Genomic DNA, 107,304 nt, shown 5'->3' on the forward strand with positions numbered 1-107,304 from the left:
CGGCCACGAGATCGCCAGTCACGGGCTGCAATGGAAGTCGTATCAGCTCGTCGATCGCGAGACCGAACGCGCCGACATGGCCGAGGCGGTCCGCATCCTCACCGAGCTCACCGGCGCGCCCCCGCTGGGCTGGTACACCGGCCGCGACTCACCGAACACCCGCGAACTGGTCGTCGAGCACGGCGGTTTCGTCTACGACTCCGATTCCTACGCCGACGACCTGCCCTACTGGACCGAGGTGCACGGTCAGAACCACCTGGTCGTGCCCTACACCCTCGACACCAACGACATGCGCTTCGCCTCGCCCGCCGGCTTCCCCAGCGGCGAACAATTCTTCGCCCACCTCCGCGACGCCTTCGACGTCCTGTATCGCGAAGGCGCCGAAGGCAACCCGAAGATGCTCTCCATCGGCCTGCACTGCCGCCTGGCCGGCCGCCCCGCCCGTACCGCCGCCCTGGAACGCTTCCTCGACCACGTCCAAACCCACGAGGGCGTCTGGATCACCCGCCGCATCGACATCGCCGAACACTGGCGCAAGGTGCACCCACCCCAGGTCTGAACCTTGGACGGCCGCGCATTTCGATGCGCGGCCGTTTCGCAGCTCAGGCCAGCCCGCACCGCTCGATATTGCTGATCGTGATCTGCCGATCCGATTCCTTCGCCTGCGGCACCCGGTTGTAAGCCCCCATCGAATCCATCCGCTCCACGAACACCTCCGCGACCCGCTCCGGCGTCGCCCCCGGCTCACTCGCCCGCACACTGTCCACCAGCGCCCGAGTCGTCTCACACTGCTCTTCCTGACTGAAGATCGGCGGCGGATCAGCATGCGCGAGCGCGGGCACGACCATCAGCACAGCAGCAGCAAGCAACCCTGAACGAATCATATTCACGCCCAAGACCTTACGTACACTCGATCAGGCGCGGGACCGAGGTTGGTTCAGCTGCGGCGTCAATCACCGCTGAACCAGAGGTATCCGTGGCGATCTATCGCATCCCGCGCCGCTTCTCGCAGCACATGCACGACCTCGTCCTCGCGCTCGTTTCGAGTCACTGTTTTCGAGAGCTCATCCAGCAACAACGTCAGCTGGTACGAGTTGAACATTGTGTCCGCGTACGCGTGAATCCCACCGAGCATGGTTCCCGTCGGTGCTTCCAAAGCCATCTCTGCCAGCGTCGTCGCAACCGGCCCGTGAAAGCTCCGCACCAGCTCATGGATCTGGTTCTGCACAGCGATAGATATTCCCACGCCACCTCCTACACTGCCGCCTGATTCTGTCTGAACCCGACGGAGGACACGATGCGCCCCCGCATCGCCTCGTCGGCCACGCTCCGCTCCCAGTCGGCCAGCGGCCTGGCATCGCGATCGAGTGCGCTTCCGTTGCCGGGCGTCAGGTGCGTCCCGTAGCCGACGGCGATGGACACCTGACTGTCGAGGATCAAGTGGACATGCTCTGGGCCCCAGTCGATATCGACAACCGAATCGCCTGCGCAACCGCAGAATCCATCGATCCGCGAGCTCCCGCACGACCACAGTCTCCTCCTTCACTACGAACGGCCTGGGTGGTGATGCCGAGAAGCTCCGTCGTTTGGAAGTCCCACGCCCGGGGAGATAGCTTGTCGCTATGGGGGATTCGGTGCATCATCCGCACGATGGTCTCGTCAAGCACACGCTGAGCAAGCCGGCGAACGCGGCTGCTCTGGCTCGGCCGATCGTCGCGGGCGTCGCGCCGATCCTCGCGAACAGGATCAATTGGGGGGAGCTCGAACGTGAGTCGGTGACGTTCGTGTCGAAGCATCTCTCGCACACCGAGAGTGATGTGCTGTACCGGAGCACTATCGACGATGACCGGCCGGCTTACATCTATGTCCTGCACGAACATCAGTCCAGCGTCGACAAGCTGATGGCGTTCCGACTGCTCGAGTATGTGTTGTCGATCTGGAAGCACCACCGTAAGACCCATCCCGGGGGATCTGATGTGCTCCCGTTCGTGCTGCCGATCGTGACCTACGCGAACCCGAAGGGTGGTTCGTGGACGGCCGGTACTCAGCTCGCCGACCTGATCGACGTCGACGACGAGGTTCGTATCGAACTCGACCCCTACCTGCCTCGGTTGGGCTACTTGCTCAATGACCTCACCGCCACCCCGCTGGCCGAGATCCTCGCCCGCCCCGGCACTCCCGCCACCCGGATCCTTCAGGTCCTGCTCAAGGTAGTTCCGGGCAATACCAGGCTTCACCTGGAGTTGCGGATGTTGGAGCCTGATCTGAGGCGGATCGACGCGGATGAACTCGTGGCCGTTCTGACGTACATTCTCAGTGAAGGCGATACTGCGGATCGCGATCTGCAGACCCTGGTCGACGACATCGGTCCCGAGGCGAAGGAGGCGTTCATGACCACCGCCGGTCGGCTCCGTGCCGAAGGAGAGGTCAAAGTCCTGCTGCGTTTGATGACGCAGAAGTTCGGGCCGATTCCCGCCCGTGTCGTCACTGCGATGCGTGGGGCGAGTGAGGATCAGCTCGATATCTGGACCGGGCGACTGTTGTCGGCGAAATCCCTCGACGATCTCGGTATCGCCTGATCCGCCTCCAACGCTCGCCCCGCATCGAGCGGGGCGAGCGTTCGTGCAGTCAGGCGAACAACCCTCGAACGAACGGGAGGGAGTCGGGGAGAGAAGCGTTGACGGCGCCGTCGTGGTCGGTGGGGTAGGTGTGCAAGGTGACGGGTTCGCCGGTGGCGGTGAGGGTGGCCGCGTAGCGAAGGGTTTCGGGGGTGACCACGTCGGTGTCGTAGAGGCCCTGGCCGAGGAACAGGGGGCGGTCGAAGCCGGATTCGGGTAGGCCCATGTAGCGCGCGAGCAGGCCGTGCAGGTCCGGAATGCTGGACAGCGGGCGGGCGAACATGCTACCGATCGACGGCTTCGCGGCGGCGAGTTCGTCGCCCAGGGGGCCGATGCAGCCGGTGGTCGCGCGGTCGAGCCAGGTGCGGCCCGATTCGGTGAGCAGGCCCTCGATGTCCAGGTCGGGGAACGTGGTGCGCAGGCCGTTGAGGATGTAGAGCACGTAGGCCGACAGATGTGAGCTCAGGGCGATCGGCGGCATGCCGGGGCCGATGAGCTGGACGACGTCCTCGATGTAGGCGGGCACGCCGGTGCCGACCGCGCCCCGGTAGTCGAGGCCGGGGCCACCGAATTCGGTCGCGTAGCGGGCGGTGAACACCGCGGCGCCGCCGCCCTGCGACTGGCCGACCACGGCCCAGCGGTTGGACAGCTCGCCGTACTGCTCGGTGGCGGCACGCACCCCGTCGACCACGTTGTGCGCCTCGACGACTCCGTTCAGATACGGATGCTCACCCGGGCCGCCGAGCCCGGCGTAGTCGGCGGCTACGACCGCGTAGCCCTGACTCAGCCAGGTGCCGAGGTAGGCCCAGTCACGCTCGACGGCCGCCGGACCGGCCACGCTGTAGGCACAGTCGTCGCCGAGGCCGACGGTGCCGTGGGCCCACGCGATCACCGGCCAGCCGCCCTCGGGCGCGGGTCCGGCCGGGAAGTACACGGCCGCGCTGGTGGTGGTCGGCTGGTCACCGACGGTGGTCGAGCGGTAGATCAACCGCTCGGCGCGGGCCGAGCCCGGTGGCGTCGCCGCGGTGGCGAGCGCCTCGACGCCGACCACGCTGCCCGCCCCCGGTTGCGCGCTCGCGGCCGTCGGGACCAGACTCACCGCGGCCGTCGCCGCGACCACCGCCAGCGCGACCTTCGACGTGGCCGCGATCCTCGAAATCCTCATGGGGTCACTTTCGCGCCTTCGCGGACGAGTGTCCAGAACAGGCGGGGCAGTGACGACACGCACACCATTCCCGCCCGGCGTGGTCTGTGAAACAGCTCACAAGGTGGAAGGGTTGGGCGTGTCGGGCGGTACCCGAGCGGTCGGCGCAAACAGTACGGGCGTTATGCTAAAACTCCTGGTCAGCGCTACCGGTCGGTAGGCGCGGTGCTTGCAATCGCAAGGCAAATTTCGCAAAGTTAGCAACAGCGGCGGCAAACCTAGCTGAGATTCACACAAGCAACAGGTAGACGGCTATTTCCAGGTGTGCCATCGTGTGGAAGTACACCCCTCAGGCATTGGCTAGTCCTAGCAAGCCTGCAAATTGCGCCAGCAGTACGAGCCGCGCAACCGAAAGCGTTCAGCCACCGGTTGATTCACGGCCCGCACCGCAGGGCACCGACCACACCGAGGAAGTGGAGTCAGAGATGTCGACTGTCGGCACCCCGAAGACCGCTGCGGAGATCCAGAACGACTGGGACACCAACCCCCGTTGGAAGGGCATCACCCGCAACTACACCGCCGAGCAGGTCGTCGCCCTGCAGGGCAACGTTGTCGAGGAGCACACCCTCGCCCGCCGTGGTGCCGAGATCCTGTGGGACCTCGTCAACAACGAGGACTACATCAACTCCCTCGGTGCCCTCACCGGCAACCAGGCCGTGCAGCAGGTCCGCGCCGGCCTGAAGGCCATCTACCTGTCGGGTTGGCAGGTCGCCGGTGACGCGAACCTGTCCGGCCACACCTACCCCGACCAGTCGCTGTACCCGGCGAACTCGGTCCCGTCGGTGGTCCGTCGCATCAACAACGCGCTGCTGCGCGCCGACGAGATCTCCAAGGTCGAGGGCGACACCTCGGTCAAGAACTGGCTGGCCCCGATCGTGGCCGACGCCGAGGCCGGCTTCGGTGGCGCGCTGAACGCCTACGAGCTGCAGAAGGCGATGATCGCCGCTGGTGCCGCCGGTGTCCACTGGGAGGACCAGCTGGCCTCGGAGAAGAAGTGCGGCCACCTCGGTGGCAAGGTGCTGATCCCGACCCAGCAGCACATCCGCACCCTGACCTCCGCGCGTCTGGCCGCCGACGTCGCCGACGTGCCGTCGGTGATCATCGCCCGCACCGACGCCGAGGCCGCCACCCTGCTCACCACCGACGTGGACGAGCGCGACCGTGAGTTCCTGGACGGCACCCGCACCGCCGAGGGCTTCTTCGGTGTGAAGAACGGCATCGAGCCCTGCATCGCGCGTGCCAAGGCCTACGCCCCCTACGCCGACCTCATCTGGATGGAGACCGGCGTGCCGGACCTCGAGGTCGCGCGCAAGTTCGCCGAGGCCGTCCGCAGCGAGTTCCCGGACCAGCTGCTGGCCTACAACTGCTCGCCTTCGTTCAACTGGAAGGCGCACCTGGACGACGCGACCATCGCGAAGTTCCAGCGTGAGCTCGGCGCGATGGGCTTCAAGTTCCAGTTCATCACCCTGGCCGGCTTCCACTCGCTGAACTACGGCATGTTCGACCTGGCGCACGGCTACGCCCGCGAGGGCATGACCGCGTTCGTCGACCTGCAGGAGCGCGAGTTCAAGGCCGCCGCCGAGCGTGGCTTCACCGCCATCAAGCACCAGCGTGAGGTCGGTGCCGGCTACTTCGACACCATCGCCACCACCGTGGACCCGAACACCTCGACGGCCGCCCTGAAGGGCTCCACCGAAGAGGGTCAGTTCCACTGATCCCCCAGGGGTTGCTTTGAGTAGCAACGTCTTTCCTCTACCTCGGTAGGGGTGTACGCCCTCCCACGCCGAACAGCCCCGGCGTGGGAGGGCATCCCTATACTTTGGTCGTCATGACCTCCCCAGCCACCCCAGAGCCAGACACACAGCAGGAGCGGGACGTGAGCAGCGAGAAGATTCAGCGCGTCGGCATCATCGGCGCCGGACAGATGGGCGCGGGCATCGCGGAAGTGTGCGCACGCGCGCACGTCGACGTCCTCGTCTACGAGACCACCCGTGAACTCGCCGCCGCCGGTCGTGCGCGGATCCTGCGCTCGCTGGATCGTGGCGTGAGCAGCGGCAAGATCACCGAGCGCGAGCGGGAGCAGGCGGCCTGGCGGCTGCGCTTCACCTCCGACCTCAGTGATTTCGCCGATCGCCAGCTGGTCGTGGAGGCCGTTGTCGAGAACGAAGAGGTCAAGACGGCCATCTTCAGCGAGCTGGACAAGGTGGTCACCGACCCCGACGCCGTGCTCGCCTCCAACACCTCCTCCATCCCGATCATGAAGATCGCGGTGGCCACCGCCAACCCCGAGCGCGTGGTCGGCCTGCACTTCTTCAACCCGGTGCCGGTGCTGCCGCTGGTCGAGCTGGTCACCACGCTCAAGACCAGCGAGCCGGTCGCCCGCCGCGCCGAGCTGTTCGCCGCCGACGTGCTGGGCAAGCAGGTCGTGCGTTCGGCCGACCGCTCCGGTTTCGTCGTCAACGCGCTGCTGGTGCCGTACCTGCTCTCGGCCATCCGGATGGTCGAGTCCGGCTTCGCCACCAAGGAAGACGTCGACAAGGCCATGGTGCTCGGCTGTGCCCACCCGATGGGCCCGCTGGCGCTGACCGACCTCGTCGGCCTCGACACGGTGAAGTCCATCGCCGACTCGATGTACGCCGAGTTCAAGGAGCCGCTGTACTCCGCGCCGCCGCTGCTGATGCGCATGGTCGAGGCGGGCCTGCTCGGCAAGAAGACGGGCGCCGGCTTCTACCAGTACGGCAAATAGGTTTGCTCGACCGAGGCCACCGTCATCACCCGAAGCGCGATGACGGTGGCCTTCGGCCTTTTCAGGGGTGTTTGCAGGGGGAACGGCGAAGGGCCGTGCTCGCGGCCTAAGCTGCTGTAGCCGGAGCTGCTCGCGCGGCCCGGCGCTATGTCGAGCGCAGCGATGCGCGGCGACCGGCGGAGTCCGGACGACGCGCAGGTGATCGAAAGGGAGTATCGGCGGTCATGGTCAACGTCACCGATGGATTCGGGTCGAGCGTTCTCGGATACCCGAGGATCGGTCCGCACCGCGAGCTCAAGCGCGCGCTCGAGTCGTACTGGCGCGGGTCGCTCGAACGCGAGGAGCTGCTCGCGGTGGGTCGCGACATCCAGGAGCGTCAGTTCAGCGAGCTGGCCGCGACCGGACTCACCCAGGTTCCCGGCAACACCTTCTCCTTCTACGACCACATCCTCGACAACGCGCTGCTCTTCGGCGCGATCCCGTCGCGGTTCGCCGAGTACCAGGCGGGCATGGACCCGCTGGACTTCTACTTCCTGATGGCCCGCGGCAATCCCGATCTGCCGCCGCTGGAACTGGTCCGCCTGTTCGGCTCCAACTACCACTACCGCCAGCCCGAACTCGACGCCGACACCACGTTCTCGCTGCACCCCGAGGCCCTGCTCGACGAGTGGGACCGCGCGATGGCGCGCGGGATCGAATTGCGTCCGGTCGTGCTCGGGCCGGTGTCGCTGCTGCTGCTGTCCAAGGCCGGGCACGTGCCGGGCGAGGCCGAATTCGACACGCTGAGCCTGCTCGACAAGCTGCTGCCGTTCTACGAGGAGCTCTTCGAGATCCTGGCCAAGCGCGGCTCGACCTGTGTGCAGCTCGACGAGCCCTGCTTCACCGGTGAGCGTTCCGAGTCCGAGTTGGCCGCGTTCGAGAAGGCCTACCAGCGCCTGGCGAAGGCACCGCTGCGCCCGCGCATCCTGGTCACCGGCCAGTACGGCGACTTCGGCGAGGCGCTGCGCATCCTGGCCGCGAGCAATGTCGAGGCCATCGGGCTCGACCTGGCCTCCTACCGGATGACGCCGGAGGAGCTGGCGGCGATCCCCGGGATCAAGCGCAAGCGGATCTACGCCGGCGTCATCAGCGGCACCAATGTGTGGCGCGCGGATCGTTACGTGACGCTGAACTACCTGCACTCGATCGCCGAGGTGTGCCCCGACCTCGTCGTCTCGACCGGCACCACGCTGCTGCACGTGCCCTACGACGTGCTCGCCGAATACGACATCGACGGCAACGTCGCCGACCGGCTCGCCTTCGCCAAGCAGAAGGTGGGCGAGGTGGTCTCGCTGGCCAAGGCGCTCACCGAGGGCCCGTCGGAGAACTGGCGCAAGCGCCCGACCGAGGTGCACTTCAAGCAGAAGCACGCCGTGCGCCAGCGCGTGTACGCGATCACCCCGGACATGCGCGAGCGCGAGCCCTACGTGGAGCGCCGCGCCGCGCAGCAGGCCCGGCTGAACCTGCCGCTGGTGCCCGCCACCACGCTCGGCTCGTTCCCGCAGAGCGGCAAGCTGCGGCAGGCCCGCCACGAGGTGGACCAGGGCAGGCTGTCCGAGCAGGACTACCGCAAGCAGGTCGAGGCCGAGATCGAGGCGACGATCCGCCTGCAGGAGGACATCGGTCTCGATGTGTTCGTGCACGGCGAGCACGAGCGCAACGACATGATCCAGTTCTTCGCCGAGCAGCTCGACGGCTTCGCCACCACCCGCTTCGGCTGGGTGCAGGTCTACGGTTCGCGCTGTGTGCGGCCGCCGATCATCTACGGTGACGTGTCGCGGCCCGCGCCGATGTCGGTCGACTGGACCACCTACGCGCAATCGCTCACCGATCGCCCGGTCAAGGGCATGGTCACCGGGCCGGTCACCATGCTGGCCCGTTCCTTCGTGCGCCAGGACCAGCCGCTCTACGAGACCGCCGACCAGGTGGCGCTGGCCATCCGCGACGAGGTGGTCGACCTGGAGAAGGCCGGGATCGCGATCATCCAGGTCGACGAGCCCGCCATCCGCGAGCTGCTGCCGCCGCGTCCGCAGGGCCGCGAGGAGTACCTGCGCTGGGCGGTCGGCGCGTTCAAGCTGGCCACCTCCGGCGTGCGGCCCGACACCCAGATCCACACGCACATCGGCTATTCCGGCCGCACCGAGGTGGTCGACGCGATCGAGCAGCTAGACGCCGATGTCACCGCGATCGTGGCGACCCGCTCGATCGAATGGGTCATGCAGGCCCTCACCGAGGACGTCGCCACCGGCCACGGCCTCAGCCACGGCGTCGGCCCCGGCGTCTACGAGAGCCGTTCGGCGCGGATCCCCGACATCGACGAACTCGACGAACTCCTCACCCAGGCCGCCAAAGCCGTGACCCCCGAACGCCTCTGGGCCAACCCCGACGGCGGCCTCAAGACCCGCCATTACTGGCAGCTCGACCCGTCCCTGCGCAACATGGTCGCCGCCGCCCGCCGAATCCGCCGCCGAGCCCTGGCCGCCGAAGCAGAATCCGCCACCGCGGAGTAAGACCGCTCGTAGCTGCTCCCCGGAAAGCCGAACTGAGACTTTCAGTTCCGCCCCGGGGAGCAGTTTTTTGCGCATTGATTCGATTCGGTACGTACTGTACTGTTTTGGCATGAACACGATGACCTGGCCGGATTCATTGCGGGTTGCGCAGGTGCGGATTGCGCGGCCCACTGATCGGCTGGAGGAGGTGGTGCGGTTCTACGTCGAGGGGCTCGGGTTGCGGGAGCTGTATCGGTTCGAGAACCATGCCGGGTATGACGGGGTGATGGTCGGGCTGCCGGGGACGGACTATCACCTCGAGTTCACGACGCATGTGGACGGGAGTCCGGGGGCGGCGCCGAGTGCGGAGAATCTGCTCGTCCTCTATTTCGACGGGGAGACCGCGATGTTCGAGGCGGTGCAGCGGCTGGGGGAGTTCGGGGTGGAGCCGGTGGCGGCGGAGAATCCGTATTGGGCGGCCAACGGGGGCATGGCTTTTCCCGATCCGGACGGGTGGATCGTGATGCTCGTGCCGCGGCCGGTGTTCTGATGGCGGGCCGGGTGCGGGAGGAGCGGATCGACGCGGCGGTGTTGGCCGCGACGCGAGAAGTGCTCGACGACAACGGGTACGCGGAGCTGTCGATCGGGGAGGTGGCCACGCGGTCGGGGGTGCACCGGCCTGCCATCTACCGGCGGTGGCAGTCGAAGCGGCATCTGGTGGTGGCCGTGGTCGCCGACATGCTGGGGACGCGGCCCACGCCCGACACCGGCGACCTGCGTGCCGATCTCACCGCTGCCCTGCGCGAGCTGGTGGCGGCACTGCGCGACACCTCGCTCGATCGGGTGCTGCCCGCGCTGGTCGCCGACCTCGCCAACGATCCCGAACTGCGCGAACACTTCCTCGCCACCGTCTTCGAGCCGCGCAGGGAGACCACGGCGGCGGCCTTGCGGGCAGGGATGACGCGCGGCGAGGTCGACCCGGGGATCGACCTCGATTTCGTCCTCGACACGGTCGCGGCGCCGATCTACTTCCGCGCGCTGTTCGGGCATCTGCCGCTGGACGACGCGCTCGTCGACGCGTCGGTCGAGGCGGTGCTGCGGGTCGTCGCGCCCGTCAGTGGCTGAGCGCGGCGACGACGAACATGGCGCCGACGCCGAGCACCGTCAGCAGCAGGGTGAGCCGCGAGGGGTGCTCGGCGTGGGCTTCGGGCAGGATGTCGGCGGTGGCGAGATAGAGCAGGAACCCCGCGAAATAGCCGAGGTACAAACCGATCCACTGCTCCGGGACCTTGATGATGGTGCCGAGGATGGCGCCGACGACCGGGGCGATCGCGTCCAGGCCGAGCAGGGTGAAGGCGCGCTTGCGGGCGCTGCCGTAGAGGGTGGGGATGGTGAAGGTGTTGAAGCCGTCGGCGAAGTCGTGGCAGATCACCGCGATCGCCACCGAGAGACCGACGGTCGCGCCCGCCTGATAGCCGAGGCCGATCCCGAAGCCGTCGAGTGTGCTGTGGAAGATCAGGCCCGCCGCCGCGAGCAGGCCGACGGACTCGAAACCGTGGTGGTGGGCGCCGAATTCCTGCTCGTGGCCGGTGTGGATGGCGACGGCGCGTTCGATGATGTGCAGGCTCAGGAAGCCGACGACCGCCGCGATGAGCACCGCGGGCACCCCGTACACCTCGGCGGTCGTCTGCTCGAGCGCCTCGGGAATCAGGTCGAACGCCACCAGGCCGAGCATCACGCCCGCGGCGAGTCCGAGCACCAGATGTTTGCGGTCGCCGATGCGCATGGCGACGAAGCCGCCGAGCAGTGTCGACAGCATCGAGACCAGCGACAGCACGATCGCCATCGGCCGGGCCTATTCGCTCGGCGATTCGGCGGCGGGCCGCTTGCGGTCCTTGCGCTTCTTCTTCGGCGGCGGCGCCTCGGCCTCCTCGGCGACCTCGTAGCGGCGGACGTACGCGCCGGCGAAGCCCTGGATCGTGGCGGTGACCGGAATCGCCAGCAGCGCGCCCGTCGGCCCGAGCAGCGCCGCGCCCGCGATCACCGCCCCGAAGGCCACCGCCGGATGCATGTCCAGGGTGGTCGCGGTGATGCGCGGCTGCAGCACGTAGTTCTCGAACTGCTGGTAGGCGACGATGAACAGCAGGATCCACAGCGCCGAGATCGGGTCGTGCACCAGCGCGACCAGCACCGGCAGCGCCCCGGCCAGATAGGTGCCGACGGTCGGGATGAACTGGGAGACAACGCCCACCCACAGCGCCAGCGCGAACGCCGACGGCACGTCGAGCACCCGCAGCGCCACGTAGTGCGCGACCGCGGAGCACAGCGCGAGCAGGGCGCGCGAATAGATGTAGCCGCCGGTCTTCTCGACCGCGATGTCCCACGCCCGCAAGACGTGTTTCTGCTGCTTGGGCGGCAGCAACGAGCACACCCAGGTGCGGAAGCGCGGACCGTCGGCGGCGAAATAGAACGTGAACAGCAGCACGCCGAGCATCTGGAAGATGGCGCCGATCGCGACGGTGCCGATGCCCCAGACGTTTCCGGCCAGGCCCACCAGATAGCCCTCGATCGTGGAACTCCACTCGGAGGCGTACTTGGTGAGGTCGTCGCCGGACAGGTCCTGGTGGAAGGTCGAATTGATCCAGTCGACCACGTCCTGGATGTAGTCCGGCGCGTTCTTCACCAGCATGGTCACCTGGCTGACCAGCAGCGCGCCCAGCGTCCACACGAACGCGACCATCACCACCAGCAACACGCCGAACACCGCTCCGGTGCCAGCGCCGCGCCGGACACCGCGCGCCGCAAGCCAATTCACCGCGGGTTCGATCGCGAAGGCCAGAAACAGCGAGACCATCAGGACGGTGAGCAGGCCCTGTACCTTCGCCAGTACCCAGAACGCCGTGATCAGCCCGGCCGCGGCCAGGGCCACATAGAGCAGCGCGCGCGGCAACCACCGCGGTGGCGTGCGCACCGACCAGGTGGGCGGCAGCGTGTGCGCCACCGGTGCCGCGGGGCCAGAAGTCGATTCGTCGTCGGCAGCCACGCGACAACGGTACCGAGATCACCCCGCGAAGGCCTTGCGGCGCGCACGATCATGCCTATCGTTGGCGGCGACGGAAGGACCAGCCATGGACCCGCGCCGCATCGCGCTCAACCGCACGCACAGCATCGAGATGGGCCGCCTCTTCGCGCGGTTCACCGACCTGCATCCCGAAATCGAGTTCGAAGTCGACGACGCGCGGATGACGGCGGAGCAGGACGCGGCCTGGACCGCCTTCAGCGCCGACCTGCTGGCCAGGCACCAGGCGGAACGGGCGGCCCTGGCCGACGTGCTCGAAGCCGAGCGCGGCGCGGGCCGTCCGCCCGCCGAGGGCTAGATCGTGGCGGTGTCGATGACGAAGCGGTATTGGACGTCGCTGGCGACGACCCGGTCGTAGGCGGCATCGATCTCGTCGGCCGAGATGAGCTCGATCTCGGCGCCGATGCCGTTGGCGGCGCAGAAGTTCAGCATCTCCTGGGTCTGCGCGACGCCGCCGATCATCGAACCGGCCAGCGACCGCCGGAACGCGGCCAGGTGGCGGCCGGTGACGCTGAGCGGCTGATCGGGCAGGCCCAGGATCACCAGGGTGCCGTCCAGGGCGAGCAGGCGCAGGTAGTTGTCGATCGGCAGGTTGGCCGAGACGGTGTTGATGATCAGGTCGAACGAGCCGCGCAGCTGCCGGAAGGTCTCCTTGTCGCTGGTGGCGTAGTAGTGGTGCGCGCCCATCCGCAGGCCGTCGTCGCGCTTGCGCAGCGACTGGCTGAGCACGGTGACCTCGGCGCCGAGCGCGGCCGCGATCTTCACCCCCACGTGCCCGAGCCCGCCCATGCCGATGATGGCGACCTTCTTGCCCGGCCCGGCGTTCCAGTGCCGCAGCGGCGAGTACAGGGTGATGCCGGCGCACAGCAGGGGCGCGGCGACATCGAGGCCGATGCCCTCGGGAATGGCGACGACGAAGCTCTCGGTCACCACGATCTGGGTGGAGTAGCCGCCCATCGTGTACCCGCCGGGTTGCACGGATTCGGGGACCGGATTGTTGTAGGTCCAGGTGGCGCCCCTGGTGCAGTACTGCTCCTCACCGGCCAGACAGGGCACGCACTTGCCGCACGAATCGACCAGGCAGCCGACGCCGACCCGGTCGCCGACCTGGTACTTGCGCACGTTCGACCCGACGGCCGCGACGATGCCCGCGATCTCGTGACCGGGCACGCACGGGTACTTCGCGCCGCCCCACTCGTCGCGCGCGGTGTGGATGTCGGAATGACAGATCCCCGCGTACTTGATGTCGATCAGGACATCGTCGGGACCGAGGTCCCTGCGCTCGATGGTGACCTTCTCGAAGGACCCGTCGGCGGCGGGGAGGGCGTAGGCGGCAGCGGTGCTCATGGAGTCATGCCTACCGTCGCATGCGTCGTTTGCCAACCGGCACGCCCGGATCGAGACCGGACCGCCCGGATTCCGGGTCACAATGGAGGAGTCGGCTCGCGAGAGAGGACTGGCGCGTGCACGCTGTGGGTCGGGTGTTCGTGACGCTCGTCGTCGCGCTGATCGGCGTGTGCGCGTTCCTGGGGTACCGCGGCGAGCTGGTGCTGCCGTGGCAGCCGCGGGCCGAGGAGTATCTCGCCGTGGCCGAGCCACCGCCGCCGGTTCCGCTCGATCCGGTGCTGGTCGCGGCACAGGTGGAGCCCGCGCTGGTCAACATCTCCGTCGACGCCACGCTGTTCGGAGCCGACGCCGCGGGCTCGGGGATCGTGCTCACCGCCGACGGGCAGATCCTGACCAGCCATCACGTGATCAAGGGCGCCGACGAGGTCTCGGTGACCGATATCGGCAACGGCGCGGTCTACCCGGCCACCGTGCTCGGCTACGACTCGACCGCGGACATCGCCCTGCTGTCGCTGGCGGGCGCGAGCGGTTTGCCGACGGCCCGGCTCGGCACCTCGTCCGAGCTGCGGATCAGGCAGGACGTGCTGGCCATCGGTGACGCGGGCGGTGACGGCGGCGCGCCGACCGCGGTCGCCGGGCCGATCACCGACCTGGACGCGAGCATCGTCGCCATGAACTCGGCCGACATGTCGCGGAAGTCGCTGCGCGGGATGGTGCAGATCGCCGCGCCGGTGGTGGGTGGGCAGTCCGGTGGCGCGCTGGTCGACGGCGGGGGCGCCGTGGTCGGCGTGATCACCGCGGCCTCGGGGGAGCGGGGCCAGACTCGCCAGCGCGAGACCCCGGCCACCGGCTACGCCGTGCCCATCGACACCGCCATGCGGATCGTCACCCAGATCCGCTCCGGCGTGCCCACCGAGACCGTGCACATCGGCCCGACCGCCACGCTCGGCGTGCAGATCGTGGACGCGCGGCCCGCGGGCGCCGAGGTGAGCTGGGCACTCTACGGTCAGCCCGCCCGCGCGGCGGGGATCACCACCGGCGACGTGATCACCGCCGTCGACGGCGTCGCGATCACCACCGCGAAGGCCCTCAGCGCCGCCATCAACATGCGCCGACCCGCCGACCGGATCCGGCTAGACATCATCGCCCCCGACGGCACCACCCGCGTGGTCGAGGTGGTACTCGCCCGGGGCACGCCCAACTAGACCAGCGAGAGCCAGTAGTCCTGGAACTTCAGGAAGACGAGCAGCAGGACGATCGCGTAGAACACCACGACCAGGGTCCAGCGCCATTCGGCGAGGATGCCCATGATGCCGCGGGAACGGCCCCAGGTCTCCTGGGTGGTGACCGCGAACAGGATCGGGGTCGCCGCCCACACCACCATGCAGTACGGGCAGAGGGCGTTGATCCGGTACAGGCTCTGGAAGATCAGCCAGCAGATCGCGGCGACACCGAGCACGGTCCCGATCCACAACCCGCCCCAGATCCAGCGCGGGAAACCGACGTTGACGACGGCGAGCACGCCGAGCGTCACCACCACGGAGAAACCGACGATGCCGAACAGCGGATTGGGGAAACCGAACACCGCCGCCTGGTCGGTCTTCATGATCGACCCGCACGACAGCACCGAGTTGATACTGCACGAGGTGACGTAATTCGGGTCGACGAACAGCTTGAACCGTTCGACGGTGAGCGTGAACGACGCCAGCCACCCCGCCAACCCGGCGATCAGCAGCAGCCACGCCGAGCGGGCGGGGGCGGTGATCACTTCGCCGCGTCGGCGATCACGGACGCCAGGCCGTCCTTGGTGAAGATCGCGTCGGTCTGGTTGAGCTGGCCGTTGATGAACACCGACGGCGTGGACTCGACACCGCTGCTCAGCGTCTGCTGGGTGACCTGGGTGATGTAGTCGTTGTACGGCTTGTCGTTGATGCAGGTGGCCACGGCCGGATCGGTGTAGCCGACCTCGGTCGCGATCTGCACGAGCTGCTCGTTGGACAGGCCGGCGCCGCCCTCGGCGGGCTGCTTGGCGAACATGGTCTGCAGCCAGGTCTGGTACTTGCTCGGATCCGACTTCGCGACACAGAACGACGCGTTGGCCGCCCGCGAGGAGTACTGGTTCGTCGACGCCTTGTCCAGGAACGAGATGACCTGGTACTCGACGACCGCGGTGCCGTCGGCGGCGGCCTTCGCCAGCGCCTCGCCGTTGGCGGCCTCGAACTGCTTGCAGGCCGGGCACTGCAGGTCGGCGACGACGCGGACCTTCACCTTCGCGTTCGGATCGCCGATGCGGACCGTGCCGGTCTCGGTCACCGAGCCGCCCGTCGCGGGAAGCTGCGCCACCGAACTCGACCCCGACGAATCGTCGTCGGAGCGGTTGACCGCGATCCCGACGCCGATCGCGGCGACCAGCGCGACCAGCACACCGGCCACGCCGATCTGGATCGCGATCTTGCGCCGCTTGTCGGCCGCCTCGGCCGCGGCCAGTGGGTTCTGCTTCCCGGTGCTCACCGTTGTCACACGCCTTTCGCTCGTAGTCTCCCCACCTCGGACATCATGCGGGCCGAACCTGAGAGTTTCTTCAACGATCGAGATCAGGACTCGTCGAGTCGGCGCAGTTGCTCGGCGACATCGAAATCGGCCTTCGGCCAGTCGAGATCGAGCCCGGTCAGCGCGTCGATCAGCAGTTCGGTGACGGCCAGGCGCGCGTACCACTTGCTGTCGGCGGGCAGCACGTACCAGGGCGCGTAGTCGGTGTTCGTGCGGTCGAGCAGCACCTGGTACGCCTTCTGGTATTCGGGCCAGTGGGCGCGCTCGGTGATGTCGGTGGGATTGAACTTCCAGTGCTTGTCGGGGCGTTCCAGTCGCTCGCGCAACCTGCGCTTCTGCTCGTCGAGGGAGACGAACATGGCCACCTTGATGATCGTCGTGCCCGCGTCGGCGACCTCGCGTTCGAACGTGTTGATCAGGCCGTAGCGCTTCTCCCACTCCGACGGCGGTACGAGGTTGTGCACCCGGACCACCAGCACGTCCTCGTAGTGCGAGCGGTCGAAGACGCCGATCTGACCCGGCACCGGCAGCCGCTTGCGGATGCGCCAGAGGAAATCGTGCTGCTTCTCCTCCTCGGTCGGCACGCCGAAGGACGCGTGGTCGACGCCCTGCGGGTCGACCGAGCCGATGACGTGGCGCACGATGCCGCCCTTGCCCGCGGTGTCCATGCCCTGCAGCACCAGCAGCACACTGCGCCGATCGCCGGTGCGGCCGTTCGCGAACAACCGCTCCTGCAGGTCCGAGAGCACCAGGCCGCGCTCGACGAGCAGCTTCTTGCCCAGCTGCTTGTCACCGGTGAAACCGGGGGTGGTCGACGGGTCGAGGTCGACGACGCGCTGACCGTCGGCGCGCAGTACGGAGGTGACCGGTTCGGCCCAGTGTTTCGCCATTTCCCATGCCTACCACTAGCGGGTGCGATCGACCGGCAAGCTCGACGGAATCGTTGCCTGCCAGCACGCCACCCCGGCCGGATCGGCGATCTCGGCCCGGTGCACGTAGACCGGGTCCGCACCGGTGGCCTTCTGCGCGCGGTAGTCGGCGAGCAGCCGGAACGCGACGGCGCCGAGTGGGATGATCGCGGCCAGATTCACCAGCGCCATCACGCCCATGAACACATCGGCCAGGTTCCAGATGAGCGCCACCGACCCGAGCGCGCCGCCGAACACGGCTACCAGCACCAGCACCCGGAACGCGGTGAGCGCCTGCGGTTTGTCGGTGATGAACTCGATGTTGGCGCGGCCGTAGTAGAAATTGCCGATCATCGAGCTGAACGCGAGCATGAACACCACCGCGGTGAGCACGTGGCCCGCCCAGCTGCCGAGTTCGGTGCGCAGCGCGGTCTGGGTGAGGTCGGCGCTGCGCCGTTCGGACAGGTCGGGATCGCTGGTCAGGATGATGAACGCGGTGATCGAGCAGATCAGCAGGGTGTCGAAGTATACGCCGAGCGACTGCACGAGCCCCTGCTTGACCGGGTGCGAGACATCGGCGGAGGCGGCGGCGTTCGGCGAGGAACCGAGCCCCGCCTCGTTGGAGAACATGCCGCGCCGGATGCCCTGCGCGATGGCCGTGCCGATGCCGCCGCCGACCACCTCGCGCAGCCCGAACGCGCCGCCGACGATGTCGGCGACCACGCGCGGGAGATCGCCGATGTTCAGCGCCACCACCGCGATCCCGAGCACCAGGTAGACCCCGGCCATCACCGGGACCAGCACCTCGGTGATGTGGCTGATCCGGCGCACCCCGCCGAAGATCACCAGCCCGAGCAGAACCACGAGCCCGAGCCCGACGAGCGGGGCGAACCAGTCACCGTCCAGCGCGGAGAGCGAGGCGCGCGAGGTGGCGATGATCGTGTTCGACTGCACCGCGTTGAAGACGAAACCGAACGTCACGGTGATGATGACGGCGAAGGTCAGGCCCTGCCAGCGCCGGCGCAGGCCGTGCTCCATGTAGTAGGCGGGTCCGCCGCGGAAGGTGCCCGGTTCGTGCTCGGGGCGCTTGTAGAGCTGGGCCAGGGTGGACTCGACGAACGCCGAGGCCGCGCCGAGGGTCGCCATCGCCCACATCCAGAACACCGCGCCCGGCCCGCCGACGCTGATCGCGGTGGCGACGCCGGCGATGTTGCCGGTGCCGACCCGCGCCGCGGCCGAGATGCTGAACGCGCCGAACGCCGACACCGACTTCTTGCCGTCGGCGGCCGTCTTCCCCTTCTCGGTGACCGTCCGGAACATCTCCGGCAGCATCCGCAGCTGCACGACACCGCTGCGCAGCGTGAAGTAGAACCCGGCGACGATCACCAGCGGGATCAGCAACCAGTTCCAGAACACGTCGTTGATGTCGACGACTACCGAATTCACCGCGTCCATGCCGCGAAGGCTACCGCCGGGCTACCCGGGGATCGCTCAGGCGGGCTTGGTGGCGTCGACGTATTGCATGAAACGGTGTACGCGCTGGTCGATCTCGATCAGCCCGGCCTCGGCGAACAGGCTCGGGAAGGTGTCGCGATCGAACAGGCGCAGCCCGCTCAGCCCGGCGGCGGCGGTGCTCGCCTTGCCGAACAGGTTGTCCTCGCGGTAGCTGGTGGTGATGGCGATGCGCCCGCCCGGCGCGAGCACCCGGATCATCTCGCGGGTGGCCGCGATCGGATCGGGGATCAGGTACAGCGCGCCGAAACAGCAGACCGCGTCGAAGGTTCCGTCGGCGAAGGGCAGCGTGCGCGCGTCACCGCGGACGTAGCCGACGCGCGGGCCCGCGTTGTCGGCCACGGCCTTGGCCAGCATCGGCTCGGAGTAGTCCAGGCCGGTGACGTAACCGTCGCCGGTCAGGAACTCGCTCAGGTACCTGGTGAAATTGCCGGGGCCGCAAGCGAGATCGAGCACCTTCTTGCCGCCGCGCAAGCGCAGTGTGTCGACGGCCTCGCGGCGGTCGCTGCCGGTGGTGCGGCCGCTCGCGAGGTAGAACAGGGTGGGTCGCCAGGCATGCTCGTACACCGCGGCCACCGCGGGCACGTTCATCGCGACACGGGCCAGATTCACCGCCGCGCGACCTCGATGGTCATCCCGGCGGCGCGCAGCCGCTCGGTGAGCGCCTCGCCCATCGCCGAGGCGGGGGTGAGCACGCCTGCGCGCGCGGGGAGTTCGTCGAAGGCAAGGCAGAGCCCGCTCTGGCCGAGCAGCACGGCCGTCGCCTGGTAACCGGGGTCGCCGGTGCCGGAGAACGTGGCCTGGTACTTGGCGCCGGAACTGGTGCGCGCGAAGGTCTTCATGGTGAACCAGCCGCTGCGGCGGGCCTGTTCGCTGGGGCCGGTGCCCGGCTTGGGCAGGATGCGGTCGAGCAGCTTGCGGCCCAGTGGAACTCGCGAGAGCACGGCGCCCGAGGCCATCCCGGCCACGATGCCGCCCGCGATACCCGCCGCGACCAGCGGGGCGGCCACCGAATTGCCCGCGTTCATCACCTCGCGGTAGCGGAACTGCTTGCCGTAGGCCCAGCCGAGCAGGCCGTTGGTGCGGCGCACGACCTTGGTGTTGTGCGAGGCCATGATGAAGGTGGTGACCCAGCCGTCGAGGCTGGGATCGATGCTGTCGGCCCTGGCCAGCGCCTGATCGGACTGGCGGCCCACGTCGGGGTCCATGCTGCGGTCGGGGCTCAGCGAGTACGGATGCGCCAGGATGCGGCCACGGCGCGAGTCGGCGGCGACGTCCTCCATCATGGCCCGGCCGGAATCGATGGTGCCGCCGCTCATTCCGCCCTTGAGGTAGGCCACCAGGGTGGTGTCCTCGAGCTCGCCGGTGTTGTCGGCGACGCTCGCGCGGTAGAGCTCGTAGACGCTCAGGTCCGACGGGATCGAGTCGTAGCCACAGGAGTTCACGATCTTGGCGCCGGAATCGATCGCGGTCTGCTCGTGCTGCTCGATCGCATCGTGGATGAACAGCGGTTCGCCGGTGAGGTCGGCGTAGTGGGTGCCCGCCGCGGCGCACGCCGCGACCAGCGGCATGCCGTAACGCAGGTACGGGCCGACGGTGGTGACGACCACCTTGGTGCGCTCGGCCATCCTCGCCAGCGCGGCCGGATCGGTGGAATCGGCTACCACCAGCTCCCAGTTCGCGGCGGCCGGGCCCAGCTCCGCGCGCACGGCGGCGAGCTTGTCGGCCGAGCGGCCGGCCAGCGCGATCCGCGCGTCGGCGGGTGCGGCGGTGAGCAGGTATTCGGCGGTGAGTTTGCCGACGAACCCGGTCGCGCCGAAGAGGGTCAGGTCGAACTCACGGTCTTGCGGCATCGAGGAGCCTTTCATCGAGTGCTCGTCTTGCGGGCACGCGGTTTCTTCGCCGGTTTCGGCGGGTGGGTGGTGAGCCAATCGCGGTGGGCCAGACCGAGTTCGGTGACGGGCGGCTCGTCGTAGAGCCATTCCCTGGCGATCAGGTGCCAGTTGGCGGTGCATTCGAGCTGGCCGAGCATGCCGAAGGTGAGGAAGTCGGCCCGGCGGGAGAACAGGTGTTCCGGCGGCAGGTTCTGCTGCTTCATCCCGGTGAACTCGCTGGCCCTTGGGTCGACGGCGAGCAGGAACGCGCCGCTGGCCAGTTCCGGGGTGATGGTGAGGACCTCGTCGACCAGGCACCATTCCGAGGCGGAGAGCACGTACTCGAGGCATTCCTCGGCGCCGATCTCCTCCGGGGAGTCGATCACGCCGCGTTCGATCATCAACTGGCGCAGATCTTCCGCGCGGTCCTCCGCGGCGGCCCGCAGGCAGAGGATCTCGAAGTGCACCAGTTTCGGGTCCATGCGGTTGAACAGGCCGAAGTCGAGGAAAGCGACCCGGCCGTCGCGGGCGAGCAGCACATTGCCCGGATGCGGGTCACCGCAGAACTCGTTGAAGGTGAACAGCGAGCCGACGTAGAACCGGTAGATGATCTCGCCGACGCGGTCGCGCTGTTCGGCGGGCAGTGTGCGCAGCTCGTCGAAGCCGGTGCCCTCGATGAACTCGGTGACCAGCACCCGGGTGGTGGACAGCTCGGGCACCGAGTCGGGCACCACGATGAACGGGTGGTCGCGGTAGAGCCGGGCGATCTCGGCCTGCGTGGCGGCCTCGGCCACGTAGTCGAGCTCGGCCTCCATGTTCAGTTTCAGCTCGTCCAGCACGGCGGGGGTGATCCACGGCATCGCCGAGGCCAGCACCCGGCGGAACATGGTGAGGTTCTTCAGGTCGGCGCGGACCGCGGCGTCGACACCGGGGTACTGCACCTTCACCGCGACCGCGCGGCCGTCGGGCAACGCGGCCCGGTAGACCTGGCCGATCGAGGCGGCCGCGATCGGCTCGGGATCGAATTCGGCGAACACCTCCGCCAGCGGTCGGCCGAAGTCCTCTTCGATCACCGCGCGCATTGCCTCGAACGACACCGTCGGGGCGGCGTTGCGGAGCACGGCCAGGCGCTGCTGGAACCGGTCGCGATGATCCGGCGGCACCAGGTCCAGATCGAGTACCGACATCATCTGGCCCAGCTTCATGGCCACGCCCTTCATGGTGCCCAGCACCATGACCACCTGTTCGGTGGTGCGGATCATCGACTCCTCGGCCATCTTCGCCCGGACCGCCTCGGACCGCCCGCGCATGGACAGTCTGGTCTTCTTCGAGCGGATCACCGAGCTAGCCGCCACCGCCCCCAGCTTCGTCCCACGGGCAAGCCGGGATGTCGGCACGTTCTTCGCCATCGAGGTACCTCCGTTGGTGCCGACGGGCACGGCGGCACGCGGCCGCCCCCGGTGACGCGAGCCACAGCGTCACACTCGGTTCAGCGTAACCAACCGGCCGGTAATGTCGAGCCCGGCTCCACCCTCGGCGACGAAGTGCCAGGTCAGGACGGCAGGGTGGGGATCTCCGGCAGGGCGTGCGGCTGGGCGCTGAAATACTCGGGCGAGCCGCCCGCGCGGGCGATGCCCTCGATCGCCGACCACGCCATCATCGTGAGGTAGTCGATGACGTCCTGGCGCGGCATCGCCTTGTCGGTGGTCGTCCACCAGTGCGTGGCCAGCTGGATACCGCCGACCAGCACGTAGGACCACAGCATCGCGCCGTCGGTCCGTACGCCCTTGGCGCCGGCCCGGTCGATGAGCACGGCCGTCACCACCTCGGCGAAGAGGCGTTCGAACTCGGCGAGCGAGGACTTGTCGCCCGCGGAGTTGCTCATGATGAACCGGTAGACCTCGGGGTCGTCGTCGACGGTGCCCACGTATTCGGTCATCGCGGCGCGCACCAGCTGGTACTCGTCGGCGTCGAGGCTGATGGCGCCGTACACGCGGGGCAGCAGCGTGGTCTCGATGAACCGCTGCATGGTGGCGTGCACCAGGTCGTTCTTGTCGGCGAAGTAGCGGTACAGCACGGTCTTGGACACGCCGATCTCGGTGGCGATCTCGTCCATGCCCGCCTGGCTGCCGCGGGCGCGGATCGCGTTGAGCGTGCCGTCGACCAGCTCCTCGCGCCGGTCGATCTTGTGCTGCCGCCACCGCCGTTTGCGGCCGTCGACAGGACCGCCGCCGCGAACACCGGCGGCGCGCCCGGTCTGCTCGCCGATCTCGACAAGGTCTTCGGTGGACAGAACAGCCCCCTTGGCATCGATGTGGCGTCTCTGGTCATACAGCTTAGGCGCGTGTCTGTGTGGTAGCGCTCGTTTGGTCGACGTTGCGGCATTTACCACACTCGCGGCGGCGCGGTCGTGGTACGCACAGCAGAATGGGGGCTATGGAGAAAGCTCCCGGCAACACGGCGGTTCTCGCGCCGCGCACCGAGCCCGCCGCGCAGCCCGCGGGCTTCGCGGTCATGACCGACGAGGCGGGCAAACGACGTGACCTCTTCAAGATGAAAGCGCTGGCTACCGGGTTTCTGCTGGTGGCCAGCGTGGTGTACCTGCTGTGCCGCTGGCTCGAGTCGCGCGGTGGCGGCGGCGAGTGGGTCGGTTACGTGCGCGCCGCGTCGGAGGCGGGCATGGTCGGCGCGCTCGCCGACTGGTTCGCGGTCACGGCGCTGTTCAAGCATCCGCTCGGCCTGCCGATCCCGCACACGGCGATCATCCGCAAGAAGAAGGACCAGCTCGGCTCGAGTCTCGGCGCCTTCGTCGGCACCAACTTCCTCGCGCCCGACGTGGTGTCGGCCCGGCTCGAGTCCGCGCAGATCTCGCTGCGCGTCGGCCGGTGGATGGCCGACCCCGGCCACGCGGCGCGGGTCGCGCAGGAGAGCGCGACCATCCTGACCGCGGTGGTCGGGGTGCTGCGTGACGAGGACGTCGAGCAGATCATCGACAACACCATCGTCAAGCGGATCGCCGAGCCGCTGTGGGGCCCGCCGATCGGGCGGGTGCTCTCGGAACTGATCGCCGACAACCGGCAGCTGCCGCTGATCGATCTGCTGGCCGAACGCGCGCATCAATGGGCGCTGGGTTCGCAGGAGACGATCGACCGGATCGTCATGCGCGATGCCCCGCAGTGGGCGCCGAAATTCGTCAACACGTTGCTCTCGGAGCGGATCTACCGGGAACTGGTGGAATTCACCTGGAAGGTGCGGTCGAATCCCGATCACGAATTGCGTCAGGCCGCCGACCGGTTCCTGCAGGATTTCGCCGACGACCTGCAGCACGACGAGGCGATGATCGCCAAGGCCGAAAAGGTGAAGGCCGAGATCATGGGCCGCGAGCAGATCACCGGAATGGCCGAGGCCACCTGGCGCGCGGCCAAGCGGCTGATTCTCGAGTCGGCCGAGGACCCCGATTCCACGCTGCGCCGCAAGGTGGCCGAGAATGTGCAGCAGCTCGGTGAACGCTTGCGCGACGACCCGGCCATGCGGAACAAGGTGGACGGGTGGATCGATCGCGGCGCCCGCTATCTGGTCGGTAACTACTCGGCCGAGATCACGACCCTGGTGACCGACACGGTCGCGCGCTGGGACGCGGACGAGGCGAGTAGGAAGATCGAACTGCAGGTCGGTCGCGATCTGCAGTTCATCAGGATCAACGGCACGGTCGTCGGCTCGCTCGCGGGCCTGGCCATCTACACGATCTCGCAGCTGCTGTTCCACTGAGCTGGGAGCGTTAGCCGAACCTGTGCTAACAGAAGTGCTTGCAATTGCTAGCACCCTGACTTAGTATTGACCGTACAACCGCCAGAAGGTGAGTGATGGCAGACCAACCCGAGGGACGTGTAGCGCACGCGGCACAAGACATCGGAGGGTTCATCAGGTCCCAGCGCGAAGCGGCGCAGGTGTCCTTACGTCAGCTCGCCGCACTGGCGGGGGTGAGTAATCCGTATCTCAGCCAGATCGAACGCGGATTGCGCAACCCCTCCGCCGAAGTACTCGCGCAGATCGCCAAGGCACTGCGCGTTTCCTCGGAGGTGTTGTATGTGCGGGCCGGATATCTCGAGCAGCGCCCGCACAGTCCGGTCCGGGACGCCCTGCTCGCTGACACTTCGGTGACCGAGCGGCAGAAACAGGTGTTGCTGGAAATCTATGAGTCGTTTCGCCGGGAAAACGGGGAAGAAGCCGGCTCAGGGGGGATCGAACGGGACAGCGACGTTTCGTTCACGACAACTGACACTCCGCCACACCAGGAGAACGAAGACTGATGACCGAGAAGACCGCTACCGTGACCAAGCCGCTGTTCGCCACCGTCGGCGCCGGTGACGCGATCTACACCGCCGTGAACGAGGTCGTCGCCGATGTGCGCGAGCGCGTCGCGACCGCCGATGCCAAGGCCCGCGTCGAAGAGGCCCGTGAGCGCTTCGCCAACGTGCCCGCCGACGTGCAGGCCCAGTTCGACACCCTGCGCGAGCGCATCGCCGGGCTGCCGTCGGAGCTGCCGGAGGACCTCGCCGAGCTGCGCGAGAAGTTCACCCCCGAGGAGCTGCGCAAGCTGGCCGAGCAGTACTACCGCCAGGCCCTCGACATCTACGCCGACCTCGCCGTCCGCGGTGAGGAGACCGTCGACCGGCTGCGTGCCAACCAGGCCGTCGACGAGCAGATCGGTCGCGTGGAGAGCCTGTACAAGGACGCCTCCGCCCGCGCCGAGGACGCCCTGGCCAAGGTCAACGACCTGCTGGGCCGTGGCAAGGCCGAGGCCGAGGCTGTCGCCGAGCAGGCCGCGGCCGTCGTCGACGCCGAGGTCGTCACGGTGACCGAGGAGCCCGCCCCGGCTCCGGCCGCCAAGGCCCCCGCCGCCAAGAAGGCCCCGGCCAAGAAGGCCCCCGCCAAGAAGGCAGCGCCGAAGAAGGCCTGATAAGCCAAGTAGTTCCCCCTGCAGGCAGCGGCTCCGCACACCCCTGGTGTGCGGAGCCGCTGTTCGTATGATGGGGGTGTGAATATGGTGAACGGTCTGACGTCGCTGATCCTGCTGGTCCTGTGGGTCGCGGCCTTCGGCGCGACGGTGTTCGCGCTCATCCACGCCGTGCGCCAGCGGGCGGAGGCGTTCACCGCCGTGGACAAGATGACCAAGCCGATCTGGCTGGCGATCCTCGGTGGCGCGCTGGTGTTCCTGCTGCTCGGCATCGCCGGGTTCGGCATGCTGACCTCGTTCATCGCGATCATCGCGACCGGTGTCTACCTCGCGGACGTGCGTCCGAAGATCGACGAGGTGCAGCGCGGCCCGCGCTGGTAAGTCTCGCGTTCAGTGGTACACGGTGTTACTGTATCTAGCAGTAACACAAAGGAGTGTGCCGATGCGTGCGAAGTTGCCGACGGCTCTGATCGAACTGGTGGGCTCGGCGTCCACCACCGTGAAAACGGTCCTGGCGGCCCACCGGGCCGATCTGCGGACCCGGACCCATGGCCTGGCGGCCTTCGATCCGCCGTCGATCCCCCACGAGGTGATCCCCGTGGTCACCGCGGACGGCGCACGGCTGCGCGTGCACGCCTACGGCCCGGTCGACGCGCCGGTCATCGTGTTCGCGCACGGCTGGACCTGCTCGATCGAATACTGGAACGCCCAGATCAACGCCTTCGCCGGCGAGTACCGCGTCATCGCCTACGACCAGCGCGGCCACGGCGAGAGCACCAACGGCTACGCGCGCCCGAGCACCGATCTGCTCGCCGACGACCTGTGCGACGTGCTCGACGCGGCCCTGCTGCCCGGGCAGCGCGCGGTGCTGGTCGGCCACAGCATGGGCGGCATGACGCTCATCGCCTGGGCGGGCCGCTACCCCGAACGCGTCGCCGAACAGGCCGAGGCCGTGCTGCTCACCAACACCGGCGCGCACTCGCTGGTCGAGGTCTCGACCATGGTGCCCGGTCTGAACAAGCCGCTGCGGCTGCTGCGTGGTCGCGCGCTGCCCTCGCCCGACTGGCTGGGCAAGCTCATCCTCGGCACGCCCGTCGTCTTCCCGCCGATCGCCCCGGTGCGCTGGATCTTCGCCCGTCAGGTGATGACGCTGGACACCACGCCGGAGAAGCTGAGCTACGCGCTCTCGGTGGTGCGCGGCTGTCCGATGATGACCAGGGCGCGCTACGGCCTGCTGCTGGCCGAACTGCACCTGGGCGATGCCGCGCGCAACTTCACCGTGCCGACCACCGTGCTGGCCGGTGACCGCGACGACATGACCCCGGCCGTGCACGCCGAGCGCCTGGCCGAACTGCTGCGCCAGGCGGGCACCCTCGCCGGCTTCAAGGTGCTGCCGACCGGGCACCTCGGCAATGTCGAGCGCTTCGACCTGTTCAACGCCGAACTGCGCAAGGTGCTCGCCGCCGTGCGGCAGCCCGCACGCGCGCTCGCATAGCCGCCTGCGAGGATGGGCGGATGAGTTCCGCCCCGTTGACCTCGGATGACCGCCGGTTCGTGCTCACCCTCGGCTGCCCGGACCGGCCCGGCATCATCGCCAGGATCTCCTCGTTCATCGCCGATTTCGGCGGCTCGATCGTGGAGGCCGGATACCACTCCGACGGCGACACCGGCTGGTTCTTCACCCGGCAGGCGGTGAAGGCCTCGACCGTGCCCTTCGGCATCGACGAGCTGCGCACCCGCTTCGCCGAGGTCGCCGCCGAGTTCGGGCCGGAGACCGACTGGCAGCTGCACGACTCCGGCGCCCCGCGCCGAGCGGTGCTGCTGGTGAGCAAGGACGGGCACTGCCTGCACGACCTGCTCGGCCGCGCGGCGGCCGGCGAGCTGCCCGCCACCATCGAGGCCGTCATCGGCAACCACCCGGACCTGGCCGGGATGACCGAGGCGCACGGCGTGAAGTTCCACTACGTGCCGTTCCCGAAGGACCCGGCCGAACGCGGTCCCGCCTTCGCGCAGGTGCGCGAACTGGTCGACGCCCACGATCCGCACGCCGTGGTCCTCGCCCGCTTCATGCAGGTGCTGCCCGCCGAGCTGTGCGAGCACTGGGCAGGCCGGGCCATCAACATCCACCACAGCTTCCTGCCCTCGTTCGTCGGCGCCCGCCCGTACCACCAGGCCTACGCGCGCGGCGTGAAGCTGATCGGCGCGACCTGCCACTACGTCACCGCCGAGCTGGACGCGGGACCGATCCTGGAGCAGGACGTGATCCGCGTGGATCACGCCGACGACGTGCGCGACATGGTGCGCCAGGGCCGCGATATCGAGCGCGTGGTGCTGGCCCGTGGCCTGCGCTGGCACCTCGAGGGCCGCATCCTCGTGCACGGCCGGCGCACGGTCGTCTTCGAATAGGGCTTACAGGTCGTAGAACGGCGCCGGGTAGCGGAACTCGCCGGTGACGGCCGGATCGTAGGCCGTGAGCGCGCGGACCTGGAAGTACTCGGCCCAGTCGGCCTGATCCGGCACGATGCCGAGCCGGGCGCCCGGTACGAAGCCGAAGCGCGAGTAGTACTCGGGGCTGCCCACCAACCCGACCACCGACTCGTCCAGCGCGTCGGCGGCGCCGAGCGCGGCGTGCATCAGGGCCGAGCCGACACCGGTCTTCTGATGGTCGGGGTCGACGCCGAGCGGGCCGAGAGCCAGCACCGGAAACGGGCCGATGCCCGCCCTGGTGAGGCAGAGATGGCCGACGACGGTGTCGTACTCCAGCGCGACCAGCGACAGCGTCGGCATCCAGGACTCGTCCGTGCGTAGGGCCTCGACCAGCGCCGGTTCCGGCGGTTCGGTGATGGAGACGTCCTCGGCGTAGTGCGGGGCGAAGGCGGCTCGGTGGATCGCGGCGATCGCCGCGGCATCCGCTGGGGTCTCGCGACGGATCAGCACAATCGTCTCCGTGTCTGTGGCGGCGGTCGGCGAACCGCCACGCATAAGTCTCCCGGATATGGGTAGGGCGGCGCAACGACGATTCGCCGGCGGCCTGCGCGTCGGCGGGCGGCACGCGGTGTGTCATGCTCGGGACCATGACCGTCTCGACGCCGCTGACCCGGGCCGATGTGGCCGCCATGATCGACCACACCCTGCTGGCTCCGGAGGCCACTCCGGCCGATGTCGAGGCGTTGATCGCGGAGGCGCGCCGGCTCGGCGTGTACGCGATCTGCGTGTCGCCGTCGATGCTGCCGGTGCGGGCGCCGGGGCTGGTCGTCGCGACCGTCGCCGGGTTCCCGTCGGGCAAGCACCACTCGCTCGTCAAGGGTGCCGAGGCGCGCCTGGCCGTCGATCAGGGCGCCGCCGAGGTCGACATGGTGATCGACGTGGGCGCCGCGCTGGCCGGTGACTTCAACGCGGTGCTCACCGAGGTCATCACCGTGCGCGAGGCGGTCGAGGACCGGGCGGTGCTCAAGGTGATCATCGAGTCGGCCGCGCTCACCGACCAGGCGATCGTCGGCGCGTGCCGGGCCGCCGAACAGGGCGGCGCCGATTTCGTGAAGACCTCCACCGGCTTCCATCCGGCGGGCGGAGCCAGCGTGCACGCGGTGAAGCTGATGGCGCAGACCGTCGGCGGGCGGCTCGGGGTCAAGGCCAGCGGCGGCATCCGCACCGCCGAGGACGCCGCGGCGATGATCGAGGCGGGCGCCACCCGGCTCGGGCTGTCGAAGTCCGCCGCCGTGCTCGACGGCTTCGCCGAATAGCCGCATCAGCAGGTGAACTCGGCCTGCCGACCGGTGGTGTCGGTGGTCTCGAGCGGGGTCTTGCCGCCTTCGAGCCGGACGATCACGCCGTCGTCGGTGACCTCGACCTCCTGCGCGCGCAGCCCCAGCGGGTAGCTCTGCAGGCTCTGGGTGAAGGTCTCCACGATGCCCTGCACCAGGTCGGTGGGCAGGCCGATGCCGAGCAGCTGCGCCGACTTGGTCTCCACGACCACATTGCCGCCGCGCACCATCGGCTGCACCTGCAGCTGGGCCAGCCCGCCGATCACGTCGAGGGTGAGCACGTCGCTGCCGGCCGAGGACTGCACGCCGCTGACCATGCCGCCCAGCGTCTGCTGGATGCCGGCGTTGTTCCAGGTGACCTCGGCCGAGGAGCTGCCGATGGTGCCGCCGCCGCGTCCGCGGTCGACCAGCTCGATGTCCTCGAACTCGGCCCGCACGTCCATGCCGACGGCGGGACCGAACCGGTTGTTCTCGCTCTCGATGCGTACGGAGCCGACCTTGCCGTCGACATAGGTGAGCAGCATCGGCTTCGGCCCGAAGCTCACGTCGATGCTCGAGCCCATCTGCTGCTCGAAGGAGCTGCTGATGCAGCGCGAGATCTGGTGGCGGGCATAGGCTTCGGTACTCACGATCGCGGCCACGAGTAGCACGGCGACCACGACCACGGCGATCACCAGCGTGCGCCGACCGACCTTCGGGCGTTGGGGCGTCTGCGTGCTCATGGGTTCGGATTCTTCCGCACGTTTCTGTGTCTGCTCTGAGGACGGGTTGAAAGCCTTCGCAGCAAAGTGTGGCCTGACGCACTTTCTGCGGCGTAGCCTGGATCCATGACTGGCGAGGGTGTGCGCCGGGTGCAGGGGTCGGCGGATCATCGGTGGCGGGTGCTACAGCGGCTCGCCGGCCGGCACGCGGGGTTCTTCACGACCCGTCAGGTGTTGCGGACCGGCTGCGAACCGCAGGTCAGGGCCGCGCTGGGGGACGGATCGGTGACCAGGGCCGGGGTCGGGATGATGCGGCTGGCCCGGTGGCGGGCCGGTCCGCTCGACGAGTACGCGATGTGGGCGGCCTGGTTCGACGGGGCCGCTGCGGTGTCGTATCAGAGCGCCGCGGAGCTGCACGGGATCGGCAGGCTGGCGCCGCGGTTCCTGCACCTGTCGGTGTCGGCGGGGCGGCCGCCGGTGACGCCGCGGCTGGTGCTCACCCGGCGCAGACTCGGCGGGCCCGATGTGGAATCGGCGGGGCCGTTCCTGGTCACCACGCCGGTGCGCACGGTGCTCGATCTGGCCGAGACCGAGATCTCGCAGTCGGCGCTGGACGAGGTGGTCGCCGACGCCGTCGCCATCCACCGCTGCGACACCGACGAGATCTGGTGGGGCGGACAGCAACTCGCCCCGCGCGCGGCCGAGCGGGTACGCCGGGCGCTAACCGGCGTCTGACCAGCCGTTCGGCGCGACCACCTGCCACGGCACCGACAGCACGCAGTCGCGCATCCGGCGCCGGTACTCGCGCACCGGGAAACCGTTGGCGCGCAACATCTCCGCAGCGTCCCGCCAGCGTACCCGCGGCCCGAACGGCGCCAGCGCGGCCGAACGGTCCCACGCGCGATCGGCGGCGGTGAGCAGCGCGTGCACGCGCTCGCCCGGAATGTTGCGGTGGATCAACACCTTCGGCAGCCGCTCGGCGATGTCGGAGGGCCGCTCGACGGTGAACGGATCCCAGGCCAGGGTCAGCGAGAGCGGGCGCTGCCGGTCGAGCAGCACCCAGGCGCAGCGGCGGCCGAGTTCGTCGCAGGTGCCGTCGACCAGCAGGCCGCCGGGGGCGAGATTGGCCTGGATGCGTGACCACGCGCCGGGCACCGCGTCCTCCGGGTACTGGCGCAGCACGTTGAACGCGCGGACCAGCACCGGACGCAGCCCGGCCAGTTCGAAGCCGCCGCGGGCGAAGCGCACGCCGTCGCGGCCCTCGACCACTCTGGCCGGATCGATCTCCAGGCCGACCACCCGCAGGTCGGGGCGCACGGTGCGCAGGCGGGTGGCGAGTTCGAAGGTGGTCCACGGCGCGGCGCCGTAGCCGAGGTCGACCACCAGCGGGTCGGCGGCCGCGCGCAGGCGCGAGGTCACCAGCTCGTCATGGACGAGCCAGCGGTCGCTGCGGCGCAGCCGGTTGACGCCGGTCGTGCCGCGGGTGATCGTGCCGACCGGGGTGTCGCGGCCGGCGCGAGGTTCCACCGCGCCGCGTCAGACGGTCTTCTTCGCGGCGGCTTCCTCGAGCCACCGCGCGGTCTCCTCCTGCTCGGCCCGGAACAGGTCGACCAGGTTCACCAGCATCAGCTGCTCGAGCCGAGGGCCGACCATCGGGATGAACACCTTGGCGGTCGGGGAGAAGCGCATGGTGGCGCCGGTCTCGGTGGGGAACAGGCGGATGGTGCCGTTGAGGCTGCCCGGCCCGGCCGGGATGGACGCGGAGAAGCGGCCCTCGGTCTCGTCGTGGTCGAAGCGACCCCAGCTCTCCTTGCGGGTGATGACCATGTCCTTGCGCATCACCGTCTGGGCGATCTCGGGCAGCATCTCCCGCGGCAGGGTGTGCGCCAGCACCACGTCGATGCCGGAATCGGTCACCTCGTGGCTGATCACCTCGTTGTGCGGGGCGTACTTCCGCATCTCGGCGACGCGAGCCTCCCAGTAATCCCTGCTCCGCAGCGCCGCGTACAGCTCTTCGGTGGTGTGCAGCGGATACCGGGCGGAGTAGTCAAGTCGACGTGCCATGGGCCTACACGTTACCCGTCAGCGGTTGAGCCACTGCTCGGTGAAGGCGGCCTCGTTGTTGAGCAGCTCCAGCAGGTGCTCGGAGATGGCCGCCTCGATCTTGCCGCCGAACAGCGGGATCTTCACCTCGATGGTGCCGCTGACGGTGACGACCGCGCCGGTGCCCTCGTCGGTCATGGTGGCGGTGGCGGTGACCTTGGCGGGCGCGCCGTCGACGTGCGCCTCGACCGTGCCGGTGGTGCCGCTGTAGGTCTCGGTGCGCGGGATGATCAGGTCACCGGGGCGCACGGCGGTGATGGCGGGCGGCAGCTGGTCGGCCGGGATGGACTGCACCATCTGCACGCGCACCGAGGCGGCGTCGGCGGCGAAGGAATCGAGCCGGGCGCCGGGGCCGCCGACCTCTTCGATCCGAGCCTTCCAGTACTGCTCGTCGGCGAACGCCGCACGCACGGCCTCGACCGAATGGGAGTAGCGCGCCGTGAACGCCAGAGGTGTAGCCATGCGCGACACGCTACCGTCTCTACCCGTGCGTACAACACGGGTGGTGTCCTCCGATCAGCTGCGTGACCTCCTCGCCGGGACCGGCGCGGTGGTGCGGGAATCGGTGCGTCTGGCCGAACTGACGACGCTGCGGGTCGGCGGGCCCGCGCTGGTCGCCGAATGCGGCAGCACCGAGGCGCTGATCGCCACGGTGTCGGCGCTGGACGCGGCGGATGTGCGGGTGTTGCTGATCGCGGGCGGATCGAACCTGCTCATCGACGATGCCGGGTTCGACGGCGTGGTCGTGCGGGTGGGGAACACGGCGGTCGAGATCGGCGCCGACAGCGTGCTCGCGGAGGCGGGCGCCGTCTGGGACGAGGTGGTCGCGGCGACCGTCGCCGCCGGTCTCGGCGGGCTCGAGTGCCTGTCCGGCATCCCCGGCTCGGCGGGGGCCACGCCGGTGCAGAACGTCGGCGCGTACGGCGTCGAGGTGGCCACGCTGCTGCGCCGGGTGCGGCTGCTCGACCGCGCGAGCGGTGCGGTGCGCTGGGTGGAACCGGCCGAACTCGGCTTCGGTTACCGGACCAGTGTGCTCAAGCACAGCGACGCCGCGGTGGTGCTCGCGGTCGAATTCGCGCTCGATCCCTCGGGGCAGAGCGCCCCGCTGCGCTACGGCGAGCTGGCCAGGGTGCTCGACGCCGCCGACGGCGAGACCCGCCCGGCCGCCGCGGTGCGGGCCGAGGTGCTGCGGCTGCGCGCGGGCAAGGGCATGGTGCTCGACCCGGCCGACCACGACACCTGGAGCGCGGGCTCGTTCTTCACCAACCCCGTGGTGAGCGCGGAGCGACTGCCCAGGGTACTCGCCGCGATCACCGCGCACCTCGGCGAGGTGTCGGTGCCGACCTACCCCGCGCCCGACGGCACGAAGTTGTCGGCCGGCTGGTTGATCGAGCGGGCCGGGTTCGCGAAGGGCTTCCCCGGCGAGCAGGCGGCCGCGCGGCTCTCCACCAAGCACACCCTCGCCCTCACCAATCGCGGCGCCGCGTGCGCGAGTGACCTCGTCGAGCTGGCGCGCACGGTGCGCGCCGGGGTGGAGGAACGCTTCGGAGTGCGCCTCGAACCGGAGCCGGTGACCGTCGGCCTGACCCTGTGAGTCCGGCTGCCGGCGGTCCGGCTCGGTGTGCCGGGCAGTGCACGATCTCGCGCTGAGCGGAGTGATCTCGCTCGCTGGGCTGGGCGCTGCCTGGGGCCGGTCGGTAGCCCGGCGTACATTCGATGCCGTGAGCAAACTTTCGGTAACCGCCTCGTTGCGTGCGCACGGGGCGGCGGTGCGAGCTGTGCGGCGGCGAGCGGCCGCCGACGGGCGTGGCGTCGGATTTCGGCGTGGCAGGCCCGTGGTTGCGGTGATCTTGCTGGCGGTACTCGTCGTGCTGACCGGGTGCACGATCGACCGCCCCGGCCGTGACGCCGAACCCGCCGGTCCGGTGGCGCGCGTCGCCATCACCCCGGCGCCGGACGCGGCCGATGTCGCGCCCCGCGCTCCCGTCTCGGTGACGGTGAGCGACGGCCGGATCGACCAGATCGCGCTCACCAACGCCAACGGCAAACAGGTCACCGGCGAGTTCAGCCCCGATCGCGCGACCTACAAGATCACCGAACCGCTCGGCTACGACGCGTCCTACACCTGGACCGGCACTGCGATCGGCACCGACGGCAAGCCCGTGCCGATCGACGGGACCTTCACGACCCTGCGCCCGAAATCGACCACCCCGGCGACGCTCAACATCGGCGACGGCCAGGAGGTCGGCATCGCCGCGCCGATCATCCTGAAGTTCACCGGGCCGGTGGCGAACAAGGCGGCGGTGGAGAAGGCGCTCACCGTCACCACCGACCCGCCCACCGAGGGCTCGTGGGCGTGGCTGCCCGACGACGGCGGTTCGCGCGTGCACTGGCGCCCGAAGAACTACTGGACACCGGGAACCACTGTGCACGTCTCGGCCCCGCTGTACGGACTCGACCTGGGCGGCGGCGCCTACGGTGACTCCGACCTCACCTCCGATTTCAGCATCGGCCGCAGCCAGATCGTCGTCGCGAACGCGCCGAGTCACCGGATGCAGGTCGTGCGCGAGGGGGCGACGATCTTCGATTTCGCGGTCTCCTACGGGGAAGGCAACGAGCCGCGCAATGTCACCCGCTCGGGCGTGCACGTGGTCACCGAGAAGTACGAGGACTTCCTGATGTCGAATCCGCCGTACTACTCCAATGTCCGCGAGCGCTGGGCCGTGCGCATCTCCAACAACGGCGAATTCATCCACGCCAACCCGGAATCGCTGTCCGCGCAGGGCGCCTCCAACGTCACCAACGGCTGCATCAACCTCTCGCCGTCCGATGCCCAGGCGTACTTCCCGACCGCGCTGTACGGCGACCCGGTCGAGGTCACCGGGACGTCCATCGCGCTGTCCCAGGCCGACGGCGACATCTACGACTGGGCGCTCGACTGGCCCACCTGGCAGTCGATGTCGGCGCTGGCGGGTACGACCACGCCGTCCGGGGCCGCGGCCGGCCCGCGGTAGGCGATACAGCACGACGCCCCACACGGCGAGTGCGTGTGGGGCGCGGTGCTGCCGATCAGACCAGCGCGGGCGTCCGGCTCGGCCAGCGGGGATGGTTGCGGTCGATGACGTAGGCGTGGGTGTGCTGGTAGAGGCCGGGGCCCACCTGGATCGCGTCGGCGAGGATGGCCGGGTCGACCGTGCCGAGCTCGTGGACGTGGGTGATCTCGGCCGGGTCCTTGCGCGGCCACAGCCGCACCGCCGCGACGGCGCCGAGGCCGGCGATGACGGCCAGCGTGACCCAGGTGGTGGTGAATCCCGCGGTGGTGGCCAGCCAGCCGGTGATCGGGTAGGTGATCAGCCAGGCCACGTGTGAGAGCGAGAACTGGGCGGCGAACAGGGCGGGCCGGTCCTCGGCGCGGGCCGAGCGGCGCAGCACCCGGCCGGTGGGGGTGAGCACCATGGCGGTGCCCGCGCCGATGGTGGCCCAGGTGGTCAGGGCGGCGGGCCAGCTCCAGGCGCCGATCGGCGCCGTCGACAGCGCGATCGCCGCGGCCAGACCGGTCACCAGGACCGCGGCGCCGGTGAGCATCACCGAACGCTCGTCGCGCCGGTCCAGGATCTTGGGCAGGGTCAGGGCGATGAACATGGTGCCGAGGCCGTTCGCCGCGAGCAGTACGGCGACCCCGGACTGGTTGCCGCCCAGCACATCCCGCGCGTAGTTCACGGTGTTGACCATGACCACCGAGCCGGCGGCGGCGACCACGAGGTTCAGCCCGAGCAGGCCGCGCAGTCGCGGGGTGGCGGCGAACAGGCGCAGCCCGGCGACCAGGCGTTCGGTGATCGCCCCCTCGCCCGCCACCGCGTTCGGGATGCGCGCGGCCAGCACGAGCGCGACCGAGACCGCGAAGCCGATGCCGGTGCCGACGAAGAGCCAGTGGAAGCTGAGCACGCTCAGCGCGAGCGCCGCCAGCATCGGGCTGAGCAGCGTCTCCATGGTCGCGGCCAGCTGCGCGGCGGAGAGCGCCTTCGTGTAGTCGCGCTCGTCGGGCAGGATGTCGGGCAGCACGGCCTGGTAGGTGGGGGTGTAGGCGGCCGAGGCGATCTGCAGCAGGGTGATCAGCACGTAGATCTGCCAGATCTGGTCGACGAAGGGCAGCGCGAGCACGATCGCGCCGCGGATCCCGTTGAGCGCCATCAGGAACTGCCTGCGCGGCAGCCGCCCGGCGTAGGCGCCCGCGATCGGGGCGACCGTCACGTAGGCGACCATCTTCAGCGTCAGCGCGGTGCCGAGCACGATGGCCGCGTTCCCACCGGCCAGCTCATACGCGAGCAGCCCCAGCGCGACGGTGGTGAGGCCGGTGCCGAACAGGGCCGCGACCTGGGCCGTGAACAGCAATCGGTAGTCGCGGTGGGCGAACAGTGCGGTGGTCATGACGTCGGCCCTCCTGAGGCGAACTTTATCGCTTATCTGCGTATAGATGCAACTATATACCCCTAGGGGGTATTCCGGTCAAGCGGCCGATCGTGCCGACTTGACCTCAAGGATGGTTTAGGTAGCACCGTGGTGCGCAGCGGCGATCGAGGATCGCCACCGAAGCAAGGGGAAGCACATGAGCGTCACGGTCGAGCACGTGAGCACCGAGATCCGTCCGCTGCGGGTCGCCGTCGTCATCGGCAGCACCAGGGAGGGCCGATTCGGTCCGACCGTGGCGGACTGGTTCGTCCGGCAGGCGACCCCGCGCGACGCGCTCATCGTCGACATCGTCGACACCGGCACGACCGAACTGCCGCACGTCTTCGGCGCACCGGCCCCCGCTGTGGCCGAGGCGACCGAAAAGCTCGCCGCGGCAGATGCTTTCGTGATCGTGACCCCCGAGTACAACCACAGCTACCCGGGCTCGCTCAAGAACCTGATCGACAGCCACCACACCGAATGGCAGGCCAAACCGGTCGGCTTCGTCTCCTACGGCGGCATCTCCGGCGGGTTGCGCGCGGTGGAGCACCTGCGCTCGGTCTTCGCCGAACTGCACGCGGTGACGGTGCGCGACAGCGTGGCCCTGCCCAACCCCTGGGGCAGATTCGACGACGCGGGCGTGCTGCGCGACGACTCCGCCGAGACCGCCGCCGCGGCCCTGCTCGATCAGCTGATCTGGTGGGGCGAGGCGCTGCGCACCGCCCGCGCCGTCCGCCCGTACGGAAAGTGACCGCCGTGCTCACCCAGACACAGACTCCACCGGTCACCACCCGAAACCCCATGCGCATCGCGCTGGTCCTGGTGGTCGGCATGATCATGGCGACCCTCGATCAGACGATCGTGAACGTCGCCATCAACAAGCTCTCGGTCGAATTCGACGCGGGACTGAGCACCATCCAGTGGGTCGCCACCGGCTACTCGCTCGCCCTCGGCGCGGTCGTGCCCACCTCGGCCTGGCTGGTCGGCCGCTTCGGCGCGAAGCGGCTGTACCTGGCCGCGATCACGGCGTTCGCGTTCGGTTCGGTGCTGGCCGGACTGGCCTGGAACATCGAGTCGCTCATCGCTTTTCGCCTGGTGCAGGGCGCCAGCGGCGGGCTGCTGATGCCGGTCGCCATGACCATCCTGCTGCGCGCGGCGGGCCCGGAACGGCTCGGCCGGTTGATGAGCACGCTCGGACTCGCGATCCTGGTCGGCCCGCTGCTCGGCCCGGTGATCGGCGGCTACCTCATCGACGAGGTGTCGTGGCGGTGGATGTTCTTCCTGAACCTGCCGCTGGGCGCGCTGGTGCTGGTGCTGGCCGCGCGGGTGGTCCCCGACGACGCGCCGGAGCCGCCACGCCCGCTCGACGTCATCGGTCTGCTGCTCATGTCGCCCGGTCTCGCGCTGGTGATCTACGGCGTGACGGCGGCGGGGGAGAGCGCGGGCTTCGCGACGCCGTCGGCGCTGGTGCCGCTGCTGGCGGGCGCCGGACTCATCGTCGCCTTCGTGCTGCGCTCGCTGAACACACCGGTGCCGCTGCTGGATCTGCGGGTCCTCGGCAACCGGACGACCGGCATCTCGGCGGCCCTGCTGGCGCTGTTCGCGAGCGGCTACTTCGGCTCGATGCTGTTGCTGCCGTTGTACTTCCAGGTGGTGCGCGGTGAATCCGCGCTGCTGGCGGGCGCGCTCGGCATTCCGTTCGCGCTGGCCTCCGGCGCGACCATGCAGGTGGCGGGCCGCTTGATCGACCGCATCCCGCCCGGGCGCTATCTGCCGGTCTCGATCACGGTGGCGCTCACCGGTTTCGTGGTGTTCGCGATCCAGCTCGACGCGGACGCGCCGTACTGGGCGCTGTGCCTGACCATGCTGCTGATGGGCGCGGGCGGCGGCGGCACGATGATGCCGGTGATCACCACCGCGACCCGCCCGCTGAGCCGCGAACAGCAGCCGGCCGGATCGACGGTGCTGAACATGATCAGCACCACCGCCATGGCGATCGGTACCGCGGTGAGTTCGGTGACCCTGGGCGCCCTGCTCCCGGTGACCGGCGGCCTACAGGCTCTGCACGGGATGGACGCGGTTCAGCGCGCTGAGCTGGCCCCCGCCCTGGCCGAGGCCTTCCAGCACACCTACCTGATCGCGCCGGTCATGATCGCGCTGGCGATGATCCCGGCGCTGCTGTTGCCGCGGCGGTAGGCCAGAGCACGGCCTGGGCGACGATGACGTTCTCGCCGTCGAAGGTGACGGCCGGGCCCTCGTGCAGTGTGTAGCCGAGGGCCAGCGCCGCGCTCACGCGGCGGCAGAACGTCTCGTCGTCCGGGCCGGTCAGGACGCGATAGATCGGCAGGCCGTCGGGTGGTGTGCTCATACGGGCCAGTATCCGCTAGACGGACTCGGCGGCGCGTTCCTTGCTCAGCGTCTCGGTCTGCGCGGTGCTCAGGCCCTGCTGCTTGGCCAGCAGGTCGCGGATCTCGATGAGCAGTTCGGTCTCGGTGGGCTCGGCGGCCTTGGTGGTGCCGAACTTGTTCTTCAGCGACTTCATCGGCAGCATCAGCACGAAGTACAGGACCGCCGCCACCATGAAGAAGTTGATGAACGCGGTGATGATCGGGCCGATCTGGATGAAGGTCGCCGGCTTGTCGGCGATCAGCTGCACGCCGAGGCCCAGCTCGTTGGTCGAGCCGAACACCGCGAGCAGCGGGTCGATGAGCCCCTTGGTGAACGAGCTGACGACGGCGGTGAACGCCGTGCCGATCACGACGGCGACCGCGAGGTCGACGACGTTGCCCCGCATGAGGAAATCCTTGAACCCGCCGAACACGGACTTGATAACGCGCATCAGTGCAGCACTCCTGAGACTGGCTATTGGCAAACGTGGTGATGTTATCGGCCGTCTCACCCGGTAGCGAATTCGTGGCTACCGCACTCGGAGGCGCGAACCGGCCTCCGGCAGTATCAATTCCGCACGCGGCGAGCGCCACTCGGACAGCGCGGGAGCCCCGGATTCGGTTGCCCGACCCGGGGATTGATCGGCGCTGGTCAGGAGCGGCGCGCGAAGCTGCCCGGACCGGCCTGGTCGCGGGGCTTCACGACGATCGTGTCCAGGTTCACGTGCGGCGGACGGCTGGCGACGAAGCCGACGATCTCGGCGATGTCGGCGGCGTAGAGCGGATCGATGCCCTCGTACACCTTGGCGGCGCGGTCGGCGTCGCCGTCGAAGCGCACCAGCGAGAACTCCGTCTCCACCGCCCCCGGCGCGATCTCGGTGAGACGGACCGGCTGACCGAGCAGCTCGTCGCGCAGGGTGCGGTGCAGCACCGCCTGGGCGTGCTTGGCCGAGGTGTAGCCGGAGCCGTTGGGGTAGGCGTGCATGGCGGCGATGGAGGTGACGGTGACGATCAGGCCGTCGCCGGAGGCGATCAGCTTGGGCAGCAGCGCCTTGGTGAGCCGGAGCGTGCCGAGCACGTTGGTCTCCCACATCCAGCGCCAGTCGTCGAGGTCGGCCTCGGCGACCGTGGCCAGACCCTTCGCCCCGCCCGCGTTGTTCACCAACACGTCGACGCGCTCGAGCCCCTCGGTGAACGCGGCCACCGACTCCTCGGAGGTCACGTCGAGTTCCACCGCGGTGCCGCCGATCTCCGCGGCCAGGCGCTGGACCCGGTCGAACCGCCGGGCGCCCACGTACACGTGATACCCCTGCTTGGCGAGTTCCCTGGCGGTGGCCTCCCCGATGCCCGAGCTGGCTCCGGTGACGACGGCGATGCGAGTGCTCATGTGCACCGATCCTATGCGCCGCCGATTTCGCCTCGCCACGGCTCGGATCATCGTGAATCCGACCGGCGCTAGCCTGTCGGCATGGCTATTCGTGACGCGGTCAGCGCTGAGGGAACCAGAATCGTCTACCGGGTGACCGGACCGGAGGACGGGCGGCCGCTGGTGCTGCTGCACGGCTGGGCCGGCAACCTGCGGTGCTGGGGCGCCGCGGCCGACGAGCTGGCCCAGCGCTACCGCGTGATCGCGGTCGACCTGCGCGGCCACGGATACTCCGACGATCCCGGCACCGGCTACGACGACCCCAAGGCGTGGGCCGCCGACGTCACGGCCGTGCTCGCCGCCGAGCGGGTCGAAGGCGCGGTGCTGCTCGGCTGGTCCTACGGCGGCATCGTCGCCACCGACTACCTCGCCACCGAGGGCACCGCGGCGATCGCGGGCGTCGTCTACTGCGGCGCGCCCGCTCACATCGGCAAGGACGTGCCCGGCGCCGCGCCCGGCCCCGCCATGGCGAAGGCGATTCCCGGCGTCTTCGACGAGGCCGCGGGCCGCGCCGTGCGCGCGTTCGCGGTGTTCGGCAACGCCAACACCGGTCCGGGCGAGGACAAGGGCCCGGATGCCCAGCGCCTGTTCGGCGGCAGCCTCGCCACCGCGCCCTCGGTGCGCAAGGCCCTGTTCTATCGCACCGTCGACAACACCGAAACCCTGCGCGCCCTGGACATTCCGGTCCTCGTCCTGCACGGGACGGAGGATCCGGTGGTCCCCGTCGAGAACGGCCGCTACATCGTCGACAACGTCCCCGGCGCCCGCGCCTCCTACTGGGAAGGCGCCCAGCACGGCCTCTTCATCGAGGACCGCGCCCGGTTCGTCGCCGAGGTGAGCGCGTTCCTCGACGCGCTGGACTGAGCTGCGCTTTCGCGCCGAAAACGACCGGTCGCTTTCGGTCGAACCAGAATAGAATTAGTCGCCGAAGCCGATGTGATAAGACTGTGATTGTTCTCGAGGGCAAACGAGCACAATTCGCACAGGGGCGCGGAAAATCTTCTGGTAATTGTCACAATCTTTTCGTGAATACGTGTGTAGCGTGCGGGAATGCCGTTTGATGCGAAGGGAAGTGGGTTCGGCGTCGAGAGTGGAGTTCGATGATGTTCGGTCGGGCAGGTGGCGTTCGGATCGTGTTCCTGGCAGTCGCACTGCTGGTCGGCGCGGTCGTGGGAGCGCCATCGGCGAGCGCCGAACACGCGCGGATCGAAGATCAGCGCGTCGAGCCGGACCGCACCATCGATGTCGGCGTGTATTCGCCCGCGATGGATATCGTCACCCGGGTGCGGGTGCTGCGGGCCGCCGATCCGCATTCACCGGCGCCCACGCTGTATCTGCTGAACGGCGTCGGCGGCGGCAGCGACGGGAATTGGCTGGACCGCACCGATGTCGTCGAATTCTTCAAGAACAAGCAGGTGAACGTGGTGATCCCGTTCGGCGGCGCGGGTAGCTACTTCGCCGACTGGCGGGCCGTCGACCCGGTGCTCGGCAAACAGCGCTGGACCACGTTCCTCACCCAGGAACTGCCGCCGGTGATCGACGCCGAGTTCGGCGGCACCGGCGCGAACGCCATCGCCGGCCTGTCGATGGCGGGCACCTCGGTGTTCCAGCTCGCGCTCGCCGCGCCGGGCATGTACCGGGCGATCGGTTCCTACAGCGGCTGCGTGCGCACGAGTGATCCACGCGGACAAGCGATCGTGAGCGCGGTGGTGGGCAGCAGGCTCGGCAACGTGGCCAACATGTGGGGGCCGCCGAGCGATCCGGCGTGGTCGGCGCACGACCCCTACCTCCACGCCGAGGCGTTCCGCGGCACCGAGGTGTACGTGTCCTCCGGCAACGGGATTCCCGGGCCCTACGACAATCTGGTCGCCGCGCAGGGCGATCCGGTGCAGCTCACCACCCAGCTGCTGTTCGGTGCCTCGCTCGAGGCCGTCACCGCGCTGTGTACCCGCCAGCTCAGCGACAGGTTGCAGTCGCTCGGCATCCCGGCGACGGTGGATCTGCGGCCCAACGGCACCCACTCGTGGGGCTATTGGGAGCAGGATCTGCACAAGTCGTGGCCGATGTTCGAGGCCGCGCTGGCGCGCGAACGGCAGTGACCGTGATGTCCGAAATTCGCTGGCGTCGGCGGTCCTGGTCCGGCAGGCTCGTCGTGAACTCACTCACGAATTCCGTGTGACGACCGTCACCGATCCCGGTAGGGATGTCGGCGGCGGCGTCGCGGCGTGCACACTGGAGTGTGTGAGTCAGCGTCGCCCGGAAATTCTGCCCCACCGCATCGCGGTGCTGTCGGTGCACACCTCGCCGCTGGCGCAGCCCGGAACCGGCGACGCGGGCGGCATGAACGTCTACGTCTTGCAGACCGCCCTCGAGCTGGCCAAACGCGGCACCGAGGTGGAGATCTTCACCCGCGCGACCTCCTCGGATCTGCCGCCGGTGGCCGAGGCCGGGCCGGGCGTGCTGGTCCGCCACGTGGTCGCCGGACCGTTCGAGGGCCTGGACAAGAACGACCTGCCCACCCAGCTCTGTCCGTTCACCGCCGAGGTGCTGCGCCAGGAGGCGCGGCACCTGCCCGGTCACTACGACCTCGTGCACTCGCACTACTGGCTCTCCGGCCAGGTCGGCTGGCTGGCCCGCGACCGGTGGCGGGTGCCGCTGGTGCACACCGCGCACACGCTGGCCGCGGTGAAGAACGCCGCGCTGGCCGAGGGCGACGCCCCCGAACCCGAGACCAGGGTGATCGGGGAGAAGCAGGTGATCGCCGAGTCCGACCGGCTGGTCGCCAACACCGGTGACGAGGCCCGCCAGCTCGTCGACCTCTACGGCGCCGCCCCCGAGCGCATCGACGTGGTGCCGCCCGGCGCCGACCTGACCCGCTACCGGCCCGGCGACAAGCTCGCGGCCCGTGCCGAACTCGGCCTGCGCGCCGACGAGCAGGTCGTCGCGTTCGTCGGCCGCATCCAGCCGCTCAAGGCCCCGGACGTGCTCGTCCGCGCCGCCGCCGAGTTGCTGCGCCGCGACCGGAGCCGCAAGCTGCGCGTGCTGATCGTCGGTGGCCCATCCGGCAGCGGCCTGGCGCGGCCCGACGCGCTCATCGAGCTGGCCGCCGACCTCGGGATCACCGAGCAGGTCACCTTCCTGCCGCCGCAGCCCGCCGACCGGCTGGTCCAGGTGTATCGCGCGGCCGACGTGGTCGCCGTGCCCAGCTACAACGAATCGTTCGGTCTGGTCGCCATCGAGGCGCAGGCCAGCGGCACCCCGGTGCTCGCCGCCGACGTCGGCGGTCTCGGCACGGCCGTGCGGCACGGTGAATCGGGTCTGCTGGTGCCGGGACACCGCACCCCCGACTGGGCCGACGCGCTCGCCGCGCTGCTCGACGACCCCGCCCGGCTGGCCCGCATGAGCGCCACCGCGGTCGAGCACGCGAGCCGGTTCTCCTGGGCGCACACCGCCGAGGGGCTGCTCGACAGCTACGCTGCCGCGATGGCCGGGTTCCGTGCCGAACGCGGCCGGATCGCCCTGCTCGCGGGGGAGACCAGTCAGGCCAGATCGCGGGCGCTGTGGCGGCGCCGGACAGGAGTACGCAGGTGAACGCCGTATCGCAGCTCATCGACGAGACCCTGCGCGATCGCGAGATCGAATACACCCGTCACGCCGAGGACACCTTCATCGTGGTGCTGCCCGGCGAGCGCAAGCTCAAGACCACGGTGATGCTCACCGTCGGCAAGCACGGGGTGCGCATCGAGTCGTTCGTCTGCCGCAAGCCCGACGAGAACTTCGAGGGCGTCTACAAGTACCTGCTGCGGCGCAACCGGCGCCTCTACGGCGTGGCCTACACCCTCGACAACGTCGGCGACATCTACCTCGTCGGGCGCACGTCCGTCGAGTCGGTGACCCCCGACGAACTCGACCGCCTCTTCGGCCAGATCCTCGAGGCCGTCGACACCGACTTCAACGTCCTGCTCGAACTCGGCTTCGCCGAATCCATCCGTAAGGAATGGAAGTGGCGCGTCTCCCGCGGCGAATCCCTCAAGAACCTGCGCGCCTTCGAGCACCTCATCGACGAAGACGACAAGGTCTGACCGGGGTCACAACAGGGTGAGCGCGGCGTTGGTCGCCACCGCCTGCCCGAACAGGGTCCAGTCGTTGATGATGTGCGCGCCCGCCGAGACCGCCAGGTTCTTGGTGCGAATGTAGGCCAGCGTCAAGATGATCCGGGCGCCGCCGATCACGACGAAGGCCTGGGCGAAGTTCCAGTCGTAGGTCGGCAGGTGCGCCGCGGCGAACCACAGCGAGCTCACCAGCCAGGCCAGCAGAATCGCGTTCCGGCGCGACAGGCCCGCCTTCGCGACCGCGAAATACAGCACCGCCAGGAACGGGATGACGGTGAAGACCTCCTCACCGACCAGCTGGAACCCGGTGCCGACGAAGAAGGCGACGGTATCGACCGCGCCGCCCTTGCCCGCGTCCTCGGCGGCCTGGTTCGTGGCCGACCCGAAGAGCGCGTTGACGACGAACGCGAGCACGACTGTCACCAGCAGATTCAGCACGGCGAAGCCGATCATGAGCCCGACATCGCGCCCGGTGACCCGCCGGAACAGCGCCTGCCAGTGATTGCGGCTCACCCAACCGAGGACCACCAGCGGAATCGTGACGAACAAGATCCGCGGCACGAGCATCCCGATGTTGTCCGACGTCGGTATCAGCACCAGCGCGGCGAACCCCACGGCCACCGCGGCCCACGCCAGCGCCCACTGCCCACTCGACAACCCCACCGGCTTCCCGGCGTAGTACGGGAAATCGGCCCCGTCGTTCCGCTCGATCAGCGACCCGAACCGATCGGCCGGTCCCACCGCCGCATCGCCCGCGACCACAGCGTCCCCTGCGCGCTCGTCCATCGGCAGATCTTCCCACCTTCCACAACCCGCCGCGCGTTTATCGCACCGGCAAGCGAGGTATGGGCTTGTGCGCGAACCGCGCGTCGCGGGGTCGTAGACGTGACGGCCGAATGGCCGGCGCTGGGCGGTGGAGGCCCAGCACCGGCCATTCAGGTCGGGTCAGGTCAGCAGTTGGAGGGGACCGGGTCGTTGCGGAAACGGGACTCGACGTAGTTCCAGGCATCGACGAAACCGGCGACGGCGGCCGTCATGTGCTCGGAGATCTCGATCGTCGACAGCTGCACCGGCGAGCCGGCCGAGCACCAGTGGCCGATGGTCTCGGCGACCGGGCCGTACGGGGTCAGGGTGTCGTACTTGCCCTGCCAGATGTAGGTCGGTGCGGTGGGCGCGCCCTGGTAGTGGACGATGCTGTTCTCCCGCAGCACGCCGCGCGCGACCTGGCTCGACATCAGCTCCTTGGAGGCGGCCATCTGCTCGGCGTTGCGGAAGATGCCGTGGAACAGCAGGAACCGGCGGCACGCGTCCTTGGTGAATTCGCGGAACCACAGGCCGTTCTCGTTGAGCTGATCCGACACCGGCACCTGCTCGGGGTACTCGCGCTCGATGCCCATCGCCGCCGCGAAGGCCAGGCCGAAGCCGGGGTGCGGGGCGAAACCGAGGGCGTCGGCCATCAGTTCGAGGTCGGCGGGGATGCCGCCGGAGACCACGGCGGCGAGCTTCAGCTCCGGCGCGTAGGTGGGCTGCAGCGCACCCGCCCACGCGGTGGCCATGCCGCCGCCGGAGTACCCGGCCAGCGCGACCGGCGAATTGCCGACGCCCAGCTCGGCGACCTTCTGCACGGCGCGCACGCTGTCCAGGGTGACCATGCCGCTCATCTTGGCGGCGCCGTAGGCGACGGTCGGGCCGAGGTAGTCGGGCACCGAGACGGCCCAGCCGCGCCCGATCGGCAGCATCGCGCCCGGCGCGTCCTGCAGCTCGCCGTTGAACAGCGACTTCGACGGATTGCACTGGGTGCCGATGGAATTGATCAGCGCCTGGTACGACACCAGCGGCGGGTTCTTCACCCCGATCGGCATCAGCACGGTGGTGACGCCCATGATCGGGTTGCCCGCCGAGTTGGTGGAGCGGAACGCGACCTGCCAGCCCTCGGTACCGGGGTAGAGGATGGTGTCGATGCGTCGGCTCCGGACGACGTCACCCGGCGCGAGCGCGCCGATGTCGCTCGGCGCGTGGAAGAACGGATCCGGATCCGGGGTCGGATACAGCGGGTTCGCGCCCGCCGGCGCGGCGAGGAAGCCCACCGACAGCAGGCTCAACACCAGAACAACGAATTTCGACACAGCTATCCTTCATCAGAGTTGTGCTGCCCAACTGACAATCACCCGACCCGGGGTGAAGTATCCAACGAAAATAGGCCACGCGTACCACTCAGTACTCAAAGTGTCGAGTACCACACTTTGTGAGAACTCACATCGGCGGACCCTGGGCTGGGCCGATGCCGCGAGCAGGGGAGGAGCAGCCGCGATGACGATGCTCGCGCTGGACATCGGAGCGACGAAATTCGCTGTGGGAGTGGTCGATCCGGACTACACCCTGCGCGGCGTGCGGCGCGTGCCCGCGGCCGCCGACGACCCGTGGGCAGCGTGCAGGGATCTGCTGCTCGCTGTGGCGGCCGACAGCGTCGTCACCGCCGTCGGCATCGGTGCGGCGGGACCGGTCGACGTGCCCGCGGGCGTCATCGCGCCACTGAACCTGCCGCCGTGGCGCGACGGATTCGGGATCGTCGAGCGGGTCCGCGAGCTGTTCCCCGGCGCCGTCGTCGACCTCGCGATCGACGGCGCCTGTCTGGTGCTGGCCGAGCACCGCATCGGCGGGCTGCGCGGGGTCGGCAACGGGCTGGCGCTGACCGTGTCGTCGGGGGTGGGCGGCGGCATCATCGCCGACGGGCGGGTCCTGCGTGGCCGCACCGGAAACGGCGGGCACATCGGCCACCTCGTGGTCCCCGGCGACGAGACACCGTGCGGCTGCGGCGGATTCGGCTGTGTCGAGGCGGTGGCGAGCGGCATGTCCTCGGTGCGCTGGGCGCGTGCGCGTGGGTGGATCGGGGAGACCGGCATCGAACTCGCCGAGGCGGCGCGCCGGGGTGACGAGGTGGCGGTCGCGGCACTGGCACGAGCGGGAACCGCGCTCGGCCGGGCCGTCGCTTCGGCGGCCGCGCTGCTCGATGTGAACAGGGTGGTGATCGGCGGGGGCTTCGCGCACGCGGGCGAACCACTGTGGGGACCGCTGCGCGCGGCCGTGGACCGGCACGCCCGGCTGTCCTTCCTCGACGGTCTCACCGTGGAGCTGTCGGCACTGACCGACGGCGCGACGCTGGTCGGCGCGGGCGTGCTCGCGCACGAAGCGGCGGTCGCGAAGTCCCGATAGCGCGCCGCTCCCCGCGATCGGGCTACGACGACGGTCGGGCCGGCGCCGCTCGGGTTCGACGAGGTGGCGTGCCCGCGCCACCGCGCCTGATGCCAGAATGACCCCCATGACCTACACCCTCGTGCTGCTGCGCCACGGCGAGAGCGAATGGAATGCCCTCAATCTGTTCACCGGCTGGGTGGACGTCCACCTGACCGACAAGGGCATCGCCGAGGGCAAGCGGGCCGGCGAGCTGCTCGCCGAGCACGACGTGCTGCCCGACATCGTGTACACCTCGCTGTTGCGGCGCGCGATCAGCACCGCCAACAACGCGCTCGACGCCGCCGACCGGCACTGGATCCCGGTCGTGCGCGACTGGCGTCTCAACGAGCGGCACTACGGTGACCTGCAGGGCAAGAACAAGGAGCAGGTCCGCGAGCAGTACGGCCAGGACCAGTTCATGCTGTGGCGGCGCAGCTACGACACCCCGCCGCCGCCGATCGCCGACGACAACGAGTACAGCCAGGAAGGCGACCCGCGCTACGCGGGCATCGAGGTCCCCAAGACCGAGTGCCTGAAGGACGTCGTCGCCCGGATGATCCCGTACTGGGAGAACACCATCGCCCCGGAGCTGAAGACCGGCAAGACCGTCCTGGTCGCCGCGCACGGCAACTCCCTGCGCGCGCTGGTGAAGCACCTCGACAACATCTCCGACGAGGACATCTCCGGCCTGAACATCCCCACCGGCATCCCGCTGCGCTACGAGCTCGACGAGAACCTGCGCCCGGTCAAGGCCGCCGAGTACCTGGACCCGGAGGCCGCCGCCGCGGGCGCCGCCGCCGTGGCGAACCAGGGCGGCAAGTAGTCGTTCGTTTCAGTTCGGCCCCGCATCGTGCTCGTCGGTGCGGGGCCGAACCGTCTCGCGGTCAGACCGCCATGTGCGCGGCGAGCATGATGAGGCCGTAGTAGACCGGCGCGACACCGGCACCGGCCGTGAACAGGCTGCGCCGCGGATCGCGTGGCTTCCCGTGCGTGCGCAGCACGTAGATCGACGCGCCGACCAGCCAGACGGTCATCGCCAGGATCGGTCCGTAGACCACGCCCCACATCGCCAACGGCCACAGCGCGAACACCCCCGCGACCAGCAGAACGCACCCGGCCACCAGTCCCGCGGCCAGCCAGCCGAGGCCCTGGAACCATTGCACCGGGGTGCAGCGTGAATGCTCGGCAGTGGTCATGACTCCCACCCTTTCCACCGGGTCCGAACTCAGTGTAAGCCGCAGACGGGGCCGGAAACCTGTGATGTCACACTCCCCGACGCTACGTCGTCACCTCGGCAGAAGCCGCGAGAAGCGCGGCCGCCGAAGGAGACTCGCCATGCACACCGCCTACGTCATCGTCACCGTCGTCGCCGCGCTCTGGGTCGGCTTCTCGGCCGTCTCCCTCCTGCGCCGCGCCCCCTTCGTGGTCGACCCGCTCGTCGACTACGGCGTCCCGACAACCTGGTGGACCCCCCTCGGCCTCGCCAAGGCGGCCGGTGCCCTCGGCCTGCTCCTCGGCCTGTGGATCCCCGCCCTCGGCATCGCCGCCGCGATCGCCCTGATCCTGTACTTCACCGGCGCGGTGATCACGGTCCTGCGCGCCCGCTCCTACAAAACCGTCGCCTTCCCGATCCTCTACCTCGCCCCGGTCGCCGTCGCCCTGGGTTTGGGCCTGTCCGCCTGACCTGCTCGGCCGGCCGCGGCGCGAGGTAGCACAGGGTGCCACAGTCTCGTCATGCTGGGTACGTGAGTGCCCAGCCCGAGATCACCCAGCGAGATCTGCGGAACCGGTCCAAGGAAATCATCGACGCGGTCCAGCACGGTACGTCGTTCACTGTCACCCGCGACGGCCATCAGATCGGTGAACTGATCCCCTTGCGGCGTCGGCGCCGATTCGTCAGCCGCGCTGACTTCGCTGCGATGTCCCGGACCGGCCCGGCGATCGACGTCGCCGCGTTCCGCGCGGATCAGGAAATCGCGATCGACGACGCGGCAGGCGATGTATGACCACTGACGCGCACGAAGCAGGACTGCTCTCCACCACATCCTCATCCTGCGCCGCGGCATCGATGCGGCGGAGTTGCCCGCCCAGATGGCGATCAGTGCCGTCATCCTCGCCGAGCTGTCCAGCGGCCCGCATCAGGTGCGCCCGAACTCCGAACAGAGCCAATACGACGAAATCGAAGAACGCGCCCGGCGCCTCGAGGTCCTGCCGCGGGTCGAGAGCGAATTCGACCCGATCCCATTCGATGCCGAGGCGGCCAGGATCTACGGCCGAGTCTTGGCGGCGGTGGTGGCCGTCGGCAGCGAGCCACATCGACGAGCCGCCGACCTGATGATCGCCGCCACCGCGATCGCGGAAGACCTCCCGCTGTTCACGACGAACCCCGATGATTACGGGGGTCTCGAGAAGCTACTGACGATCGTCGCTCACGCGACCATCCGACGCTTGATCAGCGACGCGATGGCCACACCACCGACATGGGTGACGGCTGGTCGATGATCTCCCAATCGGCCGAGTCCGCTGCGACGGTAGCGGTGTACTGCACCAGGTAGTCGTGGTCGAGAACGTCGATCAGCAGGTATCGGGTTCTGGTGCGGACGCGTAGCTCACCGCCGGTGTAGAGGCCGGAGATCGAGGCCGACCGATATCCGTCACAGTCCACGAACTCGGCCGATTGCTCGATCCAGTTCGGCAGCCGTCGCGAGTCGACGAACGCGCAGTCCAGCAGCTCTGACGAGTCGACCCGCTCGGTGAGCCGCCCGACCATGACCAGGACGTTGTCTGCCCACTCGCCGCCGCCGGCTGGCGGATTCGCCCAGGCCGCATAGGCGCCGGGCATCGCATCCTGGCCGATCGCGAGCCAGCCCTCCGGCGGGGCGACGTGGACCTCCGGTGCTCCGATGGTGTCGGTGTGCACGGGGATCATTCGGATACCGCGAGCGTGAACGTACTCGGCAATACTCTGGTTCATGCTGTGCCCCTGCTCGTGTCAGTTTGTCGGCAGTTGGTGATAGCGCCCGGTGAACCACGCGGCCGCGGCCTCGGTGGCGAGTAGATCTCGCGAGTCCGGCTCCGCCAGCAGATGTTTCACCAATGCCAACAGGAGATCTGAATCGCACCGGAGGATGCAGGCCGGTATCCCGAGTTCGCCGACTCTGTCGAACAACTTGTGCTTCGCCGGCCGGGAGCTGTCGGTCAGCGTCGCCAGCACGACCGGCGCCGCGTTGTATTGCGCCGAGAGTTTGCAGACATCGCCGCGAATGCTCGAAATCTCCGACCAGCCGATCCGCGATACTCCACGCATCGGCATCCGGCAGATGATTCCTGCCGGATACAACTCCCACCGGACTCGTGCGAAGCGTGCGAAAACCATCAGAACGAGGGCCGCAAGAGCAACGGTCGAGAATACGAGTGCGCCGATGGCGCCACCACTGTTGTTGCGGGAGAACGGCAGCAAGCCGTCGGTGCCACCCGAGTGCCACTCCCACCAGGCCGCGAAGCCGAACAGCGCGCATCCGGCGAGAGTCAGTTCCAGCGACAGCAGGCTGGATTCCTGTCGTAGGCGTATCCCCGAACCCCACTCCGAGTCGACGCTTCGAGTAGCCGTCGGTGCCACGGTTTCGGCCGCACGGGGAAACATCGTCAGCAACCTGGCGCCGAACAGCCCTGCGGCGCCGAGAAATAGGCCGATCGCCCCGATGTGTCCAAGGATTGTCACGAAGTTTTCGGCGCCGTCGTCTCGAATCGCCATCACCAGCCACCCCGATGCGGCGGCCAGAAGCGCGACCGCCATGACGGCGGTGAAAGCGATGACCCCTCGCGACGCCCGTTCGTTCCACTGTCGCACGACAGGCACAACCGGCGGTTGTGTAGAGAGATATTCGGTCATTTCACCAGACCCACTGAATAGATTTGGACGTCAGGTACGCCATTCCGGCGCCGACTCCCGCGCCGACGACGAACCCCACCGCGGTCCCCGCTCCCGGAACGACCGAACCCAATGCGGCCCCAGCCGCTCCACCCGCCCACACACCAGCGGCGGAACCCGCTGCCATGCCGACCGCCGTACCCGCACCTTCGCTCACGATAGCTTCGGCAGGGCTCATGCCACCGTTGATGTCGTTGGCGATGGCGGGGACAGTGCCTATGACGTTTCCGACGATCCCCAGCCTGCTCAGCCCGGTGGTGTACTTTCCCGCGTCGTCGATCTTGCCCCAGCTCTCGACCCATTTGAGCACGCCTTTGTCGGCCGCGTCCTTCGCCGCGGATTCGAGTCCCATTCGGGTGCCGTCGGTCATAGCACCCGCGATCGCGGCGGCTGTCATCGCTTCTTTGTCGGGTGCCCAATGCGATGCTGGAGATTTCGCGATCGCGTCGGGGATCGCCGTGGGGTCTTCCTTCTTGATGTCGGTGATTGCCTGCGTGATGGCGTTCAGCGTTGAGGTCGAGGCCATGCGATCGAGCTCGCTGTTGGCGTCGGCGATCTTCTGACCCCAGGTTGCGTCGGCGGTCATCAGAGCGGATGCCAGTCCGGGCAGTCGAGCCAGCTGGATCCCCGCCTCGGAGTCCCAGTCGTCGACGCCGTAGACGCTCCAGTCGTCGGTCACTGATACCGAGCCGGTGACGTAGGTCTTGTAGATGGTCTTGATGTCGGCGAGTGGCTGGTTCATGGCCTGGTAGGCACCGTTGCAGGCTGCTTCGAGGTCGTCGTAGGCTACAGCGATCGCCCGCATTTGGGTCTGTTCCTCGTCGGCTTTGTCCTCGGCCGCCGTCTTCGCGTCGCCCTTCCATGCCAGGCCGTTGTGGATCGTGTTGTGCATTGTGCCCGCGGCTGTCACGATCGCGTCGGCGATCTCGCCTGCGCTGGTTGCCACCGCTGGCAGGTTCGACAAATCCCAGGTGAGGACATCGACAGGTGGCGCCATCATCACTTTCCTTCGTGGGCGTTGCCGGAGTTCAGGTCGGCGACCGCAGCGAGGCGCCGGGCAGCATCCAGATCGGTTCCCTCGTACTTGTTCGCCGACAACGCCATCAGCCCGGAGAGGTGATTGAACCGTGCCATCAAGACGTCTTTCGCGGTCTTGCTGCGGGGGTCCGATCCCTCGAGGGCCGTTCCGACGGCGGAGCCTTTCAATACGGCCGCGACCGGGGCGGCTCCCAGCTTCTTGGCCTTGTCGATGTCGTTGGGAAGTAACGCAAGGGCCGCGGCCGCTTGCCGCAGGCTGTCAGGACTGACTTCGAGCGACATCGACCGGTGCCTCCATCATCTGTCGGTGGTACATGTCTAATTGGACGCAACGTAGCACTGATCGGTTCCGTACGATTTTGTCCGTAGATGCGGGGGCGCAGCACACTTCCTCGTCGAGATCGGGCAAATCCGAAAGGCTATACCTGCAGGTCAGGGCGATGTTTTTCGTGCCGCCGGCCCGGGGAGGTCGAGTCGGCGCTGGACTGCCTGTTGATGCATCGACGGGGGAGGGCCCAGTGGCTATCGGCGGGGATGCCGCGGCGCAGCTGTGGAGTGCGGCGTCGTCGGGGCAATTGACGATGGAGCCGGATGCTGCTCGGGAAGTGGCTTAGGCATATCTGCGGTTCGCGGCGATGTGTGGCACGTGGTCCGACGACGCTGGGCGCCTGCAGGACATTCATGGGTTCGGGGCGCTGGACTCTGCTCTGCAGCTACAGCGAGGTTTTTCGGTCAAGGCAGCAGCCGCGAGGCAAGTTCTCGAGCAGCTGGAGTCAGCAGCGAGAAAGATGGCAGATGGATACCTGCAGGCTGCGGGAATCCTTGCCGAGGCGGACCAGCTCAACGCAGCAGCATTGAGCGCGATTGCTGGGCAGGCAACATGAAAGCCGTAACGATCACAGGTTGTGTCCTCGTCGCACTGGCTGCATCTGCTTGCAGTCCGTCGACGGATACCGACAACGCCGATCCCTCGGGCTTGGGTACATCGGCTGGTTCGACAGCTACGCAAGCGGCTCGTCCGACGTTGACGGATCCGAGGCTCCAGCCGCCGTCGCAAGACAATGAGTACACGCAATCGACCAACCGACCGAAGGTGGTCTTCGACCCGTGCACCTGGATCAGTGACGCAGACATCGAGTCCGTGGGTTTTCGCCCCGGGTCCCGGAAGCGTGGATCGGATCTTGTCGCCGAGTACACGTTTTTGACCTGCGATTTCCGCACACCGGACAGCGCGCTGTCGCTCGGTCTGGACTCCGGAAACGTCACATGGGAGGAGGACCTGCAAAAGAACGGGCATGTGCTGGAGCCGACGACAGTAAACGGCCGCCAAGCAGGACTGTTGCGGGGCGAGAAGGGCGACGAGTCGTTGTGCAGAGTGCACCTGCGGACGAAAGTCGGAGTCGTCATTGTCCGGACTCACAGCCTTAGCCTTGGCCGGAGCCAGAACCTCGACCCCTGCGCGAACATCATGGAAATCGCCTCGGTAGTAGAGAAATCCATCGGTAAGGAGAACTGACGATGGCGGACGGGGGACAAGATCCGCTGATCGAGGTTCTGTCGACGACATCCGGACTGCCGCTCGAGCCGACCGCGAGTGGGCGGCAGCAGCAGTCGGGGGCCGAGCAGCAGCAGGAGTCGCTCAGTCACGGGGGTACGGATCCGAAGTACATCGCGGATTTCGAAGTCTTCGAGGGGCTTTCGCACGAGGAAATCTACAGTGCGGTGCAGCAGATGCAGCCGGGGGTGATGCAGCAGTTCGGGGACCAGTGGGTCACGATGTTCACTGAGATCTCCGGTGCGGTGACCGGGTTGATGATTCAGACCGCACGGGCGGCTTCGAGCCTGCACGGCGCGTTCGCTTCGGCGGGGGAGGCCGCCGGGCGGCAATTCGTCACCGAGGCCACCGACGTGTATACGGTGCTGTCGGCGGTGGGGCATCGGGTGAAGGCCGCCGCCTATGGCGCCGAAGCGGTGAAAGTGGCTGTGCCGGAGCCGGTGAACTCGAGTGTCGCGGTCGACACCGGGACGTCGGTGCCCGCGACCCTGGTCGAACTCGCGGTTCCCGGCGAGTCCGCGGCGCTCGAGCGGGGAGAAGGAGGATCGCCGGCTGCAGGCGATCGCGGCGATGAACCTGACCTACAAGCCGACTTACGGGCCCGCCGGTGAGAATGTTCCGACCTTCGTCGCGCCGACGCAGCCGGGTACCGGAGGAGATACCGGTACGGGCACCGGTGATGGTGGTTCGAGGACCGGTGACGGCACCGGTTCCGGAACCGGCGACGGTGCCGACGCAGGAACTCCCGACACCGCCACTGCGGACACCGCACTACCTGAAACCGCCGAGGACGGCGGCGACGACACCGCCGCGGCGGGAACCGATACCGGGGAGTCCGACGACGACACCACCTCGCAGGGGCAGAACAGTGCCGACCCCACGGCCACCAATCCCGCCGCGACGTCACCGTCCTCGGTCGCGCCCGGCACCGGCGGGGGCGGCGGGTCGGGCGGCGGTGGTGGTGGCGCGGGCGGTGGCTCGAATCCGGGCGGCGGCACGCTCGCTCCCGGCGGGGCGGTAGCTGGGCGCTCCGGCGCGGGTGTGGGTCAAAATGCCGTGGCCGCCGGAGGTTCCGGTGCGGCGGCAGCTACGCGCGGCATGAGCCCGGGAATGATGGGCGCGCCTGGCGCGCGCGGCGGCAAAGGCGAGGACGACGAGGAACACAAGGCGCCCGACTACCTGCGCGGAGTGCAGCCCGAACTGTTCGGCGCCGACCAGCCCGCGGTGCCGGAAGCGATCGGAGCGGACGCGCCCGCGACTCGCCTCGCCGACCAGGACGCCGGTAGCGCGTCGTGAGCTGGACGTTCACGGCCGACGAGTTCGCCTCTGTGTGGCAGCGCGAAACCGGCTACGACCGATATCCTTTTCCGCTCACGCTGCACTCGGCCGCGGTCACCGAGACCGGGTATGAGGAGTTCGCACGGGCGGCCGCGTCGCGCTGGCCTACCGGCGCCGATCTCGACCTGACCGCCGTACTACGACACGCGGCCCGTCCCGATACAGCGCTGGCGGCGTTCAGCGAGACCGGGCCGAGGCTGCGAGCCTACGGCGCCCGCTCCGGGGATCGTGGCGTCGTGATCCGGCAGTACGACGACAACAGCGTCGAAGTGTTCTCCGGCAGTGCGGGAATGGTGACACGCGCCTTCGCCGCCTTCCTCGGTGAGCAGCCCGCCGGACAGGCGGGGCACCTCGTCGAGGACATCGACCGGCTGGGGGCGCATTTCGAATCCTGGCAGCGCCCAGCTGATTCCACTGCCGCCCGGATGCACCGGCTGGCCACCGCCACCCGCGTGGCATCCGGACGGATCGAGTCCAGGGGCGGGCTGCACAACGAACGACCGGCGCCGCCACGGTATTTGACCTGGCTCGACGTCGCGTGCGACGGCCGCTACCTGACCTACCGGCGATACCGCGATCTACATCTCGAGCCCGCGGGCAAACAGCGGCTGATCGACGCGATCGATGCCATCGCGACAGTGGCCGCTCACGACGACTGAGGGAAAGTCAGCGCCCGGCTCAACAGCGATCCGGCGCCGTACCCGGTCCAGCGATGGTGGCACCTGGGCTCCGGCGGACCGTCCTGGCAGGGTGGGCCGCATGGGGTTCGAGGAGTTGGTGGACGAGGCGGCCGCCGTGTCGGTGGCCGGGTGGGATTTCTCGTGGCTGGATGGGCGGGCGAGTGAGGAGCGGCCGTCGTGGGGGTATCAGCGGTTGCTCGGGGAGCGGTTGAAAAGTGCTGCCGCCGCGTTGGATCTGCAGACCGGTGGGGGCGAGGTGCTCGCGGGGGTGCCGGAGTTTCCGCCGACCATGGTCGCCACCGAATCGTGGCCGCCGAATGTGGCGGCCGCGACCGCGCTGCTGCATCCGCGCGGGGCCGTGGTGGTCGCGACGGCGGATGAGCCGCCGTTTCCGTTCGGCGACAACGCCTTCGATCTGGTGACCGCCCGGCATCCGGCCACCGTCTGGTGGGACGAGATCGCCCGCGTGCTGCGGCCCGGCGGTGCCTATTTCGCCCAGCACGTCGGGCCCGCGAGCGTGTTCGAGCTGGTCGAGTTCTTTCTCGGGCCGCAGCCGGTGGCCCGGCGGGCCAGGCATCCCGACGACGAGTCCGCCGCCGCGCGGGCCGCGGGTCTGGAGATCGTCGATTTGCGGACCGAGCGGCTGCGGATGGAATTCGGCGACATCGGCGCTGTCGTCTATTTCCTGCGCAAGGTGATCTGGATGGTGCCCGGCTTCACCGTCGACGCCTACCGGGACCGGCTCCGCGACCTGTATCGGCGCATCGAGTCGGACGGCCCCTTCGTCGCCTACTCCTCGCGCACGCTCATCGACGCCGTCAAACCCTGACTCCGCGATTCGCCGCCGCTCCGCCGAACGGATTCCGCTTCGGCACCGCGATTTTCGGGTCGCCTGGCCGCCTCGGCATCGCCGCGCCGACCAGTCCCAGCACGCAGATGGCGGCGGCGATGACGAAGGGGATCGCCGCCGTGCCGCCGCCGTGTCGCTGGCTCAACGCCACGCCGGCGACCGCCGCGGCGAGAGTGGCGCCGACCTGACGGGTCGCGTTGAGCACGCCGCCGACGGAGCCCGCGGCCTCGACCCCGGCGTGGTCCACCGCGTACCCGACCAATGCGGGCAGCGTCCAGGAGACCCCGAGCCCACACGCCAGCAGGCCGACACCCAGCACCACAGGCTGCTCCTCTCCCACGCTCGCGACGGCGACCATGAGCAGGCCGACCGGGAAGGCGACGAAACCCATCCGGATCGGCAGCAGTGGGCCGTAGGCCGCGACGAGACGCCCAGTGGCCAAAGGGTTCAGCGCTATCAGCACAGTCATCGGCAACAGCGTCATGCCCGCCCGCTCGGCGGTCGTGTCGAGCAGCAGCGGAACGGCGAAGAGCACGGTCGTCAGGCCGTAGTTGACCGCCGCGCCCCACCCGAAGGCTTGCCACACCGCGCGCTGACGGCGCACGGAGGCCGCGACGATCGGTGCGGTCGAAGTGCGATCCGCGACGGCGGTTCCGCACCCACACGTCAGGGCGATGAGCCCACACGCCGCGGCCGCCGGCCAGTTCCGCTGGCCCACCAGGGTGATCGCGACAGTGGCCGTGGCCAGCGTCGCCGCCAGTCCGAGGTGCGGCAGCCAGGAGATCCGGCGGACGTGCCGCGCGCTGACGATCGGGGTCCGGCACAGCAGGAGAACGAGCACGGCCATCGGGACATTGATGAGGAACACCGCGCGCCAGTCGTAGCGAACGAGGAGAAACCCGCCCAGTACCGGACCGGCGGCCATCGCCGCACCGCTGATCGCCGCCCAGGCGCTGATGGCGCGCCCGCGAGCCCTCGGCTCGGCGTACAGGCCGGCGATCAGGCCCAGCGAACTGGGCACGATCGCTGCGGCGAACAGGCCGAGCAGCGCCCGGCACACGAGCAGCGATCCCAGGCCGGGTGACACTGCGCACCCGAGGGACGCGGCCGCGAAGCCGATCACGCCGCCGAGGAAGACCGGATAGGCGCCGAGCCGGTCGGCGAGGCTGCCGCCGAGCACCAGCGCGGCCGCCAGCGTCATCGTGTAGATCGTGGTCGCCCAGCCGACACCGACGACGCCGATGTGCAGCGAGGCCATCAGGCTCGGCTCGGCGACGGCGAGGGCCGTGATGTCGAGCAGCACCATGAAATAGGCCAGTGAGACGCCGATCAACTGGGTGTGCGGACGACGAACGGGTGGTTCCGCGGACATCGAATCTCCTTGACGCGGACGAACGGGACGCCCCACAGATTCCGTCGCCGTCGTCACGGACTCGACCGGGTCCGCCGCACGGGCATTCGGAATATCCGAACACCGGCTTAGGGTGAGCGGGTGGACACCGAGCAACTGCGGACCGCGATCGCGTTGGTGCGGCATCGGACGGTCAACAACACCGCCGCGGCGCAGGGCCTCGCGCCGTCCACCATCTCCGATCGGGTGCGCAGGCTGGAGGCCGAGCTCGGGACGGCGTTGTTCACCCGCGACCGGGCCGGCATGCACCCCACCGCGGCGGGCCGCTCCTATCTCACGGCCGCGGCCGATGCTCTGAACGCCCTCGACCGCGCGGCCGAACAGCTCAGCGCGACACCGGATCTCATCGTCGGGGCGCAGGCCTCCATCGTGGCGGAACTGCTCCCCGCCGTCCTCGACGAGCTGCGGCGCGCGCACCCGGACCTGCGCGTCCAGCTGCGCCCGGACACGGATCGCGATCGACTCCTCACCGCGCTCGAACGCGGCGAGACCGACGCCGTCGTCCTCCTCGACACCGGCGAGCACATCGGCGATCTCGGGTTTCCGAGACCGTCGCCGGACCTCGCCCACCTGGACGTGCGCGAGGTCGCCATGGCCGTCGTCACCTCACCGGGGCATCCGCTGCTCGGACGTCGGGTGACCATGGCGGAGATCCAGCGCACGGGTGGTCTGATCGGCCGCGAACCACGGTGTTCCTTCTGGATGGCCACCCGGCGATGGCTCGGACCCGATGTCGACCTCACCGCCGTCGGTGGCCTGGCACAGGTTCGCGAATGGGTCGCCGCCGACCGCGGCATCGCCCTGCTACCCGAGTTCGCGGTGCGGGCCGACCTCGACTCCGGCCGGCTCGCCGCCGTCGACGTTCCGGCGCCGCCCCTGCGGCTGCGTCTCCTCTGGCGCGACGGCCAGGACGGTGAAGGCCGGCTTCGCCCATTGCTCTACGCCCTCACCCAGGCCTGACCGGCGCCGTTCAGTCCTCGACGGCGAACGCGGCCGACAGCGGCGGCAACATCGCCCTGGCATCGGCTCCGGCGAACCACAGGCCGACGGCGAAGACCGAGGTGGCCTCCAGATACTTGGCCCGGTGCAGCCCGCCCGCTGGGAACGGCTGTAGCGCAAGGTCTTCCGCGAGGGCCGCGACGGTTCGCATGGCGGCGGGGTCGTCACCGCAGAGCGGTACGGCGAGCCGGGCGCCGTCGAACACGCGGTCCGTCCCGGCCCACACCTCGGCGGCGAGCAGGTTGAAAGCCTTGACCACATGGGCTTTCGGCGCCCCGGCCGCGATGCGCTCGGCCACCGCGTCCTCGCTCAATACGAACGCGGTCGTGCCGTCGGGCGCCGATTCATCGGGCAGGAAGGCATTGGTGCAGTCGATGACGACCTTGCCGTCCAGGGCGGTGCCGTGCGCGCGCAGCAACTCGGCCAACGCGCCCACCGGTACGGCCATGAGCACGACCTCGGCCCACTCGATCGTCAGACCGATAGGGCCCGCGCGCACCGGGGTCGGTGCCACCGACCCGGAGTCGCCCGACTGTTCGGTGATCCGCGCGACCGGTCGACCTCCGGCGGCCGAACTCGTGTCGGGCTGGACGCCGGTCTCGTCGGCGCGCTGTGGCGCAGGCTCGACCGGTTCCGAGCTCGGGTCGAGCTGAGTAAGCCTTCCCTCGTGCGTGGCGACGGTTCCGGCACCCCTACCGGTGTCGAGCCGCCGCACGGCCGGGTCTCGCGACTCGCTGATCCGCTCGGCAAGTGCTTGCGCTGCGTCTGTCGACCGCGCCGCGATGGCCACCTCGTGCCCCGCCGCGGCCCACCCGCCGCCCAGTGCAGCCGCCATCGCTCCCGCGCCGATGATTCCGATTCGCATATCAACTCCTGAGTTTCCGAGTGCCGACGATCGCGGCACCACAGACGCTAGGAATTCCGATAGGCACTCGCGGGTGCCTCACGCCGGTGCCAGGCTGGTCCCCATGACCGCCGCACCGGCCGAACGTTCCGAATATCCGCCCTACGGCGACTACGAGGCCGACTGTCCGGCCAGGATGGGCGTCGACCTGTTCGGAAACTCCTGGCTACCCGTGATCGTGTACATGCTGCGGGAGGGTCCGCTTCGTCACAGTGACCTTCTGACGGCCATCGGCGGCATCAGCCAGAAGATGCTCACGCAGACACTGCGCCGCATGGAACAGATGACGCTCGTACGCAGGCGCCGCTACGCCGAAGCGCCGCCGCGGGTGGAATACGAACTCACCGAAGCGGGCCGCGATCTGCTGCAGCCGATTTATGCGCTCGGCGCATGGGTCGACCCGGCACGGGGCCGCCGTGACCACCGCGATGTACGGCGACCCGCCGGACTGACACGCCCGGGACGGCCCCAGGTGCCTATCGGGTGAACGGCGCGAGAACACCACGCCAAGGGCCTGTGACCTGCGCGAAACTTCGCCGACCCGCCACCGTGATGTCCCCGGGCACTCGTACGATCAAAGGCGTGAGTGTTCCGCAGGCCGTGCTGTTGGCAGTCCTCGCGGCTGTCGTCGGACTGGCAGTCGGGGGCCTGCTGATCCCGTTCGTCAACGCCAGGCAGGCCGCCCGCACGCAGGAAGACACCGGGCTGACGATGTCGCAGGTGCTCGACCTGATCGTGCTCGCGTCCGAGAGCGGCATCGCCGTCGTCGACGAATACCGCGACGTGGTGCTGGTGAACCCGCGCGCCGAGGAACTCGGCCTGGTCCGCAACCGGTTGCTCGACGAACGCGCGTGGGCGGCGGTGGAGAAGGTGCTGGCGACCGGGGAATCCGCCGAATACGACCTCACCGCGAAGAACCCGCTGCCGGGGCGCGGCCGGATCGCCGTGCGCGGCGTCGCCCGCAAACTCTCCCGCGAGGAGACCAGCTTCGTCGTGCTGTTCGCCGACGACGACTCCGAGCAGGCGCGCATGGAGGCGACCAGGCGCGATTTCGTCGCCAACGTCAGCCACGAACTCAAGACCCCCGTCGGTGCGATGAGCCTACTGGCCGAGGCCATGCTGGAATCCGCCGACGACCCCGAGGCCGTCCGCCACTTCGGCTCCCGCGTGCTCGCCGAATCCCGGCGCCTCGGGAAGATGGTGACCGAGCTGATCGCGCTCTCGCGCCTGCAGGGCGCCGAGAAGCTGCCGGATCTGGCCGTCGTCGACGTCGACACCGTGGTGCAGCAGGCCGTCGACCGGTCGCGCACCGCCGCCGAGGCCGCCGGGATCACCGTCAGCACCGACCGGCCCAGCGGGCTGGAAGTGCTCGGCGACGAGACCCTGCTGGTCACCGCGCTGTCGAACCTGGTCGAGAACGCCATCGCGTACTCGCCGCAGGGCTCGCACGTGTCGGTGAGCCGGTCGCTGCGTGGCGATCACGTCGCGATGGCCGTCACCGACCGCGGCATCGGCATCGCCAAGGAAGACCAGGTGCGGGTGTTCGAGCGGTTCTTCCGCTCCGACAAGGCCCGCTCCCGCTCGACCGGCGGCACCGGGCTCGGCCTGGCCATCGTGAAACACGTGGCCGCCAACCACAACGGTGAGATCACCCTGTGGAGCAAACTGGGCACCGGCTCGACGTTCACGCTGCGCATCCCCGCCCATCTGGAAACCGATGGGGACGAGGACGCGGAGCCGACGGAGCTCACGACGAGGGAAACCATCGTCCAGCGTCCCCCCGCTGGACGAGCGAACGGTGTGGAGGCACGCAGATGACGAGTGTTCTGATCGTCGAGGACGAGGATTCGCTGGCCGAGCCGCTCGCGTTCCTGCTGCGCAAGGAGGGCTTCGACGTCACCGTCGTCGGTGACGGCCCGTCCGCGCTGGCCGAGTTCGATCGCTCCGGCGCCGACATCGTCTTGCTCGACCTGATGCTGCCCGGCATGAGCGGCACCGACGTCTGCAAGCAGTTGCGCACCCGCAGCGGCGTGCCGGTGATCATGGTGACCGCGCGCGACAGCGAGATCGACAAGGTCGTCGGCCTGGAACTGGGCGCCGACGACTACGTCACCAAGCCGTACTCGGCGCGCGAGCTGATCGCCCGTATCCGCGCCGTGCTGCGCCGCGGCGCCGGCGACGAGCTGGACTCCGGCAGCGAGAACGGCGTGCTCGAGGCAGGCCCGGTGCGGATGGATGTGGACCGGCACACGGTGCACGTCAACGGCGGGCAGGTCACCCTGCCGCTCAAGGAGTTCGACCTGCTCGAATACCTGCTGCGCAACTCCGGCCGCGTGCTCACCCGCGGTCAGCTGATCGACCGGGTCTGGGGCGCCGACTACGTCGGCGACACGAAGACCCTCGACGTGCACGTCAAGCGGCTGCGCTCGAAGATCGAGGCCGACCCGGCCAAGCCGGAGCACCTGGTCACCGTGCGCGGCCTGGGCTACAAGCTCGAGGCGTAACCGCCGAACAGAAACCCGGCGCCACCGCGAGGGTGGCGCCGGGTTCGCTCGTCCGGGGGAAACTCAGATCGCGCTCCACGCGGTGCCGAGCGGGGTCTCGATCTTCTTCAGCGAGACCCAGCCGAAGGCGTCTTCCTGCATGCAGTCGTAGATCGGCACGTCGGTGCCGGTGCCGCGGCAGGCGATGGTCGAGGACGTGCCCATCGTGCTGACGATGATGTACTTGCCGTTCTTGGCCGCATCGATCGCCGCGGGGTCGGTGTAGTTCACGAATTCCGCCGTGAAGTCCGCGTACCGGGTCGGGTCACCGTTCGGTTCGGCGTTGGCCAGGCCGGTCATGGAGAGGGTGGCGCCGATCACGAGGGTCGCCAGGGAGATCGCTTTCTTGGACATGGTCAGCGATCAAACCCCACCCGGATGACATTTGCACTACCTACGTATGAACGGGCAGGTGGCGAGGATTTCACGCCGACTGATCCGAAATGCGATCCTCGGCGCCGATGCGTTCGGCCTCCACGGTCGCCGGATGCACCGCGATCAGGCCGAGGCCTTCGCGCCGCCTGCACAGCCGGGCGAGTTCCTCGTAGGCCGGCGCCCCGAGCAGTTCGCGCAGTTCGGGGCCGTAGGACTGCCAGACCGGCCGGGCGCCGACGTGCGCGTCGGGGGAGCCGGTGCAGTACCAATCCAGATCGAGACCGCCCGGTCCCCAGCCGCGGCGGTCGTACTCGGTCACCACGGTGCGCAGGATCTGCTCGCCGTCGGGCCGCTCCACCCAGTCCTGGGTGCGGCGGATCGGCAGCTGCCAGCACACGTCCGGCTTCACCTCGAGCGGCTCGATGCCCTTGCGCACGGCCATGATGTGCAGCGCGCAGCCGGGGCCCGCGGCGAACCCGGGGCGGTTCAGGAAGATGCAGGCGCCGTCGAAGCGGCGGGTGCGCAGCGCGGGTTCGTCCTCGAGCTCGTCGAGTTCGAGATAACCCTTCTTGACCACTTTGCCCTTCTCGGTGGCCTCGCCCATCAGTTGCCAGTCCTCGGCTGTGAGCATCTTCACAGCGCCTGCCAGGCGCTTGCGGTCGTCCTTGTCGGCAAGGAAGGCGCCGTGCGAGCAGCAGCCGTCGTCGGGGCGCTCGGCGATGATGCCCTGACAGGCGGGCGTGCCGAACACGCAGGACCACCGCGAGAGCAGCCAGGTCATATCGGCGACGATCTGGTGCTCGTCGTTTGCTGGATCGGTGAACTCGATCCATTCGCGCGGGAAGTCGAGCTCGACCTCGGGGCTCGGATCGATCTTTCGCCCAGGTCGGAGCCCGGTCTCCGGGGCGCCGGATGCGGCTTCGGTCACAACTTGTGACGCTAACAGTTCAGTCGCCTGGCCTGTAGTACCGGATCACCAAGTAACGTATTCGTGTGCGGCTTGGTGTTCTCGATGTCGGAAGCAATACCGTTCACCTGCTGGTGGTGGACGCGCATCGTGGTGGTCACCCGATGCCGATGAGTTCGACGAAGTCGGCGTTGCGGCTCTCCGAGAACATGGATGAGCAGGGGCGGATCACCGAGGAGGGCGAGGCGCGGCTGATCGCGACCATCGCCGAATTCGCCGATCTGGCGCGCAATTCGCGCTGCGTGGAGTTGATGCCGTTCGCAACCTCGGCGCTGCGCGAGGCGACAAACTCCGAGGAAGTTCTCGCGCGGGTGCGCACGATCACCGGCGTCGATCTGCAGGTGCTCTCCGGCGACGACGAGGCCAGGCTGACGTTCCTCGCCGTGCGCCGCTGGTTCGGCTGGAGCGCGGGCCGGATCATCAACCTCGACATCGGCGGCGGCTCGCTGGAACTGTCCAACGGCGGCGACGAGGAACCCGATGTCGCGCTGTCGCTGCAGCTCGGGGCCGGCAGGCTGACCAGGGAGTGGCTGCGCGACGACCCGCCGGGCAAGCGCAAGATCGCGGTGCTGCGGGACTGGCTCGACGCCGAACTGGTCGCCCCGACCAAGACCATCATCGAAGCGGGCAAACCCGATCTGGCCGTCGGTACCTCGAAGACCTTCCGCTCGCTGGCCAGGCTCACCGGGGCGGCACCCTCGGCCGCGGGCCTGCGGGTGCGCCGTACACTGACCAGCTCCGGTCTGCGCCAGCTGATCGCGTTCATCTCCCGGATGACCGCGGCCGACCGCGCGGAGCTGGAAGGCGTGAGTTCGGACCGGTCCCAGCAGTTGGTGGCCGGCGCACTGGTCGCGGAGGCGAGTATGCGGGCGTTGTCGCTCGACAGCATCGAGATCTGCCCATGGGCGCTGCGCGAAGGGCTGATCCTGCGCAAGCTGGACGCCGAACCCAACGGGAGCTCGACCGCCGTGCCACCGGTCGAGCCGGTGGTGAGAGCGGAGTCGGCATGATCGGTCAGCGTCCGGAGGCGGCAGCTCGCGTAACCACGGAGGGCGCCCGAGCATGCCGAGTGGAGACAGCATGAGCAGTGAGGATTCCAAGCAGCTATCGGTCGCCGAACTGCTCGCGCGCAACGCCGCGCAGGGCGCCACGCCGCCCTCGGGTGGCGGCGGCCGCCGCAGACGCAGCGGGCGAGGTCTCTCGGTCACCGATCTGACCGGGGAGAACGCCGCCGTCCGGCCCGCGAGCTCGCATGCCGCCCCCGCGCCGGAGCCGCAGGCGCCCAGCCCCACCTACGCGCCGGAACCGGCGCCGACCAGTTACGAACCCCCCGCGAGTTATGAGCCGGCGCCCTATCCGCCGCCCGGTCCCGCCGAACCCGCGTACTCGCCGATGTCAGGGCCCATCACCCGCTTCGATCCCCATTCCGGATTCTCCGCCCCCGATCCGAACGATCCGCTCGGCGTGACGGGTTCGCGTCCGTCCTCCGATCCGTTCGGCCCGTTCCGGGCCGAGGCCCGCGACACCGCGGCGCCCACCAACGGCCGCGGCCCCGGCAGGCTCGGCGCTCCCGGTCCCGCCCAGCCGGTCGATCCGGGGATCGCCGAGCTGTTCGGCTCCGGCGCGCTGCCGGAGGTGCCGAGCACCGGCGGCGGCCGGCGCCGCAGGGCCGATCCGGAGGAGACGCAGGAACCGCCGCAGCCGCCGCCCGTCGCCGGTGGCAGGGCCGCGCGCCGACGCGCGGCCGAGGCCGCCGAAGAAGCCGCGGCCCCCGCGGCGCCTGCCGCCTGGTCGCCGTCCCCGGAGCCGACCGGCTACGCGCCGCCGTCCTTCGACGCGCCGTACGGGCCGGGACCGCAGGCGCCCTTCGGGCAGGAACCGTTCAACCCGGGCTTCGGTACCGGTTTCGACGGTCGGCCGGATGCCGGGTACGGCGTGCCGCCGGGCTTCAACGACTATCAGGACGGCGGGTTCAAGAGCTACCAGCCGCCGGCTCCGGCCTTCGGCGCGCAGCCGCCCGAACCGGCCCAGGCGTTCGGCTCCGCGCCTGTCGAGGCCACCCAGGCCTTCACCCCCGAGGCTCCGCCCGCGTGGCCGCAGGAGCCCGATCAGCGGCCGCAACTGGATCGCCGCCGCGGCGCGCCCGAGGCGGGCAAGTCCGGTGGGCTGCCGTCGTGGTCGGCGCGTCGGCACCGCCCCGATCCGGCGCCGGAGAGCGGCGGGTTCCCGACGGCCGCGTGGTCGCCGGTGAGCCAGGAACAGCCGCTGGTCGCCGGGCAGTCGGTGGCCGGTGACCTGCTGCGTCAGCAGGCCGACCAGGACGCCGACGCGCGCACCGAGGTCTACCGGCTCGGGCCGCACCGCCCCGGAGCCGAGCCGGACACCGACGACTACGCCGAATCCGATTACGTCGACCGCGACTACGCCGACAACGACTACTCCGACGCCGACTACGCCGACGGCGAGTACGACGACGACTACGACGACTACGAACCGGAACCCAAGCGCGCCAAGGGCGGTCGCAGGGCGGCCGCCAAGGCACGGGCGGCCGAGGTCGCCAGCCGGGCCAAGTCCCGGGCGGCGAGCCGGATGGCCTCGACCAAGGCCGGGTCGCGCACTGCGAGCCGCGTCTCGGCGGGTCGTGCGGGGTCGCGCGTCGCGGCCCGCAGCGCCGAGGAGGAGAACCGCCGCCAGTGGCTGATCCTGGGCGGCCAGAGCCTCGGCGCCGCGGTCGCCGGAATGTTGCTGTTCAAGGGTTTCGAGACGATGTGGGAGACGCTGCCGTGGGTGGCGCTCGCGCTCGCGATGGTCGTGATCCTCGGCCTCGTCGCGCTGGTCCGGATACTGCGCCGCACCGACGACATCTACAGCACTGTGATCGCCGTCGTCGTGGGCGTCTTCGTGACGCTGGGACCGCTAGCCTTTCTCCTCAGTACCAGCTGATCGCAGGGAGTGGGCTGTGGGGAACGTGCGGGCGGACATCGGAATCGGGCTCTCGACGGCGTCGGTGTATCCGGAGAACACGCAGGCGGCGTTCCGCTACGCGGCCGAATTGGGTTACGACGGCGTCGAATTGATGGTGTGGGCCGAACCGGCCAGCCAGGACATCGCGACCGTGCAGTCCTACGTCAAGCGCTACGGCGTCCCGGTGCTCGCCGTGCACGCGCCGTGCCTGCTCATCTCACAGCGGGTGTGGGGCGCCGACCCGGTGGCCAAGCTGGAACGCAGTGTCCGCACCGCGCAGGCGCTCGGCGCCGACACCGTGGTGGTGCATCCGCCGTTCCGTTGGCAGCGTCGCTACGCGCGCGGCTTCGCCGACCAGGTGGGGGAGCTGGAAGCGCACTACCCGGTCAAGGTCGCGGTCGAGAACATGTTCCCGATGCGGGCCGACACGCTGTTCCGCGAGGGTGCGGTCCGCAGGCTGGAGCGCCGGTCCGGACCGGGTCCCGCGGTGAGCGCGTTCAGTCCCTCCTTCGATCCGACCGACACCGGATTCGACCACTACACCCTCGACCTGTCGCACACCGCGACCGCGGGCACCGACGCCATCGAGCTGGCGCGCCGGATGGGCGAGGGCCTGGTGCACCTGCATCTGGCCGACGGCCGCGGCGCCGCCCACGACGAACACCTCGTCCCCGGTGACGGCACCCAGCCGTGCGCGCAGCTGTGCGAGCACCTGGTGCACAGTGGTTTCCACGGCCACGCGGTCGCCGAGATCAACACCCAGACCGCGCGGACGACGGCGCAGCGCTCGGCGATGCTGGCCCGCACCCTCGACTTCGCCCGCAGGCACCTCACGGGCGCGACCCACGCCGACCGCTCCTGAGATCACGCGCACACGGAATAGTTCAGGCCGCGCCCTGCTTGTACGCTGTACGAATTGCTGTGCACCTCGACCAGGAGTGACGATGACGCGAGAACTCGCGACCGACGCGCCGTTCAGTCAGGTCTGCGACCTGACCGAGCTCCCCACCACCACGACCGAGACCGGGCGCTACGTCGGCGTCATCGCGCCCACCTGGACCATCGGCCCCAAGGTGCACGGCGGCACCATGGTCGCCGCCAGCGCCGCCGCGGCCACCCGCTGGCTCACCGAGGCCGACGAGTCGCTGGCCGGCATGGCCCCGATCGCGGGCAGCTCCGACTTCCTCGGCGCGCCGGAGCCGGGCGAGGTCGAGTACGCGGTGCACATCCGCAAGAAGGGCCGCCAGATCTGCCTGGCCGACGCCGAACTGATCCAGAACGGCCGCACGCTGGTGCGCACCGCCTTCACCTTCGGTCACCTCGACACCGAGGGCACCCGCTGGAGCGACACCGCCACCGACATGCCCGCCGAGCCCGACGCCACCGCGCACGAGTACACCCCCGATTCGCCGATGGGCAAGGTCGTCCACGTCGGCGAGGTGGCCAGGGTCTTCCTCGACGCGAAGTGGGCCGACTTCGCGCGCGGCGAGACCGGCGAGCCGAGGGCGCGGCTGTGGATCCGCCCGCTCGACGGCGACGAGGCCGACCCGCGCGTGCGCGCCGCCTTCGCCATGATGGCCGCCGACATGAGCCCGCCGGTGCCGATCAACCTCGGCCATTTCGGCTGGTCGCCGACGGTCCAGATGACCACCTATCTGCGCCGCATCCCCGCGCCGGGCTGGCTGCGCGTCATCGCGACCGCCCGCGAGGTCGGTGAGCGGATGTTCGACGAGGATCAGCTGGTCATCGACTCCACCGGCGCCGTCGTCGCGCAGAGCAGGCAGCTGGCGCTGATACCGGCGGCGCGCTGACCGACCGCGCACCCTAACCTGGACCCATGACGAGAATCGCGGTTGTCGGTGGTGGGCGGATCGGTGAGGCGCTGGTCGCCGGATTGTTGGAATCCGGCCGCGCGACCAAGGATCTCGTGGTCGCCGAGCCGGTGGCTCCGCGCGCGGCGCAGCTGGCCGAGCGGTTCAAGATCCGGGTCACCGGCTCGATCGCCGACGCGGTCGTCGGCGCCGACATCGTGGTGCTCGCGGTCAAGCCCGGTGATGTCGACTCCGTGCTGAGCGATCTGTCCAAGGCCGATCTGGAGTCCGGGCACGAGCAGGTGCTCGTCTCGCTGGCCGCCGGTGTCACCACCGCGCGGCTCGAGTCCCGGTTGCCCGCCGGCTTCGCCGTGGTCCGGGTCATGCCGAACACCCCGATGCTGGTCGGGCAGGGTATGAGCGTGATCTCGCCGGGCCGCTACACCGACCCCGAGCAGCTCGAGCTCGTCGGCGAGATGCTCGAAGCCGTCGGTAAGGTGGTGACGGTGGCCGAATCCCAGATGGACGCGGTCACCGCGGTGTCGGGCTCCGGGCCGGCGTATTTCTTCCTCGTCGTCGAGGCGATGATCGATGCCGGCGTGAGCCTGGGGCTGACGCGCGAGGTGGCCACTCAGCTGGTCGTGCAGACCATGATCGGCTCGGCCGCGCTGCTGGACGAGACCGGCCAGAACGCGGTCGATCTGCGGGCCGCGGTCACCTCTCCCGGCGGGACGACGGCGGCCGCGCTGCGGGTACTCGAGCGCCATGCGCTGCGCTCGGCGTTCACCGAGGCGCTGCACGCGTCGAAGCAACGCTCCGCCGAACAGGGCGCGTCGAACGAATGACAACCGGGTACCCGGGATGAAAACCGATTTCTCACACCCGTCGCAGTAATCCCACTGGTCCCGCTAAGCTCGTAGAAGCACGTGCGTGTCTGTTCCGCCGGTGGGGAAGCCGGCGGCGCGGACGTGCCGGAGGTCAATGGTGCCATGATGTCTGCGAACAGAATGTCTGCAAGCAATTCACCGGCGTCGGGCGGTGGATCGGGTTCATCCGGTCCACGGGCCACGCAGGGACAACCGGTGATCGGCGGTGGCACTCAATTTCTCACCGTCGCCGAAGTCGCCGATCTCATGCGGGTGTCGAAGATGACGGTCTATCGGCTCGTGCACTCGGGTGAACTGCCCGCGGTGCGGGTCGGTCGCTCGTTCCGGGTGCACGCGAAAGCCGTGCACGATTACCTGGAAACGTCGTACTTCGACGCCGGCTGAGATAGTCAGCCAGGTACAAGGGCGGTTTCGTCGCTGCTCTGGTGTCCCGGTAGGATGAACCCTCGGTTCGTGTCCGCCTGCCGGTGGCACCGCTTCGTGGTGTCCGGTGCGCCCCGGCGGCGCGGATGCCAGACGACGCACGCGACACCGCGTGTGCATGCCGAGTAGAGAAACGCGAGGAAACCCTATGGGTTCTGTGATCAAGAAGCGCCGCAAGCGCATGTCGAAGAAGAAGCACCGCAAGCTGCTTCGCCGCACGCGTGTTCAGCGGCGCAAACTCGGCAAGTAAGCCTGCGTGCCCGCGCGAGCCCGTCACCGTTTCGGTGGCGGGCTCGTGTGTTCTCGCGGCGTCCACGTTAAAAGCTTGTTGATCGTGGCGGCGGGTGGCGCGAATGCGGCTACCCTGGTACGCGGAAACATGAGAAGCAGGGGGCTTTGAGTGGGGTCTGGTCCGAGTTCCGACACACGGGAACGACACGAACCGAAGGTAGTGCTGGTGACCGGAGCCAGCCGCTTCTTCGGTGGCAATGTCGCGTCCCGGCTCGCCGCGGAACCCGGTGTCGAGCGGGTGATCGCCGTCGACACGATGAACCCGAGCCGCGAACTCCGCCGCCGGATGGGCCGCGCCGAGTTCGTGCGCGCCGATATCAGGAACCCGCTGATCCGCAAGGTCGTCGAGAACAACGGCGTCGACACCGTCGTGCATCCCGCCGTCCTCACCCGCCCGCCCGCCGGTGGCGGCCGCGCGGTGATGAAGGACCTCAACGTGCTCGGCGCGATGCAGCTGCTCGCGGTCTGTCAGAAGGCGCCGTCGGTGCGGCGCGTGGTCGTCCGGTCGTCCTCGGCGGTGTACGGCTGCAGCGCGAAGGACCCGGCCAAATTCACCGAGGAGATGGGCGCGCGCACCCCGCCGAACGGCTGGTTCGCCCGCGACATGATCGATATCGAGGCGCTGGTGCGCGCGATGGCGCGGCGCAGGCCCGACATCTCCGCCTCGATCCTGCGATTCGCGCCGATCGTCGGCCCGCGCCTGGCCGACCGCGGCATGCAATACCTGCGCTCGCCGATCACCCCGACCGTGCTCGGCCGCGAGGCGAGGATGCAGTTGCTGCACGAGGAAGACGCCGTGGCCGTGCTGGTCCAGGCGGCCTTCCGGGTGCACGGTGGCACGGTCAACGTGGCCGGAGACGGCGCGCTCGCCATGTCGCAGGCCATCCGGCGGGCCGGGCGCTTCGCCGCACCGGTGCCGCTGTTCTTCTTCCGCACCATCGGGCGCACACTGATGGGACCGGTGATGCGCGGATTCAGCAGTGAACAACCCGACTACTTCCACTTCGGTTGCGGGCTCGACACCACCCGTATGCGAACCGAACTAGGTTTCACCCCACGCTGGACCACGGTCCAGGCTTTCGACGATTACATCGCGGGCGCAGCGTTGCGGCCCGTCGTCGATCCGGCTTGGATCGACGCCGCGGAAACCAAACTGCTCGGCCTCATCAAGGCCGATTCGGGAGCGCACACATGAACGAGGGAGCGAAAGTCATTCGTCTCGACGTGAATGTCGAGGCCCGTCAACGACCAGCGGCGCGCCGCTGGCCGGAGCAGCCGACCCCGGCCACTCCGGTCACCTCGCTGAGCGACCGCAGGCCGGGCATTCCCGCCAAGCCACCGAAGACCCTGGGCGACATCGTCCGCGACGCCGTCGCCGACCAGATCGAGAACGCCGCGGAGTTCGCGCGCCGCAGGCTCACCGGCGATTACCAGATCGACGAGTTCGGCTACGACGAGCACCTGCTCGAGTCGCTCATCCTGCCCGCGCTGCGCCCGCTCTCGGACTACTGGTTCCGGGTGGAGGTCGCCGGGATCGAGAACATCCCGGCCGCGGGCGGCGCCCTCATCGTCGCCAACCACGCGGGCACCGTCCCGCTCGACGGCCTGATGCTCCAGCTGGCCATCCACGACAAGCACCCCCAGCACCGGGCGCTGCGCCTGCTGGCCGCCGACCTGATCTTCGAACTGCCGATGCTCGGCGCGCTGGCCCGCAAGGCCGGGCACACGCTGGCCTGCCATCCCGACGCCGAACGGCTGCTGCGGTCGGGCCAGATCGCCGGCGTGTTCCCCGAGGGCTTCAAGGGCGTCGGCAAGAACTACGCCGACCGCTACAAGCTGCAGCGATTCGGCCGCGGCGGTTTCGTGTCGGCGGCGGTGCGCACGGGCGTGCCGATCATCCCGTGCTCGATCGTCGGCTCGGAGGAGATCTACCCGAAGCTGGCCGACATCAAGCCGCTGGCCCGCCTGCTCGGCCTGCCGTACTTCCCGGTGACCCCGCTGTTCCCGCACCTGGGCCCGCTCGGCGCCATCCCGATGCCGTCCAAGTGGTACATCGAATTCGGCGAGCCCATCTCCACCTCGGCCTTCGAGCCCGAGGACGCCGACGACCCGATGACCATGTTCGAGGTCACCGACCAGGTCCGCGAGACCATCCAGCAGACGCTCTACAAGCTGCTCGCCAAGCGCCGCAACACCGTCCTGGGCTAGGAACGGTCATCGCGGTTCGGTGAATTCGCCGAGACCGCGCAGGTCGAACTCGCTGATCACGCCGTCGAGCAATCCGGCGGGCAATGCGCCCACCGGGTAGGTCAGATTCAGCCAGAGCAGCGGTAGCCCGCCCGCGGCCTCGATCAGCACCGCCGGGTCGAGAAGTTCCCCGGTCAGTTCGTCCTCGGTACGGAACGCTGAGGCACGCCAGGTGAGTCCGTCGATCGGCGCGACCAGCGGTCGCAACACCTCGGCGAGCTCACGCAGTCGCCGATGGTCCTCGGCGGTCCCGCCCGCCGGATACGTGGCGCTGACGTACTCGCGGCAGGTGCGCCGCTCAACCACGCTTGCGGGTGATGGCCGCGGCGACCGCGCCGCCCGCCGCGCCGAGGGCGAGGGCGGTCGGCACGCCGATCTTGGCGGCCTTGCGGCCGGTGCGGAAATCGCGGATCTCCCAGCCCCGGTTCTTGGCCACTTCGCGCAGGTCGGAGTCGGGGTTGATGGCGACCGCGGTGCCGACCAGCGAGAGCATGGGCACGTCGTTGTGGCTGTCGGAGTAGGCCGTGCAGCGCTTGAGGTTGAGGCCCTCGCGAACGGCCAGGGTGCGCACCGCGTGTGCCTTGCCGAGGCCGTGCAGGATGTCACCGACCAGGCGGCCGGTGAATTTACCGTCGACGCTCTCGGCGACGGTGCCGAGCGCACCGGTGAGCCCGAGGCGCTTGGCGATCACATTGGCCAGCTCCACCGGCGTCGCGGTGACCAGCCAGACCTGCTGGCCCGCGTCCAGGTGCATCTGCGCGAGCGCGCGGGTGCCCGGCCAGATCTTGTCGGCGATGATCTCGTCGTAGATCTCCTCGCCGAGCGCGGCGAGTTCGGCGGTGGGGCGGCCCGCGATGAAGCTGAGCGCCTTCTCCCGGCCCGAGGCCATGTCGGAGGAGTTCTCCTTGCCGGTGACCCGGAACTTCACCTGCTTCCAGGCGACATCGACCAGGTCGGAGGTCTTGAAGTATTTGCGCGCGGCCAGCCCGCGGGCGAAGTGCACGATCGAGGCGCCCTGCACCAGGGTGTTGTCGACGTCGAAGAACGCCGCCGCCGTCAGGTCGCGGGGGACCTCGGGGCCGCTGGTCTCGCGCTGTTCGGCGAGTTCGGCGTCGTGCAGGGTGAGCGCGGCGTCGGCGCTGGCCTCACCGGCCAGGTTGGCGCGCAGCTCCTCCTCGCTCGGCCCGAACGGGCTGCGCGGCAGCCGTGCGAACTGTTCCTGCAGTTCCTGGCCGAGGCGGCTGGGCTGCCACCGCGCAGGGAACTCCCCGAATCGCCCTGCGACGAATCCGGCCCTAGCCACCTTCGAACGTTCCGGCACCAGTACCCTCCGCTAGTCGCGCGAACCATGTCCACAGTAACCGGATTCACCGACAAGCCGCGGCGGGCTCGGGGATTAAATAGGGCTCATGACCAATCCCACACCCACCGTGACCCTGTTGACTCGCGCCGGCTGCCACCTGTGCACCGTGGCACTGGCGCAATTGGAGACCATTTGTGGTGATTTCGGTCTCCCGGTGGCCACCGTCGACGTCGACGAAGCCGCGGCGACCGACCCCGGATTGCGGGCCGAATACGGCGATCGGCTGCCCGTGGTCCTGTTGGACGGCCGTGAACACAGCTATTTCGACGTCGACGAGCCACGTTTGCGGGCCGACCTGAGCCGTTTCGCTGGTCGCGGCGGAAAATGAGGCCAATTTCACCGACTTTGTGAACGCCTGCACAAGCGGTTACGGTGGTGGCACGCAATCCGCACCGCCGCACCGAGCAGCGGCGGTGACCGGGTTTGTACAGCCCACATGGCACACCGGTCGCCCTCTCGCAATGCGGCGACCCACACCGGTGAACGAACGACAGGAACCGGACCGCGATCAGGCCCGGCACGAGGAGCCGACGACGTGACAGAGCAGCATGAGACGCCAGGTGGCGTCTCCGGCAAGGCTCTTCAGCGGGACATCCCCCAGGCCACGGTGACTCGTCTCGCTACCTATCTCCGGGTTCTCGCCGGGTTGGCCGACGAGGGTGTAGCCATCGTATCGAGTGAGGAACTGGCTGTCGCGGCGGGTGTCAATTCGGCGAAGCTGCGCAAGGATCTTTCCTTCCTCGGACCCAACGGTGTGCGGGGTGTCGGCTATGACGTAGCCAAGTTGCGCACCAGGATCGAAGACGTGCTCGGTCTGTCGCAGGGACATCGGGTGGTGCTGATCGGTGCGGGCAATCTGGGCCGCGCACTGGTCGGCTACGGCGGTTTCGGGGTACGCGGCTTCACCGTGGTCGGGATCTTCGACAACGACAGCGCGGTGATCGGTCAGTCGTACGCCGGACTCGTCGTGCGCGATGTCGAGCAGCTCACCGCGCAGATCCCCGCGCTCGCGCCGACCATCGCGGTCCTGGCCGTGCCCGACGAGGCCGCCCAGGAAGTGTGCGACCGGCTCGTCGCCGCCGGGCTGCCGTCGATCCTGAGCTTCGCCCCGTGCGAGCTGGCCGCCCCGGCCCATGTCGAGGTGCGCCGGGTCGACCTGGCGATGGAGCTGCAGATGCTCTCCTTCGACGCCGCTCGCAACGACGCGCCCGCGCTGCCCGAGGTCGCCCAGGCCGGGTCCGGCCGGATCGCGCGCCGGGTGCCCTCGCAGAACCATCCCGCCCTCACGCACCCCGCGCCGGTCGAGCCGGCGCGCGGCAGGCCGACGCGACGCACCGCGCCGCACACGGCCACCCCGCATTCGGCAACGGAGCCAAGCACCAAGGGATCGGTGATCACACCATGAGTGTTCTTCTGGTCGGAATCTCGCACCGGAGTGCACCGGTCTCGGTGCTGGAGAAGATCGCGATCAGTGAGGCCGACCGGCCGAAGCTGGTCGACCGGCTGCTGGCCTCCAGCCACGTCTCCGAAGCGATGATCGTCTCCACCTGCAACCGCGTCGAGGTCTACGCCGTCGTCGACGCCTTCCACGGCGGGCTCGGCGAGGTCAGCGACCTGCTCACCAAGCATTCCGGGCTCCCGCTCGGCGATCTCACCCGGCACGCGTACGTGCGCTACAGCGAGGCCGCCGCCGAGCACCTGTTCGCGGTCGCCAGCGGCCTGGACTCGATGGTCGTCGGCGAGCAGCAGGTGCTCAGCCAGATCCGCGGCGCCTACGCCAGCGCCGACGGACAGCAGGCGGTCGGGCGCACCCTGCACGAGCTGGCCCAGCACAGCCTGCGGGTCGGCAAGCGGGTGCACTCCGAGACCGGGATCGACCGGGCGGGCGCTTCGGTCGTGTCGGTCGCGCTGGATCGGGCGCGCGGCGTGGTCGGTGACCTCGCGGGCCGGACGGCCGTGGTGCTGGGCGCCGGAGCGATGGGTGGCCTTGCGGTGGCGCATCTTTCGCGCGCCGGGATCGGCAAGATCACCGTCGTCAACCGCACCCTCGACCGCGCGCAGCGCCTCGCCGAGACCGGCCGCACCATGCACGGCGTCGACGCCGAGGCCGTGGAGATGTCGAACCTCACCGCGGCGATGGCGAGCGCGGACGTGGTGATCACCTGTACCGGCGCGGTCGGTGCGGTCGTGACCCTGGCCGACACTCACCGCGCACTCGCCGACCGCACCCGCACCGAGGCCGCCGAGCGGCCGCTGGTCTTCTGCGATCTCGGCCTGCCCCGCGACGTGGAGCACGCCGTGGCCGGCCTGCCCGGCGTCGCCGTCATCGACATCGAATCGCTGCAGCGCGATCCGGCCGCGGGCGCCGCGGCCGACGACACCGCCGCCGCGCGCCAGATCGTCGCCGACGAACTCGCCAAATACCTTGCCGGGCAACGCATGGCCGAGGTCACGCCCACCGTAGCCGCCCTGCGTCAGCGGGCCGCCGAGGTGGTGGAGGCCGAACTGCTCCGCCTCGACTCGCGCCTGCCCGACCTGGCCGACCCGGCCCGCGACGAGGTGGCGCGCACCGTGCGCCGCGTCGTCGACAAGCTGCTGCACGCGCCGACGGTGCGCGTCAAGCAACTGGCCTCGACGCCGGGCGGCGACAGCTACGCCGAGGCGCTGCGTGAGCTGTTCGAACTGAAACCCGGTGCGGTGCAGGCGGTTGCCGCTCCCATGGAGGTCGCCGCGGCCGAGGCCGCGCTGGCCGACGACTTCACCGCAGGACACCTCGGCGATGCGCAGGTCCGCATGACCGAGTCGAAGCCCGGACCACTCGGGCGTGCGCAGGAGGAATCCGCATGACCACGACAGTGCAGGAAGAGGACACCGTGACCGCAGGCAGCATTCGTGCGCCGTGGCGGATCGGCACACGCGGCAGCCTGCTCGCGCTGACGCAGGCCGGCACCGTCCGTGACTCGCTGATCGCCGCGGGGCAGCCCGCCGAGCTGGTCGTCATCAAGACGCCGGGCGACCTGTCGTCGGATCCCGTGCAGAAGATCGGCGTCGGCGTGTTCACCTCGGCGCTGCGCGACGAGCTGGCCGCGGGCACCATCGACATCGCGGTACACTCCTACAAGGACCTCCCCACCGCGCAGGACCCGCGCTTCGTCATCCCGGCCATCCCGCCCCGCGAGGACCCGCGCGACGCGCTGGTGGCCCGCGACGGCCTGGTGCTCGGCGAGCTGCCCGCGGGCGCCAAGGTCGGCACCTCGGCGCCGCGCCGCGCCGCCCAGCTGCGCGCCCTCGGCCTCGGCCTCGACATCGTCCCGCTGCGCGGCAACATCGACTCGCGCCTGCGCAAGGTGAGCGAGGGCGAACTCGACGCCATCGTCATCGCCCGCGCGGGGCTGTCCCGCATCGGCCGCACAGACGCGATCACCGAATCGCTCGAGCCGGTGCAGATGCTGCCCGCGCCCTCGCAGGGCGCCCTCGCCGTGGAATGCCGCAGCGACGACCCGGAGCTGATCGAGATCCTCGCCGGCCTCGACGACGCCGCGACCAGGGCCGCGGTCCTGGCCGAGCGCGCCCTGCTCGGCGAGCTCGAGGCGGGCTGCACCGCCCCGATCGGCGCCATCGCCGAGGTCGTCGAGTCGATCGACGAGGACGGGCGCATCTTCGAGGAGCTGTCGCTGCGGGCCTGTGCCGCCGCGATCGACGGCTCCGACGTGCTGCGCGCCTCGATCGTCGGCGCGCCGCGCGATGCCGAGGAGCTCGGCGTCGCCCTCGCGCGCGATCTGCTGGATCTGGGCGCTCGCGCTTTGCTGAGCGTCGCGGACGAGCCGGAACCGGAGGTCGGTTCCCCCACACAGGCGGTGAACACCCCCGCCTCAGACTTCACCAATTCCAGCCCGATGGAGAACAACCGATGAGCAGCCGAGCCACCAAGAAGCAACCAGGGCGGATCCTTTTCGTCGGATCCGGCCCCGGCGACCCGGCCCTGCTGACCGTGCGCGCCCGCGAGGTGCTCGAGCGGGCGACGCTGGCGTTCACCGATCCCGATGTCGACAAGGGCGTGCTGGCCCTGATCGGCCTCGCCGTCGAGCCGGGCGAGGACGGCGAGCGCGCCGTCGACGTGCGTCCGGCGCTGGGCGAGCCCGCCGAGGTGGCCAAGACGCTGATCGCCGAGGCCCGCGGCGGACACGACGTGGTGCGCGTCGTCGCCGGTGACCCGTTGACCACCGATTCGGTGATCAACGAGGTCAACGCGGTGACCCGCTCGCACATGGTGTTCGAGGTGCTGCCCGGCCTGCCCAACGGTTCCGCGGTCCCGAGCTACGCGGGCATCGCGCTCGGCTCCGGCCACACCGAGGCCGATGTGCGCGGCGAGGTCGACTGGGCCGCCCTGGCCGCCGCGCCCGGTCCGCTGGTGCTCAGCGCCACCTCCGGGCACCTGGCCGAGACCGCGAGCGCGCTCGTCGAGCACGGACTCGCCCCGCAGACCCCGGTCGCGGTGACCGTGCGCGGCACCACCCGTCAGCAGCGCACCATCGAGGCCACCCTCGCCACCCTGAACAACGCGGCCTCGGAGCTGGTCGGCCCGCTGATCGTGACGGTCGGCAAGGAGGTCGACAAGCGGTCGAAGATGTCGTGGTGGGAATCGCGTGCCCTCTACGGCTGGACCGTGCTGGTGCCGCGCACCAAGGACCAGGCAGGCGAGATGAGCGAGCGGCTGGTGACCCACGGCGCCATCCCGATGGAGGTGCCGACCATCGCTGTCGAGCCGCCGCGCAGCCCCGCGCAGATGGAGCGTGCGGTGAAGGGCCTGGTGGACGGCCGCTACCAGTGGGTGGTGTTCACCTCCACCAACGCCGTGCGCGCGGTGTGGGAGAAGTTCGCCGAGTTCGGTCTGGACGCGCGGGCGTTCTCCGGCGTGAAGATCGCCTGCGTGGGTGAGGCCACCGCGGAGAAGGTGCGCTCCTTCGGCATCAACCCGGAACTGGTCCCGAGCGGTGAGCAGTCCTCCGAGGGCCTGCTCGCCGACTTCCCGCCCTACGACGACGTGTTCGACCCGGTGAACCGGGTGCTGCTGCCGCGCGCCGACATCGCCACCGAGACCCTGGCCGAGGGCCTGCGCGAGCGCGGCTGGGAGATCGACGACGTCACCGCCTACCGCACCGTGCGCGCTTCGCCGCCGCCCGCGGAGACCCGCGAGATGATCAAGACCGGCGGTTTCGACGCGGTCCTGTTCACCTCGTCCTCCACGGTCCGCAACCTGGTCGGTATCGCGGGCAAGCCGCACGCGCGCACCATCGTCGCCTGCATCGGCCCGAAGACGGCCGAGACCGCGATCGAGTTCGGCCTGCGCGTGGACGTGCAGCCCGAGACCGCGCAGGTGGGTCCGCTGGTGGAGGCGCTGGCCGAGCACGCCTCGCGCCTGCGCGCCGAGGGCCTGCTGCCGCCGCCGCGGAAGAAGAGCCGCCGCAGCAGCAGCCGCTAGGCTCAAGAGGTACCCCGAAGGCCCGCCCGCTGTGGCGGGCCTTCGGCGTTCCCGAATCATCGGCTGTAGCGCAGCAACGTGCGGACCAGCCTGCAGGTGGCATCGGACGGCGGACGCAGTTCGATCTGTTCGGCGGTGCGCCGGATGGTCTCGTTGGTGGCCTGATTCGGCAGGTATACACCGGAATCCAGCAGCGCGATCGTCAACCGCATGGCCTTGAGCCTGCGGTTGTGCGCCACGTACCAGCGACGCGGCCTGCCCGCGGGCAGCCGCTTCTTCTCCAGCGGCACATACGGTCCCGTGATGAACGTGGACTTCGGTGCGGTGGCAATGGCGTGCATGGCGTCCTCCCGTCGCGAATGGGTTCCGCCCCCGGTCGTCGGAACCCTCGAACACGCTTTCGATTGTAGCGAGGGGGTCCGACAAGTTTCGGCGATCTCTCGCGGAAGCCATTGAGCTCCAGTGGGATTCGATGTTATCCACAGGGCGCGCACGGCCTGTCGCCGGGCACCTGTCGGACCACTGTGATCTAGTTGGCGTCGATGACACGGGAGGAGTCACGATGACGGTGGACGAGATCGGCGCGCGTCTCGGCGCCCACGTCGAGGCCGACGAACTGCTCGGCCTGGCCTGGCTCGTCGCGCACGGCGACGAGGTGGCCACGGGCGCGATCGGCCATCTCGACGCCGAGCGCGCCGCGCCGGTGCGCACCGACACGATCTTCCGCATCTCCTCGATGACCAAGCCGCTCACCGCGGTCGCGGCCTCGATCCTGATCGACGACGGCGTCCTCGACCCCGCCGAGCCCGTCGACCGCCTGCTGCCCGAACTCGCCGACCGGCGCGTGCTCGCGCACCCGGGCGCCGAGATCGCCGACACCGTGCCCGCCAGACGCCCGATCACGGTCGACGACCTGCTCACGTTCCGGCTCGGGTGGGGCATGGACTTCACCGACTTCACGCCGAAGCCGCTCGATGCCGCGTGGAGCGAGCTCGGCCTCGGCTGGGGCCCGCCGACGCCGGCGGAAATGCCGGATCCCGACACCTGGCTGGCCCGGCTCGGCACCCTGCCGCTGCAATATCAGCCGGGGGAGCGGTGGCTCTATCACGTGGGCGCGCCGATTCTGGGCTTTCTGGTCGGCCGGGCCGCCGGGAAGCCGCTCTCGGAATTCCTGGCCGAGCGTGTCCTGGAGCCGCTCGGCATGGTCGACACCGGGTTCTCCGTCCCCGCGGGCAAGCTGGAACGCTTCGGCCCGCACTACACCGACCGGGACGGCGCGCGCGTGCTCTTCGATCCGGTCGACGGCCAGTGGAGCACACCGCCGGTGTTCGAGGGCGGTGGCGACGGACTCGTCTCCACTCTCGCCGACTACCACCGGTTCGCCCGCATGTTGCGCGCGGGCGGTGAACTCGACGGCGTCCGGATACTGAGCGAGCGCGCCGTCGCCACGTTGTCGGCGAACCATCTCACCGCCGAGCAACTCGCGGCGGGCGGGCCGAACGGGGACGGCAGCGCGGGCTGGGGCTACGGCGTCGGTGTGCTGCTCAGCGACCTGCCGGACGGTCCGCGGGCCGGCTCCTACGGGTGGTCGGGCGGGCTCGGGTCCACCTGGTCCAACGACGGCGAGGTGACCGGCATCCTGCTCACCAATCAGACGTGGAGCTCGTCCGGGCCGCTCCCGGTGTTTGCCACGTTCGAGTCGATCTTGGGCGAGGTCGCCCGCCGCGGCAAGGGCGTGTAGGCGCCGGAGCGAGGGTGAGCGCGCAGGCGTATTCTGCGGGCTATGACCGCTTTCGACCGCCCGCGGCGGTTGCGCAGGACCCCCGCGTTACGTCGGCTCGTCGCCGAAACGACCCTGGAGCCGCGCCAGCTGGTACTGCCGATGTTCGTCGCCGACGGCATCGACGAACCGCGCGAGATCAGCTCGATGCCCGGCGTGTACCAGCACTCGCTGGACTCGCTGCGCAAGGCGTCGGTGGAGGCGGTGACCGCCGGTGTCGGTGGCCTGATGCTGTTCGGCGTGCCGCTGCCCGAGGACAAGGACGCCACCGGCAGCCAGGCCAGCGATCCGAACGGCATCCTCAACCGCGGCCTGCGCGCACTGGCCGAGGAGGTCGGTGATTCGACGGTCGTCATGGCCGATACCTGCCTCGACGAGTTCACCGATCACGGCCACTGCGGCGTGCTCGGCACCGACGGCGCGGTCGACAACGACGCCACTCTGCACCGCTATGTCGAGATGGCGCTGGCTCAGGCCGAGGCCGGCGCCGACCTGCTCGGCACCAGCGGCATGATGGACGGCCAGGTCGGCGCGATCCGGCGCGGGCTCGACGCGGTCGGGCGCACCGACACCGCCATCCTCGCCTACGCCGCGAAGTACGCCTCCGCCTTCTACGGCCCGTTCCGCGAGGCCGTCGGCTCCTCGCTCGTGGGCGATCGTCGCACCTACCAGCAGGATCCCGCCAACCGGCGCGAGTCGCTGCGCGAACTCGACCTGGACCTGGCCGAGGGCGCCGACATCGTGATGGTGAAGCCCGCGATGTCCTACCTCGACATCCTGCGCGACGTCGCCGACCGGTCGACGGTCCCGGTGGCCGCCTACCAGATCTCGGGCGAGTACTCGATGATCACCGCCGCCGCCGAGCGCGGCTGGATCGACCGCAGGGCCGCGATCCTGGAGTCGCTGATCGGCATCCGGCGGGCGGGCGCGGACATCGTGCTCACCTACTGGGCGACCGAGGCGGCACACTGGCTGTTGTGATCGTTCCACCGCACAAGCCCGAGACCCCGCCCATGCCCGAAGACGTCGGCACCGCGCGCCAGCTGTGGTGGGCGGTGGCCGGGCTCGGCATCGTGTACACCGGCGCCGGAATCGCCACCATGACCGGTCAGCGCGACGAGCTGAGCAAGCAGTTCCTCGACGAGATGCACAAGACGGATCCGAACTTCCCCGCCTCGACCGTCGACGTGATGGTGCTGGCGGTCTTCGTGCTCACCGCGATCGTCGGCGTGGTGCTCGCCGGTGTGACGGTGCTGATCGCCCAGCAACTCGGTCGCGGCAAGCAGTGGGCTCGCACGGTGCTCATGGTCGTGGCCGTCTGGCTGGGGATGGGCGCGATCGCGACGATGTTCGCCTTCTCCGGCGAATCGAGCGTCGCGACGATGATCGCCGGCGGCACCTCGATCGTGCAGGGCGTGCTCGCGGTCGGCGCGGCGTATCTGAGTTACCGCCCGGAATCGACGAAATACTTCCAGCTGAACCGTCGGTGAACGCGAGGTTGAACGCCGCCGTTTTGGGGGCTCGACCGGCCAGAGTGTATGGTGAGCATGGTCACAGTGATTTCGGGGTACCCACTGTGATGTAGCCGGTAGGGAACCGGTGGAGCGGAGGCAATGATGCGCGTGGTGATCGAGCAGCCACACAGCCTGCGGCGCGATCTGCTGGTCATCGGTTTGATGGTCCTGCTCGCGCTCGTCACCATCGCCCTCGTTCTGCTGCCGAGTCTGGTCGGCTGATCCGCCGGCGCCGAGGCGCCGCGGTATCGCACACGCATGGTGTTGTTCTCCGAGCCCGGCGCGCGCTGGCGCGCGGTCGCCTACGGCCCGCTGCTCTGCGCGGGCATGCTGCTGATCGAATGGGTCTTCGGGAGCACCCTGCACGGGTTCGCGCTCGGCTTCTGCGCCGTGGCCATCGGTGGTTTCACCGTTCTGCAGGTGATCGCCGGACGCACCCACGCGCGCGTCGAACTGACCGATTCCACCCTGCGTCAAGGCGTGGAGACACTCCCGCTCGCCGACATCGCCGAGGTGCTTGCGCCCGATGACGACGACGTCGCCCAGGCCAGGCCGCTCGGCGCGCTCACCGGGGTGCCACGCCGCCGCCGCGGCATCGGGCTGCGCCTGGTCGACGGCCGGATCGTGCGGGCCTGGGCGATCGACCACGCGGGTCTGCGCGCCGCGTTGACCGGCGCCCTGGCAGGATCGCGGGAATGAGACGCTGGATCGTCGCGGCGCTGATCGAACTCGGCCTGGCCGCGCTCTGCCTGGCCGGAGCGGTCTACAGCTGGAGTCACGCGCGCCGCACCACCGAATTCGTGACCGCCGACGACCATCCCGCTTTCGAGGCCGTGCGGTACGCGCCGCCGATGCTGGTGCTGGCCACGGCGTTGGTGATCGTCGCGGGGGTGCTGTCGATCGACGCGATCGCCCGGATCGTGACCCGATCTGTAGCGCCGGACGCCGTTCGAGCGATGCACTGAGGGAAGTCGAATCTCGATGTGCACGTTGGGATTCGGGACATTTCGTACCGACATCTCACGAAGGAAGACCCGGATGACCAGACTCACCGCCGGATTGTTCACCGCCGTCGCCGCGATCGCGCTCGCCGCGGGCCCCGCCCAGGCCGCGACCGGCCTGCCCCTGACCCCCTACGCCGAGCCGGCCGCCGGTGGCTTCGCCCCGGAGACCGGCTCGGGCGGCATCTACAACGGCATCATGTGTCAGCTGCACACGATCTCGGCCGAAGTCCCCTGCATGTACACCTAGCTGTACTGACCTGAGAGGTTAGGGACGCGGCTGGCTGGTGGGTGGCCTGCGAGTGCGGTGTGGCCGCGGTGGTGATTGTAGGTGTGGAGCCAGGTCGTGAAGGCCGCGCATCGTTCGCTGTCGCTGCGGTAGAGCCGTGCGTATGCCCACTCATCAGCCAGCGTGCGATGGAACCGTTCGACCTTGCCGTTGGTTTGAGGCCGGTAGGGTCGTGTCCGTTTATGGACGACGGGCCCGAGGGCCTCGGCGAAAGTGCGTGATCTGTAGCAGGAACCGTTGTCGGTCAACACTTTCGCGACGGTGATGCCGTTTCCGCTGAACCAGGCCTGAGCCCGTTTCCAGAACTCGGCGGCGGTGTCTTTGCGTTCATCGGCGAGTAGTTCGGTGTAGGCCAGCCGTGAGTGGTCATCGAGGGCGGTGTGCAGGTAGTGGTAGCCGCGGACCGGGTTGCCGTAAGCGTTGCGGTCCCCGGCTGGTTTGTGCGCTTGGGAGTTTCGGTTGCCTGAGGCGCGGCCGAGCTTGCGCCACCCGCCGCCGTCGGGGATCTTGCCGAGTTTCTTGACGTCGATGTGGACCAGATCGCCGGGGGTGTCGTGCTCGTAGCGGCGCACTGGCGTGCTGGTGGCTCGGTCGAGCAGGCGCAGGCGTGCGAGCCGGTAGCGGGTCAGGACCCGGTGCACGGTAGAGGGGTGCAAGCCAAGTAGGTAGGCGATGCGAGCTGGGCCCCACCTGCGCAGGACACGGACTTTGATGATGCGGCGTTCGGTGCGTGTGGGCGTCCGGGCGGGGCTGTGATGCGGTCGTGAGGACCGGTCGGCCATGCCGGTTGCGCCGTGGAGGCGGTATCGGCTCGCCCACCGAGACGCTGTGGTGGGCGAGACTTGGAATCGTTCGGCGGCTCGGCGTAGTGGCCAACCGTCCTCGACGACACAACGAGCAAGACGTAGCCGACCCAACTCCGAGAGTGGGGCATTACGGTGTGACACGAAGACCTCCGAGGCGTGAATGCGTTCCTAGACAGCTCGCACTTCACTCGGAGGTCTTCGCCATGTCAGCTCGCCACGCCGTTACCAACGTCCGTGGTCAGTACACCTAGCCGGCCCACTGCTGGTAGACGTCGACGACGCGGCCGCCGCGCGCGCCCGGCGCGTTCAGATAAACGGTGACGGTGCCGTCGGGATGACTCGCCGCCTCCGTCACCACCTGGCGCAGGGTGGCGCGGATGCCGCCGTCGGCGTCGCGGTGCAGATTCGTCTCGCTGTGCAGCCCGGCGCCGATCCGGTTGGCAGGCACGAACATCGCGGTGAGCGCCGGAATCGGCCCCGCGCCGAGCGCGACGGTCTCCTCGTGGTTGAGCTGGGCGCCGATCCGATCCGGCTGTGCCTGGGGCGCGAACGCGGCGGCCGAGCCGGCGCCGAGGATCACTCCGGCGGCGACGAACCCGGTACCGAGGGCAGTGCTGGTGACGCCGAAACGCATGAAATACCCTTCCGCTGATTGCTGATGACGTGCGCGAGCAGCCCGCAGCGTAGCCGCAGGCCAGCGCACCCGGATCGACATCATCGGCCCGCGACGGCGGCGTGTCGGGCGTGTCGCCGGTGGGTCGCTGCGGTCTGGGTCACTGTGCCCCACCCTGTCGTCCGGCGCGCCGAGGCGAGCTGAGAGACTGGAATCCGTGAGTTCTTCCGCGCGCGCGACCAGGTCATCGGTGCCGGTTTCCGCCCAGCTCTTCGAGCGGGCCGCTTCGGTGATCCCAGGTGGTGTCAATTCCCCGGTCCGCGCGTTCAACTCGGTCGGCGGAACGCCCCGCTTCATTGCCTCGGCCGACGGCTACACCCTCGTCGACGCCGACGGCCACGAGTACGTGGACCTGGTGTGTTCGTGGGGCCCGATGATCCTGGGCCACGCCCATCCCGCCGTCGTCGAGGCGGTGCAGCGGGCCGCCACCGGCGGACTGTCTTTCGGCGCGCCGACCGAGGCCGAGATCGAGCTGGCCGAGGCGATCGCCGCCAGGGTCGAGCCGGTCGACCGGGTGCGCCTGGTCAACTCCGGCACCGAGGCCACCATGAGCGCCGTGCGGCTGGCCCGCGGGTTCACCGGCCGGTCCAAGATCATCAAGTTCTCCGGCTGCTACCACGGCCACGTCGACGCGCTGCTGGCCGACGCGGGCTCCGGCGTCGCCACCCTCGGCCTGCCGACCTCGCCCGGTGTCACCGGCGCGCAGGCCGCCGACACCCTCGTGCTGCCCTACAACGATCTGGCCGCTGTCGCCGCCGCGTTCGAGGCGCATCCGGGCCAGATCGCGTGCGTCATCACCGAGGCCGCCGCGGGCAACATGGGCGCGGTCGCGCCGCTGCCCGGTTTCAACGAGGGCCTGCGCACGCTCGCGCACGACCACGGCGCGCTGCTCATCATGGACGAGGTGATGACCGGATTCCGCGTGAGCGCGTCCGGTTGGTACGGCCGCGAGGGCGTCGCCGGTGACCTCTACACCTTCGGCAAGGTGATGAGCGGTGGCCTGCCCGCCGCCGCGTTCGGCGGCCGCGCCGAGATCATGAACAACCTCGCGCCGCTGGGCCCGGTGTACCAGGCGGGCACGCTCTCGGGGAACCCCGTCGCCGTCGCCGCCGGGCTCGCGACCCTGCGCGCCGCCGACGCCGAGGTGTACACGGCGCTGGACCGCAACGCCGACCGGCTCGGCGCGCTGTTCGCGAAAGCCCTGACAGAAGCGGGTGTCGAGCACCAGGTCCAGTTCGCAGGCAATATGGTGAGCGTGTTCTTCGCCGACCGCCCGGTGACCGACTATGCCGCCGCCAAGGCGAGCCAGACCTGGCGCTACCCAGCCTTCTTCCATGCCTTGCTCGACGCGGGTGTGTACGCGCCGCCGAGCGCGTTCGAGGCCTGGTTCGTCTCCGCGGCGCTCGACGAGGACGCGTTCGACCGTATCGCCGCCGCTCTGCCCGCCGCCGCCCTCGCGGCCGCGGCCGCAACCCCCGAAGGATCCCCAGCGTGAGCTCCGACCAGCCCGACGCAGAACTCGCCATCGACGAGGCGCCGCACCCGGCGCCCGCCGCAGCACCGCCCGCCCTCGACGACGACCCGGCGACCGTGGAAACCATCGTGCACGTGCTGCGCCACGGCGAGGTGCACAATCCGAACGGCATCCTCTACGGCCGCCTGCCCGGTTTCAGCCTGTCGGTGGCCGGGCGTTCGCAGGCCGCCGCCGTCGCCCGCTCGCTGGCCGATCACGACATCTCCCTGGTGATCGCCTCCCCGCTGCAGCGCGCCCAGGAGACCGCGGCCCCGATCGCCGCCGCCCACGACGTCATCGTGCGCACCGACGAGAACCTGATCGAAGCCGGCAACACCTTCGAGGGCCTGCGAGTCTCGGTCGGCGACGGCGCGCTGCGCAAGCCGCGGCACTGGTGGAAACTGCGCGACCCGTTCACTCCGTCCTGGGGCGAGCCGTACCTGCAGATCGCCCACCGCATGCTGGCCGCGGTCAACAAGGCGCGCGTCGAGGGCGCCGGGCACGAGGTGGTGCTGGTCTCGCATCAGCTGCCCGTGTGGACGCTGCGCCGGTTCCTGCAGGGCCAGCGGCTCTGGCACGACCCGCGCAACCGGCAGTGCTCGCTGGCCTCGCTGACCTCGCTGGTCTACCACGGGGATACGCTGGTCGACATCGTGTACTCCGAGCCAGCCGGCGCCTCCGACCCCTCGGTCCACGGCGCATGACACGCTCCACCGCCTCGGCACCCGTCCGCAGCCATCGGCTGCGGGCGGTGACCGCCGTCGTCTCCGCCCTGTTCGTGATCGTCGCGGCCGCGGGCTGTTCGACCGGTACCGACGCGGTGGCCACCGGCGGCGGCACCTTCGAGTTCGTCTCGCCCGGTGGCAAAACCGACATCTTCTACGATCCGCCCGCCCAGCGCGGCACGATCGGCAAGCTGTCCGGACCCGATCTGATGAACGAGGGAAAGACCGTCTCGGTCGAGGACTTCCCGGACCAGATCGTGGTCGTCAATCTGTGGGGGCAGTGGTGCGGCCCGTGCCGCGCCGAGGCGCCCGCGCTCGAAAAGGTCTACGCGGCGACCAAAGACAAGGGCGTCGCGTTCCTGGGCATCAACGTCCGCGACCACCAGCGCGACAAAGCTCAGGACTTCGTGGTGGACAACAAGGTCGAGTACCCGTCCATCTACGACCCGTCGATGCGAACTCTGCTCGCGCTCGGCGGAAACTTTCCCACCAGTGTCATTCCGACCACGTTGATCCTGGATCGTCAGCACCGGGTCGCCGCGGTCTTCCTTCGCTCGCTACTGGCAGAGGATCTGCAGCCCGTGGTCGAGCGCATCGCCGCCGAGGAGAAGCAGTGAGCCGTCGTCGTCCCGGAAATCTGACCGCGTGTCGCCCCCGCCAGGGTGCCCGCCGCATGGGAGCTGGCTGGACCGTCGACGATCGTTGGGCGGGCATTGCGACCGTCCCGCGCAGTGTCGCCGGTGCGGGCCTGTTCGATTTCGGTCCGGCCGAACCGGCCGAGACCGAGCGCACCCTGTCGTTGCCCCGCGACGAGCAGCGTGACGAGGACACCACAGAGTGATGGTGCTCGCCGCAGTCGGGGATTCGTTCCAGCAGACCGCGGCATCGGGTCCGTTGCTGTTGGCGCTGGGTGCCTGCCTGCTCGCGGGCCTGGTGTCGTTCGCTTCACCGTGTGTCGTGCCGTTGGTGCCGGGGTATCTGTCGTATCTGGCCGGGCTGGTCGGCGCCGAGGCGCCGCCCGCCTCCGTCGCCCAGGTCGGCACGCTCACCGCGCAGCGCCGTAGCGCCAAGCTGCGGGTCGCCGGTGCCGCCGGACTGTTCGTCGCCGGGTTCACGGTGGTGTTCGTGCTGGCAACGGCCACCGTGTTCGGCCTGATCCAGACCCTCAACGTCAACCGGGAGCTGCTGCAGCGCGTCGGCGGTGTGGTGACGATCCTGATGGGTCTGGTGTTCATCGGTCTGGTGCCCGCGCTGCAGCGCGACACCAGGATGGAGCCGCGCCGCTTCACCAGCATCATCGGCGCCCCGCTGCTCGGCGGGGTGTTCGCGCTGGGCTGGACGCCGTGCCTCGGCCCGACGCTGTCGGGCGTGATGGCCGTGTCCGCCGGAACCGACGGCACCACCGCGGCGCGCGGCGTCGCCCTGATCGTGGCGTACTGCCTCGGGCTCGGCCTGCCCTTCGTGGTGCTGGCGTTCGGCTCGGCCGGTGCGTTGCGCGGGGTCGGATGGTTGCGGCGCAATTCGCGCACCATCCAGGTAATCGGGGGTGTTCTGCTCGTCGTCGTCGGCGTCGCTCTGGTCACGGGGGCCTGGGACCAGTTCGTCAGCTGGGTGCGCGACGGGTTCGTCTCCGAGGTGACTCTCCCGATCTGATGACTGACACACTGACTCCTCCCACCACCCCCGCCCCGCCCGCTCGGCAGTCGCTGCCGGGCCGGGCCTGGGCGCTGGTCCGCAACACCTGGCGCGGGCTCACCAGCATGCGCACCGCGCTGGTGCTGCTGTTCCTGCTGGCCCTGGCCGCGATCCCCGGCGCCCTGCTGCCGCAGCGCAGCCTGAACACGCAGAAGGTCGAGCAGTACATCGCCGACCGGCCGACGCTCGGCCCGTGGATGGACCGGTTCGAGCTGTTCGACGTGTTCGGCAGCTTCTGGTTCACCGCCATCTACGTGCTGCTGTTCATCTCGCTGGTGGGCTGCATCCTGCCGCGCTGCTGGGACCACTACAAGGCCCTGCGCACGCCGCCCGTCGCAGCGCCGCGCAACCTGGGCCGGTTGCCGCACCACTCCAGCGAGACCGTCGACGGCTCGGCCGAGGAGATCGTCGACCGGGCGCGCGGACAGCTGCGCGGCTGGCGCACCGAGATCCGCCCCGGCAAGCGCGACGGCGAGGTGACGCTGTCGGCCGAGAAGGGCTACCTGCGCGAGTTCGGCAACCTTGTGTTCCACCTGTCGCTGGTGGGGCTGCTCGCCTCGATCGCGCTCGGCAAGCTGTTCGGCTACGAGGGCAATGTCATCGTGATCGCCGACGGCGGGCCCGGGTTCTGCACCACCTCGCCCGCGGTGTTCGACTCGTTCCGCGCGGGCAATGTCAACGACGGCACCGGGATGACGCCGCTGTGCGTGCGTGTCAAGGACTTCAAGGCCGACTACCTGCCCACCGGCCAGGCCGAGATGTTCACCTCCAACATCGAGTACCAGGCGGGCGAGGATCTCAGCACCGACACCTGGCGTGACACCGAGCTGCGGGTCAACCATCCGTTGCGCGTCGAGGGTGACCGCGTCTATCTGCAGGGCCACGGTTTCGCGCCGACGTTCACCGTCACCTTCCCGAACGGCGAGACCCGCACCGAGACCATCCAGTGGCGTCCCGACGACGCGCAGACCTTCCTGTCCAGCGGTGTCCTGCGGATCGACCCGCCCGGCGGCATGTACGCCACCGACGAGGAACGCCGCCAGAACCAGATCGCCATCGAGGGCCTGTTCGCGCCGACCGCGCTGTTCCACGGCAGCCTGCTCACCTCGTCGTTCCCGCGAATGGACGATCCGGCCGTCGCCGTCGACATCTATCGCGGCAACACCGGTCTCGACACCGGCCGCTCGCAGTCGCTGTTCGCGCTGGACTCGGAGATGATCAAGCAGGGCCGCCTCACCAAGGAGGCTCGCGTGAACCTGCGCCCCGGTGAGTCGACGACGCTGCCCAGTGGTGCGAAGGTCACCTTCGACGGCGCGAAGGAATTCGTGAACCTGCAGGTCTCGCACGACCCCGCGCAGCAGTGGGTGCTGGTGTCCGCGCTCACGATGATGGCCGGTCTGCTGGTCTCGCTGCTGGTGAAGCGGCGCCGGATCTGGGTGCGGGCGTACCCGGCCGAGGAAGCGGCGGGTACCGTGGATCAACGACGGACCGTAGTAGAGATGGGCGGTCTGGCCAGAAGCGATCAGGCGGGCTGGGGCGGCGAATTCGACCGGCTGCGGGCGCGCCTGCTGGGAACGGAGAACTGATGCCGATCGACGAAACGGTGGCGCGCTACAGCGACTTCGCCTTCATGTCGGCCATGGCGATCTACGCCCTGGCGCTGGTGCTGCTGCTCGTGCAGTACGCCTCGGCGCGGGCCAAGCAGGTCGCGGCGCGCGAGCTCGTGCCCGCGGGCGCGCCCGCCGACCCGTCGCTGCCCGGTCGCATCGAGACGCCGGACAAGCCGACCGCCGAACGGCTCGGAAACATGGCGTTCTCGGTGCTGGTGGTCGGCGCGGTGCTGCACGTCGTCTCGATCGTCCTGCGCGGCTTCGCGACCAACCGTTTCCCGCTGGGCAACATGTACGAGTTCACCACCATGGCCACCGCGGCCGCCGTGGTGATCGGTCTGTGGTTCCTGCGCGAGCAGCGCTACCGGTCCATGTGGGTGTTCCTGCTGGTCCCGGTGCTGATCCTGATGTTCCTGGCCGGCACGGTCCTCTACGCCGACGCCGCCCCCGTGGTCCCCGCGCTGCGCTCGTTCTGGCTGCCCATCCACGTCACCATCGTCAGCGTCGGCAGCGGCGTCTTCCTCGTCTCCGGTGTCGCCAGCCTGCTGTACCTCTACCGCATGCGCCAGCCCGCCGGCGAGGAGTCCGACAGCATCTTCGGCGTCATCGCCCGCCGCCTCCCCGACGCCCGCACCCTCGACCAGCTCGCCTACAAGACCACCATCATCGGCTTCCCCCTCTTCGGCGCAGGCGTCATCCTCGGCGCCATCTGGGCCGAAGCCGCCTGGGGCCGCTTCTGGGGCTGGGACCCGAAGGAAACCTGCTCCTTCATCGCCTGGGTCCTCTACGCCGCCTACCTCCACGCCCGAGCCACCTCGGGCTGGCGCGACACCAAGGCCGCCTGGATCAACATCGCCGGCTTCGTCGCCATGCTCTTCAACCTCTTCATCATCAACATGGTGATCAGCGGGTTGCACAGCTACGCCGGTCTGACTTAAACGGCTTCTACCAGCGCGTTCGGGTCGTGTCTGTCATCGGCTGCTGGCTGCTGATCGGCTTCGGTACAAAGTGAGTACGGCTTAGCAGCGACGCGTAGTAGCCGCGGCCGATCGGATCAGATAGATCGCCGCAGAGTAGACGTCGTCGTTTACCAAGTCGGCAGCGCTCCTGCTGTACCGGACAAACGCCGAATCAACTGGAATGTCCACAACACTTCGGGGATCGAAAGGGTAGCGATAGTCCTCGTCGCGGTCAGACCATTGGTTCAGGTAGTTCGCAGGCAGAAGGTAGAGACCGGGTGCCTCTTTTCGGTGCAGGTGCCCACGCAGGAAGTCGATTCCCGCACGCAGGGACTTCTGCGACGGCAGCACAAGCGTTTCTTCTAGCGGAAGGACCAGACCTGCCGCGACACCAACTCGATTCGGCCAGTCGACACCCTTGCAGAGTGCTGCGAAGGCGCGCGCGCAGCTGGCAAGTAGCTGGCCGGGATCTTGCAGATCTTCCGCGATGAGCCCGAATTCATCAATGTGCCGGGAGACCACGCGATCGCGTGCCGCTGAGGACACCTGTGCGGCCCATCGCTCAATCGTGTCCATGTCAAGATCCGCCACAACAATCCACCAACCGTTCCGCTCTGTCACCGCGCTGGATCATGTCACTGACGGTCGTGGTTGGCTACCCGGTTTCGGTGACCACCTCGCGCTTCGAGACAGCTATGCGGGCCTGAGATACCAGCGTCTATCACTCGGGCACTGACTTGCAGGGCGTTGGGTCATTGAATGGATTCACGTTCCGCGAGGAAACGATCGAGCAGGTCGAACAGCACCTCGAGGATGCGAACTTCCTGCTCGGGAGTGAAATCTGTTTCAGCGTCTCGCTCGGGCAATGCGATTTGCGTGATCATGCTCGACCAGGAGAGGCTGCTCTCGCGAAGAAGGTGGTTGGTGAGAAGCCACTCGCGAAAGCCGTCCAGTCCTCGGCCCCCGAACCGGTGTGCGGCGTAGTCGTAACCTTCCAGGAAACACGTCACACCACGGACGGTGGTGAATCCGATGAACATGCCTGGGCGCGCGGCAAATTGCAGTAGGTACTCGCGCTCTGTCGGATCGTCTGGGTCCAACGGGTCCCACTCCCTGGCCCGTCCAAGCCCGGCGAAATGTGCATCGAGGTCCGCAGGTTTCTCCATCCCGCTACTTCACCATGGCCGCGGCGACTGGGCGCAGACGCATCGGACAGGTAGTCATCATCAGATCAGTGATCTTTCGGATCTGCACAGCTGTGCGAGTCCAAGCTTCGGTTCTGCGGCACGAGGTCATAGCAGTGTGGCGGGTGGTGTGATCTCCCAGCGAACTCTGGGCGAAACGGACAGATATCCGCGATGATTCGTGCGATTTCATGTCCACGCGTGTTCGCAGAGGAAAAGTACTTGATGAAGGTCATGGGTAAGGCTGTTGTCGCGGCGGCGGCGGTGGGTCTTGCGGCCGGGTCGGTGATCGGTGCCGGTGCGGCGAATGCGGAGGAGAACCTCTACGGGGCAATCGCTTTCAGTGGCGAGCAGTGGTACTACGGCACCAGCGTCGATGCCTTCAGCCGCGAAGACGCGATCGACGAAGCGCTGTTCTGGTGTGGTTTCGACGGTGCCTCCGACTGCATCGTCTTGGTGGACTGGTCCGACGGCTGCGGGGCGCTCGTCTACACCGACGGCGCGGTCGGCACCGGCGCGGGCTTCAACAGTTCGGCCGCGCTGTTCGCTGCCCACACCAGCCTGGCCAGGTTCCACCCGCCGGCATTCCTGGCCAACGTCGGTTCCGCCGACAAGTCGGACACCCAGATCAGCGAGGTCGTCTGCACGGCCAACGCCTCCTGAGGATGGGAAGTCCCGGAACTCTTGGGGCCCGGGACTTCCCGGACGAGGCGGCTAGGCTCGGCTGGTGAGGACAGACAGGTTGAGTCCGTGGACGGGGGAGTTCCCCGTCCTGCCGTGGAGCGAAGTCGCGCGCTGGATTCAAGAGATGACCGGCGGGGATTCTCGGGCTCGGCATCTGACCGCCATCGTGGACAGCGTGATGCGCTCGGGTCGAGCTGAGGAGCTGGCCGCCACGATGGCGATGCTCGACATCATCGTCACGACCCATCCCGTAGCAAAAACGGCGATCGAGGAGGTCGTCGTCCGCGCTCCGGGATCGTTGGTCCCGGTCGCCGACGGCACCGTGGTGATCGAATGCCTGTCGGCAACCCACCCGAACCAGTACACAGCCCCGGTCGACGACGCGGTGCCGCTGTTCTGGCAGGCCGTGGAGACGGTCTTCGGCATCGCTCCACATGGCCCGAGCGAGTAGTTCGGTGGAACAATCCCTGCGTGGCAACACTGCGGGGAAAAGCCAAGCGATGGGTCGCGGATGACGTCACCGCGGGCGGCGTGATCGAGGTCGAATTCACCGATGCCGAGGGCGTCGCACATGCGGTGGTCGACAAGCTGCCAATCTTCCCGTCGGCCCCACATGAGCTGCGTTCCGCCGCGAAGTATCCGATTCCGTGCCACATCGAGGTCGATCTCGTCGACCACCTCGAGAACGGCCGTTGCGAAGTAGACCTGCGCTGGTCGGAGTCGACGACCGGTCGGGTCCGCTTTGTTGTGCGCGCCGTCGATATCGAGCCATGACCCGCGATCAGCAGTAGTAGCAGATCTTGTTGGCCGGGAGTTCTACGTGGCAGTTGAGGCAGACGGGCTTGCGGACCGGTTCCGGCTTGGGGACGGTGACGCGGGGGGAGGAGGCGGAGGTGCGCTTGGGCTTGGTGGCGGCTTCCGCGGCTTCGGCGGTGGCCAGAGCCTGGGTGGTCTGCTGGCGCAGGGCCGCGACCTTGGGGGTGAGGGTGGGCAGGCCGCCGTCGGCGGGGAGGTCGGTGGCGTAGTGCTGATAGCACTGCCAGCGGGCGGCCGCGGCGTGCATCTCGAGGTCGTCGGGGATGGGCAGGCCCGCGAGTTCGAGGATGTAGCGGTAGCCGGTGCCGACGGTCTGGTTCTTGCGCACGCACAGCGCGCTCAGCGGCGGCTCGTTGTTCTTGTGACAGTACTCGGCGACCCGGTCGAGCACGACGGGCAGCCAGTGCTGCCACTTGACCTGCGTGCGGATCCCGGATTCCTCCTGGACCAGCTCGGCCAGCTCGGTGTTGACGATGAAGTTGTTGAACCGGGTCGCGGTCTCGGCGAGCACCTCGTGTGCCGCGCGAGTCCACGCCGACCTGGCCTCGGTGAACGTCACGGCGCTGCCGTCGGCCGCGCGCCAAGTGGTCGGAATGGAACCCTGCTGCACATCGATCACCGGAATACGTTATCTATTCAGGTTTTTCACGGTGCACCGGGGGGTATGTGCCAGAGCTCACGCCTCAGTGGTCGCCGGAGTCGTCGCGGTGCTGCTTGCCGAGGCGCCAGAGGAATTCCGGATCGTCGTCGGGGCCGAGGATGGGTCTGCGGCCGGGGCCGGAATGCGGGCGGGGCTTCTCGGGGCCGAACGCCTTCCAGCACAGCACCGCTACGGCCACGATCGCGATGAGTGCCAACAGGTACGTCACGTCGCTCACCTCCTGCTATCGAGGGTAGCCGTGTCCGCGCCGTGTGCACATGAGCAACGGAAGGGAAATTTCCGGCGAACGCGAGCCCATGCGGACTCGCGTCGGCCGGAGGGAGTCAGCGGGGCGCTGCCTCGGTGGTGAGCGATTTGAGCAACTGCAGAACCTCGGACTCACGGAATCGGCGATGTCCGCCCGGCGTGCGCAGCGAACCGAGCCTGCCCGCATGGGCCCACCGAGTGACGGTCTTCGGGTCTACATGGAACATTGCGGCCACTTGGCCTGGTGTCAGCAGAGTGTCCTGGCCGCCGACGGTGATCGCAGTCATAGCTAACCTCTCCCGTTCTCGACAGTTCCCTCATCAGATGGCGTCATCGTCGCACTGCGACCCCCACCTAGTCGAACCACCTACTGTTGGTAAAGGGGAAGTAATAGACAAAAGCCGCGAACAGGGCCTCATCAGTCCAGCTGTGCTGGGGTTAGGCTGTTCTGGTGAGTGAAGCAACTGGTCAGCAAGGTTCTGGCGCGGGGAAGCGGCTGGTCCGCAATCTGGCCCTCTACACGCTGGCCCGGCTCGGGCTCGTCGTGCTGATCGCCGCGGCCATCATGGGTGTGGCGTACCTCATCGGGGTCGAGGTGCCGATCATCGTAGCGGCGCTGTTCGCGTTGCTTGTCGCGATGCCGCTGTCGCTGACCCTGTTCAAGAAGCTGCGCACGCGCGTCAACGAGGACATCGCGATCGTCGACGCCCGCCGCAGGCAGGACAAGGCGCAGCTGCGGGCCCGGCTGCGGGGTGACGACGAGGCGTGAAGTACCTCGACCGCAGCGCGCCGCGGGACTGGGTCGACAACGCCGTGCGGCTGATCGACGCCGACTCCCAGCGCTCCGCCGACACCCACCTGCTGCGCTACCCCCTGCCCGCCGACTGGCCGGTGCAGCTGTACCTCAAGGACGAGTCGACCCACATCACCGGCAGCCTCAAGCACCGGCTGGCGCGGTCGCTGTTCCTGTACGCGATCTGCAACGGCTGGGTCACCGAGGGTACGACGGTGGTGGAGGCGTCGTCGGGGTCGACGGCGGTGAGCGAGGCGTACTTCGCCAAGCTGCTCGGCCTGGATTTCGTCGCGGTGATGCCGGCGAGTACCTCGCCGCAGAAGGTCGCGCTGATCGAAGCCCAGGGTGGCCGTTGTCATTTCGTCGAGCGCGCGCCGGAGATGTACACCGAGGCCAAGCGCCTGGCCGCCGAGTCCGGCGGGCACTTCATGGACCAGTTCACCCACGCCGAGCGGGCCACGGACTGGCGTGGCAACAACAACATCGCCGAGTCGATCTTCCAGCAGCTGGCGCTGGAGACCCATCCCGTCCCGGAGTGGATCGTGGTCGGTGCAGGCACCGGCGGCACCAGTGCCACGATCGGCCGCTACATCCGCTACCGCAGGCACGCGACCAGGCTGGCCGTCGTCGACCCCGAGCATTCGGCGTTCTTCGGCGGCTACGAGACCGGTGACGCGGGCTACGAGACGGGCATGCCGTCGCGGATCGAGGGCATCGGCAGGCCCCGGGTCGAGCCGTCGTTCGTGGGCCAGGTGGTCGACCGGATGATCGTGGTGCCGGACGCGGCATCGGTGGCGACCGCGCGCCACGCCAGCGCCGTCCTGGGCAGGCGCGTCGGCGGGTCGACCGGCACGAACCTGTGGGGCGCGTTCCATCTGGTGTCGGAGTTGCTGCGGGAGGGCCGCAGCGGCAGCATCGTCACCCTGCTGTGCGACGGTGGGGATCGCTACGCGGGCACCTATTTCGACGACGCCTGGGTCGAGGGCCAGCAGCTGGATCTCACCGGTCCCACCGCCGTCCTCACCGAATTCGCGGCGACGGGTCGCTGGAACGGCTGATCCGCGCGCCGAAACCTGACCGGCGGTGTCAGGTTTCGATGTGAGGATCGGTCTTCATGACGACCCGCTACTACACCGCGAGCAGCCTCGACGGCTACATCGCCGACGCCGACAATTCACTCGACTGGCTGATGGCCGTGGCCGACGCCGACACCGCGACGAGCGACATCGACGACTTCCTGCGTGAGGTCGGCGCGCTGTGTCTCGGCGCGACCACCTACGAATGGATGGCGGCCAACAATCCGCCGGAGGACTGGCGCGAGAACTACGGCGACCGGCCCGCCTGGGTGTTCACCCATCGTGTGCTGCCCGAGATCCCCGGCGCGAACGTGCGTTTCGTGCAGGGCGAGGTGGGCCCGGTACACGAGCAGATGATCGCGGCGGCGGAAGGTCGCGACATCTGGATCGTCGGCGGCGGTGAGCTGGCGGGCCAGTTCGCCGACGCGGGCTTGCTGGACGAGGTGATCGTCGGCGTCACGCCGGTGACGCTCGGCGGCGGCGCGCCGCTGCTGCCGCGCCGGATTCTCTCCGACCGTCTGCGACTGGTGGACGTGGCCAAGCTGGGTCAGTTCGCCAAGCTGGTCTATCACCTGAGCTGAGATCGTCAATTTTTCTTGACACGGCTCATGTCGTCAATCAAAATTGACGACATGACCGATGCAACGACACTCGCCTCGGCGGCGGGCAATCCCGATCCGGCGGTCGGCCTGCGGGCCGTCCTCGCGCTGCGCAGGCTGGCCGACCGGCTCGAAGCCATCCAGGTCGCCAATGCCAGGGCCAACGGTTGGTCCTGGCAGGCGATCGCGGAGGCGCTCGAGGTGAGCAAGCAGGCGGTCCATCAGAAACACAACCGGAAAGGTGGGACCCGCTGATGTTCGAGAGGTTCGGGCAGCATGCCCGCACGGCCGTGGTGCTGGCGCAGGAAGAGGCCAGGGAGCTCGGCGCGAAGCGGATCGGGCCGGAGCACCTGCTGATCAGTCTCGTCGGCAATGCCGATCCCGGCCTGGCCGCCGTGCTGAGTGCGCGTGGCATCACCGCCGCACAGGTGCGCGCCGGCGTCGCTGAACGCGCGCAGGCGGACCCGCTCGGGATCGACGACGCCGAGGCTTTGCGCTCGGTCGGCATCGACCTCGCCGCAGTGCAGGCCAGCGTCGCCGAGAATTTCGGCGCCGACGCGTGGGACAACGCCGAACCCGAACCGAAGCGTGGCGTGTTCGGCAGGCTGCTCGGCGGCAACTGGGGACACATCCCCTTCACGACCGCCGCCAAGAAGTCGCTGGAGCTCTCCCTGCGTGAGGCGGTGCATCGCAAGGACCGCGAGATCCGCGCGGCCCACCTCCTGCTCGGCGTGCTGCGGGCCGACGAAGCGGGCTCGGCCGCACTGCTCGGCGGGCGCGCTGCGGTGACCGCGCTGCGCGCCGACATCGACGGGATGCTCGACCGCGCGGCGTGAATTCTTGCCGCCGGTGTGTGTCAGACCCGGTGTGATGTCCGAATTCCGGCCTAGCATGGCTGTATGCAGCTAGCCATTCGATTGGTCATCAACGCCATTGCCATCTGGGCAGCGGCCGCGTGGATCGACAAGATCGACATCCTGACCCCGGCGGACTCGGGCAACTGGGGCAAGGCCCTGGTGATCCTGATCGTCGCGGCGGTGTTCACCGCGGTGAACGCCGTCATCAAGCCGATCGTGAAGCTCCTGTCCCTCCCGTTCGTGATCCTCACGCTCGGCCTGTTCCTGCTGATCGTGAACGCGGGCATGCTCTGGCTGACCGCGAAGATCACCGAACTGTCCGACTACGGCCTGCGTGTCGACGGTTTCTGGGCGGCCCTGTGGGGTGGCGTGATCATCTCGCTGGTCAACTGGGTCCTCGGCATCATCGTCCCGGACGGCGACGACTAGCCGAACCCGACGGCCAGCGCGCTGAGCACCGACCACGCCAGCATCGCCAGGCCGCAATCACGCAGGGCGGGAATCAGTTCCAACCCGCCCTTGCCCGTGCGCACGGGGGCGTTGGCCCGGATCGCGAGCGGTAGCGCGAGCAGTCCGGCCAACGCCAACGGCGTGCGCGCGATCAGCGCGAGACTGATCACGAACGGCACCGCGAGCAGCACCAGGTGCAGGGTCCGGGTGCGCGCGTCGCCGAGTTTCACCGCGAGCGTGACCTTCCCGGCCTCGGTGTCGGTCGGGATGTCGCGCAGATTGTTGGCGACCAGCACGGCGCTGGAGAACGATCCGATGGCGATCGCCAGCAGCAGCCCGACCCAGTCGACGCGCAGCGCCTGCACGTACTGGGTGCCGAGCACCGCGATGAGCCCGAAGAACACGAAGACCGCGATCTCACCGAAACCGCTGTAGCCGTAGGGCTTGCTGCCGCCGGTGTAGAACCACGCGCCTGCCAGGCACAGGGCGCCGATCAGGACCAGCCACCAGGCCGTCGTCACGGCGAGCACCAGCCCGGCGACCGCGCCGACCGCCAGGCTGAGCACGGCGGCGGTGCGGACGGCGGTGGGGGAGGCCAGCTTCGACCCGACCAGGCGCAGCGGCCCGACGCGCACGTCGTCGGTCCCGCGGATGCCGTCGGAGTAGTCGTTGGCGTAGTTCACCCCGACGATCAGCGCCAGCGAAACCAGCAGCGCCAGCGCCGCTTTCCACCAGACGGCGCCATCGATGGACGCGGCCGCGCCGGTGCCTGCGATGACCGGCGCGATCGCGTTGGGCAGCGTCCGCGGCCGGGCGCCCTCGATCCATTCCGCAGCTGTAGCCATGGATCGAAGCCTAGCCCCGGCGTCAGGAACCGGCTGCCTCGGCGATGGTCTTGAGCCGGGCCAGGCCCTTGTCGAAGTCCTTGCCGATCATGTTGTCGATCGGGAACACCTTGCCGAGCACGCCCATCAGGCCCGAGTGGGTGCCGGTCATCGTCCAGGTCACCTCGGTGCCCGCGCCGCTCGGGACGAGGGTGAAGGTGACGAAGTTGGTGGCCTTGAACGGCTTCTCGAAGGCCAGCTCGATGCCGATCTCGCGCTCGGCGTCGGCCTTGATCTCCATCGCGCCCGCGCCCGCCTTGCGGTTGCCGCGCCAGGTGTAGCGGGCACCGACGCCGGATTCGGGCCCGGTGTAGGTGCGCGCGAGCTGCGGGTCGGCGTCCTCCCATGGCGACCACAGACGCCACTGGCGGAAGTTGTCGATGAAACCGTGGATGCGTGCGGGTTCGGCGGCAATGGTCGTGCGCCGGGTCACCTCGAAGTCGCCCATGCGCGACAGCCTAAGCCGCCGGGGCGACAAGTTCGTGGCGACGACGGCGGTGTCGCGGCGACGGGTGTGCCGCGGGCGAGGTGCGCGTGCTGAGACAGCGCCCGCGCGCCGCCCTCGCCTACGATGTCTTTCGGCATGTCTGCACCTCATTCGGGCCCCGACGGGTCCTCGTCCGCCGGACCGGCGACCGCCTCCCGCGTCGTCGTCGGGCTGCTCGGCGTGATCGCGATCCGGCGCGACGACACCCTCGTCGCGTTGCCCGGCGCCCGGGCCAGATCGCTGCTCGCCGCGCTCGCGATCCGGCCCGGCCGCGCACGTAGCGCCCAGGCCCTCGTCGACGACATCTGGGGCGAGCAGCCGCCGCGCGCCCCGATGAACGCCCTGCACACCCAGGTCTCCCGGTTGCGCGCCCTGCTGCCCGACGGTGCGCTGGAGATCGGTCCCGCCGGCTACCGGCTCACGCTGCCCGCCGACGCGGTCGACCTCACCGCCGCCGCCGACCTGGCCCGCCGCGCCGACGAGCACCTGATGATGGGCGACGCCGCCGCGAGCCTCGCCGCGGTCACCGCGGCCCGTGCGCTGTGGCGCGGCGAGCCCGGCGCCGACCTGCCCGATTCGGACCAGGCCGATGACCTGCGCGCCGCCGCCCTCCACGTGCTCGGCGACCTGGACCGTATCGAGGTGGCTACCCGTATCGCCCAGGGTTACCCGGCCGCCGCGATCCCCGTCGCCCGCGCGGCCGCCGCCGCGAACCTCCTCGACGAGGGCGCCCACACCACGCTGGTCCGCGTCCTCGCGCTCGCCGACCGCACCACCGAGGCACTCGAGGTCTTCGCCGCCTTTCGCCTGCGACTCATCGAGGAACTCGGCGCCGAGCCCGGCCCCACCCTGGTCGCCCTGAACGCGGCGATCCTGCGCGGCGAGCCCATCACCCCGTCGGGTTCCCGCCGCACGCCCAGCCCACGCACCGCGAGTCCCGCCGCCCCCGGCCCCCGAGCCGCGAGCAGCGCCACGCCCGGCTCGACGGCACTCCGCGGCCCGGGCTCCGACAGTCATCCGGCCGATGTCCCGACCCGACCGCCCGGCACCGAGGCACAGATCCCCGGCGAACCCCTCGACTCGGCAGTCCCGGAAACGGCCGCGGCTGATCATCCGCGCCGACCGGGCCACGCGCCCGCTGCGCCCGACGCCGCCGTGCCCGGCGCCCCGACGCTGCGGGGTCACGCTCCCGTGGCGTCTGACGCCGCCGTGCCCGGTGCCCCGACGCTGCGGGGTCACGCTTCCGTTGCGTCTGACGCCGCCGTGCCCGGTGCCCCGGCGCTGCGGGGTCACGCTTCCGTGGCGTCTGACGCCGCCGTGCCCGGCGCCCCGACGCTGCCCGGAACTTCGTTCGCAAGAGGTGACCGCGAAGAGGACTGCTCGCCGAATTCCTCTGCACCGGAGAGTGATTCCACTCTCATAGCCGCCGATGATGCTCGTCCGGTAGCCCCGCCGGATGGCCGAGAAGAGCCGCGCCGACCGGACTCCTCTGCGGATCCCGCGCCCATGGCCGCCGATGATGCTCGCTCGGCAGCTGACCCGCGATGGGCAGCCTCGTCGGATGGTTGGTCCACGCGAGCACCGGACATCACGCACCCGGCGTCGAATCCCGCCGTCGGCGAGGAATCACGCGGCGCCGGCCGCCCGGTCCCTGCGCTCGGCCTCCGCGCCGCACCGAACGAATTGCTCGGACGCGCAGACGATCTGGACGCCATCGCGGCGCTGACCCGACGTTCCCGGGTGACCACCGTGCTCGGTCCCGGCGGTACGGGCAAGACCAGGGTGGCCAACGCGGTCGGTGAAAGGCTCACGGGGACAGTGCCGGTGGTGCTGGTCGAACTGGCTTCGGTGCAGCCCGAGTCGGCTGGGGCGAACGCGCGCGTCGACATCGAGGCCGCGGTCGGGCACGTCATCGGCCTCGGTGAGGTGATTCGCGAGCCCGGCGGTTTCCGGCCCGGCATCCAGCTCGACGCGCGCCGACGGTTGCGGGAAGCGCTCGCCGCGCGCCCGACCCTGTTGATCCTGGACAACTGCGAGCACGTGATCGAGGCCGCGGCCGAAGTGGTGGCCGATCTGGTGGGCGCGTGCGCGCAGCTCACCGTGCTCACCACCAGTCGCTCGCCGCTGGCCATCACGGCCGAATCCGTCTACCCGCTGGCCCCGTTGACGATCGACACCGCCGGTTCGCCCGCGACCGACCTGTTCTCGGCGCGGGCCCGCGCCGTGCGGCCGGACGTGCGGCTCGACCCCGAGGTCGTGGCCCGCCTGTGCCGCACGCTGGACGGGCTGCCGTTGGCGATCGAGCTCGCCGCGGCGCGGGTGCGCACCATGAGCGTGGCCGAGATCGAGACCCGGCTCGAACACCGGTTCGCCCTCCTGCGCGGCGGCGATCGCACCGCCCCGCAGCGGCATCGCACGCTGCACGCGGTGATCGCTTGGAGCTGGAACCTGCTCGACCCCGACCAGCGGATCGTGCTCCGCAGACTGTCGATGTTCCCCGCCGGTTTCACGCTGTCGGCCGCGGAAGCCGTCGCGGCGGGACCTGATGTCGCCGCAGCCATCGACGGCCTCGTCGGGCAGTCGCTGCTGACCACCCTCGACGACCCGGACGGCGCCGGGATCCGGTATCGCATGCTCGAGACGGTGCGCGAGTTCGGCGCCGAACAGCTCGCCGCGGCCGACACCGAGTCGGCAGGAGCGGAGACGGCGCTGGTCATCGACCGGATGGCCGGTTGGGCGCGGGAATTCGCGCTGGCCGCCGTCCGCGAACACCGCACGGGCGAGCAGGTGCCCATGGTGCTCGCGGTGACTGCCGAGCTCGACAATCTGGTCGCCATCCTGCGCACGGCAACCGCGCGGGCCGACGCGGAGACGGTGTACACGGTGTTCCCGCTGGCCGCGACGTTGTGGGTGATGCGCGGCTCGCATCTCGAATTCATCGGCTGGGCCGTTCGTCTGGTGGCGATCCCGCCCCCGCTGCCGACCTCGGGGGAGGCCGCCGACCTGCAGATGGTCGCGCACATGCTGACCTGTCTGCATCTGATGTTCCATCATGGCAGTGACATCCGTCCGGTCGCGGTGGCGCGGATACGGGCTCGGCGATTGCTCGCGCATCCGGGACTGGACCCCGGGCTGCGCCTGCTCGGCGAGCTGATCTCCGTGCGTATCAACGGCTTCCGTATCGGCAGGCTGCTCGCCGACGGTGTCAGGTCGCCCGCACGGTCGGCCAGGATCGCGGCGTTGGTGGCGCGCGCCAACTTCTGGGAGAACGCGGGCAATGTGCAAGGCTCCACCCGTGATTCGCTGCGCGCCCTCGACGATCTCGGCGCCGAGGACGTCTGGGGCATCTCGATGGTGTGCCAGCATCTGGCGCAGTTGTGTGGCCAGTCCGCCCGCTACGCCGAGGCGGTGACCTACTACCGCAGGGCGCTGGCGCAGATGACGATGCTGCGGGTGCACGACGAGATCCTGGAGAGCCGCTGCTTCCTGATCGTCGCGCTCATCGGCAGCGGTCAGCGCGACCGGGCGAGGGCGGAACTGGACTTCGTCCTCCGCTCCGACGCGGGCGTGCGCCAGGTCGACGACCCGACCATCCGCCGCAACCACCGGCTCTCGACCGTCGCGACCGCGGTGGCCGAACTGGAACTCGCCGACGGCGACATCGACGCCGGGCTGCGGCACTACCGCCGCGCGCTGGACCTGCTCGGCTGGCCGGACTACGAACTCAGCCCCGGGCCCGGCGCGATGATGGTCTCGGCCGCCGCGGTGAGCGCGCACGTGTTGCACGGCCGGGCCGCCGACGCGGCGGACCTGATGGCCCAGATCGCCGAGACGACCGAGCAGCGCTTGTCGCAATACCTCGATCTCCCGCAGATCGGCGCGGTCGCCTGCGCCGTCGGCTCCTATCTGCTGGCCACCGAGCCGCGGCGGCCGGAGGGCCACGAATTGCTCACGCTGGCGGCGTCTTCGGTCGCGCGCCAGGACTATCCGTCGATGGAACTGGCCCGCCACATCGCCCTGCACGGGCACCGAAACGACCCGGCCGCCGCGCGCACACGACGGCTCGACGCCGGCGTCCGCATCGTCGAGATCGTAAACAGCCTGCGCTGACACGACGACGGCGGCCGATCCGCTCGGATCGGCCGCCGCTGCCGGGGAATTCAGGCCCTGCGCATGTAGGCCCGCACGGTGAGCGGCGCGAACACCGCGATCACCACCAGCGCACCGACCAGCGACCAGACCAGGTCGCTGCTGTAGATGTTGGCGTTCATCAGGTCCCGGCAGGTGTTGACCATGTAGTACACCGGGTTGGCGTGGTTGATCGCCTGCATCCAGCCCGGCATCGTGCTCACCGGGGCGAACGCGCCGGACATGAAGGTCAGCGGGAACATCACCATCATCGAGATGCCCTGGACCGAGGCCGCGCTCTTGCCGGTGACGCCGACCAGCGCCCACACCCAGCTGATCGCGAACGAGCACACCACCACGACCAGGCAGGCCACGACCACACCGGCGAAGCCGCCGCCGGGCCGGTACCCGAGGCACAGGCCGACGATGATCGTCAGGGTGGAGGCGATGCCGTAGCGGACCATGTCGGCGAGCAACGCGCCCGCCAGCGCCGAAACCCGGGCGATGGGCAGCGATTTGAAGCGGTCGAACACGCCCTTGTCCATGTCCTCGCGCAGCTGGGTACCGGTGACCACCGAGGTGAGCACCACCGTCTGCACGAGAATGCCGGGAATCAGCACGGGCAGATAGTCCGCGACACTGCCCGAGATCGCGCCGCCGAAGATGTAGGTGAACAGCGCGGTGAACAGGATCGGCTGCACCGTCACGTCGAAGAGCTGCTCGGGATTGTGTTTGATCTTGAGCAGGCCGCGATAGGCCATGGTGAACGAGGTGGAGATCGTCTCGCGCGGGCCCACCCGGTCGCTGACCTGGGCGAGGTCGTCGGTGGGCGCGGGAGCGGTGAGGACTGCGGTCATGCCGCGCTCCGTTCGGTGTCGTCGGAATCGGCCGGATGGCCGGTGATGGTGAGGAAGACCTCGTCGAGGGTCGGCTTGGACACGGTGATCTCCTCGACGCCGATCTCCCAGTCGCGCAGGCGGATCAGCAGCTCGGCGGTGAGGTTCGGATCGGGCAGCGCCGCGGTGAGTCTGCCCGCCTCCGGGCTGATCTGGGCGGCGACGCCGAGGAAGTCGCCGACGATGCGGCGGGCCTCGTCGAGCTGGTCGCGGTCGAGCAGCGTCAGGTGCACCGAGGAGCCACCGATGGAGGCCTTGAGCTGGTCGGCGGTGCCGTCGGCGATCACCCGGCCGTGGTCGATCACGGCGATCCGGTCGGCCAGCTGATCGGCCTCGTCGAGGTACTGGGTGGTGAGCAGCACGGTCGCGCCCTCGGTCACCAATCTGCGGATGGTGTCCCACATCTGGGCTCGCGTGCGCGGGTCGAGACCGGTGGTCGGTTCGTCGAGGAACAGCAGGGGCGGGGTCGAGATGAGGCTGGCCGCGAGATCCAGGCGCCTGCGCATGCCGCCGGAGAAGTTCTTCAGCGGCTTGTTCGCCGCCTCGGCGAGATCGAACTCCTCGAGCAGTTCGACGGCCTTGCGGCGGGCGGCGGGCCTGCTCAGGCCGAGCAGCCGGCCGAAGATGATCAGGTTCTCGGTGGCGGTCAGCATCTCGTCGACCGAGGCGTACTGCCCGGTGACGCCGATCAGCGAGCGCACCGCGTTGGGCCGCTCGACCACGTCGTTGCCGAAGATCCGCGCGCTGCCGCCGTCGGGACGCAGCAGCGTCGCGAGCATCTTGATGGTCGTCGTCTTGCCCGCGCCGTTCGGTCCGAGCACCCCGTAGACCGAGCCGCGCGGCACCGCCAGGCTCACCCCGTCCACGGCGCGCTGCTTGCCGAACACCTTGACCAGATCGTTCGCCTCGACGGCGAGCGCTGAAGTGGGTGTGTAAGTCATGCGACCTACGGTGCCCGGACCGCCTTGCACGGCCCTTGCGTCACGATGGCGCCGGCCACGCAAGGCCGCGCAAGATCAATGACGCGAGTTCGCCAGCAGGTGATGGCGCAGGGCCGCCCGGTCGGGTTTGCCCGGTCCGCGCAGCGGGATCTCGCTCAGCACCGCGAGCTCACGCGGCGCGGCGATCGAGTCGAGCTCGGCCACCACGTGGGCGCGGATCTCCTCGAGCGTCGGCTCGGCCCCCGGCACCGGCACGATCGCCACCGCCACCCGCTGACCCAGCCGCTCGTCGGGCAGACCGAGCACGACACACTCGCTGATCCCGGGATGCGTGGCCAGCACGGCCTCGACGACCTGCGGAATCACCAGCAGCCCGCCGGTCATGATCGCCTCGTCGAGGCGCCCGGTGATCGAGAGCACCCCGTTCTCGTAGGTGCCCGCGTCCTCGGTACGGAACCACCCCGGCTCGGCGAACGCCG

The 107,304-nt window shown here is 69.2% G+C and carries 128 protein-coding genes (2 of these 128 running past the window's edge); 78 read left to right on the plus strand and 50 right to left on the minus strand.

Annotation, left to right across the window (positions count from 1 at the left end; translation table 11 throughout):
* Window positions 1-559, plus strand: partial view of an allantoinase PuuE gene (puuE, locus tag DFR69_RS20040; protein ID WP_110039124.1) — the 3' portion only. It extends 347 nt beyond the left edge of the window; the window shows 559 of its 906 coding nt (coding positions 348-906); its start codon lies off the left edge, out of view; the stop codon is at window positions 557-559.
* Between the two features lie 43 nt (window positions 560-602).
* On the opposite strand, the gene DFR69_RS20045 is transcribed toward puuE, so the two are convergent.
* From DFR69_RS20045 to DFR69_RS20055, 3 genes are all read right to left on the minus strand, one after another.
* Window positions 603-854 carry a hypothetical protein gene (locus DFR69_RS20045; RefSeq protein WP_110039125.1) on the minus strand — a complete coding sequence of 84 codons (252 nt, stop codon included), beginning with the start codon at window positions 852-854 and terminating at the stop codon, window positions 603-605.
* A 95-nt stretch (window positions 855-949) separates the two neighbouring features.
* Window positions 950-1,228 (minus strand): hypothetical protein, encoded by a 279-nt coding sequence (locus DFR69_RS20050; RefSeq protein WP_110039126.1) that lies wholly within the window; start codon window positions 1,226-1,228, stop codon window positions 950-952.
* 26 nt (window positions 1,229-1,254) lie between these two features.
* Window positions 1,255-1,440 carry a hypothetical protein gene (locus tag DFR69_RS20055; RefSeq protein ID WP_110039127.1) on the minus strand — a complete coding sequence of 62 codons (186 nt, stop codon included), beginning with the start codon at window positions 1,438-1,440 and terminating at the stop codon, window positions 1,255-1,257.
* Between the two features lie 182 nt (window positions 1,441-1,622).
* Here DFR69_RS20055 and DFR69_RS20060 point away from each other — a divergent pair, with 182 nt between their 5' ends.
* Window positions 1,623-2,579, plus strand: a complete 957-nt coding sequence (locus tag DFR69_RS20060) for an Rpn family recombination-promoting nuclease/putative transposase (protein ID WP_110039128.1) — start codon at window positions 1,623-1,625, stop codon at window positions 2,577-2,579.
* A gap of 49 nt (window positions 2,580-2,628) precedes the next feature.
* On the opposite strand, the gene DFR69_RS20065 is transcribed toward DFR69_RS20060, so the two are convergent.
* Window positions 2,629-3,783 (minus strand): alpha/beta hydrolase, encoded by a 1,155-nt coding sequence (locus tag DFR69_RS20065; protein WP_110039129.1) that lies wholly within the window; start codon window positions 3,781-3,783, stop codon window positions 2,629-2,631.
* Between the two features lie 464 nt (window positions 3,784-4,247).
* Here DFR69_RS20065 and aceA point away from each other — a divergent pair, with 464 nt between their 5' ends.
* The 5 genes from aceA (at window position 4,248) to DFR69_RS20090 (ending at window position 10,221) form a co-directional block, all read left to right on the plus strand.
* Entirely contained in the window at window positions 4,248-5,537 is a 1,290-nt protein-coding gene (aceA, locus tag DFR69_RS20070; protein ID WP_110039130.1) for an isocitrate lyase, read from the plus strand.
* 161 nt (window positions 5,538-5,698) lie between these two features.
* The gene (locus DFR69_RS20075; protein ID WP_110039131.1) at window positions 5,699-6,568 is read left to right on the plus strand and encodes a 3-hydroxybutyryl-CoA dehydrogenase; all 870 of its coding nucleotides are present in this window, start codon (window positions 5,699-5,701) and stop codon (window positions 6,566-6,568) included.
* A gap of 224 nt (window positions 6,569-6,792) precedes the next feature.
* A complete protein-coding gene (gene metE, locus DFR69_RS20080) occupies window positions 6,793-9,117 on the plus strand; it encodes a 5-methyltetrahydropteroyltriglutamate--homocysteine S-methyltransferase (protein WP_110039132.1) in 2,325 nt (774 codons plus the stop codon).
* 109 nt (window positions 9,118-9,226) lie between these two features.
* Window positions 9,227-9,646 carry a VOC family protein gene (locus tag DFR69_RS20085; protein ID WP_110039133.1) on the plus strand — a complete coding sequence of 140 codons (420 nt, stop codon included), beginning with the start codon at window positions 9,227-9,229 and terminating at the stop codon, window positions 9,644-9,646.
* A complete protein-coding gene (locus DFR69_RS20090) occupies window positions 9,646-10,221 on the plus strand; it encodes a TetR/AcrR family transcriptional regulator (protein WP_110039134.1) in 576 nt (191 codons plus the stop codon). The genes DFR69_RS20085 and DFR69_RS20090 overlap by 1 nt, the downstream gene beginning before the upstream one ends.
* On the opposite strand, the gene DFR69_RS20095 is transcribed toward DFR69_RS20090, so the two are convergent.
* Together DFR69_RS20095 and DFR69_RS20100 are read right to left on the minus strand one after the other, a co-directional pair.
* Window positions 10,211-10,942, minus strand: coding sequence for a ZIP family metal transporter (locus tag DFR69_RS20095; RefSeq protein WP_110039135.1), 732 nt, complete (start codon window positions 10,940-10,942; stop codon window positions 10,211-10,213). The genes DFR69_RS20090 and DFR69_RS20095 overlap by 11 nt on opposite strands.
* Before the next feature lie 9 nt (window positions 10,943-10,951).
* Window positions 10,952-12,139: an AI-2E family transporter gene (locus tag DFR69_RS20100; RefSeq protein WP_110039136.1), complete on the minus strand. Its 1,188-nt coding sequence runs from the start codon at window positions 12,137-12,139 to the stop codon at window positions 10,952-10,954.
* An 85-nt stretch (window positions 12,140-12,224) separates the two neighbouring features.
* On the opposite strand from DFR69_RS20100, the gene DFR69_RS20105 reads away from it, so the two are divergent.
* Window positions 12,225-12,473, plus strand: coding sequence for a hypothetical protein (locus DFR69_RS20105; RefSeq protein ID WP_110039137.1), 249 nt, complete (start codon window positions 12,225-12,227; stop codon window positions 12,471-12,473).
* On the opposite strand, the gene DFR69_RS20110 is transcribed toward DFR69_RS20105, so the two are convergent.
* Window positions 12,470-13,522: an NAD(P)-dependent alcohol dehydrogenase gene (locus tag DFR69_RS20110; protein WP_110039138.1), complete on the minus strand. Its 1,053-nt coding sequence runs from the start codon at window positions 13,520-13,522 to the stop codon at window positions 12,470-12,472. The genes DFR69_RS20105 and DFR69_RS20110 overlap by 4 nt on opposite strands.
* A 116-nt stretch (window positions 13,523-13,638) precedes the next feature.
* Here DFR69_RS20110 and DFR69_RS20115 point away from each other — a divergent pair, with 116 nt between their 5' ends.
* Complete coding sequence (locus DFR69_RS20115; protein WP_244198364.1) at window positions 13,639-14,727, plus strand: S1C family serine protease; 1,089 nt, start codon at window positions 13,639-13,641, stop codon at window positions 14,725-14,727.
* Here DFR69_RS20115 and DFR69_RS20120 read toward each other — a convergent pair.
* From DFR69_RS20120 to DFR69_RS20150, 7 genes are all read right to left on the minus strand, one after another.
* Entirely contained in the window at window positions 14,724-15,290 is a 567-nt protein-coding gene (locus DFR69_RS20120; RefSeq protein WP_110039139.1) for a vitamin K epoxide reductase family protein, read from the minus strand. The genes DFR69_RS20115 and DFR69_RS20120 overlap by 4 nt on opposite strands.
* Window positions 15,287-16,033: a DsbA family protein gene (locus DFR69_RS20125; protein WP_244198365.1), complete on the minus strand. Its 747-nt coding sequence runs from the start codon at window positions 16,031-16,033 to the stop codon at window positions 15,287-15,289. Before DFR69_RS20125 ends, DFR69_RS20120 begins: the two co-directional genes overlap by 4 nt.
* 83 nt (window positions 16,034-16,116) lie before the next feature.
* On the minus strand, window positions 16,117-16,962 hold the full coding sequence (locus DFR69_RS20130) for a PPK2 family polyphosphate kinase (protein ID WP_110039141.1): 846 nt from the start codon (window positions 16,960-16,962) through the stop codon (window positions 16,117-16,119).
* Between the two features lie 15 nt (window positions 16,963-16,977).
* Window positions 16,978-18,435: an alanine/glycine:cation symporter family protein gene (locus DFR69_RS20135; RefSeq protein WP_110039142.1), complete on the minus strand. Its 1,458-nt coding sequence runs from the start codon at window positions 18,433-18,435 to the stop codon at window positions 16,978-16,980.
* A gap of 36 nt (window positions 18,436-18,471) precedes the next feature.
* On the minus strand, window positions 18,472-19,104 hold the full coding sequence (locus tag DFR69_RS20140) for a class I SAM-dependent methyltransferase (RefSeq protein WP_110039143.1): 633 nt from the start codon (window positions 19,102-19,104) through the stop codon (window positions 18,472-18,474).
* A complete protein-coding gene (locus DFR69_RS20145) occupies window positions 19,101-20,345 on the minus strand; it encodes a saccharopine dehydrogenase family protein (RefSeq protein WP_110039144.1) in 1,245 nt (414 codons plus the stop codon). The genes DFR69_RS20140 and DFR69_RS20145 overlap by 4 nt, the downstream gene beginning before the upstream one ends.
* An 11-nt stretch (window positions 20,346-20,356) precedes the next feature.
* Complete coding sequence (locus DFR69_RS20150) at window positions 20,357-21,628, minus strand: ABC1 kinase family protein (protein ID WP_244198366.1); 1,272 nt, start codon at window positions 21,626-21,628, stop codon at window positions 20,357-20,359.
* Here DFR69_RS20150 and DFR69_RS35320 point away from each other — a divergent pair.
* Window positions 21,600-21,830 (plus strand): hypothetical protein, encoded by a 231-nt coding sequence (locus DFR69_RS35320; RefSeq protein WP_233000983.1) that lies wholly within the window; start codon window positions 21,600-21,602, stop codon window positions 21,828-21,830. The genes DFR69_RS20150 and DFR69_RS35320 overlap by 29 nt on opposite strands.
* Window positions 21,831-21,918: 88 nt before the next feature.
* Here DFR69_RS35320 and DFR69_RS20155 read toward each other — a convergent pair whose 3' ends face one another.
* On the minus strand, window positions 21,919-22,635 hold the full coding sequence (locus DFR69_RS20155) for a TetR/AcrR family transcriptional regulator (protein ID WP_110039339.1): 717 nt from the start codon (window positions 22,633-22,635) through the stop codon (window positions 21,919-21,921).
* A gap of 167 nt (window positions 22,636-22,802) precedes the next feature.
* On the opposite strand from DFR69_RS20155, the gene DFR69_RS20160 reads away from it, so the two are divergent.
* From DFR69_RS20160 to purU, 6 genes are all read left to right on the plus strand, one after another.
* Entirely contained in the window at window positions 22,803-24,134 is a 1,332-nt protein-coding gene (locus DFR69_RS20160; protein ID WP_373866997.1) for a DUF445 domain-containing protein, read from the plus strand.
* A gap of 95 nt (window positions 24,135-24,229) precedes the next feature.
* On the plus strand, window positions 24,230-24,676 hold the full coding sequence (locus tag DFR69_RS20165) for a helix-turn-helix domain-containing protein (RefSeq protein ID WP_110039146.1): 447 nt from the start codon (window positions 24,230-24,232) through the stop codon (window positions 24,674-24,676).
* A complete protein-coding gene (locus tag DFR69_RS20170; RefSeq protein ID WP_110039147.1) occupies window positions 24,676-25,326 on the plus strand; it encodes a heparin-binding hemagglutinin in 651 nt (216 codons plus the stop codon). The genes DFR69_RS20165 and DFR69_RS20170 overlap by 1 nt, the downstream gene beginning before the upstream one ends.
* Window positions 25,327-25,410: 84 nt before the next feature.
* A complete protein-coding gene (locus tag DFR69_RS20175; protein ID WP_186817325.1) occupies window positions 25,411-25,704 on the plus strand; it encodes a DUF2516 family protein in 294 nt (97 codons plus the stop codon).
* Window positions 25,705-25,765: 61 nt separating this feature from the next.
* The gene (locus tag DFR69_RS20180) at window positions 25,766-26,818 is read left to right on the plus strand and encodes an alpha/beta fold hydrolase (RefSeq protein WP_167456339.1); all 1,053 of its coding nucleotides are present in this window, start codon (window positions 25,766-25,768) and stop codon (window positions 26,816-26,818) included.
* 20 nt (window positions 26,819-26,838) lie between these two features.
* Window positions 26,839-27,729, plus strand: a complete 891-nt coding sequence (gene purU, locus DFR69_RS20185) for a formyltetrahydrofolate deformylase (RefSeq protein WP_110039149.1) — start codon at window positions 26,839-26,841, stop codon at window positions 27,727-27,729.
* Window positions 27,730-27,732: 3 nt separating this feature from the next.
* On the opposite strand, the gene DFR69_RS20190 is transcribed toward purU, so the two are convergent.
* Complete coding sequence (locus tag DFR69_RS20190; protein WP_110039342.1) at window positions 27,733-28,260, minus strand: GNAT family N-acetyltransferase; 528 nt, start codon at window positions 28,258-28,260, stop codon at window positions 27,733-27,735.
* A 137-nt stretch (window positions 28,261-28,397) separates the two neighbouring features.
* Here DFR69_RS20190 and deoC point away from each other — a divergent pair, with 137 nt between their 5' ends.
* A complete protein-coding gene (gene deoC / locus DFR69_RS20195) occupies window positions 28,398-29,066 on the plus strand; it encodes a deoxyribose-phosphate aldolase (RefSeq protein WP_110039343.1) in 669 nt (222 codons plus the stop codon).
* Between the two features lie 5 nt (window positions 29,067-29,071).
* Here the strand turns inward: deoC and DFR69_RS20200 are convergent, their stop codons facing one another.
* Window positions 29,072-29,809 (minus strand): LmeA family phospholipid-binding protein, encoded by a 738-nt coding sequence (locus DFR69_RS20200; protein WP_167456340.1) that lies wholly within the window; start codon window positions 29,807-29,809, stop codon window positions 29,072-29,074.
* A 105-nt stretch (window positions 29,810-29,914) separates the two neighbouring features.
* Between DFR69_RS20200 and DFR69_RS20205 the strand changes: the two genes are divergently transcribed.
* Window positions 29,915-30,523 (plus strand): hypothetical protein, encoded by a 609-nt coding sequence (locus DFR69_RS20205; RefSeq protein ID WP_110039150.1) that lies wholly within the window; start codon window positions 29,915-29,917, stop codon window positions 30,521-30,523.
* Here the strand turns inward: DFR69_RS20205 and DFR69_RS20210 are convergent.
* The 3 genes from DFR69_RS20210 to DFR69_RS20220 are packed head-to-tail and all read right to left on the minus strand — an operon-like array spanning window position 30,509 to window position 32,353.
* Window positions 30,509-31,315 carry a class I SAM-dependent methyltransferase gene (locus tag DFR69_RS20210; RefSeq protein WP_110039151.1) on the minus strand — a complete coding sequence of 269 codons (807 nt, stop codon included), beginning with the start codon at window positions 31,313-31,315 and terminating at the stop codon, window positions 30,509-30,511. The two genes, DFR69_RS20205 and DFR69_RS20210, sit on opposite strands and share 15 nt — an antisense overlap.
* A gap of 9 nt (window positions 31,316-31,324) precedes the next feature.
* Window positions 31,325-31,852: a DUF2505 domain-containing protein gene (locus tag DFR69_RS20215; RefSeq protein ID WP_110039152.1), complete on the minus strand. Its 528-nt coding sequence runs from the start codon at window positions 31,850-31,852 to the stop codon at window positions 31,325-31,327.
* A gap of 18 nt (window positions 31,853-31,870) precedes the next feature.
* Entirely contained in the window at window positions 31,871-32,353 is a 483-nt protein-coding gene (locus tag DFR69_RS20220) for a DUF2505 domain-containing protein (protein WP_110039153.1), read from the minus strand.
* A 43-nt stretch (window positions 32,354-32,396) separates the two neighbouring features.
* On the opposite strand from DFR69_RS20220, the gene DFR69_RS20225 reads away from it, so the two are divergent.
* Together DFR69_RS20225 and DFR69_RS20230 are read left to right on the plus strand one after the other, a co-directional pair.
* Complete coding sequence (locus DFR69_RS20225) at window positions 32,397-33,485, plus strand: UDP-N-acetylmuramate dehydrogenase (protein WP_373866999.1); 1,089 nt, start codon at window positions 32,397-32,399, stop codon at window positions 33,483-33,485.
* Window positions 33,486-33,726: 241 nt separating this feature from the next.
* Window positions 33,727-34,905, plus strand: coding sequence for a L,D-transpeptidase (locus tag DFR69_RS20230; RefSeq protein ID WP_110039155.1), 1,179 nt, complete (start codon window positions 33,727-33,729; stop codon window positions 34,903-34,905).
* 55 nt (window positions 34,906-34,960) lie between these two features.
* Here DFR69_RS20230 and DFR69_RS20235 read toward each other — a convergent pair whose 3' ends face one another.
* Window positions 34,961-36,319 carry an MFS transporter gene (locus tag DFR69_RS20235; protein WP_110039156.1) on the minus strand — a complete coding sequence of 453 codons (1,359 nt, stop codon included), beginning with the start codon at window positions 36,317-36,319 and terminating at the stop codon, window positions 34,961-34,963.
* 199 nt (window positions 36,320-36,518) lie between these two features.
* Here DFR69_RS20235 and DFR69_RS20240 point away from each other — a divergent pair, with 199 nt between their 5' ends.
* The gene (locus tag DFR69_RS20240; RefSeq protein WP_208644026.1) at window positions 36,519-37,091 is read left to right on the plus strand and encodes an NADPH-dependent FMN reductase; all 573 of its coding nucleotides are present in this window, start codon (window positions 36,519-36,521) and stop codon (window positions 37,089-37,091) included.
* 5 nt (window positions 37,092-37,096) lie between these two features.
* Window positions 37,097-38,536: a DHA2 family efflux MFS transporter permease subunit gene (locus DFR69_RS20245; RefSeq protein WP_244198367.1), complete on the plus strand. Its 1,440-nt coding sequence runs from the start codon at window positions 37,097-37,099 to the stop codon at window positions 38,534-38,536.
* Here DFR69_RS20245 and DFR69_RS20250 read toward each other — a convergent pair.
* The 3 genes from DFR69_RS20250 to DFR69_RS20260 form a co-directional block, all read right to left on the minus strand.
* Window positions 38,487-38,708: a DUF1737 domain-containing protein gene (locus DFR69_RS20250; RefSeq protein WP_110039159.1), complete on the minus strand. Its 222-nt coding sequence runs from the start codon at window positions 38,706-38,708 to the stop codon at window positions 38,487-38,489. The two genes, DFR69_RS20245 and DFR69_RS20250, sit on opposite strands and share 50 nt — an antisense overlap.
* A gap of 15 nt (window positions 38,709-38,723) precedes the next feature.
* Window positions 38,724-39,161 carry a large conductance mechanosensitive channel protein MscL gene (gene mscL, locus DFR69_RS20255; protein WP_146229385.1) on the minus strand — a complete coding sequence of 146 codons (438 nt, stop codon included), beginning with the start codon at window positions 39,159-39,161 and terminating at the stop codon, window positions 38,724-38,726.
* Between the two features lie 218 nt (window positions 39,162-39,379).
* Window positions 39,380-40,114, minus strand: a complete 735-nt coding sequence (locus DFR69_RS20260) for an SDR family NAD(P)-dependent oxidoreductase (RefSeq protein WP_110039161.1) — start codon at window positions 40,112-40,114, stop codon at window positions 39,380-39,382.
* Between the two features lie 81 nt (window positions 40,115-40,195).
* Between DFR69_RS20260 and DFR69_RS20265 the strand changes: the two genes are divergently transcribed.
* From DFR69_RS20265 to DFR69_RS20280, 4 genes are all read left to right on the plus strand, one after another.
* A complete protein-coding gene (locus DFR69_RS20265) occupies window positions 40,196-41,017 on the plus strand; it encodes an alpha/beta fold hydrolase (RefSeq protein WP_110039162.1) in 822 nt (273 codons plus the stop codon).
* A gap of 239 nt (window positions 41,018-41,256) precedes the next feature.
* On the plus strand, window positions 41,257-42,252 hold the full coding sequence (locus DFR69_RS20270; RefSeq protein WP_373866998.1) for an alpha/beta hydrolase: 996 nt from the start codon (window positions 41,257-41,259) through the stop codon (window positions 42,250-42,252).
* Between the two features lie 133 nt (window positions 42,253-42,385).
* Window positions 42,386-43,744 (plus strand): D-inositol-3-phosphate glycosyltransferase, encoded by a 1,359-nt coding sequence (mshA, locus tag DFR69_RS20275; protein ID WP_186817323.1) that lies wholly within the window; start codon window positions 42,386-42,388, stop codon window positions 43,742-43,744.
* Window positions 43,741-44,235: a type III secretion system chaperone family protein gene (locus DFR69_RS20280; protein ID WP_110039164.1), complete on the plus strand. Its 495-nt coding sequence runs from the start codon at window positions 43,741-43,743 to the stop codon at window positions 44,233-44,235. The genes mshA and DFR69_RS20280 overlap by 4 nt, the downstream gene beginning before the upstream one ends.
* 6 nt (window positions 44,236-44,241) lie before the next feature.
* Here DFR69_RS20280 and DFR69_RS20285 read toward each other — a convergent pair whose 3' ends face one another.
* Entirely contained in the window at window positions 44,242-45,051 is an 810-nt protein-coding gene (locus DFR69_RS20285) for a CPBP family intramembrane glutamic endopeptidase (RefSeq protein ID WP_110039165.1), read from the minus strand.
* Window positions 45,052-45,215: 164 nt separating this feature from the next.
* Window positions 45,216-46,391 carry a lipase family protein gene (locus tag DFR69_RS20290; protein WP_110039166.1) on the minus strand — a complete coding sequence of 392 codons (1,176 nt, stop codon included), beginning with the start codon at window positions 46,389-46,391 and terminating at the stop codon, window positions 45,216-45,218.
* 184 nt (window positions 46,392-46,575) lie between these two features.
* Between DFR69_RS20290 and DFR69_RS20295 the strand changes: the two genes are divergently transcribed.
* Together DFR69_RS20295 and DFR69_RS20300 are read left to right on the plus strand one after the other, a co-directional pair.
* On the plus strand, window positions 46,576-47,478 hold the full coding sequence (locus tag DFR69_RS20295) for an ROK family protein (protein WP_110039167.1): 903 nt from the start codon (window positions 46,576-46,578) through the stop codon (window positions 47,476-47,478).
* Between the two features lie 106 nt (window positions 47,479-47,584).
* Window positions 47,585-48,322, plus strand: coding sequence for a phosphoglyceromutase (locus tag DFR69_RS20300; RefSeq protein WP_110039168.1), 738 nt, complete (start codon window positions 47,585-47,587; stop codon window positions 48,320-48,322).
* A 61-nt stretch (window positions 48,323-48,383) separates the two neighbouring features.
* Here the strand turns inward: DFR69_RS20300 and DFR69_RS20305 are convergent, their stop codons facing one another.
* The gene (locus DFR69_RS20305; protein ID WP_110039169.1) at window positions 48,384-48,695 is read right to left on the minus strand and encodes a hypothetical protein; all 312 of its coding nucleotides are present in this window, start codon (window positions 48,693-48,695) and stop codon (window positions 48,384-48,386) included.
* A gap of 139 nt (window positions 48,696-48,834) precedes the next feature.
* On the opposite strand from DFR69_RS20305, the gene DFR69_RS20310 reads away from it, so the two are divergent.
* From DFR69_RS20310 to DFR69_RS20320, 3 genes are all read left to right on the plus strand, one after another.
* Entirely contained in the window at window positions 48,835-49,182 is a 348-nt protein-coding gene (locus tag DFR69_RS20310) for a DoxX family protein (protein WP_110039170.1), read from the plus strand.
* 62 nt (window positions 49,183-49,244) lie between these two features.
* Window positions 49,245-49,505, plus strand: a complete 261-nt coding sequence (locus tag DFR69_RS20315) for a type II toxin-antitoxin system Phd/YefM family antitoxin (protein ID WP_110039171.1) — start codon at window positions 49,245-49,247, stop codon at window positions 49,503-49,505.
* Between the two features lie 85 nt (window positions 49,506-49,590).
* Entirely contained in the window at window positions 49,591-50,001 is a 411-nt protein-coding gene (locus DFR69_RS20320) for a PIN domain-containing protein (RefSeq protein WP_110039172.1), read from the plus strand.
* On the opposite strand, the gene DFR69_RS20325 is transcribed toward DFR69_RS20320, so the two are convergent.
* The 4 genes from DFR69_RS20325 to DFR69_RS20340 are packed head-to-tail and all read right to left on the minus strand — an operon-like array spanning window position 49,952 to window position 52,750.
* The gene (locus DFR69_RS20325) at window positions 49,952-50,473 is read right to left on the minus strand and encodes an LpqN/LpqT family lipoprotein (RefSeq protein WP_110039173.1); all 522 of its coding nucleotides are present in this window, start codon (window positions 50,471-50,473) and stop codon (window positions 49,952-49,954) included. The two genes, DFR69_RS20320 and DFR69_RS20325, sit on opposite strands and share 50 nt — an antisense overlap.
* 18 nt (window positions 50,474-50,491) lie before the next feature.
* Window positions 50,492-51,391: a hypothetical protein gene (locus tag DFR69_RS20330; protein WP_146229371.1), complete on the minus strand. Its 900-nt coding sequence runs from the start codon at window positions 51,389-51,391 to the stop codon at window positions 50,492-50,494.
* 1 nt (window position 51,392) lies between these two features.
* Window positions 51,393-52,430, minus strand: a complete 1,038-nt coding sequence (locus tag DFR69_RS20335) for a hypothetical protein (protein WP_110039175.1) — start codon at window positions 52,428-52,430, stop codon at window positions 51,393-51,395.
* Entirely contained in the window at window positions 52,430-52,750 is a 321-nt protein-coding gene (locus DFR69_RS20340) for a hypothetical protein (protein ID WP_110039176.1), read from the minus strand. Before DFR69_RS20340 ends, DFR69_RS20335 begins: the two co-directional genes overlap by 1 nt.
* Window positions 52,751-53,348: 598 nt before the next feature.
* Between DFR69_RS20340 and DFR69_RS20345 the strand changes: the two genes are divergently transcribed.
* The 5 genes from DFR69_RS20345 (at window position 53,349) to DFR69_RS20365 (ending at window position 56,870) form a co-directional block, all read left to right on the plus strand.
* On the plus strand, window positions 53,349-53,984 hold the full coding sequence (locus DFR69_RS20345) for a DUF3558 domain-containing protein (RefSeq protein ID WP_110039177.1): 636 nt from the start codon (window positions 53,349-53,351) through the stop codon (window positions 53,982-53,984).
* A gap of 2 nt (window positions 53,985-53,986) precedes the next feature.
* The gene (locus DFR69_RS20350) at window positions 53,987-54,634 is read left to right on the plus strand and encodes a hypothetical protein (RefSeq protein WP_110039178.1); all 648 of its coding nucleotides are present in this window, start codon (window positions 53,987-53,989) and stop codon (window positions 54,632-54,634) included.
* On the plus strand, window positions 54,594-55,319 hold the full coding sequence (locus DFR69_RS20355) for a hypothetical protein (protein WP_110039179.1): 726 nt from the start codon (window positions 54,594-54,596) through the stop codon (window positions 55,317-55,319). The genes DFR69_RS20350 and DFR69_RS20355 overlap by 41 nt, the downstream gene beginning before the upstream one ends.
* Complete coding sequence (locus tag DFR69_RS20360; protein WP_110039180.1) at window positions 55,316-56,020, plus strand: ESX secretion-associated protein EspG; 705 nt, start codon at window positions 55,316-55,318, stop codon at window positions 56,018-56,020. Before DFR69_RS20355 ends, DFR69_RS20360 begins: the two co-directional genes overlap by 4 nt.
* 100 nt (window positions 56,021-56,120) lie before the next feature.
* A complete protein-coding gene (locus tag DFR69_RS20365) occupies window positions 56,121-56,870 on the plus strand; it encodes a class I SAM-dependent methyltransferase (RefSeq protein ID WP_110039181.1) in 750 nt (249 codons plus the stop codon).
* On the opposite strand, the gene DFR69_RS20370 is transcribed toward DFR69_RS20365, so the two are convergent.
* Window positions 56,860-58,263, minus strand: a complete 1,404-nt coding sequence (locus DFR69_RS20370; protein WP_208644022.1) for an MFS transporter — start codon at window positions 58,261-58,263, stop codon at window positions 56,860-56,862. The two genes, DFR69_RS20365 and DFR69_RS20370, sit on opposite strands and share 11 nt — an antisense overlap.
* A gap of 120 nt (window positions 58,264-58,383) precedes the next feature.
* Here DFR69_RS20370 and DFR69_RS20375 point away from each other — a divergent pair, with 120 nt between their 5' ends.
* Window positions 58,384-59,262 (plus strand): LysR family transcriptional regulator, encoded by an 879-nt coding sequence (locus tag DFR69_RS20375; protein WP_110039182.1) that lies wholly within the window; start codon window positions 58,384-58,386, stop codon window positions 59,260-59,262.
* A gap of 10 nt (window positions 59,263-59,272) precedes the next feature.
* On the opposite strand, the gene DFR69_RS35325 is transcribed toward DFR69_RS20375, so the two are convergent.
* Window positions 59,273-60,166, minus strand: coding sequence for an NADPH-dependent F420 reductase (locus tag DFR69_RS35325; protein ID WP_244198368.1), 894 nt, complete (start codon window positions 60,164-60,166; stop codon window positions 59,273-59,275).
* Window positions 60,167-60,269: 103 nt separating this feature from the next.
* Here DFR69_RS35325 and DFR69_RS20390 point away from each other — a divergent pair, with 103 nt between their 5' ends.
* From DFR69_RS20390 to DFR69_RS20400, 3 genes are all read left to right on the plus strand, one after another.
* On the plus strand, window positions 60,270-60,692 hold the full coding sequence (locus DFR69_RS20390; protein ID WP_244198369.1) for a winged helix-turn-helix transcriptional regulator: 423 nt from the start codon (window positions 60,270-60,272) through the stop codon (window positions 60,690-60,692).
* A 95-nt stretch (window positions 60,693-60,787) separates the two neighbouring features.
* Window positions 60,788-62,023, plus strand: a complete 1,236-nt coding sequence (locus tag DFR69_RS20395) for a sensor histidine kinase (protein ID WP_110039183.1) — start codon at window positions 60,788-60,790, stop codon at window positions 62,021-62,023.
* Complete coding sequence (locus DFR69_RS20400; protein WP_056814516.1) at window positions 62,020-62,709, plus strand: response regulator transcription factor; 690 nt, start codon at window positions 62,020-62,022, stop codon at window positions 62,707-62,709. Before DFR69_RS20395 ends, DFR69_RS20400 begins: the two co-directional genes overlap by 4 nt.
* Before the next feature lie 63 nt (window positions 62,710-62,772).
* Here the strand turns inward: DFR69_RS20400 and DFR69_RS20405 are convergent, their stop codons facing one another.
* Together DFR69_RS20405 and DFR69_RS20410 are read right to left on the minus strand one after the other, a co-directional pair.
* Complete coding sequence (locus DFR69_RS20405) at window positions 62,773-63,102, minus strand: hypothetical protein (protein WP_110039184.1); 330 nt, start codon at window positions 63,100-63,102, stop codon at window positions 62,773-62,775.
* A 70-nt stretch (window positions 63,103-63,172) separates the two neighbouring features.
* Entirely contained in the window at window positions 63,173-63,997 is an 825-nt protein-coding gene (locus DFR69_RS20410; protein WP_110039347.1) for a DUF3109 family protein, read from the minus strand.
* 119 nt (window positions 63,998-64,116) lie between these two features.
* Between DFR69_RS20410 and DFR69_RS20415 the strand changes: the two genes are divergently transcribed.
* From DFR69_RS20415 to DFR69_RS20455, 9 genes are all read left to right on the plus strand, one after another.
* Entirely contained in the window at window positions 64,117-65,100 is a 984-nt protein-coding gene (locus DFR69_RS20415) for a Ppx/GppA family phosphatase (protein WP_110039185.1), read from the plus strand.
* A 70-nt stretch (window positions 65,101-65,170) separates the two neighbouring features.
* Window positions 65,171-67,033, plus strand: a complete 1,863-nt coding sequence (locus DFR69_RS20420; RefSeq protein WP_110039186.1) for a chromosomal replication initiator protein DnaA — start codon at window positions 65,171-65,173, stop codon at window positions 67,031-67,033.
* A gap of 16 nt (window positions 67,034-67,049) precedes the next feature.
* Entirely contained in the window at window positions 67,050-67,916 is an 867-nt protein-coding gene (locus tag DFR69_RS20425; RefSeq protein ID WP_233000958.1) for a sugar phosphate isomerase/epimerase family protein, read from the plus strand.
* 82 nt (window positions 67,917-67,998) lie between these two features.
* Entirely contained in the window at window positions 67,999-68,865 is an 867-nt protein-coding gene (locus tag DFR69_RS20430; protein WP_110039349.1) for a thioesterase family protein, read from the plus strand.
* A 26-nt stretch (window positions 68,866-68,891) separates the two neighbouring features.
* Window positions 68,892-69,710, plus strand: a complete 819-nt coding sequence (gene proC, locus DFR69_RS20435; protein ID WP_110039187.1) for a pyrroline-5-carboxylate reductase — start codon at window positions 68,892-68,894, stop codon at window positions 69,708-69,710.
* 162 nt (window positions 69,711-69,872) lie between these two features.
* The gene (locus DFR69_RS20440; protein ID WP_233001589.1) at window positions 69,873-70,136 is read left to right on the plus strand and encodes a helix-turn-helix domain-containing protein; all 264 of its coding nucleotides are present in this window, start codon (window positions 69,873-69,875) and stop codon (window positions 70,134-70,136) included.
* A 187-nt stretch (window positions 70,137-70,323) separates the two neighbouring features.
* Entirely contained in the window at window positions 70,324-70,425 is a 102-nt protein-coding gene (locus tag DFR69_RS20445) for a 30S ribosomal protein bS22 (RefSeq protein WP_003402602.1), read from the plus strand.
* Between the two features lie 201 nt (window positions 70,426-70,626).
* Complete coding sequence (locus DFR69_RS20450; protein ID WP_110039188.1) at window positions 70,627-71,661, plus strand: NAD-dependent epimerase/dehydratase family protein; 1,035 nt, start codon at window positions 70,627-70,629, stop codon at window positions 71,659-71,661.
* Window positions 71,658-72,674, plus strand: coding sequence for a lysophospholipid acyltransferase family protein (locus tag DFR69_RS20455; protein ID WP_110039189.1), 1,017 nt, complete (start codon window positions 71,658-71,660; stop codon window positions 72,672-72,674). The genes DFR69_RS20450 and DFR69_RS20455 overlap by 4 nt, the downstream gene beginning before the upstream one ends.
* Window positions 72,675-72,680: 6 nt before the next feature.
* Here DFR69_RS20455 and DFR69_RS20460 read toward each other — a convergent pair whose 3' ends face one another.
* Together DFR69_RS20460 and DFR69_RS20465 are read right to left on the minus strand one after the other, a co-directional pair.
* The gene (locus DFR69_RS20460) at window positions 72,681-73,019 is read right to left on the minus strand and encodes a hypothetical protein (RefSeq protein WP_110039190.1); all 339 of its coding nucleotides are present in this window, start codon (window positions 73,017-73,019) and stop codon (window positions 72,681-72,683) included.
* Window positions 73,012-73,938, minus strand: a complete 927-nt coding sequence (locus DFR69_RS20465) for an HAD family hydrolase (protein WP_244198380.1) — start codon at window positions 73,936-73,938, stop codon at window positions 73,012-73,014. The genes DFR69_RS20460 and DFR69_RS20465 overlap by 8 nt, the downstream gene beginning before the upstream one ends.
* A 184-nt stretch (window positions 73,939-74,122) precedes the next feature.
* Here DFR69_RS20465 and DFR69_RS20470 point away from each other — a divergent pair, with 184 nt between their 5' ends.
* The 5 genes from DFR69_RS20470 (at window position 74,123) to DFR69_RS20490 (ending at window position 79,558) form a co-directional block, all read left to right on the plus strand.
* Window positions 74,123-74,404, plus strand: a complete 282-nt coding sequence (locus tag DFR69_RS20470; protein WP_110039192.1) for a glutaredoxin family protein — start codon at window positions 74,123-74,125, stop codon at window positions 74,402-74,404.
* Window positions 74,405-74,611: 207 nt separating this feature from the next.
* Complete coding sequence (locus DFR69_RS20475; protein WP_110039193.1) at window positions 74,612-75,481, plus strand: redox-sensing transcriptional repressor Rex; 870 nt, start codon at window positions 74,612-74,614, stop codon at window positions 75,479-75,481.
* A complete protein-coding gene (locus DFR69_RS20480) occupies window positions 75,478-76,923 on the plus strand; it encodes a glutamyl-tRNA reductase (RefSeq protein ID WP_110039194.1) in 1,446 nt (481 codons plus the stop codon). The genes DFR69_RS20475 and DFR69_RS20480 overlap by 4 nt, the downstream gene beginning before the upstream one ends.
* Entirely contained in the window at window positions 76,920-77,990 is a 1,071-nt protein-coding gene (hemC, locus tag DFR69_RS20485; RefSeq protein WP_110039195.1) for a hydroxymethylbilane synthase, read from the plus strand. Before DFR69_RS20480 ends, hemC begins: the two co-directional genes overlap by 4 nt.
* Window positions 77,987-79,558, plus strand: coding sequence for a bifunctional uroporphyrinogen-III C-methyltransferase/uroporphyrinogen-III synthase (locus DFR69_RS20490; RefSeq protein ID WP_110039196.1), 1,572 nt, complete (start codon window positions 77,987-77,989; stop codon window positions 79,556-79,558). Before hemC ends, DFR69_RS20490 begins: the two co-directional genes overlap by 4 nt.
* A gap of 56 nt (window positions 79,559-79,614) precedes the next feature.
* On the opposite strand, the gene DFR69_RS20495 is transcribed toward DFR69_RS20490, so the two are convergent.
* Window positions 79,615-79,899: a hypothetical protein gene (locus DFR69_RS20495; protein WP_110039197.1), complete on the minus strand. Its 285-nt coding sequence runs from the start codon at window positions 79,897-79,899 to the stop codon at window positions 79,615-79,617.
* A 221-nt stretch (window positions 79,900-80,120) separates the two neighbouring features.
* Between DFR69_RS20495 and DFR69_RS20500 the strand changes: the two genes are divergently transcribed.
* From DFR69_RS20500 to DFR69_RS20525, 7 genes are all read left to right on the plus strand, one after another.
* On the plus strand, window positions 80,121-81,299 hold the full coding sequence (locus DFR69_RS20500) for a serine hydrolase domain-containing protein (RefSeq protein WP_110039198.1): 1,179 nt from the start codon (window positions 80,121-80,123) through the stop codon (window positions 81,297-81,299).
* Between the two features lie 42 nt (window positions 81,300-81,341).
* Window positions 81,342-82,319 (plus strand): porphobilinogen synthase, encoded by a 978-nt coding sequence (gene hemB / locus DFR69_RS20505; protein ID WP_110039199.1) that lies wholly within the window; start codon window positions 81,342-81,344, stop codon window positions 82,317-82,319.
* A complete protein-coding gene (locus DFR69_RS20510) occupies window positions 82,316-82,828 on the plus strand; it encodes a hypothetical protein (protein ID WP_244198370.1) in 513 nt (170 codons plus the stop codon). Before hemB ends, DFR69_RS20510 begins: the two co-directional genes overlap by 4 nt.
* Window positions 82,829-82,951: 123 nt before the next feature.
* Window positions 82,952-83,074, plus strand: coding sequence for a hypothetical protein (locus DFR69_RS35585; protein ID WP_261774637.1), 123 nt, complete (start codon window positions 82,952-82,954; stop codon window positions 83,072-83,074).
* A 36-nt stretch (window positions 83,075-83,110) separates the two neighbouring features.
* On the plus strand, window positions 83,111-83,551 hold the full coding sequence (locus DFR69_RS20515) for a hypothetical protein (protein ID WP_110039201.1): 441 nt from the start codon (window positions 83,111-83,113) through the stop codon (window positions 83,549-83,551).
* Complete coding sequence (locus DFR69_RS20520) at window positions 83,548-83,817, plus strand: hypothetical protein (RefSeq protein ID WP_110039202.1); 270 nt, start codon at window positions 83,548-83,550, stop codon at window positions 83,815-83,817. Before DFR69_RS20515 ends, DFR69_RS20520 begins: the two co-directional genes overlap by 4 nt.
* A gap of 73 nt (window positions 83,818-83,890) precedes the next feature.
* On the plus strand, window positions 83,891-84,103 hold the full coding sequence (locus tag DFR69_RS20525) for a hypothetical protein (RefSeq protein WP_110039203.1): 213 nt from the start codon (window positions 83,891-83,893) through the stop codon (window positions 84,101-84,103).
* Here the strand turns inward: DFR69_RS20525 and DFR69_RS20530 are convergent.
* Both DFR69_RS20530 and DFR69_RS20535 read right to left on the minus strand, forming a co-directional pair.
* Complete coding sequence (locus DFR69_RS20530; RefSeq protein ID WP_110039204.1) at window positions 84,100-85,089, minus strand: IS481 family transposase; 990 nt, start codon at window positions 85,087-85,089, stop codon at window positions 84,100-84,102. The two genes, DFR69_RS20525 and DFR69_RS20530, sit on opposite strands and share 4 nt — an antisense overlap.
* 106 nt (window positions 85,090-85,195) lie before the next feature.
* A complete protein-coding gene (locus DFR69_RS20535; RefSeq protein ID WP_110039205.1) occupies window positions 85,196-85,582 on the minus strand; it encodes a hypothetical protein in 387 nt (128 codons plus the stop codon).
* A 196-nt stretch (window positions 85,583-85,778) separates the two neighbouring features.
* Here DFR69_RS20535 and hemL point away from each other — a divergent pair, with 196 nt between their 5' ends.
* From hemL to ccsB, 7 genes are read left to right on the plus strand one after another with little or no spacing between them, the layout of a single operon-like run.
* The gene (gene hemL / locus DFR69_RS20540; RefSeq protein ID WP_110039206.1) at window positions 85,779-87,116 is read left to right on the plus strand and encodes a glutamate-1-semialdehyde 2,1-aminomutase; all 1,338 of its coding nucleotides are present in this window, start codon (window positions 85,779-85,781) and stop codon (window positions 87,114-87,116) included.
* A 29-nt stretch (window positions 87,117-87,145) separates the two neighbouring features.
* The gene (locus tag DFR69_RS20545) at window positions 87,146-87,838 is read left to right on the plus strand and encodes a histidine phosphatase family protein (protein WP_373867098.1); all 693 of its coding nucleotides are present in this window, start codon (window positions 87,146-87,148) and stop codon (window positions 87,836-87,838) included.
* Window positions 87,835-88,476, plus strand: coding sequence for a TlpA disulfide reductase family protein (locus DFR69_RS20550; RefSeq protein ID WP_186817461.1), 642 nt, complete (start codon window positions 87,835-87,837; stop codon window positions 88,474-88,476). Before DFR69_RS20545 ends, DFR69_RS20550 begins: the two co-directional genes overlap by 4 nt.
* Window positions 88,477-88,532: 56 nt before the next feature.
* A complete protein-coding gene (locus DFR69_RS34555) occupies window positions 88,533-88,700 on the plus strand; it encodes a hypothetical protein (protein ID WP_167456343.1) in 168 nt (55 codons plus the stop codon).
* Window positions 88,700-89,512: a cytochrome c biogenesis CcdA family protein gene (locus DFR69_RS20555; RefSeq protein WP_110039207.1), complete on the plus strand. Its 813-nt coding sequence runs from the start codon at window positions 88,700-88,702 to the stop codon at window positions 89,510-89,512. The genes DFR69_RS34555 and DFR69_RS20555 overlap by 1 nt, the downstream gene beginning before the upstream one ends.
* Complete coding sequence (gene resB / locus DFR69_RS20560) at window positions 89,512-91,140, plus strand: cytochrome c biogenesis protein ResB (protein ID WP_110039208.1); 1,629 nt, start codon at window positions 89,512-89,514, stop codon at window positions 91,138-91,140. The genes DFR69_RS20555 and resB overlap by 1 nt, the downstream gene beginning before the upstream one ends.
* Window positions 91,140-92,102, plus strand: coding sequence for a c-type cytochrome biogenesis protein CcsB (ccsB, locus tag DFR69_RS20565; RefSeq protein ID WP_110039209.1), 963 nt, complete (start codon window positions 91,140-91,142; stop codon window positions 92,100-92,102). The genes resB and ccsB overlap by 1 nt, the downstream gene beginning before the upstream one ends.
* Before the next feature lie 81 nt (window positions 92,103-92,183).
* Here ccsB and DFR69_RS34110 read toward each other — a convergent pair whose 3' ends face one another.
* Both DFR69_RS34110 and DFR69_RS20570 read right to left on the minus strand, forming a co-directional pair.
* Window positions 92,184-92,699 carry a hypothetical protein gene (locus DFR69_RS34110; protein ID WP_146229372.1) on the minus strand — a complete coding sequence of 172 codons (516 nt, stop codon included), beginning with the start codon at window positions 92,697-92,699 and terminating at the stop codon, window positions 92,184-92,186.
* Between the two features lie 176 nt (window positions 92,700-92,875).
* Entirely contained in the window at window positions 92,876-93,289 is a 414-nt protein-coding gene (locus DFR69_RS20570; RefSeq protein ID WP_110039210.1) for a hypothetical protein, read from the minus strand.
* A 192-nt stretch (window positions 93,290-93,481) separates the two neighbouring features.
* Here DFR69_RS20570 and DFR69_RS20575 point away from each other — a divergent pair, with 192 nt between their 5' ends.
* The 3 genes from DFR69_RS20575 to DFR69_RS20585 all read left to right on the plus strand — a co-directional run bounded on the left by DFR69_RS20575 (window position 93,482) and on the right by DFR69_RS20585 (window position 94,765).
* Entirely contained in the window at window positions 93,482-93,970 is a 489-nt protein-coding gene (locus DFR69_RS20575; RefSeq protein WP_244198371.1) for a DUF4189 domain-containing protein, read from the plus strand.
* A gap of 64 nt (window positions 93,971-94,034) precedes the next feature.
* Window positions 94,035-94,442, plus strand: coding sequence for a hypothetical protein (locus DFR69_RS20580; RefSeq protein WP_146229373.1), 408 nt, complete (start codon window positions 94,035-94,037; stop codon window positions 94,440-94,442).
* Between the two features lie 80 nt (window positions 94,443-94,522).
* Window positions 94,523-94,765, plus strand: a complete 243-nt coding sequence (locus DFR69_RS20585) for a hypothetical protein (RefSeq protein ID WP_146229374.1) — start codon at window positions 94,523-94,525, stop codon at window positions 94,763-94,765.
* A 7-nt stretch (window positions 94,766-94,772) separates the two neighbouring features.
* On the opposite strand, the gene DFR69_RS20590 is transcribed toward DFR69_RS20585, so the two are convergent.
* From DFR69_RS20590 to DFR69_RS20600, 3 genes are all read right to left on the minus strand, one after another.
* Entirely contained in the window at window positions 94,773-95,426 is a 654-nt protein-coding gene (locus tag DFR69_RS20590; RefSeq protein ID WP_244198372.1) for a hypothetical protein, read from the minus strand.
* A 64-nt stretch (window positions 95,427-95,490) separates the two neighbouring features.
* Window positions 95,491-95,676 (minus strand): hypothetical protein, encoded by a 186-nt coding sequence (locus tag DFR69_RS20595; protein ID WP_110039354.1) that lies wholly within the window; start codon window positions 95,674-95,676, stop codon window positions 95,491-95,493.
* Window positions 95,677-95,791: 115 nt separating this feature from the next.
* Window positions 95,792-96,001 carry a BldC family transcriptional regulator gene (locus DFR69_RS20600; RefSeq protein ID WP_019049435.1) on the minus strand — a complete coding sequence of 70 codons (210 nt, stop codon included), beginning with the start codon at window positions 95,999-96,001 and terminating at the stop codon, window positions 95,792-95,794.
* 164 nt (window positions 96,002-96,165) lie between these two features.
* On the opposite strand from DFR69_RS20600, the gene DFR69_RS20605 reads away from it, so the two are divergent.
* From DFR69_RS20605 to DFR69_RS20630, 6 genes are all read left to right on the plus strand, one after another.
* Entirely contained in the window at window positions 96,166-96,483 is a 318-nt protein-coding gene (locus tag DFR69_RS20605) for a DUF4229 domain-containing protein (RefSeq protein WP_110039213.1), read from the plus strand.
* Window positions 96,480-97,565, plus strand: a complete 1,086-nt coding sequence (gene cds1, locus DFR69_RS20610; RefSeq protein WP_110039214.1) for an L-cysteine desulfhydrase Cds1 — start codon at window positions 96,480-96,482, stop codon at window positions 97,563-97,565. Before DFR69_RS20605 ends, cds1 begins: the two co-directional genes overlap by 4 nt.
* 56 nt (window positions 97,566-97,621) lie before the next feature.
* Window positions 97,622-98,164: a dihydrofolate reductase family protein gene (locus DFR69_RS20615; protein WP_110039215.1), complete on the plus strand. Its 543-nt coding sequence runs from the start codon at window positions 97,622-97,624 to the stop codon at window positions 98,162-98,164.
* A gap of 51 nt (window positions 98,165-98,215) precedes the next feature.
* Complete coding sequence (locus tag DFR69_RS20620; protein ID WP_110039216.1) at window positions 98,216-98,437, plus strand: helix-turn-helix domain-containing protein; 222 nt, start codon at window positions 98,216-98,218, stop codon at window positions 98,435-98,437.
* Complete coding sequence (locus tag DFR69_RS20625) at window positions 98,437-99,018, plus strand: Clp protease N-terminal domain-containing protein (RefSeq protein WP_110039217.1); 582 nt, start codon at window positions 98,437-98,439, stop codon at window positions 99,016-99,018. The genes DFR69_RS20620 and DFR69_RS20625 overlap by 1 nt, the downstream gene beginning before the upstream one ends.
* 63 nt (window positions 99,019-99,081) lie before the next feature.
* Window positions 99,082-99,468 carry a phage holin family protein gene (locus tag DFR69_RS20630; protein WP_110039218.1) on the plus strand — a complete coding sequence of 129 codons (387 nt, stop codon included), beginning with the start codon at window positions 99,082-99,084 and terminating at the stop codon, window positions 99,466-99,468.
* Here DFR69_RS20630 and DFR69_RS20635 read toward each other — a convergent pair.
* Window positions 99,465-100,334: a 1,4-dihydroxy-2-naphthoate polyprenyltransferase gene (locus tag DFR69_RS20635; protein WP_110039219.1), complete on the minus strand. Its 870-nt coding sequence runs from the start codon at window positions 100,332-100,334 to the stop codon at window positions 99,465-99,467. The genes DFR69_RS20630 and DFR69_RS20635 overlap by 4 nt on opposite strands.
* A 22-nt stretch (window positions 100,335-100,356) precedes the next feature.
* Window positions 100,357-100,821: an SRPBCC family protein gene (locus DFR69_RS20640; protein ID WP_110039220.1), complete on the minus strand. Its 465-nt coding sequence runs from the start codon at window positions 100,819-100,821 to the stop codon at window positions 100,357-100,359.
* A gap of 135 nt (window positions 100,822-100,956) precedes the next feature.
* On the opposite strand from DFR69_RS20640, the gene DFR69_RS35330 reads away from it, so the two are divergent.
* Window positions 100,957-104,970, plus strand: a complete 4,014-nt coding sequence (locus DFR69_RS35330) for a BTAD domain-containing putative transcriptional regulator (RefSeq protein WP_244198373.1) — start codon at window positions 100,957-100,959, stop codon at window positions 104,968-104,970.
* A gap of 50 nt (window positions 104,971-105,020) precedes the next feature.
* Here the strand turns inward: DFR69_RS35330 and DFR69_RS20655 are convergent, their stop codons facing one another.
* From DFR69_RS20655 to menE, 3 genes are all read right to left on the minus strand, one after another.
* Window positions 105,021-105,845, minus strand: a complete 825-nt coding sequence (locus DFR69_RS20655; RefSeq protein ID WP_110039221.1) for an ABC transporter permease — start codon at window positions 105,843-105,845, stop codon at window positions 105,021-105,023.
* Window positions 105,842-106,825: an ATP-binding cassette domain-containing protein gene (locus DFR69_RS20660; protein ID WP_110039222.1), complete on the minus strand. Its 984-nt coding sequence runs from the start codon at window positions 106,823-106,825 to the stop codon at window positions 105,842-105,844. Before DFR69_RS20660 ends, DFR69_RS20655 begins: the two co-directional genes overlap by 4 nt.
* 75 nt (window positions 106,826-106,900) lie before the next feature.
* Window positions 106,901-107,304, minus strand: the 3' portion of a protein-coding gene (menE, locus tag DFR69_RS20665) for an o-succinylbenzoate--CoA ligase (RefSeq protein WP_110039355.1). It continues 730 nt past the right edge of the window; 404 of the gene's 1,134 nt are visible here — the last part of the coding sequence; its start codon lies beyond the right edge, outside the window; its stop codon occupies window positions 106,901-106,903.

The organism is Nocardia neocaledoniensis (assembly GCF_003182135.1).
GTDB lineage: Bacteria > Actinomycetota > Actinomycetes > Mycobacteriales > Mycobacteriaceae > Nocardia > Nocardia neocaledoniensis.

What these genes read in the sequence shown, in the direction of transcription:
- DFR69_RS20060 (WP_110039128.1), top strand. Translation starts at nt 1,623, where the DNA reads ATGGGGGATTCGGTGCATCATCCGCACGATGGTCTCGTCAAGCACACG.
- DFR69_RS20065 (WP_110039129.1), bottom strand. Translation starts at nt 3,783, where the DNA reads ATGAGGATTTCGAGGATCGCGGCCACGTCGAAGGTCGCGCTGGCGGTG.
- aceA (WP_110039130.1), top strand. Translation starts at nt 4,248, where the DNA reads ATGTCGACTGTCGGCACCCCGAAGACCGCTGCGGAGATCCAGAACGAC.
- metE (WP_110039132.1), top strand. Translation starts at nt 6,793, where the DNA reads ATGGTCAACGTCACCGATGGATTCGGGTCGAGCGTTCTCGGATACCCG.
- DFR69_RS20085 (WP_110039133.1), top strand. Translation starts at nt 9,227, where the DNA reads ATGAACACGATGACCTGGCCGGATTCATTGCGGGTTGCGCAGGTGCGG.
- DFR69_RS20090 (WP_110039134.1), top strand. Translation starts at nt 9,646, where the DNA reads ATGGCGGGCCGGGTGCGGGAGGAGCGGATCGACGCGGCGGTGTTGGCC.
- DFR69_RS20095 (WP_110039135.1), bottom strand. Translation starts at nt 10,942, where the DNA reads ATGGCGATCGTGCTGTCGCTGGTCTCGATGCTGTCGACACTGCTCGGC.
- DFR69_RS20105 (WP_110039137.1), top strand. Translation starts at nt 12,225, where the DNA reads ATGGACCCGCGCCGCATCGCGCTCAACCGCACGCACAGCATCGAGATG.
- DFR69_RS20110 (WP_110039138.1), bottom strand. Translation starts at nt 13,522, where the DNA reads ATGAGCACCGCTGCCGCCTACGCCCTCCCCGCCGCCGACGGGTCCTTC.
- DFR69_RS20130 (WP_110039141.1), bottom strand. Translation starts at nt 16,962, where the DNA reads ATGGCGAAACACTGGGCCGAACCGGTCACCTCCGTACTGCGCGCCGAC.
- DFR69_RS20135 (WP_110039142.1), bottom strand. Translation starts at nt 18,435, where the DNA reads ATGGACGCGGTGAATTCGGTAGTCGTCGACATCAACGACGTGTTCTGG.
- DFR69_RS20145 (WP_110039144.1), bottom strand. Translation starts at nt 20,345, where the DNA reads ATGCCGCAAGACCGTGAGTTCGACCTGACCCTCTTCGGCGCGACCGGG.
- DFR69_RS35320 (WP_233000983.1), top strand. Translation starts at nt 21,600, where the DNA reads ATGACCACCTGTTCGGTGGTGCGGATCATCGACTCCTCGGCCATCTTC.
- DFR69_RS20150 (WP_244198366.1), bottom strand. Translation starts at nt 21,628, where the DNA reads ATGATCCGCACCACCGAACAGGTGGTCATGGTGCTGGGCACCATGAAG.
- DFR69_RS20160 (WP_373866997.1), top strand. Translation starts at nt 22,803, where the DNA reads ATGGAGAAAGCTCCCGGCAACACGGCGGTTCTCGCGCCGCGCACCGAG.
- DFR69_RS20165 (WP_110039146.1), top strand. Translation starts at nt 24,230, where the DNA reads ATGGCAGACCAACCCGAGGGACGTGTAGCGCACGCGGCACAAGACATC.
- DFR69_RS20170 (WP_110039147.1), top strand. Translation starts at nt 24,676, where the DNA reads ATGACCGAGAAGACCGCTACCGTGACCAAGCCGCTGTTCGCCACCGTC.
- DFR69_RS20175 (WP_186817325.1), top strand. Translation starts at nt 25,411, where the DNA reads ATGGTGAACGGTCTGACGTCGCTGATCCTGCTGGTCCTGTGGGTCGCG.
- DFR69_RS20180 (WP_167456339.1), top strand. Translation starts at nt 25,766, where the DNA reads ATGCGTGCGAAGTTGCCGACGGCTCTGATCGAACTGGTGGGCTCGGCG.
- purU (WP_110039149.1), top strand. Translation starts at nt 26,839, where the DNA reads ATGAGTTCCGCCCCGTTGACCTCGGATGACCGCCGGTTCGTGCTCACC.
- deoC (WP_110039343.1), top strand. Translation starts at nt 28,398, where the DNA reads ATGACCGTCTCGACGCCGCTGACCCGGGCCGATGTGGCCGCCATGATC.
- DFR69_RS20200 (WP_167456340.1), bottom strand. Translation starts at nt 29,809, where the DNA reads ATGAGCACGCAGACGCCCCAACGCCCGAAGGTCGGTCGGCGCACGCTG.
- DFR69_RS20205 (WP_110039150.1), top strand. Translation starts at nt 29,915, where the DNA reads ATGACTGGCGAGGGTGTGCGCCGGGTGCAGGGGTCGGCGGATCATCGG.
- DFR69_RS20215 (WP_110039152.1), bottom strand. Translation starts at nt 31,852, where the DNA reads ATGGCACGTCGACTTGACTACTCCGCCCGGTATCCGCTGCACACCACC.
- DFR69_RS20220 (WP_110039153.1), bottom strand. Translation starts at nt 32,353, where the DNA reads ATGGCTACACCTCTGGCGTTCACGGCGCGCTACTCCCATTCGGTCGAG.
- DFR69_RS20235 (WP_110039156.1), bottom strand. Translation starts at nt 36,319, where the DNA reads ATGACCACCGCACTGTTCGCCCACCGCGACTACCGATTGCTGTTCACG.
- DFR69_RS20250 (WP_110039159.1), bottom strand. Translation starts at nt 38,708, where the DNA reads ATGAGCACACCACCCGACGGCCTGCCGATCTATCGCGTCCTGACCGGC.
- DFR69_RS20260 (WP_110039161.1), bottom strand. Translation starts at nt 40,114, where the DNA reads ATGAGCACTCGCATCGCCGTCGTCACCGGAGCCAGCTCGGGCATCGGG.
- DFR69_RS20265 (WP_110039162.1), top strand. Translation starts at nt 40,196, where the DNA reads ATGGCTATTCGTGACGCGGTCAGCGCTGAGGGAACCAGAATCGTCTAC.
- DFR69_RS20270 (WP_373866998.1), top strand. Translation starts at nt 41,257, where the DNA reads ATGTTCGGTCGGGCAGGTGGCGTTCGGATCGTGTTCCTGGCAGTCGCA.
- DFR69_RS20285 (WP_110039165.1), bottom strand. Translation starts at nt 45,051, where the DNA reads ATGGACGAGCGCGCAGGGGACGCTGTGGTCGCGGGCGATGCGGCGGTG.
- DFR69_RS20295 (WP_110039167.1), top strand. Translation starts at nt 46,576, where the DNA reads ATGACGATGCTCGCGCTGGACATCGGAGCGACGAAATTCGCTGTGGGA.
- DFR69_RS20300 (WP_110039168.1), top strand. Translation starts at nt 47,585, where the DNA reads ATGACCTACACCCTCGTGCTGCTGCGCCACGGCGAGAGCGAATGGAAT.
- DFR69_RS20305 (WP_110039169.1), bottom strand. Translation starts at nt 48,695, where the DNA reads ATGACCACTGCCGAGCATTCACGCTGCACCCCGGTGCAATGGTTCCAG.
- DFR69_RS20310 (WP_110039170.1), top strand. Translation starts at nt 48,835, where the DNA reads ATGCACACCGCCTACGTCATCGTCACCGTCGTCGCCGCGCTCTGGGTC.
- DFR69_RS20320 (WP_110039172.1), top strand. Translation starts at nt 49,591, where the DNA reads ATGGCGATCAGTGCCGTCATCCTCGCCGAGCTGTCCAGCGGCCCGCAT.
- DFR69_RS20325 (WP_110039173.1), bottom strand. Translation starts at nt 50,473, where the DNA reads ATGAACCAGAGTATTGCCGAGTACGTTCACGCTCGCGGTATCCGAATG.
- DFR69_RS20330 (WP_146229371.1), bottom strand. Translation starts at nt 51,391, where the DNA reads ATGACCGAATATCTCTCTACACAACCGCCGGTTGTGCCTGTCGTGCGA.
- DFR69_RS20335 (WP_110039175.1), bottom strand. Translation starts at nt 52,430, where the DNA reads ATGATGGCGCCACCTGTCGATGTCCTCACCTGGGATTTGTCGAACCTG.
- DFR69_RS20340 (WP_110039176.1), bottom strand. Translation starts at nt 52,750, where the DNA reads ATGTCGCTCGAAGTCAGTCCTGACAGCCTGCGGCAAGCGGCCGCGGCC.
- DFR69_RS20345 (WP_110039177.1), top strand. Translation starts at nt 53,349, where the DNA reads ATGAAAGCCGTAACGATCACAGGTTGTGTCCTCGTCGCACTGGCTGCA.
- DFR69_RS20350 (WP_110039178.1), top strand. Translation starts at nt 53,987, where the DNA reads ATGGCGGACGGGGGACAAGATCCGCTGATCGAGGTTCTGTCGACGACA.
- DFR69_RS20355 (WP_110039179.1), top strand. Translation starts at nt 54,594, where the DNA reads ATGAACCTGACCTACAAGCCGACTTACGGGCCCGCCGGTGAGAATGTT.
- DFR69_RS20365 (WP_110039181.1), top strand. Translation starts at nt 56,121, where the DNA reads ATGGGGTTCGAGGAGTTGGTGGACGAGGCGGCCGCCGTGTCGGTGGCC.
- DFR69_RS20370 (WP_208644022.1), bottom strand. Translation starts at nt 58,263, where the DNA reads ATGTCCGCGGAACCACCCGTTCGTCGTCCGCACACCCAGTTGATCGGC.
- DFR69_RS35325 (WP_244198368.1), bottom strand. Translation starts at nt 60,166, where the DNA reads ATGCGAATCGGAATCATCGGCGCGGGAGCGATGGCGGCTGCACTGGGC.
- DFR69_RS20390 (WP_244198369.1), top strand. Translation starts at nt 60,270, where the DNA reads ATGACCGCCGCACCGGCCGAACGTTCCGAATATCCGCCCTACGGCGAC.
- DFR69_RS20400 (WP_056814516.1), top strand. Translation starts at nt 62,020, where the DNA reads ATGACGAGTGTTCTGATCGTCGAGGACGAGGATTCGCTGGCCGAGCCG.
- DFR69_RS20405 (WP_110039184.1), bottom strand. Translation starts at nt 63,102, where the DNA reads ATGTCCAAGAAAGCGATCTCCCTGGCGACCCTCGTGATCGGCGCCACC.
- DFR69_RS20420 (WP_110039186.1), top strand. Translation starts at nt 65,171, where the DNA reads ATGAGCAGTGAGGATTCCAAGCAGCTATCGGTCGCCGAACTGCTCGCG.
- DFR69_RS20430 (WP_110039349.1), top strand. Translation starts at nt 67,999, where the DNA reads ATGACGCGAGAACTCGCGACCGACGCGCCGTTCAGTCAGGTCTGCGAC.
- proC (WP_110039187.1), top strand. Translation starts at nt 68,892, where the DNA reads ATGACGAGAATCGCGGTTGTCGGTGGTGGGCGGATCGGTGAGGCGCTG.
- DFR69_RS20440 (WP_233001589.1), top strand. Translation starts at nt 69,873, where the DNA reads ATGTCTGCAAGCAATTCACCGGCGTCGGGCGGTGGATCGGGTTCATCC.
- DFR69_RS20445 (WP_003402602.1), top strand. Translation starts at nt 70,324, where the DNA reads ATGGGTTCTGTGATCAAGAAGCGCCGCAAGCGCATGTCGAAGAAGAAG.
- DFR69_RS20455 (WP_110039189.1), top strand. Translation starts at nt 71,658, where the DNA reads ATGAACGAGGGAGCGAAAGTCATTCGTCTCGACGTGAATGTCGAGGCC.
- DFR69_RS20470 (WP_110039192.1), top strand. Translation starts at nt 74,123, where the DNA reads ATGACCAATCCCACACCCACCGTGACCCTGTTGACTCGCGCCGGCTGC.
- DFR69_RS20480 (WP_110039194.1), top strand. Translation starts at nt 75,478, where the DNA reads ATGAGTGTTCTTCTGGTCGGAATCTCGCACCGGAGTGCACCGGTCTCG.
- hemC (WP_110039195.1), top strand. Translation starts at nt 76,920, where the DNA reads ATGACCACGACAGTGCAGGAAGAGGACACCGTGACCGCAGGCAGCATT.
- DFR69_RS20490 (WP_110039196.1), top strand. Translation starts at nt 77,987, where the DNA reads ATGAGCAGCCGAGCCACCAAGAAGCAACCAGGGCGGATCCTTTTCGTC.
- DFR69_RS20495 (WP_110039197.1), bottom strand. Translation starts at nt 79,899, where the DNA reads ATGCACGCCATTGCCACCGCACCGAAGTCCACGTTCATCACGGGACCG.
- DFR69_RS20500 (WP_110039198.1), top strand. Translation starts at nt 80,121, where the DNA reads ATGACGGTGGACGAGATCGGCGCGCGTCTCGGCGCCCACGTCGAGGCC.
- hemB (WP_110039199.1), top strand. Translation starts at nt 81,342, where the DNA reads ATGACCGCTTTCGACCGCCCGCGGCGGTTGCGCAGGACCCCCGCGTTA.
- DFR69_RS35585 (WP_261774637.1), top strand. Translation starts at nt 82,952, where the DNA reads ATGATGCGCGTGGTGATCGAGCAGCCACACAGCCTGCGGCGCGATCTG.
- DFR69_RS20515 (WP_110039201.1), top strand. Translation starts at nt 83,111, where the DNA reads ATGGTGTTGTTCTCCGAGCCCGGCGCGCGCTGGCGCGCGGTCGCCTAC.
- DFR69_RS20520 (WP_110039202.1), top strand. Translation starts at nt 83,548, where the DNA reads ATGAGACGCTGGATCGTCGCGGCGCTGATCGAACTCGGCCTGGCCGCG.
- DFR69_RS20525 (WP_110039203.1), top strand. Translation starts at nt 83,891, where the DNA reads ATGACCAGACTCACCGCCGGATTGTTCACCGCCGTCGCCGCGATCGCG.
- DFR69_RS20535 (WP_110039205.1), bottom strand. Translation starts at nt 85,582, where the DNA reads ATGCGTTTCGGCGTCACCAGCACTGCCCTCGGTACCGGGTTCGTCGCC.
- DFR69_RS20550 (WP_186817461.1), top strand. Translation starts at nt 87,835, where the DNA reads ATGACACGCTCCACCGCCTCGGCACCCGTCCGCAGCCATCGGCTGCGG.
- DFR69_RS34555 (WP_167456343.1), top strand. Translation starts at nt 88,533, where the DNA reads ATGGGAGCTGGCTGGACCGTCGACGATCGTTGGGCGGGCATTGCGACC.
- DFR69_RS20555 (WP_110039207.1), top strand. Translation starts at nt 88,700, where the DNA reads ATGGTGCTCGCCGCAGTCGGGGATTCGTTCCAGCAGACCGCGGCATCG.
- resB (WP_110039208.1), top strand. Translation starts at nt 89,512, where the DNA reads ATGACTGACACACTGACTCCTCCCACCACCCCCGCCCCGCCCGCTCGG.
- ccsB (WP_110039209.1), top strand. Translation starts at nt 91,140, where the DNA reads ATGCCGATCGACGAAACGGTGGCGCGCTACAGCGACTTCGCCTTCATG.
- DFR69_RS34110 (WP_146229372.1), bottom strand. Translation starts at nt 92,699, where the DNA reads ATGGACACGATTGAGCGATGGGCCGCACAGGTGTCCTCAGCGGCACGC.
- DFR69_RS20570 (WP_110039210.1), bottom strand. Translation starts at nt 93,289, where the DNA reads ATGGAGAAACCTGCGGACCTCGATGCACATTTCGCCGGGCTTGGACGG.
- DFR69_RS20575 (WP_244198371.1), top strand. Translation starts at nt 93,482, where the DNA reads ATGATTCGTGCGATTTCATGTCCACGCGTGTTCGCAGAGGAAAAGTAC.
- DFR69_RS20600 (WP_019049435.1), bottom strand. Translation starts at nt 96,001, where the DNA reads ATGACTGCGATCACCGTCGGCGGCCAGGACACTCTGCTGACACCAGGC.
- DFR69_RS20615 (WP_110039215.1), top strand. Translation starts at nt 97,622, where the DNA reads ATGACGACCCGCTACTACACCGCGAGCAGCCTCGACGGCTACATCGCC.
- DFR69_RS20620 (WP_110039216.1), top strand. Translation starts at nt 98,216, where the DNA reads ATGACCGATGCAACGACACTCGCCTCGGCGGCGGGCAATCCCGATCCG.
- DFR69_RS20625 (WP_110039217.1), top strand. Translation starts at nt 98,437, where the DNA reads ATGTTCGAGAGGTTCGGGCAGCATGCCCGCACGGCCGTGGTGCTGGCG.
- DFR69_RS20630 (WP_110039218.1), top strand. Translation starts at nt 99,082, where the DNA reads ATGCAGCTAGCCATTCGATTGGTCATCAACGCCATTGCCATCTGGGCA.
- DFR69_RS20635 (WP_110039219.1), bottom strand. Translation starts at nt 100,334, where the DNA reads ATGGCTACAGCTGCGGAATGGATCGAGGGCGCCCGGCCGCGGACGCTG.
- DFR69_RS20640 (WP_110039220.1), bottom strand. Translation starts at nt 100,821, where the DNA reads ATGGGCGACTTCGAGGTGACCCGGCGCACGACCATTGCCGCCGAACCC.
- DFR69_RS35330 (WP_244198373.1), top strand. Translation starts at nt 100,957, where the DNA reads ATGTCTGCACCTCATTCGGGCCCCGACGGGTCCTCGTCCGCCGGACCG.
- DFR69_RS20655 (WP_110039221.1), bottom strand. Translation starts at nt 105,845, where the DNA reads ATGACCGCAGTCCTCACCGCTCCCGCGCCCACCGACGACCTCGCCCAG.
- DFR69_RS20660 (WP_110039222.1), bottom strand. Translation starts at nt 106,825, where the DNA reads ATGACTTACACACCCACTTCAGCGCTCGCCGTCGAGGCGAACGATCTG.